Origin of the sequence: Microbacterium sp. A94, from assembly GCF_051842855.1 — a bacterium.
Classification (GTDB): Bacteria; Actinomycetota; Actinomycetes; order Actinomycetales; family Microbacteriaceae; genus Microbacterium.
In genome coordinates this window covers 846,222-961,564 of sequence record NZ_JBPXMU010000001.1, presented here as the reverse complement: position 1 = coordinate 961,564, position 115,343 = coordinate 846,222, and the positions used below count along the sequence as shown (strand labels likewise).

Below are 115,343 nucleotides of genomic sequence, written 5' to 3'. Positions count from 1 at the left end.
GTGGATCTATCCCACCAACGGCGCTGGCGGGTGGGGCGCTGCCCGGCAGATCGGTCATGGCTGGAGCAACATGACTGGCATCTTCAGCCCTGGTGACTTCGATGGAAACGGCAAGGTTGATGTGCTGGCGCGCACGAAGGACGGTCTGCTCTATCTCTACCGAGGAAACGGTTCCGGCGGCTGGTTGTCCAGCGCCCAGATCGGCAATGGGTGGAACGGCATCCGTTCGATGGGGTGATTGCGTTGACAGTTCGCTGTCGGCGTCGTCACGGCATCGTGGCGTAAGCTAATCGAGTTTGTGATGACGGCTGTCATCCCCGAGTGAGCAGGGCCAGTGACTGATACCCGAGATCTTTTCGCCGACGTCCCGCGTTCCGAGTTCGAAACCCCCGGCAAGAGCCGCGGGCTGATCGATATCGTGCGCTGGCGCTATTTGCTGAGCCTGCTCGTGCGCACGGGTGTGACGACACGCTACCGAAACTCCGTGCTGGGGTGGACCTGGTCGTACGTGCGACCGGCCGCCCAGTTCCTGGTGTTCTGGGTCGTCCTCGGCATCTTCATGAACCTTGACCGCAACATCCCGAACTACGCGGTCTACCTGTTCTCCGGCATCGTCGTGATCAACCTGTTCTCGGAGGGGTTCAAGAACGCGACGACGTCGATCGTCGGCAATGCGCCCTTGGTGCGCAAGGTCTTCCTGCCCCGCCAGCTGTTCGCTGTCTCCGCGGTCATCGTCTCGTTCGTGCACTTCCTGCCGCAGGTCGGTCTCCTTCTGATCGTGTGCCTGCTCATGGGTTGGGTCATGCACTTCTCGGTGCTGGCGATCCTGGCGATGCTCGCGGCCATGATCATCGTGATGCTGTTCTCGCTGGGACTCGGGCTGCTGTTCGGCGCGATCAACGTCCGCTACCGCGATGCGGAAAACATCGTCGAGCTGATGCTGCTGCTCGCCACCTGGACGTCGCCCGTGTTGTACTCCTGGACGATGGTGCAGGATGCTGTCGTCGGCAAGCTGCACTGGCCGTCGTGGCTGGTGGATATCTACATGCTGAACCCGATCACGCAGAGTGTGGAGCTGTTCCACTACGCCTTCTGGCGTCCTGCCACCGAGGGCATCGTCGCCGCAGCGGATTACTCCGGGTTCCAGATGATGGATCTGCCTCCCGGCCTGGCCTGGAACACCCTGTGGACGTTCCTCATCGCGCTGGGAACACTTCTGCTCGGCCAGCTGGTGTTCCGTCGCCTCGAAGGAAGATTTGCACAGGACCTATGAGCGAGCAGATGACGACCAAGCCCAGCATCATCATCGATGGTGTCAAGAAGCGCTTCACACTGAACCACGCCTTCTCGCTGAAGGACACGGTGGTCTCGTGGATCAAGCGACGCCAGCTCACCAGCCAGTTCGAAGCTCTCAAGGGCGTCGACCTGGTGATCGGCCAGGGGGAGTCTGTGGCCATCCTGGGTCTGAACGGCTCGGGGAAATCGACGCTCCTCAAACTGGTCTCCGGCGTCATGGAGCCGGATGACGGTCAGGTACTCACCCGTGGTCGCGTCGCCGGTCTGATCGAAGTCGGTGCAGGGTTTCACCCTGAGCTCTCCGGACGCGAGAACGTGTTCTTGAACGCTGCGATCCTCGGCATGCAGAAGCATGAGATCGAGGCGCGCTATGACGAGATCGTCGCGTTCAGCGAGATCGAGCAGTTCATCGATCAGGAGGTCAAGCACTACTCCTCGGGTATGTTCATGCGCCTGGCCTTCTCGGTCGCGATCCATGTCGAGCTCGATGTGCTGCTCGTGGATGAGATCCTCTCCGTTGGCGATGCACCCTTCCGCGAGAAATGCCGCCTGAAGTTCGAAGAGCTCATCGATCGAGGCAAGACTCTGGTGGTCGTCAGTCACGACATGGAGATGGTGCGCGACCTGTGCGGTCGAGGCGTGGTGATCAATAAGGGCGAGGTCATCTACGACGGCGAGATTGAAGGCGCCATCAAACTGGTGGACAAATGATCCTCGAGTGGCTCGGCGCCGCCCCCGTAATTCTGGCGGCGGTCCTCGTCGTTTTTCTGCCTGGCATGCTGTCATTGGCGGCGGCGGGAATGCGGGGCCTCGCGCTGGTGGCGTTCGCCCCGGTGATGACGACCGCAGTCGCCTCTCTTGCTGCGATCGCGCTCAGCCTCTTGGGCATCGCCTGGTCGGCGTGGAGTTTTGCGATCGTCATCGTGCTCATCACAGCCATCGCCTGGTTCGTAGGAAGGCTGCTTCCGCTTCGCGGTCAGCAGACGCAGGCATCGACACCGCATGCCTGGATGCTTCCGACAGGGCTGGCGATCGGCATGCTGATCAGCTTCAGCCGCATCGCGTTCTACATCTCTGACCCGGCCGCGATCTCACAGACCAACGACGCCGTGTTCCACTTGAACGCGCTGCGGTACGTCCAAGAAACCGGTTCCGCGTCGGCGTTTGATCTGAATGCCTTCATCGGCGCCTCGGGCTTCTATCCGGCCGCATGGCATGCGCTGGCCTCACAGGTGGCGCTCGTCACCGGCGCCGGCATCCCGGTGGTCGTCAACGCTGTGACTATTGTGATCGCGGCTGTGGTGTGGCCTCTGGGCATGGCGTGGCTCGCCCGAACTGTCAGCGGATCTACGACTGTCGCTGCTTACGCTGCGGTTCTCTCCAGCGCGATGCAGCTGTTCCCGCTGCTGCTCGTCCAATGGGGCGTGCTCTACCCCAACGCTCTTTCAGTGGCGCTCATTCCAGCATCCGTCGCTGTCGTCGTGTCGTTGCCATCGTGGTCGCGCGCAGCCAGACCCGCTGGCTCGATCGCGCAGGCAGGCATCTTCATCGCGATCGCACTGTGCGCGCTGGTGTTCGCGCAGACCTCGTCAGTGCTCGTTTTCGGGCTGATCAGCATGATCTGGTTCAGCTGGTGGATGTTGGCGCAAACGAACCGGTCCATGCTTGTGCGCTGGATCGCCGTGATCGCAGGATGGCTGGTACTTGCCGCTGTCTGGGTCGCCTTCTCACGGAGCACAGGAGGATCGCACTGGCCACCTTTCCGGGGCAAATTCGAGGTCTGGTTCGACATCGTCTTCAACAGTCAGTTGCGCATCCCTGCCGCCTGGGGGATCAGCGTGTTGATGCTCATCGGGCTGGTGGTAGTGGCGCTCCGCGCACGCCAGCGATGGCTGGTTGCTGCATGGCTGGCACTATCCGCGCTCTACGTGCTCGCAGCAACTTTCGGAATCGCCATTGTGCGGGATGGGCTTCTGGGGCCCTGGTATGCCGACCCGTACCGCATCGCGGCGCTCGCGCCCATCGCGGTGATACCGCTGGCAGCCGTCGGCTTCGACGCGATCGTGCGCGCAGTCATCGGACGTGTGCGCAACAAGAAATCTTCGGCTACGGCAATCATTGCTGCGAGCTTGGCGATCCTCTCCCTGGCCACTGTCGTCGTCGTTGCGGTCCGTCCCGTCGGGATGCCCGATGTGATCATGAACAAGTTCGAGGAAGAGTCGCTCTACCGAGAATCCGCAACGAGCTATCTCAGCTTCGACGAACGCAAGCTGCTGGAGTCACTTGACCAGTTCGTCGATGATGATGCCACGGTGATCGGGAACCCGAGTACGGGACTTGCCTTCGGATACTTCCTCAGCGGGGTCGACGTCTTCCCGCGTACGTGGTCACCGCCGATGACGGCTCAGTGGCAGCAAATCGCCACAGGCCTGCGTGACGTTGCCGCAGACCCCGCGATCTGCGAGGCACTGGCGGCGTACTCGAACCCGGAGTACGTTCTTGATTTCGGCCTCGGCGAGACCTATGCGGGTCGCTACGAGGTGCCGGGCATGACTGGTTTTGCAGGCCAGGAAGGCTTCGAACTCATCACCGAGGTCGGTGATGCGTCGCTATGGCGCATCACCGCATGCAGTCACTGACCTTTCATGCTGTTGCGCTCGTCGGCTTCGGCCTCGAGCAGCGCGATCTTGCGCGCCAGCAGGGTGAGCTGGCGCTGCAGCACGGCATTGCGGCGGAACTGCGTGTAGACGAACGCGAGAAAGACGATGACAAGACTGTAGAGCACGAGGTCCGTGCCTCGTCCGACGCCGATCAGCTGTGCGAGCCAGGTGATCCACTGCGGGAACAGTACTGACAGCACTGCGCCGAGGACGAAGAATCCCATCAACAGTCGCCGGATTGCAAGATGGCTGTCTGCGCCGGTGCGACGCATCATGAACACGGCGAGCACGATAATCGCCGCGATGAGCAGAATCTGGATCCACATGATCACTTCACCACCAGGTCGACGAGGATGTTGACGGCATTGAGCACGCTCTGCCCCTTGGCTTTGGAATAGTCGGTGTAGAGCAGTTCGACCGGATATTCGCGCCAGGGGAGCTTCGTGCGCCCCAACTCCAGCACGATCTCAGTCGCGTGTGCCATTCGATCCTGCTTCAACTCGATGAGCCCCGCTGCATCGCTTCGCATGACCCGCAGTCCGTTGTGTGCATCGGTGAGCTTCAGGCTGGTCGTCATATTCGACACCCAGACTGCGGTCTTCAGCACGATTCGCTTGACGAGTCCTGGATCGGTGCGGTCGTCGAGGAAGCGTGACCCGAAGATGATGGCGAGGTCCTCATCACGGGCGAGCGCGACCATCGCGAGGGCATCCTCGATGCGGTGCTGGCCGTCTGCGTCGAAAGTCACGATGTATTCGCAAGACGGATGCGAGAGCGCGTAGGTGATTCCGGTCTGCAGCGAGGCCCCCTGGCCGAGATTGACCGGATGCTGCACGACCGCTGCTCCGGCACGCCGAGCGACGTCGGCCGAGCCGTCAGTCGAACCGTCATCGACGCAGACGACATGAACGAAGTGCTCGAGCAGATTCTCGATGACACCGCCGACGACAGAAGCCTCGTTGTACAACGGGATGACGACCCAAGCATTCGGATCCGGGGCGGAGGATGCCGGGTAGCGCAAAGACATGAAACCATTGTGTCAGGTGTCGGCCTCATGCTTGCTCGGAAGCCCGACCGATCAGATCTGGAGACTCATGCGCGAACGACGCCCGACAGTGGCGATCACGACCCGGCTCTACCTGCCGGAAGTGACGGCGGCGAGCTTCCGGATGCACGCACTCGCCGACTCACTGTGTTCGGATCACGATGTGACCGTGCTAACCAGCCGGCCGCCGACCGGGATCGCTGACTCAGGCATGCTCCACGACTCGCCGGTGACAGTGCACAGAGCTCCGGTGCTGCGTGATCGCACGGGGGCGATCCGCGGCTACGTGCAGTACATGTCGTTCGACATTCCTGCCTTCTTCCGCGTGCTGGCCACCCGCGCTGACGTCATCGTCGCCGAAGCGCCGCCCACGACAGGCTTGATCTGTCTCGTGGCGAGCTGGTTCAAGCGCAAGCCGCTGGTGTACTACCCGGGTGATGTCTGGACCGATGGGGTGATCGCGATGGGCGCCGCGAAGCCGGTGATCGCCGTGATGCGCTGGCTGGAGACGCGGGTCCTGCGCGGCGCGCGGAGCATCCTGTCGGTGTCCGCCGAGGTGACCGAGCGACTGACAGCGCTGGGCGCAGATCCGTCTCGGATCCTTGAGGTCGGCAATGGGATCGATACCCGGGTCTTCAACGCCGCTGTCGAACCGCAGCGAACCGAGCGGCCGTACTTCGTGTACACGGGCACGATGTCGGAATGGCAGCAGCCTGACATCTTCATTCGCGCGCTCGCGAACCTCGAATTCGATGTCGACATCCGCTTCTTCGGCCAGGGGGCGGCTGAAGCACAGCTGCGGGAGTTGGCGGCACAGATTGCTCCGGGGCGCGTGTACTTCGGTGGCGTTGTAAGCCCAGCCGAGTCCGCGAGCTGGATTCGCGGTGCGGTCGGGGCGCTGGTGAGCATCGTGCCCGGTATTGGTTACGACTTCGCCCGGCCAACCAAGACGTATGCCGCCGGAGCGTGCGGAACTCCCGTGCTCTTCGCCGGGGCGGAGACAGGCGGACAGGTCGTGCGAGACGGCGACCTGGGCGAAGCTGTTGGGTTTGAAGCGCAAGAGGTGGCTGCAGCGATGACGCGTCTGCACCAGGAAGCGCAGAATGGCCGAACCGATCAGCGTCGCCACGCGCGTTCTGAATGGATCACGCAGCACTATTCGCTGGCAGCAGCGGGCGAGAGAGCCGCTGACGGTGTGCGAAGCGCCCTGATCGCGACAGCCCGCACCCACTGAGCGGTGATTCAGAGACCCAGCGATAGACTGGGTGACCGTCGAACATCCGCGATGTGCGGTGTCGGCACAAGGAGCGCCCTGTGACCAACTCTTCCCGCGTGCGGATCGTCGAATCCGCTGACGTCTCGCCTGACGCATCGATTGGCGATGGGTCATCGATCTGGCACCTTGCGCAGGTTCGCGAGCAGGCACAGCTGGGCAAGAATTGCATTATCGGTCGCGGCGCCTACGTCGGCACCGGTGTGGTCATGGGCGATAACTGCAAGGTTCAGAACTACGCGCTCGTGTACGAACCAGCGAAGCTGGGCGACGGCGTTTTCATCGGGCCGGCCGTGGTGCTGACCAACGACACCTACCCGCGGGCCATCAACGCTGACGGTTCGCAGAAGAGCGCGCACGACTGGGAGCCGGTCGGCGTGACGATCAACCGCGGCGCCGCGATCGGTGCGCGTGCGACATGCGTCGCCCCGGTTACGATCGGCGAGTGGGCCACAGTCGCCGCGGGCGCGGTCGTGGTGAAAGATGTCCCAGCGTTCGCTCTTGTCGCCGGTGTTCCGGCGCGGCGCATCGGTTGGGTGAGTGAAGCCGGTGTGCCATTGACCGCCGGTGACGCAGACGGGGTGTGGGTGTGCCCGACCAGCGGCGCACGCTACATCGAGACTGACGGAATTTTGATCAAGGAGATCCTGTGAGCGAGTTCATTCCCCCGGCGAAGCCGATCATCGGCGACGAGGAGCGTGCGGCTGTCGACCGCGTCATGCGCAGCGGCATGGTCGCGCAGGGCCCCGAGGTCGCGGCCTTCGAGCAGGAGTTCTCGGAACACTTCGTACCCGGGCGGGTATCGGTCGCCGTGAACTCCGGCACAGCCGGGCTGCACCTCGGTCTGCTGGCCGCTGGCGTCGGCGCCGGCGATGAGGTCATTGTTCCCTCGTTCACGTTCGCGGCGACGGGGAACTCGGTAGCGCTGACCGGCGCCACCCCCGTGTTCGTCGACATTGAACCGGAGACGTTCTCCCTCGACCCTGAAGCTGTGGCTGCGGCCATTACGCCGAAGACTCGGGGGATCATGCCGGTGCATTTGTATGGTCACCCGGCGCGGATGCGTGAGCTGGAAGTTCTCGCGGCTGCTCGTGGCGTTGATCTGTATGAGGATGCAGCTCAAGCTCATGGCGCATCGTTGGACGGGCGTCCAGTGGGCTCATTCGGGAAGTTCGCAATGTTCAGTCTGTACCCGACGAAGAACATGACCAGCGGTGAGGGCGGCATGATCACCGCTGCTAATGAAGAGATCGCCCGTCGTGCCCGTCTACTGCGAAACCAGGGCATGGAGCGTCAGTACGAGAACGAGATCATCGGGTTCAACGCGCGGATGACGGACATTCACGCGGCAATCGGGCGTGTGCAACTGACCAAGGTCAATGCGTGGACGAAGACCCGCCAGCAGAACGCAGCCTTCCTCGACGCGAACCTGCAGGGCGTTGTCGTGCCGCGGGTTGTCGACGGCGCCGTGCACGTTTATCACCAGTACACGATCCGTGTCCCCGAAGACCGCGACGGTTTCGTCGCTGCGCTCAAGAGCGAGCACAACGTCGGCGCCGGTGTCTACTACCCGATTCCCAACCACCGCCTACCGTCACTGGCACCGTATGCGCCGGGCCTGGAGCTGCCCGAGACGGAGCGGGCCGCTCGACAGGTCGCGTCGTTGCCGGTGCATCCGTCGCTCAGTCAGTCCGATCTGGAGCGCATTGTCGCTGCCGTCAACACCGTGGCGAAGGCGGGCGCCTGATGGGTCTGCGCGCAGGTCTCCTCGGCGTCGGGATGATGGGACGTCACCACGCTCGGGTGCTGCGCGAGGTTGATGGCATCGACCTCGTCGCGATCGCCGACCCGGGCGGCGACCCGCATGGGGTCGCCGGTGACCTGGAGGTGCTGCCCGATATCGAAGCGCTGATCGCTGCCGGTATTGACATCGCCGTGGTGGCTGTCCCGACGCGTTTCCACGAGGATGCAGCGTTGAAACTCGCTGCTGCCGGTGTGCACACGCTCGTGGAGAAGCCGATCGCCCATACGCTCGAGGCCGGCCAGCGCATGGTCGACGCCTTCGCCGCGGCAGGCCTCGTCGGTGCCGTCGGGCACATCGAGCGCTTCAACCCTGCACTGCAGGAGTTGCGCCGCCGGATCGAGGCGGGGGAGCTCGGAGCGGTTTACCAGGTAGCGACGCGTCGGCAGGGGCCGTTCCCGTCGCGCATTGCCGACGTCGGAGTCGCCAAAGACCTGGCGTCGCACGATGTCGATCTCACAGCCTGGGTCGTGCAGAGCGACTACGAGCGCATCTTCGCGCAGACCGCGTTCAAGAGCGGGCGCGAGCACGAAGACATGATCACGATCACCGGGCGCACGGCATCCGGTGTCATCGTAAACAACATCGTCAACTGGCTCAGCCCCATGAAGGAACGACTCACCGTCGTCACGGGGGAGAAGGGCGCGTTCGTCGCCGACACCTCCACCGGGGATCTCACCTTCTACGCCAACGGAACGATCCCACTGGAGTGGGAGTCCGTTTCCAGTTTCCGTGGTGTCTCTGAAGGGGACGTCACCCGGTACGCGTTCGCCAAGCGCGAGCCGCTGCGGGTCGAACACGAGGCGTTCCGTGATGCGGTGCTCGGCAAAGACACCGATATCGTCACGATGGCGCAGGGCCAGCGTACGCTCGCTGTCGTCGAAGGCGCACTCGAATCCGCGCGTACCGGAGATGCGGTTGCGCTCTGACTCCGAGCCGACGATGACTGCGGCGCGCTACGAGCCTCGCGACGGCTTAGCGCCCCGGGTTGCCTTCGTCGTCTACAACGACGTCCACCGCGATGCCCGCGTCATGCGGATAGCGAAGGCGTCCGCGGACGCCGGGGCGCGGGTGCGCGTGTTCGCATTCGGTGGTGCTCGGGTGAGCCGGTACCCGACCGGTGTGACGGGCCACGAAGACGGCTTCGAGATCGAACGTGTACCGATTCGATCGATAGGCCACATGCTGGTCGATGCTGGCCGCGTCGCGCGGCGAGTACTCCGCCGGTCGGCCCCGATCGGCGACGCATCGGAGCCATCTGGTGCTTTCGCATCGGTATCGCCCGTTCCGGTATCGCCCGTCTCGGCTCCCGAAGGTGCCGCTGCTGCGTTGCCGGCGACGCCGAGGGGCATCAAGGGATGGACCGTCAAGCAATGGCTCCGTGCCGATCGCACCGTGCGCCAGTTCTCCTTCTGGCACAGCGCGGGCCGCGCTGTGCGTGCCTGGAAACCTGACCTCGTGCATGTACACGACGCGAACACACTCCCCATCGCCACCCGCGCGGCACGCTCGCTCCGGATTCCGTTCGTCTATGACTCGCACGAGTTGTGGACGCATCGTAACGTGAGCGCCGATCGACCGTTGGCGAAACGGCTCGAAGGCCCGATGGAACGGCGCGGTGCGCGTCGAGCGGCCGGGGTGATCACCGTCTCACCGAGCATCGCCGAATGGCTGCAGCAACGTTATTCGCTGCGTGAGCGCCCGATTCTCGTGCGCAACATTCCTCCGCTCGGTGACCGGAAAATCGAACGGTCAGGTGGGCGCCTGCATGAGCTTGCAGGACTGGCGCACGACGTTCGCGTCATCGTGTACTGCGGTGGTATTACGTTCAACCGTGGTATCGAGCGTGTGATCGAGGCCATCCCGTGTCTACCCGACGACGTCCACTTTGTGCTGCTCGGTGAAGGCTCCGAGGTCTACGTAGCAGGACTGCGCAGCCTCGTGGATCGGGCGGGAGGGCACGGGCGAGTCCACTTCGTCGGAGCCGTTGCGCAATCCGAGGTTTCTCAGGCTCTCGCCGACGCCGATGTATCGATAGCACTGACTCAGCCGACCGTGTTGTCGTACGAGTATTCGCTGCCGAACAAACTGTTCGAGTCGATTCATGCAGGGATACCGATACTCGTCTCAAACACCCGCGATGCCGCGGCGCTGGTGAACGAATACGACCTCGGTGGCGTCATCGCTCCGGATGCATCCCCGGAAGTGCTCGCTGCCGCGCTCCTGGACGTGGCGACCTCGGCCGACCGGCATCGCGCGGCAGCGCTTGATGCTGCTCGCGACCTCACTTGGCAGCAAGAATCCGCTCGGCTTGTCGCACTTCACCGGCGGGTCTTGTCAGCGGACACGCGAAACGGGAGGACATCGTGAGTGCGGAGCCGAGTGCGCTTCGCCGGGCGGCTTGGCGTGCTCTTGGCGCTCTGCCTGAGGGTATCCAGCTGCGTGTGAATCCGCGGAAGTATGGCTTCGCTCCTGGCGATCGACCAAAGCCTCCGGTTGCCCCGGAGACACCGGTGCGCTTGTACGTGGCTCCAGTGAACTCGGCTGGCCAAGGGTACGCGTGGGCTCGCGCCGCGGAGCGGCTACCCGGCGTTGGTGCCGTCGACATGCAGCATCGTTCGGAGACCGGCTTCGGATTCGATGTTGACTACGAAGTGCCGACGACAGTATTCGTTCGGTCGGAAGCCTGGCAGCGCGCGCACTTCCGCGCCGTTTCGCGATCATTCACGCACGTGATGATGGAGTCGGTATGGCCGTTGTTCACATCGAGGTTCGACGGTGACGTCGAGCGCGAAGTCGCAGCGCTGCACGATGCCGGGGTCAGCGTCGCGGTGGTGGCCCACGGAAGTGACATCCGCCTGCCCGACCGGCATGCGGCTATCGATGAGTGGTCGCCCTTCCACGACGGGGTCTGGGCTTCGACGCCGAAGCTGCAGGAGCGCGCCGAGCAGAAGCATGAGGTGCTGAGACGTCTGGGCGTCCCGGTATTCGTATCCACGCCGGACCTGCTCGGCGACTGGCCAACGGCAACGGTGCTGCCTCTGGCAGTCGACACGGAGCGTTGGCGCAGCGACACCGTGCCACTCGAACGCGAGGTACCAGTGGTGGTGCACGCTCCGAGCAGGGCTGTTGTCAAGGGGACTGACCTGATCCGACCCCTGATGCGCTCGCTCGCTGACCGCGGTCTTATCGAATATCGAGAGTTCACGGGGGTAGCCTCCAGCGATATGCCGGCTCTGATTGGAGACGCCGATATCGTTCTGGAGCAGTTCCGCATCGGAACCTATTCGGTGGCTGCCGTCGAGGCGATGGCATCGGGCCGAGTGGTCATCGGCCACGTGCACGACCAGGTGCGCGAGCATGTCGTGGATCGTCACGGGGTCGAGTTGCCCGTCGTTCAGGCAACGCCGAAGACTTTGGAGTCCGTGGTGCTCGACATGCTCGAACGCCGTGAGTACTACCGGTCGGTCGCTGCCGCTGGCGCTGACTTCGCCCGAAAGGTGCACGACGGTCGTGTGTCTGCCGAGACTCTTCGCGGATTCCTGCTCGGATGACCGCCGGCAAGCATCTTCAGCCAGTCCTGGGCGGGGCTATGCGAGGATTGGATTTTGATCGCACGCTGACCCGGTGCCGTGCCGTCTACGCCAGGGCAGTAGATGCCGCTGTGCATTGCGATCATCCATGAGAAAGAAGCGACAGTGAAGGCAAACCTGCAGACATTCCGGCGGATCCTTCCGCTGCTGCCCGCTAAGGCACGTGCGTTCCTGTGGATCTATGTGGTGTTCTCCAGCGCACTCGCGGGGCTTGACATCGCTGCTCTCATGCTCCTCGCGGTCTCGCTCTCCGGAATGGTGAGCAACCAGCCGATCCAGCTTCCGGTGATCGGCACCATCGACCCCAGCGCCTTCATCTGGGTGCTGCTCGTGGTGTGCGGGCTCATCATCCTCAAATCCGTCATCGCTGTTTGGCTTCAGTGGGTGGCCACTCGGCGGTTCGCGTCGTACGAGCTCGAGATCGGCGATCGGTTGTTCGCCGCCTACATCAAGGCGCCCTGGACCGAGCGGCTGCGCCGTAATACGTCGCAGCTGATCAGGCTCGCCGATGTCGGCATCGCGAGCGTCGTTGGCGGATTCATGTTGCCAGTGCTCTCACTTCCCACCATGATCACAACGCTTATCGCTGTGGTGGCCGTGCTCGTCATCGCGCAGCCAGTGACCGCCGCAATCACGCTCGTTTATCTCGGTCTCATCGCGTGCATCCTGTATTTCCTCGTTGCACGCAAATCAATCGAGGCGGGGCGGGTCAACCGCACCTACTCGTTCAAGGTTGCGGGGCTCATGACTGACATGGTCAACGCGCTCAAGGAGATCACCCTTCGAAACAGCGCACCGACCGTGGCGGCGGCCGTGCATGACAACCGCATCCACACGACACGCGCTCGCTCCAACCTCAGCTTTCTCGGGCAGCTGCCCAAGTTCGTATTCGACGCCGCGCTCGTCGGAGGCTTCCTGCTGGTCGGCGGTGCCGCGTACCTCACCAGCGGTGGCAACATGGCAGCCGCATTCTCGTCTGTGGCGCTCTTCGGAGTCGCCGGCTACCGGCTCGTGCCGTCGCTCACTGGCTTCCAATCCGTGATGACCCAGACGCACGCCAACGTTCCGATTGTGAACGATGTGATTCGCGACATCGAGAAATCCGTTGAGTACGTCCACTACGCAGACACCGTCGGCAGGCGCCCCATCGAAGGGGAGCCGCGTGAACTCGTGCTCCAAGACGTGCGCTTTACCTACCCGCAGCGTGAGAACCCGGCGCTCGAGAAGATCGATCTCGTACTTCCCATGGGAACGACGCTCGGGATCGCGGGTTCGTCAGGCGCCGGGAAGACGACGCTGGTCGATCTCATCCTCGGGCTGCTGGTTCCCTCCGAGGGCAGCATTCGTCTAGACGGCGTAGACCTCGAGGAGGTCCTCATGGACTGGCGCTCGCGGGTCGGCTATGTCCCACAGGATGTGTCCTTGTTCGACGGCACTGTGGCACAGAACGTGGCGCTTACCTGGGCCGACGATGTCGACCGTGAAAAGGTGCGCGAAGCCCTCGAGCGTGCGCAACTGTGGGACACGATCTCACAGCGCCCTGGCGGCATCGATTCGCGCATCGGAGACCGCGGCATGGCGCTCTCAGGCGGACAACGGCAACGGCTCGGCATCGCACGCGCTTTGTACGGTGATCCGCTCGTGCTCGTGATGGACGAGGCTACCAGCGCCCTCGATACCAAGACCGAGTCCGACGTCGCCTTCGCTATCCGCAACCTGCGCGGACAGGTGACGATCGTCTCGGTGGCTCACCGGCTCTCGACTATTCGCGACAGCGATCAGGTTGTCTTCATGCGCGAGGGCACGATCGTCGCGCGCGGCACGTTCGACCAGGTTGTCGCCGAGGTCCCCGATTTCGCGACACAGGCGGCGCTGGCCGGCCTGGTCAAGTAGGGCGCGGGTATGTTGCCCTCCGGACTCGCGGCGGTTGCCGGGCGAGCAACCCGGTTCGTGCCGGAGGGCCTGCTTGTCCGAGTCCTGCCGAGAAAGCTGCGATACGACCCCGGTGAGACTCCGATCGCGCACCCGCCAAACACGTCCGTACGACTGTTCATCGGTCCGGTCAACTTCGCGGGGCAGGGATGGCAGTGGGCGCGCGCAGCTGAACGTCTGTCGGGCGTCGGGGCAGTGAGCATGGCCTACCGAATAGGGACCGAGTTCGGATTCCCGGTCGACCAGACAGTTCCCGCACCCGCCTACGTGCTCTCGCGGAGCTGGCAGCGCCGTCAACATGACGCGGTGTCGAGTGGTTTCAGCCATGTTCTCGTCGAGGCCGGACGCAATCTGTTCGGCCGGGTCTACGATCAGACCGTCGAATCACAGGTGCGCGAGCTCATCGATCGTGGCATCAAGGTCGCGATGATCGCGCACGGCAGCGAGGTCCGACTGCCGAGCCGCCATGCAGCGGCGCACTCCGATTCGCCGTTCGCCGACTCGGAGTGGGACCAGGTGCCGATCTTCGAGAAGCAAGCAACCGAGAATATCGCGCTGCTCGAGCGCCTTGATCTGCCCGTCTTCGTCTCGACACTCGGTCTGCTCGAAGACTTGCCGACCGCGCACTGGCTGCCCGTGGTCGTCACCCCGGATGCGTGGTCCGGGGGCGCGGCCCCGCTTCAGCAGGGGCTCCCTGTGGTAGCGCACGCGCCGAGCAGTGGGCGCATCAAAGGTTCTGACCTCGTCGATCCAGCGCTGAGCCGACTCGAGGCGGAGGGTGTCATCGAGTACCTCCGAGTCACTGGTATCCCGGCCGCGGAGATGCCGGGCATCTACCGGCGTGCTGACATCGTGCTCGATCAGTTCCGAATCGGTGACTACGGCGTCGCCGCCTGCGAGGCGATGGCGGCCGGCCGTGTTGTCGTGGGTCATGTCGATCGCGCCGTTCGCCGTTCGGTGCTTGCGCGCACCGGGCTGGAGCTTCCGATCGTGCAGTCGACGGGCGCCGACATCGAGCAGGTGGTGCGCGACCTCATCGCTGATCCTGACAATGCACGACGCAGTGCCGAACTCGGGCCCGCATATGTGCGCGCCGTGCATGACGGCCGACGCTCAGCAGCGGCGCTCAGCGGCTTCCTCGGGGTCGGCTGAGTGGCATCCGGCAGAACAACCGCGCGCGACAGTTCTCCCAGCGGCGGTTTGGACGCGAGGCATGGGCCTGGGAGAATTCACTTCATGCCCAGCGTGCCAACGGTGGACGTCGTGATCGCCGTACACGATCCGTCCAGACCGCTTATTCGTGCCGTGCAATCCGTACTGCACGACGGCGTCGACGGTGTTCGCGTCATCGTCGTCTGCCATGGCCTGTCCATTTCGGCATTCGCCGACGCACGAGCCATGTTCGCGGCGTCTCCGGTCGAATGGATCGAATTCTCCGACGGTGTACGGTCGCCAACCGGACCGTTCACGCGCGGTCTTCGCGCAGCGACAGCGGACTATGTCACGATCATGGGATCCGACGACTTCGTCCAGCCGGGAGCGGTCGCGACCGCGGTCGCCCACCTTGGCGCTGATGCTCCTGATGCGCTCGTGCTCCCGCTCCAGCACCAGTCAGGCGAGATACTCCGAAATCCGCTCACCCGACGAGGACACGTCCGCTCGCTCGATGGGGTTCGAGATCGACTCGCATACCGCACAGCGCCGCTTGCGTACCTGCGGCGCGGCATCCTCGACGAACTTGATCTCGAACTCACTGCGGATGTGCCGGCGGGCGAGGATATCGAGTTCTCCGCGAAGCTTTGGTACTCGGGTGCGCGCATTGATTTCCATCCTTCCGACCCGGCATACGTGATTGGAGCGGATGCCGAGACACGCGTCACCGCGGCGCCGCGTGGCGCCCGCGTGGAGCTTACGGCGTTGCGGTTGCTCTTGACCAGGGAATGGCTCACCACGGCTTCCGCGTCGGTACGCAGGAGTCTGATGATCAAAGTGCTGCGTATCCATGTGCTCGGTCCCGTGCTGCGACGGGCATCCAGCAACACACTCACGACGGACGACCTCCATGCATACGCGGAGGTCGTGCGCGCCGCACTGAGAATCGCGCCGCGTTCGTCGCGCCCGTTCTCTCGTGCGGACCGAGATGTCCTCGACGTGCTGGCGACAACGCCGCTCAATTCCGCAGCGGCCCTCGCAGCGGCGACAGCGCACACCTCCGCCGGTCGCATTGCCCGGTTGATCCCGCGCAACCCATTCGCCGTTGTGGATCGTGAGGGCTCTTTCCGCCGCTTCCTGCGCTACCGGAGTTGGCCGTGAGTACGTCTTGCGAAATCCGGACGCCCACTCACCGAAACGGACTCACCCGTGACTGAAAATACGCCTGCCCGCCAGCGCCTGCTGATCCTCTCGTTCTCACCGATCGCGGGCGATGCACGGGTACTCAAGCAAGTCGCCGAGTTCGCGGACCGCTATGAGGTGATCACCTGCGGGTACGGCGCGACTCCCGATGGGGTGGCCCGTCATATACGAATCCCGGATGAGGAGCGGATAAACGATCTCAACGGCAGGCTGATCACCCTTCGCTGGTACTCGCGAGCGTATTGGCGACTGTCCGCCGTGCGGTGGGCGCGTTCTGCACTTGCGGGATTGGACGTCGATGTGGTCATCGCCAACGACGTCGAGGCCGTTCCGGTCGCCCTGAGGGTTCGTCCGCGTTTGGGCGTGCACGCCGATCTCCACGAGTACTCACCTCGTTTACATGAGGAGATACCGGTCTGGCTGAAGCGGATCAAGCCGTATTATGACTGGCTGTGCCGACGCTATGTCGCCAAGGCGTCGTCCTGGTCGACTGTCAGCACAGGGCTCGCTCGTGAGTACGCTCGGGAGTTTGGCTTCGAACCTGTGATCGTGACTAACGCCGCGCCCTACGCTGCACTCGTTCCGCAACAGGTCGACACGCCGATCAAGCTCGTGCACAGCGGTGCTTGCCTGAAGAATCGCAATCTGATGGCGCTGGTTGATGGCGTCGATGCCGCCGGCGGCGCCGCCACCTTGGATCTCTACCTCACGCCGAATGATCCCGGACATCTCGAGGAGCTGCGTCGGCGCGCTGCGCAGTCGGCTTGGGTGGAGGTGCGCGAACCTGTGCGGTATCAGGAGCTCGTGCAGACGCTGAATGGCTACGATGTCGGCGTCCACCTGCTTCCTCCGGTCAACTTCAACAATCAGTGGGCGCTGCCGAACAAAATTTTCGACTATGTGCAGGCTCGCCTCGGCGTAATCGTCGGACCTTCGGCCGAGATGGCCGCTGTCGTCAACGCGAACGGTATCGGCGCAGTCGCTGAAGACTTCAGCGCCCCTGCGCTGCGCGACGTTCTCATCGACATTGACGTGGAGACCGTTGTGGAGTGGAAGCAACGCTCGGATGCGGGTGCCAGGGCGCTGTCTGCGGAAACGCAGGTCGATATCTGGGCGGAGTGCGTGGACCGGTTGATGGCGGGGGAGGCAGATCGATGACGAATGCGGACAACCGACGACGGCTTCTGATCCTGTCGTTCTCACCGATCGCGTCGGACGCGCGGGTGCTCAAGCAGGTGCGGCTCTTCTCCGACGATTATGCGGTGACCACCTGCGGGTACGGACCGGCGCCACTGGGCGTGGTCGAGCATCTTGCGATCCCGGACGAGCTGGCGATCTGGCGTTACGATCGCCTGCTCGTCGCCTTGCGTCGCTATCGGCGTGCGTACTGGCAGAACCCAGCCATCGTCGCAGCTAAGAATCTGTTGGCTGGGCAGGAATTCGATGCGGTGCTGGCGGATGACGTCGATGCAGTCGGCCTCGCGCTGGCGATACCATCCGGCGGCGTACATGCCGACCTACACGAGTACTCGCCGCGGCAGAAGGAGGATCTGCTGCGCTGGCGGGTGTTCGTTGCTCCGTTCATGCGCTGGATGTGTCGGAGTTTTGTGAGCCGCGCGAAGAGCACCACGACAGTCGGGCATGGCATCGCGCGGGAGTACCGGCGCAGGTTCGGGTTCGAGGCTGCTGTCGTGACAAACGCGGCGCCGTTCGTTGAACGGAGTCCGCAGCCCGTACACGAGCCGATCCGGCTGGTCCACAGCGGTGCCGCGCTTCACGATCGCAACATCATGATGATCGTCGACGCCGTGGATGCCGCATCGGGTGGCTGCACACTCGACCTGTATCTGACCCCGAACGATCCCGCATACCTGGATGCGCTCAGGGCGCGCCAGAACTCGCGGATCACCGTGCATGAGCCCGTTCCCTACGACGACCTCAACGAGACGCTCAGCGGCTATGACGTGGGTGTGCATGTGCTGCCGCCCGTGAACTTCAATAACCGGTGGGCGCTGCCGAACAAGTTCTTCGACTACGTCCAGGCGCGGCTCGGACTGATCATCGGACCGTCACCAGAGATGGCGCGCGTGGTGCATGAACGCGGGTTGGGTGCCGTTGCTTCTGACTTCACAACGGAGGCGCTCACGCGGGAAATCGAGAGACTGGACGCAGCCCACGTGGCGCAGTACAAATCGGCTTCGGGTGCGGCCGCCCGTGAGCTGTCCGCAGAAGGACAGGTGATCGGCTGGCGCACCGCGATTGATGGGATCGCGGTGCGCTGATCGCTCAGCGGACGGCGTTCTGCAACTCGGCGATGACGCGCTCGGCTGCGTGACCATCGCCATAGGGCGCTGCGCTGGTCGGCTGCGGCGCTGGACGAGTGACGGCGGTCGCGATCTCCTCAGCCGTGTTCGCGAGCACGTTCCAGCCGAGGTCGATGGTCTCCACCCATTCGGTTTCGGGGCGAACGGTCGTGCACGGAACACGGAGTAGGAACGCCTCTTTCTGCAACCCGCCCGAGTCGGTGACGACGCCCCGGCTCGCGAGCACCGCCGAGATCAGCTCGGGATAAGCGAGTGGGGCGTGCGCGATTAGCGACCCCTGGGTCAGCTCGATGCCGTGCGCGGCAGCCTTCGCGACCACGCGCGGGTGCGCCAGCAGGATCACTGGATGCTTCAGAGAGCCGAGGGCCTGCGCGATCTCGGTGAGGCGGGCTGGATCGTCTGTGTTCTCCGCGCGGTGGATCGTTGCGATGTAGAACTCACCCGGAGCCAGCCCCAGTTCCTCCACGAGCACAGAGGGGGTCTCGGCGACCGTATCGCGCACCTGGAACAGCACGTCGGTCATGACGTCGCCGACGAGTATTGAGCGCCCAGCGAGCCCCTCGTTGGAAAGGTGGCCCATCGCGACCTCGGTCGGTGCCAGACACAGGTCGGCCGAATGATCTGTGAGCACCCTGTTGTGCTCCTCGGGCATGCGGCGGTTGAACGAGCGCAAACCAGCCTCGAGATGCGCGAGAGGGTAGTGCAGCTTGGCGGCGCTCACGGCGGCGGCAAGGGTGGAGTTCGTGTCCCCGTAGACGAGTACCCAGTCAGGGGAATACTCCTCGAAGACGGCGTCGAGGGCGCCCAGCATGGCACCGGTCTGCACGCCGTGGCTGCCGGATCCGACGCCCAGGTGCACATTCGGTGCGGGGATGCCGAGGTCTTCGAAGAACACGTCCGAGAGCATCGGATCGTAGTGCTGACCGGTGTGGACGATCACATGATCAACGCCGGCGGCGGCGGCAGCCTTTGCGATCGGAGCAAGTTTGACGAACTGGGGGCGCGCGCCCACGACGCTGATGACCTTCACGTGCACTGATTCTAGCGGAGGAGCCCTGGACCTACGCTGGTAGCGTCGAGGGGTGCATCTGTCTTCACCCGAGGTCGACCTTGTCATCGCGGTCCACGACCCGAACCGCGAGATTGCTCGCGCAGTGGGATCGGTACTCAGCTCGTCCGCAATCGCACGGGTGATCGTGGTCTGCCACAACACTCCCGTGCGGAGCATTGCGGAGCGGCTGGGGGACTTTGCCGCGGATCCGCGGGTGGTCCTCGTGCCGCTCGATGACGGGATCCGAAGTCCATCGGGGCCGTTCAACCGAGGTCTCGAGCTCGCCGAAGCGCCGTTCGTGTCCATCATGGGCTCGGATGACGAGCTTGCGCCCGGTGCCGTGGACACGTGGCTTCGCGTAGCTCATGAATACTCGGCGGAAGTGGTGATCCCGGTTGTGCGGTACGCCGGAGGTGCGCGGATGCCGACCCCGCCGACTCGTCCCTGGCGCACGGGTGCTCTGGATCCGATACGCGATCGACTCGCGTACCGCACTGCGCCCCTCGGCCTCGTCGCCCGGGAGCGCTTCGGGGGATTACGGATGACGCCCGGTCTCGCCAGTGGCGAAGATCTCGACTTCTCTACTCGGCTCTGGTTCTCCGGTGCATCCATTGCGAGGGTTCGCGACGGAGCCGAGTACTTCGTGCACGATGATGCCGAACGCGTCACGTTCACCCGGCGGCCGGTCGCGGAGGATCTCGAGGCTGTGCGACGGCTTATCTCTGATGACTGGGTGATGGCGTTGCCGGAGCGCAGCCGGGAGGCGATCGCCGTGAAGCTCTGGCGTCTTCCGGTTTTTGGGGCTGTTCACTACCGCGCCGCGAGCTGGAATGCGGGGGATCGGGTCGCACTCGCGGATGCAGGGGGAGAGCTGGTGCGGTTCGCTTCGTCGGCGCAGGACGTTCTCTCGCGCGCCGACCGGGAACTTGTGCGAGGCATCCTCGATCCCGCTGTGGCGGACGATGATCTCGATGGCGCGTCCCGCGCGAGGCGGAGGTTCATGACCCCGGCGGCACTCATCCCTGTTCGAGTGTCTCGGTTCGGCGCGCGCGAGGCGCCGTTGCGCTTCGCCGCGGCAACCTGGCTGACCAGCCGACACTGAGCAGCGAAACCGCACCTTTGGGCTGAGCATGGTGGGGACCGCTGTGACGGCCCCGATGCTGTTAGCGTGTCGGATGGCTGTGGCGACCAGAAGGCCGCGCCGTGGAGAGGCTGAAATGTCGAAAGCGCGTGTCCTGGCGTTTGCGCTGAGCGCGTTGATCATCTCGAGCGCGGCGGCGGTGGTGTCGACACCGGCGTATGCGGGCACCGCGGCATCAAGGATCGCCGGTTCAGACCGTTACGAGACCGCCGCCGCGGTCTCACAGGCGGCCTTCGGCGATCCGAAGGCGGTGGAGGTGGTATTTGTCACCACAGGGGCATCGTTCGCCGACAGCCTGAGCGCCGGTCCCGTGGCGACTGTACGCAACGCCCCGGTGCTGCTTGCGCACAACAACGGGCTGCCGCGCGCGACGATCGATGAGCTCCGTCGGCTGTCGCCAAAGGAGATCGTCATCGTCGGCGGCACAGGTGTGATCTCGAGAAGCGTCGGCGATCAGCTGAAGAGCTATGCGGCGACTGTGACACGAACCGGCGGAGCCGATCGCTATGACACGTCGCGACTGGTGGTGGAACAGGGGTTCCCGAACGGCACGGGCACTGTCTATGTCACGGCCGGACGCACGTTCGCCGATGCCGTTTCGGGCGGCGCTCTCGCCGCGGCGAAGAGCGCACCGCTGTTGCTCATCGACCCGGCACTGCCGCGCCTGGACGCCGCGACAAAGCAGACGCTGGGGAAGCTCGGAGCATCACGGCTCGTAGTCATCGGTGGGCAGGGTGCGCTCTCGAGCGCATTGGCACAGGAAGCAGCTGCCGTCACCGGGGCGAAGCCGTCGAGACTGGGCGGAGCGGACCGCTACGAGACCAGCGCCGTGGTTGCGGGCGAGTTCGGTGTGATCGACGAAGTGCTTCTCGCCACCGGCACTGATTTTCCTGACGCGATCTCGGCGATCCCGCTGGCGGCGCGGCGCGGAGCACCCGTCGTGCTCACGATCCCGTACTGCGTATCAACAACGACAGCCAGAATTACCAGCCAGCCATCGGTCAAGACGCTAACCCTGATTGGCGGCGTCGGTGCACTCCGCGGTCTCGTCGGCAACCAGCACGGCTGCTTGAGCACGACGGATCCCCACAGCCCCTGGCTGGTCGTGAACAAGAAGCGTCCGCTTCCGTCGTCCCATGAACCGGCCGATATGCGTCCTGTCAACGTGCGTAACGTCGGCGGAGGATGGATGCGTCGGGAAGCGGCCGGAGCTCTCGAACAGCTCTTTGCGCACGCGAGCGCAGAGGGGGCGGGCGCGATGGGGAATGCCAGCGCACATCGTTCGTACTCGTACCAGCAGCAGCTGTTCGACAGTGCTGTCCGTCGCAAGGGCATAGCTCAGGCCGAGATCGACACTGCTCGGCCAGGATTCAGCGAGCATCAGAGCGGCATGGCCATCGATGTCGTCGCCTGCGGCAACGGATGCGGAAGTATCTATGGGTTCGGCGGCACGCCGCAGAGCCGCTGGGTCAACGACAACGCGCATCGTTTCGGGTTCATCGTCCGCTACGAGCCTGGCTACCAGCACATCGCCGGATACATGAGTGAACCGTGGCATCTGCGCTATGTCGGCGCTGCCTTGGCAACCGACTACAAGGCGGGTGGCTTCCACACCCTGGAACAGTACTTCGGACTCCCGGCTGCGCCGCACTATTGATCGGTTTCGTGACGAGCGCGGCTGGGTGCCCGCCCAGCCCATCGCTGATCGCGCGCCTAGAATAGAACCCATGCGCATTGCTGTCGTCGCCCTTGGAAAGATCGGGCTTCCCCTCGCCGTCCAGTTCGCCTCTTCGGGGCATGATGTGATCGGCGTCGACGTCAATCAGAAGGCCGTTGACACGATCAACGCAGGTCTCGAGCCGTTCCCTGGCGAGGCCCACCTGCAGGAGAAGCTCGCCGAGCTGATCCCTGCTGGCCGTCTGCGCGCCACCACCGACTACGCCGAAGCGATTCCGGGTGCGGATGCTGTCGTGCTTGTTGCCCCCGTCTTCGTCGACGACGAGACGTGGGAGCCCGATTTCAAGTACATGGATGCTGCGACGCGATCCCTCGCCGAGCACCTCACTCCTGGCACCCTCGTCTCCTATGAGACGACCCTGCCGGTCGGCACCACGCGCAACCGCTGGAAGCCGATGATCGAATCCGGATCCGGCCTCACCGAGGGCGTGGACTTCCATCTCGCGTACTCGCCGGAGCGTGTGCTCACCGGCCGTGTCTTCGCCGACCTGCGCAAGTACCCCAAGCTCATCGGTGCGCTGTCGGATGAGGGCAATCGTCTGGCTCGCGAGTTCTATGAGGCCGTGCTGCAGTTCGACGAGCGGCCCGACCTTCCCCGGCCCAACGGCGTGTGGGACCTCGGCACCACGGAAGCATCCGAGATGGCGAAGCTCGCCGAGACGACATACCGCGACGTCAACATCGGGCTGGCGAACCAGTTCGGCCTGTTCGCCGCGGCCAACGGTATCGACGTCTACAAGGTGATCGAGGCGTGCAACTCCCAGCCCTACAGCCACATCCACCGTCCAGGGATCGCCGTTGGTGGTCACTGCATCCCGGTGTATCCGCGCCTTTACCTGTCGACAGACCCGGATGCTGACATCGTCCGCGTTGCCCGCCAGCTGAACGCGTCGATGCCCGAGCGTCTGGTTGCCCAGGCTGCGGGGATCCTCGGGGATCTCACCGGACAGCGTGCTGTCGTACTGGGCGCTGCATACCGCGGGGGAGTGAAGGAGACGGCGTTCTCCGGCGTCTTCCCGACGGTCGCCGCGTTGAAGGATCGTGGTGCGGATGTCGTTGTCCATGACCCGCTGTACACCGACGACGAACTGCGTGCCCTTGGCCTTGAGCCGTATGCGATGGGCGGCGAGGTGGATCTCGCGGTCCTGCAGACGGATCACGCCGAGTACAAGCAGCTTGCGCCAGCGGCCCTGCCCGGTGTGAAGCTGCTTGTCGATGGTCGCGCGGCGACGGATGCCGATCTGTGGGCCGGCACGCCGCGCATCGTCGTCGGCACCGCTGCCTGAGTAGACGGCGTCCGGTAGCGTCTCAGCCGCGCCGGCGTCGCGCCCTCACGCCGAACGCATCGAGTGCGGCGAGAACCTCAGGTGCTTGCCAGATGCGGTTCCGCCTGCCCGTGCTGATCTTGGTGAGGATGCCGGCATCGACGAGCCGGTCGATCGCCCCCTGCGCTGCGACCTCGCTGATTCCCAGTTCGGCTGCCGTGGTCTTCGTGTTCACGACTGGCTGACGCAGCAAGTACTTCTTCACCAGGTGCACCGAAGAGTCGCTCCGAGCGATGACCTGGCTGTTCCAGTGCGTCTCTGCGGTCTGAATATCGTTCACGAGCGCGCGGCCATTTGTCACAGCTGCGAATGCCGCCTCAGCGACGATCGCCACGATGACGTCCGGGCGGCCTGCCCGATACTCGGTGAGCGCGTCGAAGTACGCGTCGGTGTCCTGCAACAGCCCCGCGGAGACCGGCACAGTGACATTGCGAGTTAGCCGGCCATGACGGAGCATTCCCTGCAGGAGTGCGCGCCCGGTTCGACCGTTGCCGTCAGGAAAGGGATGGATCGTCTCGAACTGTGCGTGCGCGATCGCCGCCTGCGCGAGCACGGGCACATCGGTGCGCCGTGCGAAGCCGACCATGTCAGCGATCAGAGCAGGAACCCGACTCTGATGTGGTGGTACAAATATCGCGGCATGCGGAGATATGTTCCCGCCGCCGATCCACACTTGCTGTTCCCGCCACCGGCCGACGAACTCTGGTGCAGTATCCCGCAGCAGCGCATCCTGCATGGCGAGGATCGAGCTCTCATCGAGTCTGTCTGACAGGGCGATAGCTGCGTTCATGGCACGAACATTCGCAACAACCAGTTGTGCGTTACTGGACCTCGATTCTCCGATCTCGGCGAGGGCCACCTGCTTGGCGCTGGAGGTGAGGTTCTCCACTTCTGAGCTGGATGCGGACTCACTAAGCAACAGGATTGCCGCGAAGGGCGCAGCGATCATGCCCGCTTCGGTGTCGAACCGTGCCAGCTCCTGGCTTGCATCATCTGCCAGCGCGAGCGTCGCGGCAGCAAGTTCCACAGGGGCATTCGCGATGAAAGCCGGGACCGCATTCGTGGTCATCACGCGATCATACCAAAGGCTAGTCGTTTAGCCTTTGGTATGGAGTCAGTCACCTTCTCGCACATCGTCGAAAGTGCAATGTCCGTGGTCCGGTGTTCAATGAAGTTATGACCGAATCGACGATGACGGCCCCGGAGCAGCAGGTGCTCCTCGGCGACGTCGTGTCGACTCTGATCACCGTTGAGCGCACGATCCAGCAGATGAACGCGCTGCGTTCCTCGTTGCTGGCCACGGCCGACACGATTGCTGATCATGACGAAGACATTACTGATCTGAGGTCCCGAGAACTCGCTCATCGTGCCGTCGCAGCCGAGATCGGCGCGGCAATACGGGTCTCCGACCGCACCATTGAGGCGCAGATGGGCGATGCCGCCCTGCTTCGTGATAATTTCCCGCTTACGGCCGCGGCGTTCAGTAGGGGAGAAATCTCCGCCGCTCATGTCCGGGTGATCACTGAGGCGGGGGCTCCGATTGAAGATGCGTCACAGCGCGCAGCTTACGAGAAGGCGGTACTTGCTCGAGCGCTCGAGGAATCTCCGAACCGGCTACGTCCGTATGCGAAGCAGCTCTCGGAGCGGTTCCGTGAAACATCGTTCGCGGATCGTCATGCCGAGGCTCGTAAGAAGCGCGGCGTCTGGACACGCACGTTAGAGGATGGGCAGAGCGACCTCGGAATCTCTGGTTCCACTGCTGTGATTCGTGGGATCTTCGAGCGTCTCACGCAGATGGCGTTCGCAAAGAAGAAAGAGAACGACCGCGCGGCGAAAGAACACGCGGGCGATCCAGACTTCACACCGGACACCCGGACGCTCCGAGAGATTCGTGCCGATATCGCCGCTGACCTGCTGCTGACTGGCACTCCCACCGGACACGACGCCGGGGACAGCCTCTTGGGTGCCATTCAAGCCTTTGTCGAGGTGACGATTCCTCTGCTCACGCTCACCGATCTAAACGACACGGCACCGCCGGCACATCTGGAGGGTGTTGGTCCGATCGATCCCGACACGGCACGTATTCTCGCCGGAAACGCACCCGGATGGGATCGGGTGATGACAGATCCGATCAGTGGGGCTGTTCTCGCCGTTGACCGATATCGCCCGAGCGAAGAAATGCGAAGACACCTCCGGGCCCGGGATCGACGATGTCGATTTCCCGGATGCCGGATCACCGCCCGCAAAACCGACGACGACCACACCGTTGATCATGCCCTGGGCGGCGCAACCGACATCGACAACCTCTCGGGCAAGTGTCGCCGGCACCATGTCACGAAGCACCACACCCCGTGGAAGGTTAAACAGCTCCCAGGTGGTGTTTTGGAGTGGACCAGCCCGATCGGCCACGTCTACGTTGATCGCGCGCCGGGCGTGACCGGGCATGTGACCTTCGAAGATGTCGCACTGCGAGTGCAGGGCCCGGTTACACCCGAGAATCCGTGGCACGACGGCGAAGGAAACGCACCGTTCTAACGACGATGCGTGGACATATCACACGGCCTAGCGGCCGAGGTACTCCGCCAGTGCTTCTGCGCCGTCACGGGGAAGGAACCCGGTCGCGGTGATCTTCGTCAGATCGAGGACGCTGTTCAGCGGGCGTGGCGAGACCGGCGTGGTTGCATTCGCAAAATAATCCGCGGTGGTGACGTCGCTGACACGCTCCGGGTCGTGGCCGGTGACACGGTAGACGTCGCGCGCGATGTTGGCCCAGGAACGGGGCTCACCGCTGCTGGTGACGTTGTACGTGCCGTACGCGGCGCCCGAATCCAGCAGATGCTGGATGGCAGCGGCGATGTCGGTGGTGAATGAGAGCCGGCCGATCTGGTCGCTGACGACCTTCGGATCGACGCCGCGTTCGGCGAGCGATGCCATGGTGCGCACGAAGTTGTTGCCCTCGCCGATCACCCACGAGGTTCGCACGATGTAGTGGCGGGCCACGGTGACAGCCGCAATGTCGCCGGCCGCCTTGGTCTGTCCGTATACGCCCAGCGGCGCGAACGCCGCATCCTCGGTATAGGCGCCGTCGAAGCTGCCATCGAACACGTAGTCGCTGGAGACGTGCACGAGCGTGATGCCGTTCGCATCGGCGATGCGGGCGAGCGCGGCGACGGATGCTGCGTTCGCCTGCCACGCGGCCGCACGGCCTTCTGCTGTCTCGGCTGCATCAACGGCCGTGTATGCGGCAGCGTTGATGATCGTGCCGTAGTCGCGCCAGCGGCGTGCGGAGACGAGATCGGGAGAGGTGACATCGAGCTCAGCACGGGTGACGTACTCGATGTGTGCGGCATTGCCGAGACGCCCGCGCAGCGCGAGGCCGAGCTGTCCGCCAGCGCCGACGACGAGTGTCTTTCGCGGAGAGACCGGAGATACCTCAGCCAGACGCGGGTGGGCCTTGTCCTTCTCGGAGATCTCCACCTCGCTGAGTGGAATCGGCCACTCGATCGCCGCAGTCTCATCGGCGAGGTTCAGGAACGCGTATTCGGCATCGGGCGACCAGTGGTCGTTCACCAGATACGCGTACGCCGTGTTCTCTTCGAGCGTCTGATAGGAGTTGCCCACGCCGCGCGGGACGAAGATCGCTCGTGACGGGTCGATCTCGGCAGTGAACACTGCGCCGAACGTGGGCCCTTCACGAAGGTCCACCCACGCGCCGAAGATCCGACCGGTAGCAACGGACACCCATTTGTCCCACGGCTCGGCATGGATGCCACGGGTCGTGCCGATCGCGTCGTTGAAGGAGATGTTGTTCTGGACGGGACCGAAGTCCTCCAGCCCCAGTGCGGTCATCTTCTCGCGCTGCCAGTTCTCCTTGAACCAGCCTCGCGAATCACCATGCACGGGCAGGTCGAACAGCACCAGACCCGGAATCGTGGTCTCGATCTGCTGCAGCTGCTTGCCAAAAATCTCGCTCACTGGCCTTTTCCTGCGTAGAAGGCTTCGGTGGCGTCTTTGGATGGCGCCCACCAGGACTCGTTGTTCCGGTACCAGTCGATCGTTGCGGCAAGGCCTGCTTCGAAGTCGGCGAACGCGGGCATCCACCCGAGCTCGGTGCGCAGTCTGGTCGAATCGATCGCGTAGCGCAGGTCATGACCTGCCCGATCGGTGACATGCTCGTACGCATCGGCGGGCTGACCCATGATGGTCAGGATCAGTTCGACAACGTCCTTATTGTTCTTCTCCCCGTCCGCACCGATGAGATACGTCTCCCCGTTCACACCCTTGTTCAGGATCGTGAGCACGGCAGAGGAGTGATCATCGGCGTGGATCCAGTCGCGCACGTTCTCCCCGGCCCCGTAAAGCTTGGGACGGATGCCGCGGATCACGTTCGTGATCTGACGCGGGATGAACTTCTCCACATGCTGGTACGGACCGTAGTTGTTCGAGCAGTTCGACAGCGTCGCGCGCACCCCGAACGAGCGCACCCACGCCCGCACCAGCAGGTCGCTGCCGGCCTTGGTCGACGAGTACGGTGACGAGGGGTTGTACGGGGTGGTCTCGGTGAACCGCTCCGGGTCATCCAGCTCCAGATCGCCATACACCTCATCCGTGGAGATGTGATGAAACCGGGTGTCATGCTTCCGGGCGGCTTCCAGCAGCGTGTACGTGCCGATGATGTTCGTGTCCAAAAACGGGCGCGGATCATCCAAGGAGTTGTCGTTGTGGGACTCCGCGGCGTAGTGCACCACCGCATCCGTGGTCGCGAACAGCTCATCCACCAACGGCGCATCCGTGATGCTGCCATGCACGAACGTGACCCGATCCGCAGGCAGTCCCGTCAGCGACTCACGGTTGCCCGCATACGTCAAAGCGTCCAGCACAGTGACATGGTCATCGGTGTTCTCGATGACATGGTGAACGAAGTTCGACCCGATGAAACCGGCCCCACCGGTCACAAGCAGACGGCTCATACGTGTCCTCTCTTGAGCAGATCCAACAGGTACGTGCCGTACCCACTCTTCACGAGCTTCTCCGCCCGCACCCGCAACTCGTCATCGGTGAGATATCCCTGACGCCACGCGACTTCTTCGGGCACACCGATCTTCAACGCCGTGCGGCGCTCCATCGTGCGCACATAGTCCGCAGCATCCGTCATCTGATCAAACGTCCCGGTATCCAACCAGGCAGTGCCGCGCGGAAGAACCTCGACCTGCAACTTGTCGCGCTCCAAATACGCCCGGTTCACGTCCGTGATCTCATACTCACCCCGCGCACTCGGCGCGAGGTTCCGGGCGATCTCCACAACATCGTTGTCATAGAAATACAGGCCAGGCACGGCGAAATTGCTCTTGGGCACAGCAGGCTTCTCCTCGAGAGAGATTGCTTTGCCTGCGCTGTCGAACTCGACCACGCCATACGCTTCGGGCTCCGCGACCCAGTACGCGAACACCGCACCACCGTCGATGTTCTCAAACCTCTGCAGCTTCGAACCCAGCCCCGGCCCGTACAGCAGGTTGTCACCCAGAACCAGCGCGACACTGTCATCGCCGATGAAGTCCGCACCGATCGTGAACGCCTGAGCCAACCCATCGGGAGACGGCTGCTGCGCGAACGTCAGATTGATGCCGAACTGCGACCCATCACCCAACAAACGCTCGAAATGCTCCGCATCATGCGGCGTCGTGATCACCAGAATGTCCCGAATGCCCGCAAGCATTAACGTCGACAACGGGTAATAGACCATCGGCTTGTCGTATACCGGGATCAACTGCTTCGAGACACCCAACGTAATCGGGTGCAACCGGGTACCAGAACCGCCCGCAAGAATGATGCCTTTCACGTGTCCATGGTGTCATATTGCTCGCAGTCGATGCGCAGGCTGGCGCAAGCACACGGACTATTCTGTTCAGTGGCCACGGCAGGAAGGTAAACGCTTCGTGGAGATGCTCGAATTACTGTGGCCGGTGCTTGTGGCGCTCGCGCTGTTTGCGGTCCTGGGTTGGACGCTCGCCCGACTGATCGGGTTGCGGGGCCTCTGGGCCGCTGCCGCGGCCCCGGCATTTTCCACCACCGTCGCCGGCGTCGGCAGCACGGTCGCCGGCTGGATCGGCATGCGCTGGTCAGTTGTGCCCGCATTGGGCGTTGCTGTTCTGATCGGTGTGGTGATCGTCATCGTCCGCCGAGTGACGGGTTCACGCGAGGTCGTGCGGTTCCCGAGGCGGTATCGCTGGTGGACGCTCGGCGTGCTTGCTGTGACCGGCCTTGCCATCGCCCTGCTGATCTTCCGGGTGCTCGGTACACCTGATGCGATCTCGCAGACTTTTGACAACATCTTCCATCTGAACGCCATCCGCTACATCACCGAGACCGGCATCGCCTCGTCTCTGCAGTTGGGCCAGATGACGAGCCCGAGTGGCGGAATCCCGTTCTATCCGGCTGCCTGGCACGCGCTGGCGGCGATCGTGATGCAGCTGAGCGGTGCGAGCATACCGCTGGTGATCAACGCCATGTCGTTCTCGGTTGCTGTCGTCGTCTGGCCGGTCGGCGCTCTACTGCTGGCACGCGTGCTGCTCGGCTCGGCACCCTCGGTGATGGTGGGCGCGGGGATCGTCGCGGCCGCCGTTCCCGCCTTCCCGCTGCTTCCGATGGACTTCGGCGTGCTGTATCCGTACCAGCTCGCACTCGCGCTTCTTCCGGTGACGCTTGCCGCAACCGCATCGCTGCTGGGAATCGGACACCACGCTAAGCGTCTGCCTGCCGGCTGGTGGGCTCTGGTGCTGATCGGTGCCCTGCCGGGGCTCACCCTTGCTCACCCCGGAGGATTCGTCGGTTGGCTCGCGCTGAGTGCGCCGATGTTCGTCGTGTTCGGCGTGCGGCACTGGCGCGCATCGACGTCGCGCTCGAGGCGCATAGCGGTGATCGTCGCGGCGCTCGTCTACGTGGCGGCCGGCATGCTGCTGCTGCGTGCCTTGCGTCCACCGCTCGCAACACGCCAATGGCCGACCGAGTCGGGGATGGGCGAAGCCATCTGGCAGGTGCTGACAGTGACGCTGTTCTACCCGGCTGGCGCCTGGCTCGTCGGCATCTCGATTCTGGTCGGCCTCTACTGGGTGGTGCGTGAGCGCAGCGGCGAAGTGATGATCGCAGCGGGCATGTGGTTCATCGGCGCGGTGCTGTTCGTCGCCGCCGAGGCTCTGACCTGGGGAAACCTGCGCGATGCCCTCACCGGCAGCTGGTACAACAACTGGCCGCGTCTCGCTGCGCTGCTGGCCGTTGCGCTGGTGCCGTTGGCAGCACTCGGAATCGCGCGCACAGCGGATGCCGTCACCGCCGTCGTACGCCGGCGCCGGGTACCCGCAGCCAAGCGACTGACCCTCGCGATCGCAGCATCCGTCATCGCCTTCCTCGTCTTCCATATCCAGGTCACGCCTCAGGCCGAGGATTGGGCGAACAACGTCTACGGCGCCGATGAGGACTCCTACCTGCTCACCGCTGATGAGACAGCGCTGTTGGAGCGGGTGGATGAGATCGTGCCGCAGGATGCCGTCATCGCCGGAAGCGCCTATACCGGTGCGAGCCTCGCCTATGCCCTCGCGGATCGCCAGGTGCTGATGCCGCACGCGCTGATGGACATCTCACCCGATCTGGAGCTCATCAACGAGCACCTGGCCGACGCCGTCGACATGCCCGAGGTGTGTGCGGCTATCGATGCTCTCGGCGTCGATTATGTCCTGGACTTCGGTGCCGATGAGGTTCACGAAGACGATGAGAACCCGCTTCCCGGTGTGCAAGAGCTCCAAGACTCACCCGCCGTGCAGCTGGTCGACAGCGAGGGCGATGCGAGACTGTATAAGGTGATCGCCTGTGGGCGCGGCTGAGCTGATAGGGGACCGAGGAATGACGCAAGGGCAAGATCGCGTCCTCGTGCTCGTACCCGCATGGAACGAGAGCCGCAACGTCGGTATCACCGTCAAAGAGATCCGTGCGGCCTCAGCAGACTTCGATGTCGTCGTCATCGATGACGGCTCCACCGACGAAACCGCTCGCGTCGCCCGCGAGGCGGGTGCTGTCGTGCTGTCTTTGCCGTTCAACCTCGGTGTCGGCGGTGCCATGCGCACAGGATTCACCTATGCGGCACGGCATGGATACACCCGCGCGATTCAGGTGGATGCTGACGGGCAGCACGACCCAGCCGATATCGAGCGCGTTCTCGCCGGTCTTGCCGAGGCAGACATCTCGATCGGTGCGCGCTTCGCTCAAGTCGGCGAGTACACCGTGCGGGGCCCGCGCCGCTGGGCGATGCTGGTTCTCGCCCGTGTCGTCTCGCGAATCGCCAAGACACGACTCACAGACGTGACCAGCGGTTTCCGCGCAGCCAACCGTCGGGCGATCGAACAGTACGTCAGCTATTACCCCGCCGAGTACCTCGGCGACACGATCGACTCGCTTGTCGCGGCTGTGCATTCGGGCCTCAGCGTTGCGCAGGTCCCCGTTGCGATGCGGCCGCGTGCACATGGCAACCCCAGCCAGCACCCGGTCGGCGCCGCCGTCTATCTGTTCCGCTCGGCTTTCGCGCTGCTGCTTGCCGTGATGCGAAATCCCGCTCGGCGCTCTGAGCCGAAAGTGAGCGCAGCATGATCGTCATCGCGGGAATCGTCCTCGCCGCCGTCATCATCGCCGTCGTGCTGTGGATGCTGCTGACCCGCCGCCTGCGCGAAAAGTACGCGGTGCTGTGGCTGCTGATCGCGTTGGTCGTGCTGGTGATTGGCCTCTTTCCGGGCATGTGGGAGGGGCTCACCCAACTACTCGGCGTGCAGCTGCCCTCGAACCTGCTGTTCGCCGCTGCGCTGCTGCTGCTGCTCGGCGTGACATTTCACCTGTCGTGGGAACTCAGCAGCGCTGAGGACGAGATCCGACGGCTGGCAGAGGAGTCCGCGCTGCAGCGTGCCGAGATCGAGGATCTTTCCCGTCGGATGCAGCAGTGGGAGAACCAGGCAGGCGGCGGTCAGTCAGAGGACTGAGCGGCCATACGAGCCGCGGCCCGACGTCCACCGCTGAGCGCACCGGCGAGCCAGCTCGCCCGATACTCGAGCACGAATCTCCGCGGCACGTCGCCGTCTCGCTGAGCTGACTGCAGCAGCCTGTTCAGCGCGCCCCAGCGTCGTCCGGCACCGAACAGAGCATCCATGCCGGGGGCGATCGAACTGCGTCGCGCCTGGAGAGTGTCGAACATGATCTGGCGCCAGCCGACATACGTCCAGAACGTCATTCGCGCCAGTGCCCGGGGCGATCGCGATCCTTCGTAGCGTTCGGCGAGGCCCAGGACGTTGCGCACCGATGCGGCGATGCCGGTCTTCTCCAGGCGGCTCGGGTCACCGAAGACATTCGCATCGTGCTGCACATAATCCTGTACGACGTCGTCGACGATGCGCGTTCCGCGGTGCGCGCCCGCCACGACGGCCAGCCAATGGTCGTGGGTCGCGACACGCGTCGACACCCGGGGGAACGGCAGCGCATCATCGAGAATCTCGCGATCGAAGAGGCACAGCGAACCGGTGAATTGGTTGGACAGCATGGTGAGCACAGCGCCATGGTCTTGGCGGTCGGTGACACCGGTGACGGTGCCGGACGGGTGCTGCACGAGCCGTGCCTGTCCCGAGATCAGCGAGACGTCATCGAGGTGAGGGAGGAGCCTCTCGAGCTTGTCCTCGTCCCAGCGATCGTCCTGGTCGCAGAGCGCTATCCACGCGGCATCCCCAGCGACCGCCCGCAGGCCATGCTCGAAGTTCAGATAGAAGCCGCGCCGAGAGTCATCGCCGATGACGCGGAAACGCTCATCAGCGTTGGTGAGCTCGGCGACAAGTGCTGCCACCGGCGCCCGTTCACCATCGACGGAGATGATGCACTCCCAATCGCGCACGGTCTGCGTTTGTAGGGAGCGCAGCTGGACGCTGAACAGCTCCGGATCGGGGGAGTAGGCAGCCAGCACGATTGCGCCGAGGCGGCGTTCGGGACTCATCGAGCGCCTTCCTGTTCTGAGGTTCGCATCAGCGAATGAGGCTAGTCTAGGTGGGCGATGAAACCGAATCTCCACGCGCCGGTATGGGCGGTCTTCTCCACGTATCGGCCGGGTGCATCGGCAGAGCGTGCGGTGGCCTCTGTCATCGATCAGGTCGACGGTGTCGTCGTCGTCGACGATGGCACGGGACCAGACGCGGACGATGTACTCGTCCGTCTGGCAGATCGCGGCGTCATCGTCGTGCGTGAGTCGGAGAACGTCGGTATCGCGCAGGCACTGAACGACGGTATTCGCGCTGCCCGTGACCGCGGTGCCCGCCAAGTTGTCACGTTTGATCAGGATTCGGTCGCAACGGCCGGCTTCATCACCACGCTGGTGGCCGCTGCGGCGACCGCGAGCGCTGACGGCGTGCGCGTGGGCGTCGTCGTCCCCGAATTCTTCGCAGCCGTTCGCCAGGCGCGCGGCGAGAGCGCGCCGGTGTACGCACCCGCGGCGAACGTCATCCAGTCGGGCATGCTGATTCCGGCATCCGTCATCGACGCCGTCGGCGACCTGCGGGCCGACTTCTTCATCGATCTGGTCGACACCGAGTATGAGCTGCGGCTGCGCCGTGCGGGTTTCACGGTGCTCGCCGCTAGCGGCATCCGTCTGGGGCATGCCCTGGGCACTCAGTACCGGCGTGAGCTGTTCGGGCGCCCTGTGCGCCTGCCGGGCATCCCGCCGGAGACCACACTCAGCACGCCGTTCCGCTACTTCTACCGGGTGCGCAACCGTATCGTCCTGAACCGCGAGTACCTGTTCGCTGCCCCGAAGCAGATTCTGCGCGACAGCCTCCTCGACGGCATCCATTTCGTCAATGCACTGTGGGTAGCTCGCCCGCGACGTGCGCTGTGGCGGGTGTACCGCGCGGCGATCTCTGCGGCCGTCCGCGGTCGGATGGGGCGGATGCCCGCAGGCCTCGCACCGATCGCTGCGACCGTCACCTGGAACGCTCCGGTGTTTGAGGCTCCTGTGCTCGAGGGGGAGCAGACGTGAGCTCGGCCGGCATCCGCGGCGTAGCGGGGCGACTGAGCGGCTTTACCGTCTCGGTGATCATCGTGACGCTGCTCGGCATCGTCGCGATCCCGTTGCTGACCGACACCGTCGGAGAGGCCACGTGGGGCACGCTGGTGCTCATCCAGACCGTCGCCCAGTTCGGCGGCATTCTCGTCGCCTTCGGGTGGGGAGCGGTGGGCGCGGCGAGCGTCGCCAGCATCGCCGAGGAACGACGCCCTGCCTTTTTCCGCCGCTCGCTGCAGGCTCGCGCCGTCCTGTACGCATGCGTGTTCCCCCTGATCGCGCTGCTGCTGATCGCGCTCACCCACGGGGATATCGGCATCTCGATCCTCGGCGCTGCCGTCTACCTGCTGCCGTACCTCGGTGCGAACTGGTACTTCACCGGCGAGGGGCGCCCGAAGCGGCTCCTACTCTTCGACACCGTGCCCATCGTCATCGGCGGTGTGCTCGGGCTCGTCGGGGTCTGGTTCACTCACGAGCTTTGGGTATACCTGGTCTTCCAGGGGCTCGGCTACCTGGCCGCGGTGAGCATCTCCGCGCTCGTCGTGCATCGCTCGCCGCAGGATGCCGACTTCGAAGACCGCACGCCGTTGAAGACCCTGCTGGCGACGCAGCGGCATGCCGTCTCGGCAACACTGGTGACCAGTCTCTACATCACGCTGCCGATGCTCGCTGTGTGGATATTCCTGCGGCCGTTGCAGCCGATGTTTGCGCTGGCCAACCAGCTGTTCCGGTATGCATCGATCGCGCTGCTGCCCATCCAACAGTTCTTCCAGAGCTGGGTGCCGGCGAACGATGGCGGGCGTCCCCGGCGGATGCGCATCGCGACCGTCGCGGCCATGGGTATTGGGATCATCGGCGGTGCGCTGATCGCGTTCCTCAGCCCTTGGGTATCGACGCTGCTCTCGGTCGGCACCATTTCTGTGCCGCTGTCGGTCTCGCTGCCGCTGGGCGTTGCTTTCGTCGGCATCGCCACTGCCGCCGTGGTCGGCTACGCCAGTCTGGTGAGCCTCGGCCGGGTGCGCGCTCTCGCCGTTTCGACCACGATCGGCGCGGTCGTCGGAGCCCCGCTGATCATCCTGTTCGCGATCCTTGGCTCGGTGCCCGCCGTCGCCTGGGCCGTTGCGATTTCTGAGTTGTGCGTTGGCGGATACCTGCTGTGGGTGCTGCGCACGGCGTTGCGCGAGCACCCCGTGCGTCCCATTGACGCCGCAGAGGAGAGCGCATGAGCGATGTCCGTGTCAGCGTGTGTATGGCGACTTACAACGGTGCCGCCTACCTGCAGGAACAGCTCGACTCGATCCTCGCCGAGTTGGAACCGCAGGACGAAGTCGTCATCGTCGATGACGCATCCTCAGATGGCACCGTCGCGCTGCTGTCAACGGTCGATGACCCGCGCGTGCGCGTGCATCCGCGGGGAAACAACCGCGGGTACGTGCGCACCTTCGAAGAAGCGCTCGGTCTGGCCACCGGCGATGTGCTGATGCTCAGCGACCAGGACGATATCTGGGTGCCAGGCCGTCGCGCATTGTTGGTGGATGCGACGCTCGACCATGCCGTCGCAGCATCCAATCTCGTCCTACTTGGCGACGATTCGCCGTTGCGCTCGCCGCTCACCGGGCGGGACTGGCTGCTGCGCGCCGAGGACGGCGCGCGCACGGCTTACAACCAGCGGCAGATTCTGATGGGCGATGCTCCCTACTTCGGGTGCGCGATGGCGATCCGCCGCGACTTCCTGGCTACGGCCCTGCCGTTCCCTGACTATCTGGACGAATCGCACGACCTGTGGCTCGCCACGCTCGCCAACGCCTGTGGGGAACTGGTCCATGTCGCCGCGCCCACCGTGCGCCGCCGCATCCACGATTCGAATGCTTCGAGCGAGCGCCCGCGCGGAGTCCGTCAGGCTCTGCAATCGCGGCTGTTGCTGGTGCGACTGTGGCGTGAAGCGCGCCGGCGCGCGAGAGCCCGCGCCTAGGCCGGAGCAGGAGCCGGAGACGCTGCGCGGCCGCGTGCGAGGCGCATCACAGGTCGTTCCACGAACAACCAGCTCGCCGTCGCGAGAAGAGCAGTCACGACCGTCGTGATGAGGATGTACACGACGATGCCGAACTGTGCACCGCCGAAGATCAAGACCAGCTGCTGCATCGGCCAGGCGTAGATGTAAAAGCCGTAGGACACGTCGTTTTTGGCTATCCACTGCGGCTGGCGCACGATCGTCGACAGATACAGCAGCGCGTAGCCGAGGAACGGCGCGGCCAGCGGTCCGCCGGCGACGGGCACGAACACCATGAGCACCGCAGCGATCGGGATCGACACGAGGCCGATCAGCGGCACGAAACCCCACCGCTGCACGATGAGGTAGATGAGGGATCCGCCGAGGAAGTACGGCAGCAGGCGTGCGAGCAGCTCGAAGTCACCGTTCAGGCCGCCGGTGATTCCCATCGCGGTGACGATGCGCACGAGGACCGACCCCGCCCACAGCGCCGCGACCAGCAGCACCGAGCGGCGGAAGATGGCCAGAGCGCCCAGTACCCAGACGATCAGATAGCAGATGAACTCGAAGTACAGCGTCCACAGCGAGCCGTTCCACGTGTTGGCGTAGGGGACCGCGCTCAACGACTGACCGATGCCGTAGTGATCGATGTGCAGGAACAGGTTGCCCCAGATGTACTCCAGCGGAGTGGGCCCGGTGGTCAGATACCCGGACAGTGTGCCGTGTGTGGCGAGCATCGCGATCGGCGCGAAGACGAAAGCGGTGACGAGCAGACAGACCAAGAACGCCGGCATGATGCGTGCTATGCGGTGCACGAGGTAGGTGCCGGCATCCGTACGCAGGCGCGATCGTGTGATCAGGAAACCGCTGATGACGAAGAAACCGATGACCGCCCACCCACCGAGATTCTCGCCGTTGAATCCGGGCGACCAGTCGTAGCCCGCGGTGAAGAAAGCGTGCGCGACGAGCACGAGGAACGCCAGGATCAGTCGGAACAGGTTCAGACTGTTGGCGCGGTAGGGGAATTCTCGCGGCTCGTGCAGCGGACGACTCACTTCAGAAGATTCCGCTGGGCCATCTCATCGAGCGAGCGCTGATAGGAGTCCTCTTCGACAGGTTCGGTCAGAACCCATTCGGCGAACTTCTTTACCCCGTCGCGGAACGTCACCGCCGGCGTGAAGCCGAGCAGTTCTGTCATCCGGGTGGTGTCGGCGATATTGTGGCGGATGTCACCGAGGCGGTAGTTTCCGGAGATGTGCGTCGGGACCTCGCGGCCGAGACCTTCGAACAGCGCCTCGACAACCTCGTTCACGGTCGTACCGACGCCGGAGCCGACGTTGAAGACTTCACCGGCCGCAGCCGGGTGCGTGGCTGCGAGATAGGTGGCTTCGACGATGTCGTCGATGTAGACGAAGTCGCGGCTCTCCTCGCCATCCTCGAAGATGTTGATCTCTTTGCCCTGGCGGATGAGGGTGGAGAAGATCGAGAGGATGCCGGTGTACGGGTTCTTCAGCGACTGGCCGGGGCCGTACACGTTCTGGTAGCGAACCGAGGTTCCCTCGATGCCGATGGTGGGGGCGACGGTCATGACCATCGACTCCTGCATCTGCTTAGTGATGCCGTAGACGGATGACGGATGCAACGCCGCAGACTCGTCGGTGGGGATGAGCTCGAGCGCGCCTTCGCCCGGGTGGTGCACGTCGAAGTCGCCCGCCGCCATGTCTGCATCGGCGCGGTGTCCGGGGTAGATGACCCGGCCGTCTTCGGTGCGATATGCGCCCTCGCCGTAGATCGAGCGCGACGAGGCGATCACGACTCGGCGCACCGTGTGCTCCTCGTTAGCGAGAATGTCGAGCAGCTTCGCGGTGCCACCGACGTTCGCGTTCACGTAGCGGTCGATCTCATACATCGACTGACCGGTGCCAGTCTCTGCTGCGAGATGGATGACGATCGTGGCATCCTTCAGCGCACCGCGCAGGTCATCGGTCGATGTGACTGTGCCCTCGATCACACGGGCGACGCCATCGAGCGAGCGCAGCAGGGGAGAGGTGGTCGCAGGGTCCGTCCCATGCACCTGCTGCGACAGCGAGTCCAAAACGGTCACCGTGTGCCCGTCCTGCTGGAAGCGGCGAGCCAGGTGCGAGCCGATGAATCCGGCTCCGCCCGTAATGAGCAGGTGTTCGGCCATGGGGTGAACCTCTCCAGTGATGCGATCTCGTCGTGGCGCCGCGGTCATGTCACAGCGCGAAGATATGAGCCAGAGTCGACTTTAGTCCAGCGCGGTTGCCGTGCCGAAGAACGCCAGGAAGCTCCGTGACCGCGTGCAGACGCCCCATGAGACGGATACGGGAGACGCGGGCGGTGCGCCGCCAGCCCTGGGCTTTTGCAAGAGCGCGTGCGGTGGCGTAATAGGCGCGCTCGTCCTGGAACCGCCGGCCATCGAGCAGCGTCTTCTGCGAGGCGCTTGATCCGTGGCGGCGATAGGAGAACGCGACCGGCGGCGTGTAGACGAGCGAGCCGCCGTCGAGTGCGATGTCGACCAGAAGCGCGAGATCCTGGATGATCGGGAGGCCTTCGCGGAAGTCGATGCGCTGCAGCGTCTCGGTACGAAATGTCAGCGACGGCCAGTACAGCCAGTCGCCGCGCAGCAGGCTGGTGGCCATCTGCTCTCCGGTGAGGATCGTTTCGCCTCCGCGCGGGGTGAGCAGGCTCTGCTTGATGCGATCCGCGAGAGGGCGAATGGTCGTGCCGTGCTCATTGATGACCTTCACACCGGGCTGGATGACGTCGGCCATCGGATGCCGCTTGATGGCATCGGTGACGACGTCCACGTAATGCGGGTGCAGCAGATCGTCGCATCCGAGAATCGTGATGTACTGGCTGGTTGCCCGGCGAATCGCCTCACGGTAGTTCTCGGTGATGCCGAGGTTCTTCGGGTTGCGCACATAGGTGATGCGCTCGTCGGTGTACGCGGCCATCCGCTCCGGAATCGACTCATCCGGATAGCAGTCGTCGATGATCGTCATCTCCCAGTCGGGATTGCGCTGGGCGAGCACCGAATCGATCGTCTCGAACAGGAGGTCAGGGTCGCCCCAGAAGGGCACGAAGATCTGCAGAGTCATGGCAGTGCCAGTCTAGATTCTCTGCCTGAGATTCTTCGTGCTCGCCGTGCGTTTGCGATATCGGCCTCAGCGCTTCGACTTTCGGTAGCCTGCCCGCTGGGCGGCCGCTTCGGTCGCGAAACACTCCTCCGGGTTCGTCTTCTCGTAGAACGCGCCGCCGGGGACGTGGTAGATCATCGAACTTGCGTTTCCCTTGATCCGTGCCCAGTCTGGGCAGTTCCAGGTGTCGATCGGCTTCGTGCGGTCTGGGCGGGGCGGTGCAACGGGGCGGGGCGGTGCACAATTAGCATTCTTCGCGGACGCATCACTCACAACGCTGGTGCCGCCGAGTACGACAGTGCTGGATGCGCCGAGACGCGAGACAGAAGCGCGGATGGCCGGGGGAGCACAGTTCGCCTGCGTGACATACACCGGCGCGCCGAGGCTGCCGGCGAGGGCTGCGCCAGCAAGGGCGTCCGGGAAGTTGGCGCCTGTCGCCAGGAACATCGTGTTGCTGCTGCCCGCCGGAAAGTGCGCGTCGTTGATCGCCGCTGCTGTTTCGAAACGTGAGGCACCGCCCAGGCGCTGAACGGTGAATCCCAGGGCCCTGGCATGCGCGCCAATCCCCGTTGACACGGCACCGGGACCACCAGCAATGGTGACCGAGCGCACATTCAATGAACGCAGCAGTTTCACGGTGGCATCCGGAATCTTGGAGCTTGCACCGTCGACGAGGACGACAGGTGCGTCCAGCAGACCGGCAGCCCCGGTGGCAGCGAGCGCATCGGGGAAGGTCCGCCCCGTTGCCAGCAGTGCTGTGCTGCTGGTGCTGAACACGCTCTTGATGATGGTGCGCGCAGTCTCGTACCGGTCAGTTCCTCCGAGACGCGTTATCTTCGGCGCGAGAGGCTTCAGCGCATTGAAGACCTGAGCATTGACCGCTCCCGTGCCCCCGATGACGTAGATCTGCTGGGGTTTGAGTCGCTGGATCTCAGCACGAACGTTCTTCGGCAACGCATTGGCCGGCGTCAGCAAGAGGGGCCCGTCAACGAGCGAAGCCGCGGCCGCGGCCGAGAGCGCGTCGGGGAAGTTGCTTCCAGTGGCGACGAACACAGCAGGAACGCCAGCGGAGTAGCGCTTCGAGATAGCCAGTGCAGTCTCGTATCGGTTGGCGCCGGCCAAGCGTGTGACACCGGGGTTGAACCCTGTTGTGCTCATCGTCACGGGAGCATCTTCCGATGGCGGTTGCTCAGCAGCAAAGGCGGCGGTCGGAGCCATCAGGCTGCCGACAAGAACAGCGCTCGCAAAGAGCGTCAGGGCGCGGAGGAACATCGTTTTTTGTACCTTTGGGTCGCAGGGTAAGCGCTTCAGATTGCGCTGTCTGAGGTCAGCATAGTGAAGCTCACAGATTTGCGCCGATACGATGTACCCCATGGATCTTCTTGTTGTGGGCTCTGGTTTCTTCGGCCTTACCATTGCAGAGCGTGCCGCGGATGCTGGCCGCAAGGTGACTGTGATCGAGCGTCGCTCTCACATCGGCGGTAATGCGTATAGCGAGGCGGAGCCGGAGACGGGGATCGAGGTGCATCGTTATGGTGCGCACCTGTTCCACACGTCGAATCAGACGGTGTGGGAGTACGTGAACCGGTTCACGACGTTCACGAACTATGAGCACCGGGTGTATACGAACCATAAGAGTGTCGTGTATCCGATGCCGGTGAACTTGGGCACGATTAACCAGTTCTTCCAGGCTGCGTATTCTCCGGATGAGGCGCGTGCGCTGATCCGTGAGCAGGCGGGGGAGTACGACGTGAAGTCGGCGGCGAACTTCGAGGAGAAGGGGATTGCGCTGGTGGGGCGTCCGTTGTTCGAGGCGTTCTTCCGTGATTACACGGCTAAGCAGTGGCAGACCGACCCGCATAAGCTTTCCGGGGACATCGTTAGTCGCCTCCCTGTCCGCTACAACTATGACAACCGGTACTTCAGTGACACGTGGGAGGGTTTGCCCACGGACGGGTACACGGCCTGGTTGGAGCGGATGGCGGATCACCCGAATATTGAGGTGAAGCTGAACGTTGATTTCTTCGATGAGTCGCAGCCGCTGAATCGTAAGGCGCTCGTCGGGCAGGTTCCGATCGTGTACACCGGTCCGGTGGATCGGTACTTCGACTATGCCGAGGGCGAGCTGAGTTGGCGCACCCTGGACTTCGAGCAGGAAGTGCTCAATATTGGTGATTTCCAGGGCACTCCGGTGATGAACTATCCGGACATGGATGTCCCGTTCACTCGCATCCACGAGTTTAAGCACTTCCACCCGGAGCGCAAGGACGTCTACCCCACGGACAAGACGGTCATCATGCGGGAGTTCTCCCGTTTCGCGGAGAAGACGGACGAGCCGTACTACCCGGTGAACACTCCGGCGGATCGTGAGGGGCTGCTTGCCTACCGCGAACTACAGAAGGGCGAGCAGGACGTTCACTTCGGCGGACGTCTGGGCACCTACCAGTATCTCGACATGCACATGGCAATCGGCTCGGCGCTGACCATGTGGAACAACACCCTCGCCTAAACTCAGAACCGTGAGTCACGCCGCTGTCGGGGCGCCGGGTACGCCCCGGCGATACCTGCATTCGTTGTGGCTGCTTTCTGGTCGCGATCTGAAAGTTCGTTACGCGACGAGTTTCCTCGGCTACCTGTGGTCGGTGCTCGACCCCCTGGTGATGAGCCTGATCTATTGGTTCGTCTTCACGCAGGTATTCCAGCGCGACGTCGGCCAGGATCCGTACATCATCTTCCTGATCACCGCGCTGCTGCCCTGGGTGTGGTTCAACACCTCGGTCTCGGACTTCACGAGGGCCTTCAAGAAGGACGCGCGCCTGGTCCGCTCAACGAATATCCCGCGGTCGATCTGGATAAATCGGATCGTGCTGAGCAAGGGCCTGGAGTTCCTGTTCGCTCTCCCCGTGCTCGCCGTCTTCGTGATCATCAACATGCTGGTCGAGACGAACCCCGACAAGGTGGTCCAGATCGGCTGGGGCATCCTGTGGTTCCCTGTTGCCATTGTGCTGCAGGTCATCTTGCTCATGGGGCTCGGCTTACTAGTGGCACCGTTGTGTGCGCTGTACTCCGATCTGGAGCGTACGACGGGGCTGATCCTGCGTGCGCTGTTCTACGCGACCCCCATCATCTACAGTGTCTCGAACCTGCCCGCTCCGTTCGACACGATCGCCTCGTTCAACCCATTGGCCGGCATCTTCACGCTGTATCGGATGGCGTTCTTCCCCGACGAATGGCACCTGACCACGGTGCTCATCGGGGCCGTGATGAGCCTCGCCATCTTCGCGCTGGGGTCATGGGTGTTCCGCACACTTGAGCGCCCCGTGCTGAAGGAGCTGTGATGACTGCTGCGATCGAGGTCAAGGGGCTGGGCGTGCACTTCCGCCGCAACCGACGGGGGCGGCGAAACTTCAAAGACCTCTTCGCCGGTGCATCCCGGCGCAGCCGTCCCGGGCAGTTCTGGGCGCTGCGCGACGTTTCCTTCACAGTGCAGGCGGGGGAGTCGATCGGCGTGGTCGGCCGCAACGGTCAAGGCAAGTCGACGCTGCTCAAACTCGTCGCCGGTGTTCTGCTGCCCGACGAGGGCTCCGTCTCCGTCAACGGCGGTGTCGCTCCGCTGATCGAACTCACCGGTGGTTTCGTCGGCGATCTCACGGTGCGCGAGAACGTGCGCCTCATGGCGGGTCTGCACGGCATGCCGCGCGAGGAGGTCACTCGGCGGTACGACAGCATCATCGCCTTCGCGGAGCTGGAGCAGTTCCAGGAGATGCCGTACAAGCACCTCTCCAATGGCATGAAGGTGCGCCTGGCTTTCTCCGTGATCTCCCAACTCGACGAGCCGATCCTGCTCGTGGATGAGGTGCTCGCCGTCGGCGACAAGGGATTCCGCGACAAGTGCTATCAGCGCATCGACGAGCTGCTCGCCGAAGGGCGGACGCTGTTCTTCGTCAGCCATAAGGAGCACGACCTGCGTCGCTTCTGCACGCGGGGACTCTACCTCGACAAGGGCGGCCTGGTCCTGGATGCCCCCATCAATGAGGTCCTCGACCGCTACAACGCCGATTCCGCCGCTCGCTGATTCCTCCTCGCCCTTCGTTCCCCACCCCCTGCGAGTGTCCAGTTGTGGCTGGGTTTCGGGCGATTTTCGAGCCACAACTACCCACTCGCCGGGGTGTAACTACCCACTCGCAGGGGTATGAGGAGTCAATCGCGCGGTGGATGTAACGCTTTTGCCGCTGTGGACATTACATAGTGAGGGATAGCAGCGGCAGAGATCGGAGACATGATGGTGGCGAGGATGCCGAAGAACGTCGTGGTGGCAGTGGTACTGGGCGCCATCATCTCCTCGTCGCTCAGCGCGTGCGCGGTGTCAACTGATGCCGAAACGCAGAGGGCGCATCTCGCGTCGTCGACCATCGATGAGCTGTTGACACCGGGGCATCCGGTCATGGTTATCGAACGCGGCGATCGCGTTCAACTGTGCCTCGGTGGAGTTTTGCAGTCCATCCCGCCGGGATGCGCGGACGGGATCGATCTGGTCGGCTGGGACTGGGACACGGTTCCGAGTGGGTATGACGAAGTAGGGGATACCCGATGGGGCGAGTATCTGGTCACAGGTACCTACGATGACGCGGCGCACACCTTCACCGTTGCATCGGTTTCGGAGGGTGTTGACGCGGCATCGTTGGACTCGGCGTCAGATGTGCTCATGTTCTCTACCCCGTGCGCAGAACCCGTGAACGGTTGGCAGATCATCGATGAGCCGCGTGCGACGCTGGAGACGCTGAACGCTGCAGCAGAAGTTGCATCTCAGATCGAGGGCTATGCGGTCACATGGGTCGACAACGCTCTCATTCCTCCCGCCCCTGAGAACACAGATGCCGAGGATGACCTGCATCACTACGCGGTGTACGCCGGCCGTAGCATCCTTAATGTCGCTGTTCGCAGCGACGTGGCAGCCGCCGAAACTCGCCTCCGCGAAGTCTGGGGCGGCGCGCTCTGTGTAGTCAATGCTGACCATACTGCGGCAGAACTGGACGCGCTTGTTCAGAAGGTCGTGCAGGAATATCACGGGACCGTGGTTTCTGACGCGATGAAGGGTGCCGTTTACCTCTCGGTGCCATACGACCGCGACGGAGCCTTGCAGCAAGAGTTGAATGACCGCTACGGCGAAGGACGAATCGTTGTTCAATCCGCGCTGGAGCCGGTGTGAGCTCAACAGATCGTGATCAGGACGATGACGGTGACGCCGAACTGTGGGCGCGATCGCTTGCAGGCGATGAGGATGCGTTCGCCGTTGTATTCGATCGTCATGTTGACCGTGTGTATCGGCATGCTCGGCGCTTCGCGATGAATGCTGCGGATGCAGAGGATGTCACGGCCCTGGTATTCCTTGAAGCGTGGCGGGCAAGGCGCCGCGTGCGCGTCGTGGACGACTCAGTCATCGCCTGGCTATTGGTGACGGCGACGAATATCTCGCGCAACACGACTAGGTCTCGGATTCGTCATGAGAAGGCGATGAGTCGCGTGCGAGTGGAACCCGTGCATGATCACGCGGAGACGGTGTTGGAGCGTCTATCGATCGAGGGGATGCGCGAGCCGATGCGCGTGGCATTCGACGGGCTGTCTCGATCGGATCAGGAGGTGCTGGCTTTGTGTGTCATAGAACAGTTGCCGCCTAGGGAAGTCGCGACGATGATGCGACTCCCATCGGGGACGATCCGTACGCGTCTGAATCGGGCGAAGCAGCGTCTGCGCCTAGCGGTGGAGTCCGCGCACCCGCGCGCGCTCGAGAGCTGGATGGAGGCGCGATGACACACGATGATTCGATCGATCCGCAGTTCCGTGCGCGACTGCGCAGTGAGCTCGTGCGGGGTGTGCGTGCGGATACTGTGCGGCCCTCGACCACAGGCCGACGCACGGTATTGCTCGTCGCGACGGGGGCGATGGCACTTGCGGCCGGTGTGTTCGGTGTCATCGGGTTCCAGAACATGACGTCGACGCCGGTGGCGCAGCCGACAGCCGATTCCGTGACGGTGCTTTGCGCGGATGGGGTGAGCTTCCCTGAGGACCAGTCGGCGCTGAAGGGGGTGGAAACTGTCGTCGATGTGGGGGATGGTTTAGACGCCAGGATGCTCGCGGCATGCACGGCGCTGTGGGAAGACGGCACCCTGACGAACCGTTTCGTGTTCCAGGTTGGTCAGCCGACACCCGAACCCGTCCCGCCGCTCAACCTCTGCACGCTGCCTGACGGCACCCCCGTCGCTGCGCCCTTCACCTGCGAGGAATTGGATATTCTGTTCGACGGCGCCGTAGCTCCCTAAACTTGCCTGCGAGTGTCCAGTTGTGGCTCTATTTTCGCGAGTTTTGAAGCCACAACTACCCGCTCGCGAGCAGCGCGCGAATTTGGGCGAGGAGCGCATGGGAGCGGATCGGGTCATTGAGGTCGTCCTTGTTGATGCGGATGACCGTCCAACCGGCTTGTTGCAAAGCGCGGACCCGCTCGAAGTCGCTACGCCACTGCGCGTCATCAGTGCGGTGGTGGTCACCCTCATACTCAATCGCCAGGCGGATTCCCGGGTACGCCAGATCAGGATGTAACGTGCCGAGCCGAGTCATCACAGGGTGATGGATGACGGGTTCGGGCAGGCCAGCGCACACCAGCAGCAGACGCAACCGCGTCTCCTGCGGTGAGTCGACGCCGGCGCGGATCAACCCCTTCGCCTCGGACAGCATCAGCGCGCCGCGCCGCCCGGCATGAGCGCGGATCGCGCTGCGCAGCTCCGCCTCCGTGCACAGCGGGGGAATACGTGATCCACCCGGAACAACCGTGCCGGACAGCAGAAAGTCACCAACGGCCACAAGATGTTCGATGTCGAGTCGATGCGCTCTCTGCGATCCGTACTCGGCGAGCTGACACCAGGCCGTCGCCGGCGTCACGATCGGGATGCCGTCGTGGGTAACTGTCGTGGGGAATGCGCCGTCAAGCCGATGCGACGCGATTCCCTTGCGCCGCTTTCGTCGTGACCCTGTGCTGCTGACGTGCAGGTCGGCGTCGTCCCGTTCGAGTGCGGACGGGAGCGGAGCATCGCAAAGCACAAGCGCCGTGCTGTGGCTGATCGCTTGCTCGGGGCCGAGGAGGGGAGTAAGAGCAACGCACCGTCCGCGGATGGTCGATAGGTCGATGCCCTGGGAGCGGATGCCTCGGAACGGCTTGTCTACGTCTCGTCCGCGAAGCCGCCCGCGGGCCGCAATGCCGGCGGCGCCCCGTCGACCGCTGAGGAACGCAGTGCCGACGGCGTGAGCAGGAAGAGGATCTCTGGTCGTCATGGTGACCGAGTCTGCGGGATCCGGCATCCGCGCGTTTACGTTTTCCACAGGCCTAGACGAGTCGGATGGGCGCTTGTGGCGCGAAACGACGCGGAACTCAAGCCACGAGCGCCCACTCGCAAACAAGGGGAGGGGCCACGTGTGCAGAAGAAGTCGCGACCTGCCGGCGAGTGGGTAGTTGTGGCGCTATTTCGGCGTGAAACTGAGCCACGGGCGCCCACTCGCAAGCATTAGATGCCGGCTACGGCACGAACGTTCTGCAGGGCTGCTGAGGCGGCATCCACAGCCTGCTGCGGATCAGTGCCGTTATCGTATGCTGCACGCAACTCGGCGAGCCGTGCGCTGTACTGCGTCACCGCATCCGCCCAGGCACCCTCGATATCGCTCGGAGCCGCAGTGTCGGAGAGGCGACCGGCATCCTGCTGCAGGTTGCCGACGATCCCAGCCGCATCCGGGTCGCCTTCGGCGATGACACCGAGCCCAGTGGACGCGTCGTTCAGCCGGGGAGCGACTGCTGCCGCGAAGGCGTCATGATCCTGGTTCGGCGCCGGTGGCTCGGTGGGATTCGGGGCATCCGTTGGAACAGTGGACGGCGACGGCACCGGTGTGGGCGTCGCGCTCGGCGAGAGCGTCGGCGTTGCGGTCGGCGTCGGAGTGCGTGTCGGCGTGGGCGTCGCTGAAGTGCTGCCCGAAGCGCTCGGGCTGGGAGTCGGCTCCGTATCGCCTGCGGGTGGCAACAGGAAGAACAGCAGCAGGCCGACGATCGTCACCGCGAGGATCGAGAGGATGACGATGAGCCAGACAGCGCCCTTGTTGCTCTTCTTCTCCTCGGGGAACACCCACACGGCCTCGGGCTGGTGCTCGTTGCTCATCACTTCTCCAATGCGGGCATAGGCTGCCAAGTGCGGTCGCGACCGATCTTGCCACCATCGCGGATGCCGCGGAACAGGTTGCTCGTCCCGCGCACGGTGCGCTCCACGAAGAACAGGCGAATGATCTCCTTGAAGAACGTCGCCGTCGTCCCGAGGCCGAACAACACCGGGTTGTAGTTCTCGTGCACACGGTAGTAGTGCTTGATGAAGGCGCGGTTGCGCATGATGTAGTACCGATAGGCGTTGCTGGAAGCATTCATGTGTCGCACGCCCATGTCCCACTGCTTGATCTCGCGGGTGCGGCGCAGCACGAACTCGTTGACGATCACAGCGGTCGTCAGACGCGAGGCCAACCACCCGTACATCTGGTCATCCCAATAGATGAAGAAGCGCGGATCCGGCAACCCGATCTGTTCGACGATCGAGCGGTGGATGAACATGCCCTCGAAGCATCCGCTGTTCATCTCCTTGAAACCGGATGCATCGAACCCGGCCGGTGCGAACGGGATCGGAATTCCCATCCGCTCAGCGATCCGGTACTGCCAGTAGAACTCGCTGCCGTCGTAGTCGTACCGACGGCCCTGGATGCTCTTGAACCGCGGAGCCCACGATCCCATCCTCGCCAGACCGTCCGGGATGACTTCGACATCGTCATCCATCATCCAGATCCACTCGCTGCCGAGCTCGTACGCGGTGCGCATGCCCTCACTGAAGCCACCGGACCCGCCGGTGTTCGTCTCGAGCTTGCGATAGACGATCTCGGTGCCGATCGAGTCGCGGAACGATTCGACTACCTCGGTCGTGTCATCCGCAGAGTCATTGTCGATGATCACGACGTGGCCGGGCTTCGGATCCATCACGGTGATGCTCTCGAGCAGTCCCTTGAGCAGATGCGAACGGTTGTACGTCACGATGACGATCGTCGCCGCCGCTGGGGCGAATGCAGCAGGCGCCGCGGTCATGCCTTCTCCTCGAAGATCTGCTGCCAGGACTGGGGGGACACGAGCTCAGGAAGCGCCCGCTGGTACTGCTTCTGCAGCTCGGGCCAGCGACGCTTCAGCTCAGCGTGCAGGCGGATTGTTTCACGCAGCATCCGGCGGTACTTCTTCCGGTCGCGCGTGTAGATGTTCTTTCCTGAGCCGTCGGCAGTGCTCACGAGGGCGCTGTCGAAGGCAGGCAAGCGCCACCAGTGCGCGTCCTCCTTGCCGAACTCGACCTCAGGTTGGACGATATTGACAGGATTCGGATTGTGCAGCCAGTGGGACACCAGTGTTCTCAGCGTGAAGATCCGCAGTTTCATACCGGTGGGGTTGTCGAAATTGTTCTTCGCCTGCATCTTGTAGACCTGGCGGCCGTGCCGCGAATGCAACACGGTCGAAGGGTCGCGATGAACTGTCGTCTCGGCATAATCGGCCGCAAGAGCGCGTGCCGCGGGCATCGCCGTGGCCAGGTTCGCACGCATGTGATCGGGGCCCGAAAGCACGTCGCGCAGAGCCTGCGCGCGCAACGCCACCGGGTAGTACTGCATCATCATCAGATGCTTCAGGTCGACTCGACGGCTGTGCGTGATGAGACGTCCGCCGTGCGAAGACTGTGAGTGCAGGAGGCCCGCGACGATTCGGTTGCGGGCATGGAAGTATGCCTGCCAGTCGATGGAGTCGTCTTTGTTTACCCACGACACGTGCCAGAGCGCGACACCCGGCATCGAGACGGTCGGGAAGCCTGCGGCTCCGGCACGCAGGCAGAACTCCGCGTCATCCCACTTGATGAAAGCCGGAAGCGACAACCCGACTTTGCGGATCGCGTCGAGGGGGATCAGGCACATCCACCAGCCGTTGTAGTCGGCGTCCATGCGCATATGAAGCAGTGGCGACTGGCGCAGGTTCGCGACACCGAAATCGTGCGGCAGCTTCTCCTGATAGAGGTTGCGCCACATGAATGGTGCATCGTCGACGACCTCGGCCCAGCCGTGCAGCTTCGGGCGATCGAGCAGGTCGAACATGTGTCCGCCGACGAGTACTGGATTAGTCGCATATTGGCCGAACACGATCGATCGACGCAGCGATTCGGGCTCCAGACGTACATCGTCATCGAGCAGCTGGACGAAGTCGCTCTCCGGGCGCTGCAGCGTCTCATGCATGGCACGGGCGAAGCCGCCGGATCCACCGAGATTGGGCTGACGGATGATCTCAAGCGTCTCACCGAGCGCCTCGGCGACTTCGGCATAGCCGCTCTGCTCGGAGACCAGCTGAGTACCTTGATCGATGAGGAAGATCCGATCGACGAGCTCGAGTGCATCGGGGGCAGCAGCAAGCGCCTCCAGCGTTTCGACGCAGTAATCGGGCTTGTTGTAGGTGGTGATCCCCAACGATGCCTTGCCAGCTCGGGCCGGCTCCTGCTCTGTCGTCCACTCGGCGCCTTCGAGCACGGCGCTCTTTTCGTCGGCGACGACGTCGAACCAGAGCCAGCCGCCATCGCTGTACTGGTTCAAATCAAGATCGAAGTGCGTGCTGGCGTTGCCGACAACCTCACGGGTGTCGACGCGCTGGCGCACACCCGATCCGTTCGATCGGTAGACGAGGACGGTAGCAGGTCCCGCGGTTCGCACGGTGAGTCGCACCTGGCGAATGCTCGTCCAGTGCTGCCAGTAAGAAGCGGGGAAAGCGTTGAAGTAGGTGCCGAGGGATACCCGGCGCCCCGATACGATTCGCGCGCTGTTTCGGCCCAGAATGTTGCCGAGGTGAGCGCGGTTGGAGACGCGGACTGGCTCCTCGCCGATGACCGACCACGTCTCAGGATCGGCGTACAGCGGCAGAAGATCCGGGTCGCGATCGAGCGGGAATACAACGTTCTGCAAGACGTGGGTCACGTGAGAGATCTCCGAGATTGCTTCGCCCCGCCCTCATGGGCGCAAGCTGGATTCAGCGGGCACCGAGTAGCCTACCTTCTGCGCTTGAGGATCCCTGGAGAGCGCGCCCTGGACGTCGGGCCCGGTCGGCAGACTACGATAGGCGCGATGAAGGCTCTGATCACCGGCGGTGCCGGATACATCGGTTCGACGATCGCTACGGCGTGCTTGGAAGCAGGCGTGGAGACGGTCATTCTCGATGACCTGTCCACCGGTCGCCGTGACTTCGGCAAGGACCGTAACCTTTACGTCGGCGACATCGCGGATGCTGAGCTTCTCACCCGCATCTGCGCCGATCACCCCGACATCGACGTCGTCGTGCACTGCGCGGCGCGCATCGTTGTGCCCGAATCGGTTGCCGACCCGCTCGGGTACTACGACACGAATGTCGGCAAGACCATCATCCTGCTGCGCAATCTGCGAGAGGCGGGCATCAGCCGCATCGTGTTCAGCTCATCGGCTGCCGTCTACTTCGGTGAGGGTGGCGAAGGCGTCGACGAGAATGCGCCGTTGGCGCCGTCCAGTCCCTATGCCATGACCAAGGCCATGGTCGAGAGTGTGCTTTCGGATGCTGCGCTCGCCGGCGACCTGCGCGCGATCGCGTTGCGGTACTTCAACCCGATCGGCGCGGACCCGCGCCTGCGCACCGGTCTGCAGAATCCCACCCCATCGCACGCGCTCGGCAAGATCATGCAGGCTCGCGCCGCGGGGGAGCCGTTCACCATCACCGGCACCGACTGGGCGACCCGCGATGGCTCCGGCCTGCGCGACTACATCCACGTCTGGGATCTCGCTCTGGCGCACGTCGCAGCGGTGCAACGCTTCGATGAGGTGGCGACAGTATCCGATCCCTATCAGGTGCTCAACATCGGCACCGGTGATGGCGTGACCGTGCGTGAACTGGTGGCCGCATTCGAACGCGTCACCCAGCACCCTCTTCCTGTCGTCGAGGTCGAGCGCCGCCCCGGCGATCAAGCTGGCGCCTTCGCGATCGTCGATCGCGCCGCCGCCGCCCTGGATTGGAAGGCGCAGCGCTCCGTCGACGACGGTGTGCGCGACGCTCTGGCCTGGGCCGAGAAACTCAAGACGCTCGACGCGAGCTGAGCAGCAGGCCTATTCGCTCGGTCGCAACGTCGGGATGACGCCGGTGTTCGCCGCGTCGATGTTCTCGCGCCAGGACCGTGATTGCCCGGCGCGCAACGCGCACAGCACGAGCATGAACCAGCCGGCGCCAACGATCGTGAAGCTTTCGAACATCGAGTCCACCGCGAGCGTCACCAGCACCAGCGGGGTCCACGCGTAAAGCACTGATCGGCGCGCACTCGCTACCAGCCACGAGCGGATCAGCGCCACACATCCGAGAATCAAAAACAGGAGGAGACCGGCCACGCCCAACTGCAGCAGGATGTCGAAGAACGCGTTGAGCGCGCTCTGATGGCGATCATCCAGCAGATAGTTGATGTACGTGAACGGGTACTCGCCGCGCTGCCACGAGCCGAACCAGCCCCAGCCCTGGAACGGTCTGATCGCAACGAAGTCGAGAATCTGATTCCAGAGGTCGGCGCGGGTCGAGAAATCAGACCCTGCCCCCATCCAAGCGATGATCGGATGCCGGAATGCGAAGGCAACGATCAGTGCCGCAGCCACCAGTGCCCCCAGCATCCACTGCACGATATTGCGGCGGCCAGGCGGAGTATGCCGCACGATCGTGAGCGCTGAGGTCGCGACGGCGACGGCGACGGCGAGCACGAGCACAGTCGGCGACGCTGAGAGCAGAGCCAAAAAAGCGCCCAGGGCGATCGAAGGAATGGCGATCGGGGCGGCGACTGATTGCGTGCGCCATTCGATGAAGAAGGTGATCAACGCGATCACCGCCACGAAACCGAGCATGTTGCGGGTGCCGAAGATTCCCTGAATCGGACCGCCCATCGCCAGGTTTCCGTCGATGTCGAGGAAGGCGATCGGAAGATCGATGAGGATGCCGGAGAGGATTTCAAGTCCGAGCGACAACACGAGCAGCACGCGCAGCGTATCGCCGAGAGCTCGCATGGTCTGCAGGGTGTCGCGGATATGACCGATCGTGATGGCCATGACTGCGTAACCGAACAGCCACAGCCAGCCCACCAGCGTGTCTGAACGGTCGGTGGTCCAAAAGACGCTGATCAGGCCGAGGGCGAGAAATGCCAGCAGCGATGACGGCGCCAGCCGAAGCAGTGAGAGCTCTTCTCGCCGGACGAACAGGATCGCCGCGCCCAGAACGCCCAGCAGCAGCGTTATCGTCGCGAGGGTCGTCATCGAGGTCATCCGCTCGATCAGGAACGATCCGAACGTCGCGCTCAGAGCGGCGATCGTATAGGCGCGAGCCATCTCGACGGAGCCGAGCAGTCGGCTCAATCGAGCCTCGGAGGTGGTCACGGAATGCGCCGTGCGGTCTGGCCGCGTTCGGTGACACGGGCTTGTTCACTCAGGCCCACACCAACCAGAGGGACCGACTTGACCTTGAAGGAGAACAGCATCAGCAGCAGCCAACCCCAGAGCATGATCGGCGTCGACTCCGCCAGCCCCTGAACGAGCAGGATGACGGTGAACAGCAGGGGCAGGAGCGTGAGCGGCGAGTAAGGGCGATCGGCGCGCAGATCCCAGCGCGGCCGGTCGATGGCGAAGAACCATGCGCGCCAGAGCAGCCCCAGATAGGCGGCCGCCATCAGCAGGACGCCCACAGCACCGAGCTGCATCAACACGTCGAGCCACATGTTGTGCGCGTGAAAGACGGTGATGTTGTGATCCACGATCCAGCCGTCGAATGACGGGTCAGTCGGTATCCACGGGCTGGAGAACCCGTTGCCGAAAACGGGGTGGGTGGCGGCCCGTTCGAGCACCGTGGTCCAGATGAGATCGGTGCGGCCGGTGAGGTCGGCGCTGCGGCCCAGCGCCTCGAGGAGCGGCTTGCGGAATACGATCAGCGCTGCGATCACGACGGCGGCACTTGCCGTGCAGATCACGTAGATGCGGGTGCGGCCACCGGGAGTGCGCGTGCGGCGGATGAGAAGAACGATCGCGACCACGACGGCCGCGGCGATCGCGCACACATAGGTCGTGGCCGATCCTGCGCGCAGCAGCAGGTATGCCGCGAGCAGCATCCAGAGAGCGAGTGTCGTGCTCCAGCGCTCACGCAGCGCGAACCGAACGCCGAAGGTGACGATCGCGAACAGGCAGATAATGGCCAGCACGTTCGAGTTGCCGACGAGGCCCTGGATGCGACCGCCATCGAGGAAGTTGTCGCGCACCCAGTACCAGTGCGGGTCGATGTCGCCATCAGGAAGTGTGAGGAAGTTGGGCAGCAGGGGGCGCTGCAGCACCAGTGACACCCAGAGTTCGAGAACGACAGAAAGCCCGAGGATCCACTTGAAGGCGGATGCCAGCGTGCGCACGATCTCATGCCAGCTGAAGGCATGGGCGATGAGCAGAGCGTTCACGGTGATCGCGGCGAGCAGGAGCCAGGTGATGATCGTCGGCCCGCGCCACTGCGACCAGGCCAACGACAGCAGTGCGAACACGACGTAGCCGAGAGCCGACCAGGGAAGCCGGCGCCAGGCGAAGGCGTGCGGCTTCGCCCGGGTGATCATCGGCACGCCGATAGCGACGGCGGCCAGCGTCAGCACGATCATGACGATGCCCGCGCCGTTCATACCGACCAGGTTGTACAGAGCGGTGTGCGCAAAAGCGACGATGAACGCGAGGATCGCGTAGGCGCGCAGCAGTAGCTGCCCCGTCGACTCGCGCTCCGGCGCGGTGGGCGGGGCTGTCACGGGATGCTTCGTGTACTGCGCCATCGGATTCAGGCTACCGCGACCGGCCCGCAGATCGCTGTGCCACGACGGGATCGCTACGCTGGAGCCATGCTGCTGAGCCTGTCCAACGAGCCCCGTGACTATGCCTGGGGATCGACGTCCCTTCTCGCGACGCTGGAAGGCCGCGAGCCCACCGGAGCGCCGGAGGCCGAGGTATGGTTCGGAGATCACCCCGGTGACCCCGCTGACGTCTCTGACGGTACGACTCTGGATGCTGTTACCGGTGGGACGCTGCCGTATCTGCTGAAGCTGCTCGCTGCGGCCGATCCGCTGTCGATTCAGGCGCACCCGACCATCGCGCAGGCGCGTGCGGGATGGGCGCGCGAAGCAGGCCTTGCGGCAGATGACCCGTCACGAAACTACCGAGATGACAACCACAAGCCCGAGCTCATCGTCGCGCTCAGCGACCGGTTCGAGGCGCTCGGAGGGCTGCGCCCCGTGGCGGACACCGTGCGTCTGCTGGACTCGCTGGGCTCGTCGGTCGGAGCTGTTGCTCTTCGGGAGAGGCTCAGCGCAGACGGAGATGTGCTCGGGGATGCCATCGGCTGGCTGCTTTCCGGTACGGCGCAGTCTGAGGTCGACGACATCATCGCCGCGCTGGCCGAAGCATCCTCCGAAGAATTCGACGCCGAACTAGCCAACGCCCGCACCATCGCGGAGCGCAACCCGGGGGACCCTGGGGTCGTTGTCGCACTTCTGATGAACTTCATCGTGCTCCGACGAGGCGAGGGCATCTTCCTGCGCGCCGGACTTTTACACGCGTACGTCTCCGGACTCGGCGTGGAGATCATGGCGGCCAGCGACAACGTGCTGCGCGGGGGCCTGACGCCCAAACACATCGATGTGCCCGAACTGCTGTCAGTCCTCGACACGTCGCCGGCGAAGGTCCCGGTGATGACGCCGATGGCGGGCGATGCGGTGACTGCCTATCCGGTCGATGTCTCGGACTTCGCCCTGCGGCGTGTGACCCTGTCCGGCGAACCGGTTGCCGTAGACGTTGCCGGACCGGCGATGGTGCTCTCGACCGGGGGAGATGTCTCGGTTTCCGGTATCGATCAGGAGATGACCATTCCCGTCGGCGCGGCCGTGTTCGCCACGGCCGACGAGAAGTCGCTCACCCTCACCGGCACGGGCGAGGCCTTCATCGCCATGCCGGGAATCACCATGCCCTGAGTCGCTCCGACTCTTGACCAGATTTGCGCGGGAGGCCGAGCTGCTCAGCGAGGCCTTCTCTGACGCGCTAGGCGAGCGTGAGCAGCGGACTGGGCCCAGTGACGTCAAAGACATTCCCGTCCGCTCGGTGATTGCGGAGTTCAGCTCCGCCGGTCGTATCTCCTCGCGCACGATGGAATCGTCGATGTGGAACGCGTACACGCTGGTGACGAGTTTTCCTGTCACCTTCCAGGCCCTGCAGAATGCGCAGATCAGCCCGACACATGCGCGCATCATCACTGATGCGGGTGCGCAGATCTCCGATCAGGCAGATCGTTTCGCCTATGAGCTCGCCGCGGTCGATTACGCCTCAGGGGAGAGCCTGAATCGGGTCAGGTCGGTGGCGCGGATGCTGGCGGCCAAGCATGGTGGGGTGAGCGCTGCCGACCGCCGGAAGAAGGCGCACGACGACCGGAAAATCTGGATCGACGACTTCGACGACGGTTCGGCTGAGGTCCACATCCTGACCTCTTCGGTGCTCGCTCATGCGGCGCTGGATCGGGCCTCCAGACTCGCTCGGCTCGCACGGGATCCGCACTCGTCCGAGGTACGCCCTGTTCTCGGCGCTGGCGAGACAGAGCCGGCAACGGGTGAAGACGATGCGTTGATCTCCGAGCAGGATGTGCAGGACGTCGATGGCAACTACGGCGCGTCCGCACCGAATGACGATCCGCGCACGATGGATCAAGCGCGGGCGGATGTCGTGATGGACCTCCTGCTGGCAGCCGCCGCAGAAACAGTATCCGCAGATGGCGCGGCGGCGATTCGCGGGCATGTCCAGGTGACGCTTTCTGCGGCGGTTCTCGCCGGAGCGTCGGATGCTCCAGCCGAATTGCTCGGATGCGGACCTGTCGACGCCCGAATCGCCCGTGAGCTTGCCGGGTTCGCACCCGGATGGGATCGTCTTTATCTCGACGAGTACTCCGGAATGGTCACAGCGACCGATCGGTACCGACCAACAGCCGAGATGCGCCGATATCTGCGTGCGCGCGATGGACGCTGTCGTTTTCCCGGCTGTGCGTCCTCGGTGCTGCGATGTGACCTCGACCACAACGACGAGCACAGCCGGGGCGGGGCGACAGCCTGCGAGAATCTCAGTCATCTGTGCCGACGGCATCATTCTTTGAAACATCCGGATATCGACCCCGAGTACCGGTGGGCGGCGCGACAGCTGTCCGGTGGGCGAATCGAGTGGACGAGTCCGCGCGGCAGGGTGTTCATCGACCACCCGCAACCGCGCGTCCACTTCGCCTGAGATCCCAGATACTCTGCGGTGCACCGCGACACGCCGTAGACACGCCGTGAACCTTCAATGGTCGATTGAGGGTTTACTATCTGCGACTTGACCGGAGCGAATGACACGGGTGTAATTAGTTGTGCACGGCCCGGTGGGGGGCATCCGTAAGGGCAAGGAGAACGATATGACGGGTTACCGTTCCGACGTTCCCGAGAACTGGTTTGTAGATCCGGTCAATCTCGGGGTTCCCGGGGTCAGGCGTGTTGACGCCGACGATGACACAGCGCTCTCCTGGCAGACCGACGCGCTCTGCTCGCAGACCGATCCAGAGGCGTTCTTCCCGGAAAAGGGCGGTTCGACTCGCGACGCGAAGCGCATCTGCTCCTCGTGCGATGTGAGTGGCGAATGCCTGCAGTACGCGCTGAACAACGACGAGCGCTTCGGTATCTGGGGTGGGCTCAGCGAGCGCGAACGCCGCAAGCTCAAGCGCAGCGCCGGCTGAGCTGTCATAGCTTCGCAGGCGCGCCGACCGCGGTGGCAGTCGCCTGAGAATGCAGCGCTTAGGCTGGCCAAGCCATGCCAACCCGAGTTCATGCCATCATCGTCGCGCGGCCCGGATCTTCCTCCCGCGCACAGCTCCTGCGTACTCTTGACGCCCTGAGTCTCCAGACTCGCGCGGCGGACGCCGTGACGCTCGTCGTGTGCGGAGACGCCTCGTCCGCCCGAGACAGCGAAGCGATCGCTCGTGTCATCGAAGGCATCATCGAAGCACGCAGCAGCACCTCGTTCGCTGAGGCCATCGATTTGGCTCGACCCCGGGTGGCGCAGGGCTCCGCTATCTGGTTGCTCGCACACGACACGGCACCGCACCCGCAGGCGCTGGCGCAGCTCAGCGGAGCGCTCGAGCGCTCACCATCGGCGGCCATCGCCGCTCCCAAGCTCGTCGATGTCGACAACGATCGCGAGATCGTCTCCCTCGGCGTCACCATGACGTCGCTTGGCCGATCAGTCGAACTCGCCGCCGGTGAACTCGACCAGGGTCAGCACGACGGACGCGACGACGCGCTCGGCTCGGACATCCGCGGCATCCTGATCCGCAGCGAAGTGCGCGACCCGCTTCGTCCTGATCCCGCTCTCGCCGGGGCCGACGAAGGCCTGGATCTCGGTATCCGTGCGCGGCTGGGTGGTGGGCGCGTCGTCCTCGCCCCGAACGCGCGGATCTCTGTGCATCCTGACGGCCCGGCAGCGCTCCCGCAGAACGCAGCACAACGCGCGTTCGTCACGCGCCTCGCACAGCTGCACCGCAGGCTCGCCTACGCTCCCGCCATCAGCGTGCCGCTGCACTGGCTCTCATTGCTGCCCCTGGCGCTGTGGCGAACCGTCGTGCATCTCATCGGCAAGCGTCCGGCGGCTGTCCTGCCGGAATGGGCAGCAGCGCTCACCGCGATGGTCCGCTTCGGCGCCGTGGCGCGGTCTCGCCAGCGCATCCGCTCGTTCCGAACCGCCTCCTGGTCGAGCATCGCCCCACTGCGTGTCACCCGCGCACAGCTGCATCGGAATCTCGACGACGGTCACGGGAGCGAAGGGGGAGCGGTCAGCGAACTGAATTTCTTCTCCGGTGGCGGCGCCTGGGCCGTGCTGGGCGCTCTCGTGGTGAGCGTGGCCTCGTTCACAACTCTGCTTGCTTGGCCCGCCATCGGCGGCGGCGGACTGCTTCCGCTGCGCGACACCGTCACAGCACTCTGGCGCGATGCCGCGTGGGGATCGCGCGGACTCGGAGTCGACGTCATCGGCCCTGCGGATCCTTTCGCCGGAGTCATCGCGATCATCGGATCGCTGTGGGTCGGAGCACCGTCTTTCGCGCTCGTGGTGCTGTGGCTGCTGGCACTGCCGCTGGCTGTACTCGGCGGATGGTTCGCCGCAACACGAATCACTGACCGCGCGGGAATGCGCATCTTCGGCGGTGTCGCCTGGGCGCTCGCGCCGACCTTCCTCACCGCTCTCATGACCGGGCGCCCGGCCGCAGTCCTCTTGCACTTGATCCTGCCGTGGCTGTTCCATGCGGCCGTCGTCGCACACCGCTCCTGGGGTGCGGCGGGCGCAGTGTCGATCATCCTCGCTGCAGCTCTCGCCTGTGCACCCGCGCTCGCACCAGCGGCCGGGCTGCTCTGGCTGATCGCGCTGGTCGTCGTGCTTGCGCATGGATGGTTCCATGGAGCCGTGCGCCTGCTGTGGATGCTGGCTCCCACCGTGGTGCTGTTCCTGCCGATCGTCGTCTGGCAGGTGCGGTACGGAAATCTCTGGGCGATCTTCGCCGACCCCGGCCTCATCTGGGCAGGCGGTCAAGCGAGCGCGGACAGCGCCGGACGGATGCTGCTGGCCACAGGTTTCCCGACCGCGGATCTTGCCGGGTGGATGAGCATCCTCGATCCCACCATTGCGATGTGGGCACCGCTGCTGCTTGTGCCGATCGCGCTGCTGGCACTCGCCTCAGCGATCGCGCCGCGCTGGGGTGCTGGTATCACTCTGCTCGCTGTCACCGTCATCGGTCTCGCGACCTCATTCCTCGCCGTGGGTGTGACCGTCTCCTTTGCACAGGGCACCGCGGTAGCGATCTGGCCGGGAACAGGCTTGAGTCTGGCCTGGGCCGGGCTCGTCGGCGGTGCGCTCGTCACGCTTGACACCGCCATCACGCTTCCCCGTGTGCGGGTGGTCACGGTGACGATTGCGGGGCTCGCACTGGCGGTCTGCGCGGTGCCGGCGCTGACCGCGCTGCACACCGAACGCTCAGTTCTCACCAACGGACCGGAGAGCACCCTCCCGGCCTACGTCGCCGCCGAGGCGCGCGGCGACCGTGCGATCGCCACACTCGTCATCACGCCGCAGAACGACGGCGGGCTGGCGTCAGAGGTGATCTGGGGTGCGAGCAACACGCTGGGCGCGCAGACCACCATGCTGAGCACCGCCACCGAACCGCATGGCACCGACATCAGCATCCTCACGGTCGATCTGCTCTCGGAGCGCACCTTCGATGCTCCCGGCGAGCTCGCAGCCCATGGCATCCACTTCGTCCTTCTCGATCAGGTCGCCGGCGAAGAATCCGCCACCGCACGTGCGTTCCGAATCTCCGCTGTCACCGCTCTTGATCAGCGCGCCGGGTTCGTGAAGGTCGGCGAAACAGACAAAGGCGTGCTGTGGCGCTTGGACAGTGTCACCGCTGAGCGTCCGGGCCTCACCGCATCCGAGGCTCGCACCATGCAGGCCGTGACAATTCTGCAGCTGGTCGTATTCCTGGGCGCCGTACTGCTGTCGATCCCGACCCGAGCCTCGCGCCGAGCTGCGCGAGCGCAATCACGGATCGTGGGGCGTTCACCCGATGAACCTCTGATTCTTCCGAAGCGGGCGGATGACGATCTCGAGCCAGCCGAGGAGAAGCGATGACTCACAAGCCACCAATCCGTGTCGCCGCTACCAGCGCCAGGCTCGTGGCAGGCGCCGTTATCGCTGTCGCGTGCGTAGCGGGAGTCACAGCCGCTGTCGCCGTCGAATGGCCGAGCGTGACCAACCAGGCAGCACAGATGCAGGTGCGACCTGCTGCTGGCGACACCACCGTGGTGTGTTCCGGATCGTTCCGTGCGATCGGCCGAGATGCGAACAATGCGCAGCAGATGTCGTCAGCGGGCGATCCAGCACTCACCGTCGACAGCAACGGACCGCGTGAAGAATCCGAACTCGCCGTACCAGATCTGACCGGGGAGTTCGCGGGTCCTCAGCGTTTCATCGGCAGTGCCGAGCAGGGGGGAACCTCGCTGGTCGCGGCTGCCGAATCGGTCTGGCTCGCAGCCGGTGATCTTTCCGGCCTCGCGGCGAGCGCATGCCGTGAGCCGCAGACCGAGTCGTGGCTGTTGGGCGGCACTGTCGAGACAGGTACCAGCGACCTGATCATCCTGTCGAACCCGGGCGACGTCACCGCGACGGCGGCCCTCACGGTCTTCGGAACGGAACAGACGACGACCACCACGCTGGTGCCTGCCGGAACGCAGCTGGCTGTGCCCCTGGCATCCATCGCCGCCGGGCTCCAGCAGCCCGTCGTGCGGGTGACGGCGACCGGGGCTCCGTTGCGAGCAGTGCTGCAGTCCTCGCTGATCCGCACCCTCGACCCCTCAGGCATCGACCTGCAGGACACCGCGGGAGTTCCCGGCACCGATCTGACATTCTCCGGCGTGCAGGTTGTCGCAGACAACGCAGATTCAGCGGTCACGGTGCTGCGACTTCTCGCAGCGGATCAGCCCACCACGGCGACGATCACCGTGCGCTCCGGGGCCAAGGTCGTGCAGACGAAGACGGTGCCGCTGGAGGCTGCCATCCCCGCCGAGGTCAATCTGGACGGCTTGGATGTGGGCGTGTACAGCGTGAGCGTCGAGGCGGACTCTTCGCTCGTGGGAGCCGTCTGGCAGAGCACTGGCGTAGCGGCCGGCTCGGATTTTGCCTGGATGACACAAGCTCCCGAGATCACCGGAGAAGTTTTTGTCGCCGTGCCTGCAGGGCCGGCGCCGCGACTGCATCTGGTGAACCGAGGCGACGAGGAGGTCACCGCGACGCTTGCGCCCACAAACGGACAGGCCGGCTCCGGGATCACCGTTGCGGCGGGCGGCTCGACCCTGATTGATGTCACCGCGAGCACCACATACGCTCTGGCCGTGAACGGCGGCGGGCTGCATGCAGCCGTCGCACTTGCCGATGTGAATCAGTTGGCCGGCTGGCCGCTATGGCCAGCAGCATCGGAGCGCGCGGCTATCACGGTCTATCCCTGATCGGGCCCGAAATCCCACGGCTCCTTGCCGACGTATTCGGCGGCCGCCCGGAAAACAGCGCTCTCGATCGCGATGCGGCGATGCAGGTCATCATCGTGACCGGGGGGAAGCAGTCGTTCGATCGGGATGCGATACAGCACGATTCTGCGCTCATCGCGGTCGAGGTACCAGCGCGGGATGCCGTCATCATCGATGTTGCGGGGGAGTCCGCCGATCTCGAAGCGCACCTCCTGCAGCTCCGGCCAGGTGCCGCGCAAGAAGTCCACAGCCGCGCCGATGGTGCTGTCGAAGCGGTCGATCCTGCCGTTCAGCGGAGCCAGGGGCGGACGCAGCACCTCGCTGCGTCCGAGGCGTCCGTGGCGGCCGTGCCGCGCGCCGCGGCGAGGAGCTGCGGCACCTGGATCTGAACGACGGGCCATGATGAAAGTCTATGGCGTTCCGCGCGGCATCCGCTCGTGTGCTCGCCGGCGCTCTACTCTGACAGAGATGGACGTACGAATCTGCTCCAAGGTCACCTGCGCACGCGAAGCGGTCGCGACGCTGACGTTTGACTACGGTGATCAGATGGCGGCCCTCGGACCCCTGGGTGGCACGGACCATCCGCACGCTCATGATCTCTGCGCGCAGCATGCCGACCGGCTCTCGGTCCCGGCCGGCTGGCTCGTCATCCGCCATGAGGCGTTGCGCGCCTGAAACCGCGTTACATGCACGCAAATGAAGTGCATACCTGGAAAGCATTTATGACTATGATGATTCCGGACGCACCACCGTGGAGCCTCCAGAGAGGCTTCCGTGGTCGTTTGGCGTCGATGGATTCTCCCCATCCTGCTCGTGATCATCCTGGGCGCGTGCGCGGCAGGGCTGGTCAAACTCGCATTCTTCCCTGACGCCCAGGCCGCGGCCATGGGGCCAGGGGCCGAGATCACCGATCCGGTCATGCCCGTTGAGCGGGGCTCCGTGATCAACGAGCTGTCGCTGAGCGGCAACGTCGCACGTGACAACGCCTATCCGGTACGCAGCGAGGTGAACGGCACGGTCACCGCCGTCCACGTCGGAGGTGGCGCCGTCGCTGCCGGACAGGTGCTTTTCACCGTGAAGCAGGACGACCCCGTGCGCAACATCGACATCGTCGCTCCCGAGGCGGGCGATCTGTCGGAGATCGCTGTCATCAAGGGGCAGCAGGTATCCGTTGGCGGTGACGTCGTGACCCTGTCGCCGGCTCGCTACCACCTGGTAGCCGCCGTCGAACCGGTGCAGTTGTATCGACTGGTGAACGCTCCGGCTGAGGCGACCGTCTCGATCACGGGCGGACCTGCGCCTTTTGCCTGCACGGGTGTGCAGGTGCAGGTGACAGCAGAAGGCGGAGCGAGCGTGCAGTGCTCGATTCCCGCTGAGCAGACCGTTTTCGCCGGTCTTCCCGCGCAGATGGATCTTGCCCTGGGGCAGGTGGAGGATGCGCTCGTCATCCCGGTGACCGCGGTGCAGGGCGGATCCGGCTCCGGTGTGGTTTGGGTCGATGCCGGTGACGGCGAAGATCCGCAGGAGCGCACCGTGACACTCGGCGTGAGCGATGGCACGACCGTCGAGGTCGTCGAAGGGCTCGAAGAGGGCGAGATGGTGCGCCAGTTCGTGCCCGGATTCGTCGCCCCGGTCGAGGAATACTGCTACGAGATCGAACCCGGTGTCGAACAGTGCGAAAGTGGGATGAGCTGGTGAGCCTGGTCTCACTGGACAGCATCTCCAAGAGTGTTCTGCTCGCCGATGACTCGCGGCTGGAGATTCTCCGCGGGATCAGTCTCGATGTGGATGCCGGCGACCACGTTTCGATCGTCGGACGCTCCGGCTCCGGCAAATCGACATTGCTGAACATTCTCGGGATGCTGGATGCCCCCACCGAGGGTTCGGTGTCGTTCGAGGGCACCCCGGTCCGCAAGATGAGCAGCGGCAGACTCGATCGCCTGCGCGGCGCGAACGTCGGATTCGTCTTTCAGCAGTTCAACCTGCTCGCCGGTCGAACAGCGATCGATAACGTCATGATGCCGTTGAGTCATGCCAGCGGACGGCTGTTCTGGAAGCGCCGGGAGCTCGCCGCCGACATGCTCGAGCGGGTGGGGCTCGGGCACCGAATCGATCAGATCGCCGATCGTCTGTCCGGCGGCGAGCAGCAGCGCGTGGCAATCGCCAGGGCGCTGGTGCGAAACCCCATGCTGATCCTCGCGGATGAACCCACCGGCGCACTGGATATCGACACCGGGGCATCTGTGATGGAGCTTCTGGATGAGGTCGCCACACAGACCGGAGCCGCGCTGGTGACCATCACCCATGACCTGCACGTCGCTGCGCGCGCACGACGGCACTACCGGCTGGAGGCGGGCATGCTCGCCCCGGTGGATCTCAGCCGGGCATTCGAAGCATCCACGCTGGCTACCGGCGTCCCCTCGGAGGCAACGGCATGAGCGGGTTTATCGGTGCGTTCTCCGACGCCTGGGCCGAGATCCGCGTGCACAAGCTGCGGGTGCTGCTCAGCCTCATCGGCATCGCCGTATCCGTTGCCGCGTTGACAGCCGTGGTCGCCTTCTCGGAGTATCAGCGGCAGTTCCAGGTCGAACAGTCCGATCGCTACGGGGGCCGCGCGGCGACGATCGCCGTTTCCGTGATGAGCGATAACGGCGCTCCGGTAGATTTCGCGGACTTCGACGACCGCTTTTCTCGAGTCAGCGAACGATTCGAATTCACACACACGGCGCGCGTTGCTGACGGCTTAATGTTCCGTGCGCAGTTGCCGGACGGAGTGCGGGAGGTCAGCGGCAGGCTGCTGGACCCGCTCTATGCCGAGATGCACCGTGAGCAACTGCTGGAGGGTCGCGCGTTCCGGCCAGGGGATGAAGCGGCGCTTGCGCCCCCGGTGGTCATCACCGAGCCGCTGTGGGATCTGATCGGTCGCACGCCGATGAACCAGCATCCGACTCTCACGATCCTCGGTGATGCTGGCGGCACCTATCAGGTGGTCGGGGTCACTCCGAGACAGGGCATCTGGGATGACGAGGTGCGCATCGACGTGCTCTACGACGCGTACACCGCCCGTGTCGATCAGCTCCCGCCGGAAGTGATGCCCCGTCACGAGGTGTGGGTCACGGAGCAGCAAGCATCCGAAATCGGACCCGTGCTTGCGATGGATCTGCGTGCTGGCCTCCCCGAAGGGCAGTCAGTCATGGTGAACCGTAGCGACTGGGCTTCCCAACCCGGCATGGAAGATTCCATGCGGACCTTCGAGATGATCACCGGCGGGATCGCCGTGCTCATTCTCGGCCTCGGTGCGCTGAGTCTCATCAACATTCAGCTGGTCGCCATGCGCCAGCGAGTGCGAGAGATCGGCGTCAGGCGCGCGTTCGGGGCGACGTCGGGTCGCGTCTTCGTCTCCGTGCTCCTGGAAAGCCTGGTTGCCACGACAGTCGCGGGCATCATCGGCATCGCGATCGTCGTCGCGGTGCTGCGCTCAGACTGGGTGGTTCCGGCGATGTTCCAGGGGATGCAGGATGTTCCGCCGTTCCCGATGCGCGCCGCGGTCACCGGGCTTGTGGCATCGGTCATCGTCGGCGCGGTTGCCGGGTTCATCCCCGCGATGGTTGCGCTGCGCGTGAAGGTGATCGACGCGATCCGGTTCTGACCGGTAGTGGCGTCAGACGCCGACGCGGCGCCCGGAGAGCTTCTCCGCGCGCGCGTCGGCGATGGCCAGTGCCCGCCGCTCGCGTTCGCGGCGCAGCACGGTGATCGCTATGAGCAGCTGCTCCGGGTGGGCAGCCGGCTGCGGGGAGACGTACTCGGCCGTCTCGGTGACGAGTTCCGCAGCGATCTTCGCGCGCGCTGAGGGCGACATGCGCTCGGCATGCTGCAAGAACTGCGAGATGCGACGGGCGAGGCGATCGGGCATCCGTGCGACGTCGGCGATCTGCCCCCAGCCGATGAGCGACTCGGGCATGACCGGGACGAGGGGGATGAGCTTCGGGGTGCGCACGCGCTGGCTGTAGGTGCCGGCCACGAGGTCTCCCAGGCGCTGCGAGCGGGCCGTGAACGCCCCGGCCAGCAGGGCGATCGCGCCGAAGGTCATATAGGTCTCCAGAACGCCGATCAGCGCTCGGATGAAAGCGTGGCGGAATCCGGTGGCTCCGCCGTCCATGCGAACGATGCGTCCGCCGACGGCCAGTTTCCCGAGGCTCCGCCCGCGAAGTGCGAGCTCGACCACGATCGGCACCACGACGAAGCAGACCACGATCGCGACGATGTTCACGATGCCGTCGATCGCCGGCGTCACGATACCGGTGGCGAGAAGCCATACGCGCAACCACAGGAACAGCAGGAACAGCACCCAGCTGACGGCCATGTCGATGAGCGCGCCGAGTGCGCGCATGAAGAACCCGAGCGGTTGAACATCGATGGCAACGGCTTCGCCGGAGAGGACTTCGTCCGTGGTGTCGATCGGCGTAGACATGAGTACAGTAAATCAGGTGGATGCTGATGCCCTGACCGATGCACGACGTGCCGAGTGGGAACGCCTGGACGAACTCAGCCGTCAGCGGCTCGACGGTGGCGGAGTGGATGAGCTCATCGTCCGGTACCGGGCGGCATCGGCAGATCTTGCCGAGCTGAAGACTTCGGTCGGCGAGTCCCCGCAGGGTGCCTACCTCTCGTTGATTCTGGCCAAGGCGCGGTTGCGTCTGACCGGTGCATCCGACAGCATCCTCAGTCAGATCGGGCGGTTCTTCACCGATCAGCTTCCGGCCGCACTGTATCGCCTCCGCTGGACCACGCTGGTCATCGCACTGGCATTCATCGCCATCTCGGTCGGTGTCGCTGCATGGATCTCAAGCGACCCGGCTCTGGTAGCCAGCCTCGGGCCGGCGGACTTCCTCGAGCAGTACGCCGAAGAGAGCTTCACCGGCTACTACACCGATAACCCCGCGGCGGTGTTCGCGGGGATGGTGTGGACCAATAACGCGTGGATCGCCGTGCAGTGCGTGCTGTTCGGCGTCACCGGCATCTGGCCGATCTACATGATCGCGCAGAATGCGTTCAGCATCGGTGTCTCCGGGGGAATCATGGCTGCGCACGATCGCGCGGATGTGATGGTGCTGTACATCCTTCCGCACGGGATGCTCGAGATGACGAGCATCTTCGTCGCAGCTGCCGCAGGGCTCCACATCTTCTGGGCCTGGGCTGCACCGGGGCACCGCACGCGGGCAGCGGCTCTCGCGCAGGAGGGGCGGGCACTGGCGACAGTGGCCATCGGGCTGGTGTTCGCGCTGTTCCTGTCCGGGCTCGTCGAGGGCTTCGTGACCGGCTGGTCGCTGCCGTGGCCGATCAAGATCGGTATCGGAGCTGCCGCGCTGGGGGTCTTCCTCGCCTACATGCTTCTCGTCGGACGCCGCGCTTACCAGCGGGGCGAGCGCGGCGACCTGCTCGAGTACGAGGCAGGAACGCCGCAGCTCGTCGCCGGGTAATCAAGAGGTGCTTGATTCTCAGAGGTGCTTCGTTCTCAGAGGTGCTTCGTTCTCAGAGGTGCTTCGTGCCGTCCAGCAGCGTCTTGTAGGCGAAGCCGGCGATCAGAGCGCCGACCACAGGGAAGACCAGGAATACCCACAGCTGAGCAAGGGGACCGGCCCCGCCGTAGATGGCTGCGGCGATGGAACGTGCTGGGTTCACCGAGGTGTTGTCGACCGGGATGCTGATGAGGTGGATGAGCGTCAGCGTGAGGCCGATGGCGAGGCCGGCGAAAGGCGTCGGACGGAGTTTGTGCGTCGTGCCGAGGATCACGAAGAGGAAGATCGCGGTGAGGATGACCTCGATCACGATCGCTGACCACATACCGAATCCACCGGGGGAGTGCTCGCCCCAGCCGTTGCTGGCGAATCCAGCATCCTGCGCGCCCGTGAGCCAGCCTTCAGGACCGAAGATGCCGATCAGCACCAGCGCGGTGCTGGCGATGATGCCGCCGATGACCTGCGCGATGATGTAAGCGGGCACGTCTCGCCAGGGCAGGCGCCCGGCTGCTGCGAGTCCGAGGCTGACGGCCGGGTTGAAGTGGCCGCCGGAGATCGGGCCGAAGGCGTAGACGCCCACGACGACCGTGAGCCCGAACGCGAGGGCAACGGCGACGTAAACCGCAGAGCCTGATCCGGGGTCGGTGAAGTGGTTGGATGCGAACAACGCCGTGCCGACACCGCCGAACACCAGCAGGAAGGTGCCGAGTGCTTCAGCCGTGAGCCGTGCTCCGGTTGACGGCGCTGCGGGTGTTGCTTCGGCGAGCGATTCACTCATGAGATTCCCTCTCGTCAGTTCGAGTCGGACACGACCCATTTCAGGGCACATCATCCACCCGCTCGCATATCTTGCACTGTAGGCGCGCCGAAGGGCCGGATGCATGCGCATCCGGCCCTTCGGCTACCGAGTGAATCTGCGGCTATTACTCGCCGACGCCGACGGGCTCCGGCTCGGATCCGCCGTTCGCCGCGACCACGGCACGGATGTCGTCCGCGACCTTCTGGTCAACCTGGCCCCAGTACCAGAAGAAGCGCTCCTGGATAGCGGGGACGGTCAGCCCGGCGTACTGACCCGCGAGCGTCTCGATGAAGCGCTGGCGTTCCTCAGCGGTGAAGACCTCGTTGACCAGCGTGCGGGCCTGTCCGAAGTCGTCGTCCTCGGAGCGCAGGGTTGCAGCGCTGCGCAGGAGTGTGCCGTCCTCTTCCCAGCTCGCCTCGACACCGCGCTGCGGGTCTGCCTGCGGTCCACCCGCAACACCGTACGAGTTCGGCGTGTAGACGCGGTGCTCGGCGGTGTTGAAGTGGTACTGCATGTTGCCCTCGTGCATGTAGTTGCTGACGTGGGCAGCGTGCGGCTGGTTGACCGGTAGCTGGTTGTAGTTGGTGCCGATGCGGTAGCGCTGGGCGTCCGGGTAGGAGAACACGCGCGCCATGAGCATCTTGTCGGGGGAGATGCCGGTGCCGGGAACCTGGTTGCCGGGCGAGAAGGCAGCCTGCTCGATCTCGGCGAAGAAGTTCTGCGGGTTGCGGTTCAGCGTGAAGGTGCCGACCTTGATGCGCGGGTAGTCCTTCTTCGACCAGGTCTTGGTGATATCGAAGGGGTTGAATCGGTAGGTCTTGCCCTCTTCGTATGGCATGACCTGGACGTAGACGTCCCACGCCGGGAAGTCGCCCTTCTCGATCGCCTCGTAGAGGTCGCGGCGGTAGTAATCCGCATCCTCTCCGGCGAGGCGCTCGGCCTCATCGGCGAACATCGGCTCGACGCCCTGCTTGGACATGAAGTGGTACTGGATCCAGAAGCGCTCGCCCTCAGCGTTGACCCACTGATAGGTGTGCGAGCCATAGCCGTTGACGTGGCGCCAGGAGCGCGACAGTCCGCGGTCGCCCATGAGGTAGGTCACCTGGTGCGCGGACTCGGGAGAGAGCGTCCAGAAGTCCCATTGCATGTCGGCGTTGCGCAACCCCGAGCCGCCCAGCCGCTTCTGCGAGTGGATGAAGTCCGGGAACTTGATGCCGTCGCGGATGAAGAACACCGGGGTGTTGTTTCCGACGATGTCGAGGTTGCCCTCGGTCGTGTAGAAGCGCAGCGAGAAACCGCGGACGTCGCGCCAGGTGTCCGGGGAGCCCTGCTCGCCGGCCACGGACGAGAAGCGCAGTAGTGTCTCGCTCTTCGCGCCCTTCTGGAAGACGGCTGCGCGGGTGTACTGCGAGACGTCCTCGGTGACGACGAACTCGCCGAATGCGCCGCCCCCCTTGGCGTGCGGGTTGCGCTCCGGCACGCGCTCACGGTTGAACGATGCGAGCTTCTCGACCAGGTATCGGTCGTGCAGCGCGGTTGTGCCGTCAGCACCGTTCGTCAGCGAGTGCGCGTCGCTGGCGACAGGCGTGCCGGTCTGGGTGGTGGTGAAAGTCTTGTCAGTCATTCACTTCTTCCTTTCGCAATCAGAGCAGATGGCTCGGTAGGTCACAGAGGCTTCGAGGATGCGCATCCCGTGGTCGTGGGATGGATGCAGGCACGGGGCTTCGCCGACGGCGCAGGCGACGTCTTCGACGCGACCGCACTCCACGCACTGCAGATGATGGTGGTTGTCGTCGGCGTGCTGCACCTCGTACAGCGCGCTCGGCGCATCCGGCAGGCTGACTCGTCGGACGATCCCGACGCCGGTGAGGTCGCCCAGGATGCTGTGCACGGTGGGGAGTGCGACTCCGCTGAGAATCGAACGCAGCGAGGAGTGCACGGTCTCCGCAGACGCGTGCGGGCGTGCGGTGAGGGTGTTGATCACCGCGACCCGCTGCATCGTCACGCGAAGCCCGGCGGCACGCAACCGCTCAGGAGCTTCGATCGTGCCGATGGTGTTCATGACCCCATTCTCCCATAAAGATGAATCATTCACAATAAAGAATGGTTCATTTCTACTGCGATCGATGGCCGACAGTCACAGGCGTCCCGCGGCCTTGAGCTCCAGGTAGCGGTCGGCGATTCGCGGTGGCAGCGCCTCGGGATCGGCGGCGATGGCCTCACCACCCGCGCGGCGAATGGCATCAGTTACGTTCTCCGCGTCGCGGAGGGTCCGCTCAGCCGCAGCGGCGAGATAGATCTCCTCACGCGAGCCGCGCTGCTGCGCCAGCTTCTCAACAGACTCATCGGTCACCGAGCCGACCAGCACTGTCGTCGCACGTGATGGCGTGGGAAATGCGCCGAGGAAGCCGCGTGCCGACTCCGCGGCATCCTGAGCGGTGAGAACGACGACCAGCGAGGGGCGCGTCGTCAGCGTGCGGATGGCGGCGAACGCACCAGACCAGTCCGTGTCGACCAGCCGCGCATGCACCGTAGCCATCGCATCCGTCATCGCCGGCAGCAGTGCGGTCCCGTCGATTCCGGTCACGCGTGCACGCACCGCGCGGTCGTACAGCAGCAGATGCACATGATCGCCGGCGCGGGTCGCCAGTGCTCCGAGCAGCAGTGCCGACTCCAGGGCGGCTTCCAACCGGGTACCGTCGCCGACGCGGGCCGCGGACGTACGGCCGGTGTCGATGAGGATGACCACGTGCCGGTCGCGCTCGGGCCGCCAGGTGCGCAGCATCGTGGTGCCAGCACGCGCCGTGGCACGCCAGTCGATTGAGCGGACATCATCGCCGCGCACGTAGTCGCGCAGCGAGTCGAATTCGGTTCCCTGACCGCGCACCTGGATGCTCGTGTTGCCATCGAGTTCGCGAAGTCGGGCAAGTCGGGAAGGCAGATGCTTGCGGGAAACGAACGCCGGGAGAACTCGCAGCGCACCACGAACCTCGTGGCGGGCCTGCTTGCCACCGAGCCCCAGCGGACCACGCGATCGGACGAAGACGAACTCGCTCGCCAACTCGCCACGGCGGCGGGGTAGCAGCGGCACGCTTACGCGGCGACGCTCCCCGGCCGGAACCAGCACGCGCAGGCGCTCGGCGCTCGCGCCGGCCGTCGGCTGCCAGCCATCGCGGACCACGGCATGCAGCGTTCGGGAGCCATGGTTGTGCAGGGCAATGCTCGTCTCGACGGGTTCGCCCATCCTGCCGCGCGCGGGTACGCGCCGGGTCACCGTGATCGTGCGTGCACTCGCTGCCGCCGTCACATCGACTGCCAGCAGCACGGAGCACAGCACGAGCCAACCGGTAAGCACAGCCCACACCGGCAACCCCGCCGCGGTCAGCGCGACGAGGGGCAAGACACCGAGACCGGTGACCAGAGCGAGTCGAGGAGAGACGAACACTTTAGATCGGCACCCGCGTCTGCTGAATGACCGAGGCCAACACAGCATCCGCCGATACGCCTTCCATCTCGGCGTCCGGGCGCAGCTGCAGGCGGTGACGCCAGCACGGCACCAGCATGGTCTGCACGTGATCGGGTGTGACCGCGGTGGAGGCGTTCAGCCAGGCCCAAGCCTTGGCCGCGGCGAGCAGTCCTGTGGATGCTCGTGGACTCGCCCCGAGCAGTACAGACGGAGATTCCCGGGTGGCACGGGCGAGATCGACCACATAACCGAGAACTTCATCGGTCACGTCGACGCGTGCCGCGGCATCCTGAGCAGCGCGAATCTCCGCTGCGCTGACTACCGGTTCGACACCGGTGAGCGCACGCGGGGAGAAGCCGTTCGCGTGCAGACGCAACACGGTGACTTCGGCGTCGCGCTCAGGCATCGTGACGACGAGCTTCATCAGGAAGCGGTCGAGCTGGGCCTCAGGCAGTGAGTAGGTCCCCTCGTGCTCGATCGGGTTCTGTGTCGCAGCGACCAGGAACGGATCAGGCAGATCGCGGCTGGTGCCGTCTGCTGAGATCTGGCGTTCTTCCATCGCCTCCAGCAGCGCCGCCTGCGTCTTCGGCGGCGTGCGGTTGATCTCATCCGCCAGCAGGATGTTGGTGAATACCGGTCCCTGACGGAACTCGAACTCACCCGTGCGCGCGTCATAGACGAGCGACCCGGTCACATCTCCCGGCATGAGATCCGGGGTGAACTGCACGCGTTTGGTGTCGATTCCGAGGGCACGGGCGAACGCGCGCACCACCAGGGTCTTGGCGACGCCGGGAACGCCCTCGAGGAGGACGTGTCCGCGCGAGAGCAGGCAGACCAGCAACCCGGTGACGGTGCCAGCCTGGCCGATCACGGCCTTGTCGATCTCCGTGCGCACGCGGTGCATGGCATCTCGCAGCTGTGCCTCGTCGAATGCGGCCTCAGGGGCGGTATCGGTCACGGTGTTTTCCTTTCCACGTGCACAGCATTGTCGATCGCCGTTTCCAGTTCGGCGAGCTGACGGGCAGTTTCAATGAGATCTTGGTCGTTCTCGGGCAGCGGGTCGGTGAGCAGGCGGTGCAGCGAACCGCGCGGGATGCGTAGTCGATCGGATGCCGCATCTGCGATTTCTGCGGCGGTGGAACGAGCGGTCAGCCCGAGCCGTTTGGCCAGGCGCCGCAGAGTCCCCTCGCGCAGCGCGGCGGCGGCGTGCGCCGCATCCGACGCCTTGGCCGTGAGATGGGCGCGGCCATGCATGGTCTCCGAGGCGCGAACGGTGACCGGAAGCGTCTCCGCGACAAGCGGACCGAAGCGCTGGCCGTAGGCAACGGTTGCGACGATGCCGGCCAGGAGCAGCAGCACGATCGCAGGCGTCACCCACTCCGGGGTGAGCGAAGCGAGCGTATCGACGCTCTGCGCCTCCCGGTCGGTGTCGGCCAACGACGGCACATACCACACGACGTTTCCGGTCTGCGCGAGCAACGCCAGACCCAGCGCCGCGTTGCCGTCTTCCGCGAGGTACTCGTTGCTGAACAGGTCGCTGCCTTCGAGGAACACGGTGCGAGTGTCACCGCGGTCATCGACGAGCAGCCCGGCGTTGCCGTCGGCATCTTGATAGCATCCGGTCACGTCCGCAGCGGGGGCGAAGAAGCGTTCCGGTCGGATGGCACCGACATGGGCGAGCTCGGGCAGCGCACACTCAGCGGTGAGTTCGCCTGCCGAGGACTCGGCGTTCATCCCCAGATCCAGCAACCGCAGCATTCGAGCAGCGCTGGAGAGGAATACCGTGTGGTGTGCCGGTTCCAGGAGTTCGATCACGGCCTCATCAGACAGATTGAGCGGATCGGCCATGACGACAGTGGTGTCGTCGCTGATAGCGGCTCGTGCTTCGGTGCGTGAGCGGGTGACGGTGATCTCGACACCCTGATCGCGCAGCAGCTCGGCGAGGGCGAGTGCCCCGGAGGGCTTCGCACTCTCGGGATCGAGAAGTCCGCGCGAATCCGGCGTGTTGAAACTGACGCTGCCGATGAAGAGCGCGAACACGACCACGACGAGGGCGATCGCTACCCAGCCGAGAGCCGAGCGCACACGACCCTTCTCGCTGATCGCTGTTCCAGAACTGGTCATACCGGCACCGCCGCAGGGTGCTGGTTCGTGAGCAGATCGTCGGTGGCAGCAAGAGCGCGGTAGCTGTCTGCGGACGCTGGGTGTCGCAGGTAGCGCACGTCGTCGAAGGCTTCAGCGGCGGATGCCAGGGCATCGTGATGCGCGTCGAAGGCGCGGGAAGCTTCCCGCGCGATGCCCTGTGCCGTCGCGCCCGGGGCAGGACTGATGATGTCGCGTTCGAGGAGCGCGCGAGCCAGCGCGCGAAAGCGCAGCACTGTCGCCGCATCCCAATCGCCGCTCTTCGCACTGCGCTCGGCTTCGGCTCTCAGCTGAGCGGCCGAACGATCATCGGTTTCGCCGAGCAGCTCCGAGCCCGTGCGCTGGACGCGACGTGACCGGCGCGGCTTGCCCCACAGCAGCAGCACCGTGATGAGTGCCGCCACGATTACCACCGTCACGATGATCAGTGCGACATTGCCGGTCTGTTCGCCAGTCTGCGTCGAGAACAGGGTGGCGATAAATTCTGCGACATCCTCTGCGAGGTAGTCGAACCAGGTCGGTTTGGCGTCGGCGTAGCGCGGGTTCTGAAGTTCCTGCTCGGCCCAGCGTCGGGCTTCTTCACCGTCGGGGGCGAAAGGATCGGCGTCGAACCGGATCATGCACTGCCTGACCCCGGAGGAGCCCACTGCCCGGGCGCTGCTGGCGGCCGGGAAGTAGGCGGCGGGGAGGTAGGCGGCGCCGGCGCAGGCGGGGGACCCGGTGGCGCGTATCCGGCGGGCTGGTAGGGCTGCTGATACGGCTGCTGGTACGGGGGCACGAACTGCTGCTGCGGCGGTGGTGTCCGGCCGATGGCACGCTCAGGATCGACGGCGAACGGATCACCGAGTTCTTGCGCGTCGACGCCGCGGTCCCGGCGATCCAGGTAACCGATCAGGCTGTGGTCGAGCCCCTCGTACCGCATCCGGCAGTCGAGGTAGATGAATGCCGCGGCAGCGCACTGCACGACGATCGCGACGGCCTGCAGCACGTATGTCAGCAACTGCGGAGCGATGGCCGTGAGAGCGAAAGCACCGATCTCGGATGCTTCGTTGGGGCCGCCCGGAGCAATCACTCCGCCGATCATCGATCCGAGCAACGAGAGCGGAACGCTCACCAGTCCCACTGCGGTGTTCATGATCAAGCCGATTAGCAGCATCACCGCGAAAGTGTTCCAGAAGCGGCCCCGCGTGAGGCGCCAGGAACGCACGAGCGCATGGCGGATGCCGACTCGCTCCAGCACCAGCACCGATGGCACCAACAGCAGCTTGGTGGCCAGCCAGACGCCCAACGGGATCATCGCCAGCACGACCAGGATGCCGACGACGACGGTGAGGCCGACAGCTGACGCGGAACCGCCTGCCCCGGCAAGGAATCCGAGGGCGATGATTCCACCGATGATGGCCACGACGAGCAGCGTTGCGAGAGATTGAAGCAGGCTCCAGGCGATCAGCGGCCAGAATGCCGGTCGCATCAGTCGCCATAGCCGTCCGAGCGAGGCCTTCTCTCCGAGCGCCGCGTATCCGATGTTCGCGGCGACAATGCCCTGCATGACCGCGGTGAATGCGAGGCTCACCAGGCCCATGACGAGCGCGACGGCACCATTGATGGCGATCGTTCCCCACATGACCGGGTAGAAATCCGGACTGCTGGGGGAGATGGACTCTAACCGCATGAAGGTGGCGAACATAACCGTGCCGATGACACCGGCGGTGATGGCCGCAACGATGAGTTGGATGACGATCGCGAACCCGAACAACACCTTGGGGTTGTGGCGCAGCGCTGCGAAAGGCTTGCCCAGTAGGGCACCGAAACTCAGCGGATGCAACGGAATAAGCCCCGGTTTCGGGGCTGGCGTCCAACTCTGTGCGCTCATGGCGTTCCCTCCGACGTGCAGATCCATCGTGTCACACCCACAGCCGCACTGAAGAAGCGCCGGAGGCGCTACCGTGATCCAAACGTTGTCATGAAGTACGCTGGAAAAAGTTGCGTCCGACTTCACCCGTGTGGTGGCGCACATGGCTAGAAAGATGAGGCTGGGATCAGATGACCTCACGGATCCTCGTGGTCGATGATGACACCGCGCTCGCCGAGATGATCGGGATCGTGTTGCGAACCGAGGGCTTCGAGCCTGTGTTCTGCGCTGACGGTGCGTTGGCAGTGGAACAGTGGCGCACCCAGCGCCCGGACCTGGTGCTGCTGGATCTGATGTTGCCGGGGATGGATGGGATCGAGATCTGCACGCGGATCCGCGCCGAATCCGGCGTCCCGATCATCATGCTCACCGCGCGCAGTGACACTGCCGATGTGGTCCGAGGGCTGGAAGTGGGCGCCGATGACTACATGGTCAAGCCTTTCAATCCGAAGGAGCTCGTCGCACGCATCCGCACCCGGTTGCGACCGCTGCCGACAACGAGCAACGAGATTTTGCGGATCGGAGATCTGGTCGTCGACGTCGATGCGCATGAAGTGCGTCGGGACACGACTGCGATTCCGCTGACGCCGCTGGAATTCCAGCTGCTCGTTGCGCTGGCATCCAAACCGCAGCAGGTGTTCTCACGCGAGATGCTGCTGGAGCAGGTCTGGGGCTATCACTACAAAGCAGATACGCGTCTGGTGAATGTTCATGTGCAGCGTCTGCGGGCGAAGGTCGAGCTTGATCCCGACGCGCCGAAGATCGTGATGACGGTTCGTGGCGTCGGCTATCGGGCCGGGAGCGTCGGCTAGGAGATCGCGTTGGCCGCGACAAGCGCGACGACGACATCGGTCGCGATTGCGCGCGACTGGCGGGGATGGCCGGAGACGATCGGCAACCTGTGGCGACGTTCACTGCGCTTCCGTACGATCTCGGTCACTCTGCTGTTGACGTCATTCGCGATCTTCGTCACCAGCCTGACGATGGCGCTGGTCATTCAGAACAACCTGTTCGAATCGCGACGCGCCGAAGTGCTCAGCGATGCCAGGAGCGCCGTTGCGGCCGCGCAGACGATTCTGGACTCGGCTGAGGTGACCGACGACAGCTCAGCGCTGCGTGGGGTGTGGGGCGATGTGCAGGAGACCATTCCGCGTGCGGCATCCTCTTCGCACATCGCCGTGTTCACGGTTGGTGAAGTTCCCGTCGGAAGCGGCGTGCGCGGATTCACCATCGGTTTGAGTGGCGATCTGATCACCCCGGCGCTGCGCGAATGGGTGGTCGCATTTCCCGAACGGCAGTCCTGGCAGTCCGTCGAGCTGCCGATGCCGGACGGCACCAAAGCCCCGGCGATCGTTGTCGGTCAGCAGCTTCTGCTACCGGACTTCGGTGCATTCGAGGTGTATATCGCCTACGATCTTGCAGACTCCGAGCAGACGCTGCGGTTCGTGCAGAGCACACTGTGGGCCGCCGGGCTCATTCTCATCGCAATCGTCGCCGGTATCTCCTGGACGGTGCTGCGGTTGGTCTCTCGGCCCATCATCGAGGCATCCGAAACCAGTGCTCGGCTCGCCGCCGGCGATCTTGAGGTGCGCCTGCCTGTCTACGGCGAAGACGAATTGGCGACCCTCGCGCGCTCCTTCAACGCGATGGCCGACAGCATTGAGTCGCAGATCAAAGAGTTGGGAGAGCTGTCCCTCGTGCAGCAGCGTTTCGTTTCGGATGTCTCGCACGAGCTGCGCACGCCCCTGACGACGATTCGCCTGGCCGCAGACATGCTCAACGACCAGCGCGATCAGTTTGACCCCACCACGAATCGCACGGCAGAACTGCTGCACACGCAGGTGCAGCGCTTTGAGACGCTGCTATCGGACCTGTTGGAGATCAGCCGTTACGACGCAGGTTCCGTGCAGCTGGAGCTTGAGCCGACGAGTCTCGCAGAACTCGCGGAGGACATCATCGATCAGATGCGTCCGCTGGCAGAGGAACGCGGTACAGAGATCCGGATGATCGCCCCGGGGGGATACTCGCCGACCGAAATGGATCCCCGTCGGGTGCGGCGCGTGCTGCGCAACCTGATCGGAAACGCCATCGAGCACGGCGAAGGCCGGCCGGTGGTGGTCACTGTTGACAGCAACCAGCACGCTGTGGCTGTCGGAGTGCGCGATTTCGGACTGGGGATGAGCCCGGCAGACGCCGAGCGCGTCTTCGACCGGTTCTGGCGTGCTGATCCTTCGCGTCAGCGGACAATCGGCGGCACCGGCTTGGGCCTGTCCATCGCTCTGGGGGACGCCCGCCTGCACGGCGGGACGCTCGCGGTGTGGTCGGAGCTGGCGGTGGGAACGAACTTCGTGCTGACGTTGCCGCGCGTGCCGGGCGCGATCGGCGGAGAGTCTCCTGTGGCGATCGAACCGCAGGAGCTGCTTCCCGACGTCAGTCGGGCGACCCAGCCGATCCAGCTCACAGAGCTGCGCGAGCTGTACTTCACTGATTCCGTGCAGACCGGTGAGGGGAAGCCATGATCTCGAAGAGGCGCCGTTTTCTGGTCAGCGTGATCGCAGTCGTCGCGCTCACCCTCACCGCCTGCGCTGGTCTCCCGCGCAGCGGAGATGTCGCACCGGGATTGCCTCTGGGTGACACCGACCTCCCACCGGACGTCAGCGAGATCGCTGCTGGCCCGCTGGACGGCGCGAGCCCGGAGGAGATCGTCGAGGGATTCCTGGATGCCGCGATCACTCCGACGGACAGTTGGGCAACGGCACGTCAGTTCTTGAGTCCTGAACTTGCCGCAACCTGGAAGCCGAACGTCGAAGTCACGATCGACTCCGGCGCGGGGAGCCGCGAGTTCACGGCCGATCTGAATGGTGAGATGGAGACGGCCGATTCCGGAGACGTGCATGTCGCGCTGAAGCAGGTCGCGCGCGTCAATGAGATCGGTGCGTACACGGAACTCTCCGGTGATGAGGCCGTCACGTCGTACGAGGTCGCGCAGAACGAGGAAGGCGAGTGGCGGATCACGCGTGCGGCGAATGGCATCGTGTTGGATGCACAGGCCTTCACCCAGGTATTCCGCCGTCACTCGCTGCAGTACTTCGATCAGGGCTGGTCTCATCTGATTCCGGATGTGCGTTGGTATCCGCGTCGTCCGCAGATCGTCACGACTCTGACGCTGGCGCTGCTGGAGGATGCACCGAGCGAATGGCTGGCTACGGCCGTTCGCACGGCCTTCCCCAACGATGTTGCGCTGGCGCGTGATGCGGTGCCGGTGAGCTCAGACAAGGTGGCGACGGTCGAATTGACCGCGAATGCGCTCGAGCTCGGGGCCACGGAACTTTCGCGCATGCGCACCCAGTTGGAATCGACGCTGCGCTCCGCAGGCGTCAGCGAAGTTCGGCTCACGGTCAACGGGCGGGACCTGAACGCGGGCACAGCCAGCATCAGCAACGTCCGGCCCGAGCCGGGCACTGTGGTGCTCACCGAGGCTGCCTTCGGCGTCTATGTCGGTGATGAGATCACCCCGTACGACGACATCAGCGCGCAGATCGTCGAACTCGGTGCGTCGGTGACTGCTGCCGATGTCGCAGCCGATGGCACGCGCGCGGCTGTGCAGTTGGACACGGGCGTGATCTTCACGGTCTCCGAGGGACGCATCGACGAACTCGATTCCCGGCCGCAGCTCGTGAAGCCCTCGATGGACCCCTACGGCTTCACCTGGTCGGTGCCCTCGAACGCGCCGCAGGATCTGATCGCTTGGCAAGCCGATGTCACATCCAGCGACGACATCGACGCCTTCCCTGATGTCTCGTCGGTTTCGCAGATCAGGGTAGGCCCAGCTGGCGCACGGATCGCGGCTGTCGTGATGGTGGGGCAGCAGCACTGGGTCGCGCTTGCGGCGATCCAGCGTGACCAGAACAATGTGCCGGTGGCACTCGGACCCCTGCACATGGTGGCTCAGCTGGATTCTGCGGCGCTCGGGCTGTCGTGGGTGGGTGAAGAACAGCTGAGCGTGCTGGTCGAGGCAGGGGAGAACCGTGTCGTGCTCACGCAGGATGTCGGTGGCCCTGGAATGTTTGCTGCCGCGCCGGAAGGAGCGAAGGCGATCTCCGGTGGAAAGACGGTGGCGGCCGTGCGTATTCTCAACGACAGCGGCGTGCTTTTCGCGCAGCGCGGCGCGACGTGGCAGATCGGGCTGTCGGACGTGCTGGTGCTCGGCACCCGCGCCGGCCAGTAGTTCTGCACGGTTTCCTGGTCAGCTCGGGTTGTCGACAGAGTCCGGGATCGTGCGCGGGCGGATGCTGCGCGCATCGGCACAATCGGGGAATGGACAACCGAACCTGGTGGGTCGCGCTCGCGGATGAGCTGGCAGCATTCCTGTTATCCGGATGCTGCGCCGGCTGTGACATTCCCGGAACGCTGCTGTGCGAGCAATGTCGGGAAGAGCTGGATGCTGACCCGGTGCGGTTGCAGACTCCGTTAGGGCTACCGGTGATCGCAGCGTTGCCATTTCACGGGGTGCCGGCACGGTGCATCCGGCGTTTGAAAGAAGATGGTGAGACGCTGCTGGCGCGCCCGCTGGGCAGGGCTGTGGCAGCAACGGTGGCAGAAGCCGATCTGCCCGCTGCCGTGCTCGTCCCGATGCCAACGGGGCGCACAGCGTTTCGGCGCCGCGGATATCGGGTACCGGAGCTGCTCTTGCGACGAGCCGGGCTGCCGATGCAACGCGCCCTCACACAGACCCGTCGAACCGCTGATCAGCGTGGCCTGGGTATCGCGGAACGCAGTGCCAACGTGGCAGGAAGTATGCGTGCGCGACACGCCCGGGGTGTGCGTGATGTGCTGCTTTTCGATGATGTCGTCACGACCGGGGCAACGCTTGATGAAGCGGCCAGGGCGCTCAACGACGCGGGATTACGGGTGTGCGGAGCGGTCACGCTCGCTGCGACTCCCCGGCACCGGCAATCGAATGTGAACGTGAGTCAAATGACTGGTGACAACTGAGGTGGTGGGTACTACGGTGGGGGTCACAAGGCGACAACGGTCCGCCCTTGGCCGGGAGGACCGGGACAAGGAGACAGCAATGGAAACAAGCATCGTTGGCGTCGGAGTGGGTATCACCGATCGCTTCCGAACCGTCGTCGAGGAGAAGATCGCTCGTGTCCAGCAGTTGGCGGGCAAAGCCCAGCGGCTGGATGTGAAAGTCACGCATCGCGCATATCGAGGTGGGCGTGTGCCGGATGAGACTGTCGAACTCACCCTGATCGGCAAGGGCCCGGTCGTCCGTGCGGAGGCTGTCGACGGCGACAAATTCGTCGCACTCGATCTCGCCGTCGACAAGATGTCCACGCAGTTGCGGCGTGCGAAGGAGAAGCGGGTCGATGGACGCCAGCATCCTCGCGGTGCGCACTATGAGAAGGGCAGCGGGGCACTGGAGGGGATCGATGTCCAGCCCGCGTCTGTCGAGGTCCTGCGCGCAGTGGCGACCGGTGCGGTGCCGATCCAGAACGACGAGGAAGAGGAATACTCGCCCGTCGTCATCCGAACCAAGAATTTCGATGCTGAATGGATGACCGTTGAAGAAGCTGTCGACCGGATGGAACTGGTCGGACATGACTTCTTCCTGTTCGTCGATGTCCGCACCGACCACCCGAGTGTCGTTTACCGGCGCAAGGGTTGGGACTACGGTGTGATCTCACTGACCGCACAGGCTCCGCCTGAGGAGGCACTGGCTTCCTAAGAAAAAAGGCGGGCCCTTCGATTCCTCGAAGGGCCCGCCTTTTTGCGCATCAGTCGAAGATGCCGTCCAAGATGCTGCCGATGACCAGGCCGCCCATGATGCCGCCCATGATGTCACCGCCACCACCACGCCGGCCACCGCCCCAGTTGTCGCCGCCCCAGCCCTGCTGCTGCGGACGGGACGAGTCGATGTCGCGCTGGGCGAGCTGAAGAGCCTCGGAGGCCAGCTGGGCGACGCGGCGGGAGGCGGTGAGTGCCTGTTCGCGAGTCTCCTCGGCCTGCACGAGTTCGCCGATGTCGATGCGCAGACGCTCCGCTTCGGCGAGGCGCGTGCGAGCATCGGCGCCGATCCATCCGCGGTGTCCGGAGATCAGACTGCGGGCTACGGCGAGTTGACGGTCGGCGTCGTCGAGGGAGTGCTGCACGTGGGCGATGCTGGGCAGCGGGTTCTGTACGCGGTAGTTCGCCTTCGCGATTGCCTCGTCGAGGGCAGCGTTCGCCGTGCGCAGCTGGGACAGTTCGGCGAAAGGATCATTGCGGGAGCCGGCGGGGCTCAGGGCCTGAAGCGCTGCTTCCAAATCTGCGATGGCAGCCGAAACCGCCGGAACCTTCGGGGCATTTCGTGCGGCGATGATGTCGCCGCGGGAGTCGGCGACCACCTCGGCGAGCGTCGATTCTGCGCGCAGCGCCTCGATCTCGAAGTCTTCGACGGCGTCGAGGAGTGCTCCGGTTCGGCGGATCGCCTCGGTTGCCGTTTCGAGGGCGAGGTTGGCCTCTTCGTTCTGCTGGGCCGCGCGGCGGCGCTCAGCGACATCGGCGCCGTGGGCGGCGAACGCGATCAGCTGCTCGGCTTCGTCGGCACTGCTGCGGACCTGCTGCACGGCAGTTTCGGCGTAACGACTGGCGAGACGATCGATGATGCTGCGGGCCTGGGGCAGGCGTGCGGTCAGCTTCTCCGCGTCAGCGCGCACCTTTTCGCGCACCTTCGGCGCGTTGCGCACGGTTGAGACCGCGTCCGCGAGGGCTGCCGTCTTCTCATCGAGCAGATCTTCGGCCCACTCGCACAGCTGCACAATGCGGGCGTTGCGGGTGCGCAGCTCCTCATCGGTATCGGGGATCTCGTCGTGGTTGAGCTGGTGCAGGTGGAAAGCCTCGCGAAGGTGCGTGCGCACAGCATCCAGCGCTGTCTTCAGATCCTTCGTGAGCGAGGCGCCGAGCTCTGCCTCGGCGAAGGCGAGTTCGTCGCCGGCGGTGCGGACGCGCTCGTCAGCCGCAACCAGTGCCTTCTCCGCGTTGCGCGCGAGACTTGCGTCCTGTGCTGCTCGTTCTTCTTGTTCGCGCTTGCGTTTACCCCAGAAACCGGCCATACAGTGATCCTACTTATTCTGTTGGGCATCTCGCTGAGCATCACGCGATGACTGTGCGGCGGGTGAGGTCTGGAGCGCGGGGCGGGACGAGCCAGGACGCCACGGCGATGAGCAGCGGCAGTGCGACTGCGAGCAGCGCAAGCACGAGCCACGGCATGTCCGACACGATCAGGTCCCCGCGGGACTGGATCGCGAAGCCGATTGGCGGGAGAACACCCGCCGCTGCGCCGGCGATCGTGCCAAAACCGGCGATGATGAGTCCCTGCCAGAATCCGATGCGCCGTCGCAGCCCTCGAGTGCCGCCCACCGCTGAGAGTGTGGCATCGTCGGGCCTGCGCTCGAACCGCGCGAGACCGAGCGCAACCGCGGATGCGCCGAGTACGAGCACCGTGACGCCGAGGAGGACGGGGACCATCCAAAACATGTCCTCGGACGGACCACGTTCGTAGTACGGCGCCAGGCTGACCTCGGGGCTGCTCAGCAGGTCGGCCTGGGAGTAGACGCGATCCATGTCCTCGTTCTCGAGTGGCTCGGCCGGCACGGAGATCACCTTGACCGGCTGCACATTCATTCCGAGGCGTTCGGCGGTCTCGGGTGTGACTACGACCGCAACGGCTGCATGTGCGGCCTCGACCGTGATCGCGTCGATGCGCTGTTCCCATTGGGGCTCCGCAACGTCTGGCTGTTCTGGTTGCCGGATCCAGATGTTGTCCGGAAGGCGCCCCTCGTGGGACTCGCGGGCAGTCCATGCCGCGACGTCGATGGTGCCGTCGGTCACCCAACGGGGGTCCGTGACGAGGGCTCCTCCCGCACGGAACTCGCTGAGCTGTGCGGATGAGAGATCGATGCCGAGCACAGTTGACAGCGTATTGGGCTCGATCACGGAGATTGGATTCGTCGGCCACGGGCCATTGAAGTGGTGCGAATCCTGTGTCGTCGGATCGAGGAGGTGCTCCTCGGGCAACAGTGCCATGATCCACTGATCCTCGGCAGGGATGTCTTCCGAAGACGGGTAGTAACCGGGCTCCGATTGGGCGCGGATGATCCCGACGCGTGTCGCGCCCGCGTCCGTGACGAGCTCCACCGCTGCTTCAGCGGACTCATCGGCTTGTGCGGCGGTCACTGGCATCACGATTCCGTTGCCGGACGGGTAGAACTCCACCGATAGAGAGCCGACCGGGCCCTGGTAATACCAGTTCCGTGCGCTGCTGCCGGTCTGCATCGACGACTGCGAGAGCGCGAAAACCGCGATGAAAACCGTCGCTCCGATCGCCGCGAATGCCGGCACCGTGCGCGCGGCATTTGCCGCGGCATCCCGTGATGCCAGGCGTGCGGCGAGGCTGACGAATGACAGGACGCGCGAAGCAAGCCAGAGCAACCACCGACCGGAGAGCAGGATCCCGATCTGCACGAGGATCGGCCCGATGACGATGCCGAAGGGCGGGATGGCGCGCACCGGCGAATCCAGTGGCAGATCTTCCGGCGAGATCGCATTGATCGAGGCCATCGTCACAGCGCTCACGATGGTGATGCCCACACCGATGAGAAGGATGATCGAGCCCCAGATCGGCCGTGACGCGCGCGGGCTCTGCGGCCGTCGTGCGCCGCGCAGGGCGCTCAAAGTGTCAGAGCGTGCGACTGTTCGTGCCGGGATTGCAGCCGAGGCTGTTCCCACCAGAAGGGAGAAGATCAGGATGCTGGCAAGGACAGCCCAGGGCATGTGGAAGCCCCAGTAACGAGTCCCCGAGTCGTCGTCGGTGATCCACATGATGAGTCCGGCAAGGCCAGTGCCGACTGCGAGCCCGATCAGGCCGCCGGCGAGACCGAGAACGGTTCCCTGCAGAACGATCGTCCGTCTGAGGTCGGCGCCGGTCGCGCCGACGCTTGCGGCGACGGCAAGTGACCGCTGCTGGCGCCTTGCTGCGACGGAGAACGCGGCTCCGGCCAGCATGATTACCACATACGCGGCAAACAGTCCGGCCGCGCCCAGCATCATGAACAGGCCCTGCGCCGCGACATCGGATCCGCTGGACGAGGACCATTCATCAGACTTCGTCGCCTCGGGTGGATCGAGCACGACCTCTCGCGAGTAGGCCACGATGCCCTGCTCGTTGAGGATTTCCACGTCCTCCCAGCTCATGGTTTCCTCGGGCAGGAACCACTTTGTCGTGCCGGTCGGGGCAACGTCATCTGGCAGGAACAGCGCGGTCTGGTCAGCGGGGACACCGGCGGCCGCGATCGTCCCGACCACGGTGAACGACTCGAGGGAGTCGGCCATCGTGATGTCACCGCCGATCGCGACTCCGAATCGTTCCAGCCCGGCAGGGGTCACGAGGGCTTCGTCGGAGGCTGCAGGCGCGCGTCCAGCGATGAGATCGAAGCGGCCGTGGAAGCGGTCGTCCCAGACTGAGCCGCTCCAGGCGGGCAGCGTCGCCACGCCAGCAGCCGTGCTCACGCGGACCTGGCCCTCGGTCACGGCGATCGACTCGGTTCCAGCCGGGAGTGCGGTGAGCGGATCCGACAGCGGATCTCCCTCGGGCATCGTCATCTGATTGTTCTCGAATGAGTATCCGTTCCACCCGGGCTCTGCCGGAGCCTGCCAGAACCCGGTACCTGGCACACCGACCGGCTGCACCCAGGCCTGCATCTCACCGAGTTCGGCCTTCACCGCCTCCTCGGGAGTGGAAGTCGCGCTCCACATGACGATGGAAAACGCCGCCATTCCAGCGATCGGAAGCGCGATGAGAGTCGCAATGAGCACACTCGATGAGATCGTGCGCCGCACCTGGCGATGTGCCAGCCGGGAGGCGACCCGCCACCGGGCGGCTGCGCTCACCGCGACGCACCCGCGAGCAACACATCGGCATCCGAGTGCCGCGTCTCGTCGATGATGCGTCCGTCACGAAGGAACACCACGCGGTCGGCGAACGCAGCGTGGCGGGCCTCATGGGTGACCAGGATGCCTGCTGCACCCGCATCCACTCGCGCTCGCAGCATCTTCAGCACCATTTCGCCGGTGACCGAGTCCAATGCTCCGGTGGGCTCGTCGGCGAGGATAAGGCGCCGACCGCCCACGACGGCGCGCGCGATGGCGACTCGCTGCTGCTGACCGCCAGACAGATCGTCTGGATAGGAATCGTGTTTATCGCCGAGGCCCACCGATGCGAGGGCATCCTTGCCCGCGCGACGCGCGACCCTGCCACGGAACCCATCCAGTTCGAGTGGAAGAGTGACGTTCTCCATCGCGGTGAGCGTGGGGATGAGGTTGAAATCTTGGAAGACGAATCCCAGTGACCGGCGACGCAGCTTCGCCAGCTGCGCGCGGGACTGCTCGCTGAGGTGGGACCCCTCGATGATCACCTCGCCGGTGGTCGGGGTCGCCAGCCCTCCCGCGATGGACAGCAGAGTCGACTTTCCGGATCCGGATGCGCCCATGATTGCCACGAGCTCGCCCTGTCGGACTTCGAGGTCGACGCCGGATAGCGCGGAAACCGCCATAGCGCCATGCCCGTACTGCTGCGTTACGCCGACCAGCTGCAGAACTGTCTCGGTCATCGTGTGGATTCCTGTGCCGTGACCTTCTGGGCCGCGGGGCGTCCGCGCTTGGGGCGTTCGGTCGCCAGCTCTAGACCCATGGCATGGTGCGGATGCAGGGCAAGACGCTGCTCAGTGTGATCGAGCCAGCGCACCTCGGCTTCCGCCGTGAAGATCATCGAATCCACCACGAGCGACCAGGCGAGCTCTGCTGGGCCTTCCGGGTCGCCTCCCGCATATTTCGCCCTCTGGAGGCTCTGCAGATGTGACAGCGAAGCACGACGCTGCGCCTGAATGACCGCGCTGACATCCACGCCGGGCAGAGTCGCCGCTACCGCCAGTTTGATCGCCAGCTCATCGCGCGTCGCCTGGGTGCGCATGACAGGGGAGGAGAGCCACTCGGCGACCTCAGCCGATCCGGCATCCGTGATCTCCCAGTACACGTGCCCCTGATCATCCGCCTCGCCGCGCTCGACGAGACCGTCGCGCTCGAGGCGTTCGAGGGTGTTGTAGATCTGCCCGACGTTCAGCGGCCACGTCGACCCGGTGCGTCGATCGAACTCATGGCGTAGTTGATAGCCGTAGCACGGGCCCTGATCGAGAATGGCGAGCAAGCTCTGACGCACAGACATGGCGACCTCCTGAAGTCGTTTCTGAGTATATACATACCGAGCAACTTCTCTGAGAGCGATATCCACACGTTGGCACGGGCCGCGGCCGGTAACATAGCGAGGTATGCCCGGCACTGAAGCCCGATCTGGGTGGCTGGGATCTGACCCACAACAGGGAGATGACATAAGTGGCGAATCCTCTTGAGAAGCTGCTGCGCGCAGGCGAAGGTCGAGTCATCCGACGCCTGAACCAGGTAGTCAAGGCCGTCAACGCGCTCGAGGAGGACTTCCAGAAGCTCACTGACGACGAACTCGCGAACGAGACCGTCGAGCTGCGTGAACGCTTCGAGAAGGGCGAGACGCTCGATCAGCTGATGCCGGAGGCATTCGCCGCCGTTCGTGAAGCGGCCAAGCGCACCCTCGGAATGCGCGCCTACGACGTTCAGCTGATGGGTGGCGCAGCCCTTCACCGCGGCAACATCGCCGAGATGAAGACCGGTGAAGGAAAGACGCTCGTCGCCACGTTCCCCGCGTACCTCAACGCGATCGCGGGCAAAGGCGTGCACGTCATCACGGTCAACGACTTCCTGGCCTCGTACCAGGCAGAGCTCATGGGCCGTATCTTCCGTGCCCTCGGCATGACGACGGGCATCATCGTGTCGGGCCAGACCCCGGCGGTTCGACGTGAGCAATACGCCGCGGACATCACCTACGGAACGAACAACGAGTTCGGATTCGACTACCTGCGCGACAACATGGCCTGGCGCAAGGAAGACCTTGTGCAGCGCGATCACTTCTTCGCCGTTGTCGATGAGGTCGACTCGATCCTGATCGACGAGGCCCGCACCCCGCTCATCATCTCGGGGCCGTCCTCCGGCGAAGCGAACCGCTGGTTCACCGAATTCGCCAAGATCGCTCGTACCCTCGAGGCCGGTGAAGATTACGAGGTCGACGAGAAGAAGCGCACAGTCGGCGTACTCGAACCCGGCATCGAGAAAGTCGAAGACTATCTCGGCATCGACAATCTCTACGAGTCGGCCAACACGCCGCTGATCTCGTTCCTGAACAACTCGATCAAAGCGCTCGCGCTGTTCAAGAAGAACACCGATTACGTCGTCATGAACGACGAGGTCATGATCGTTGATGAGCACACCGGCCGCATTCTGGTCGGACGCCGCTACAACGAGGGCATCCACCAGGCCATCGAGGCCAAGGAGAACGTGCCGGTCAAGGCTGAGAACCAGACCCTCGCCACTGTGACGTTGCAGAACTACTTCCGTCTGTACGACAAGCTCGCCGGCATGACAGGTACGGCCGAGACAGAAGCCGCCGAGTTCATGTCGACATACGACCTCGGTGTCGTGCAGATCCCGACGAACAAGCCGATGATCCGCAAGGACCAGGCCGACCTCGTCTACAAGAACGAGACCGTGAAGTTTGCCCAGGTCGTGGAAGACATCGTGGAGCGCCACGCCGCCGGCCAGCCGGTGTTGGTCGGCACGGTGAGCGTTGAGAAGAGCGAGTACCTGTCGCGGCTGCTGGCGAAGAAGGGCATCAAGCACGAGGTCCTCAACGCGAAGAACCACGCACGTGAGGCCGAGATCGTCGCTCGTGCCGGTCGCCTGGGTGGCGTCACCGTCGCCACCAACATGGCTGGTCGAGGCACCGACATCATGCTCGGTGGAAACGCCGAGTTCCTCGCTGTGCAAGAGCTGAAGTCGCGGGGCCTCGACCCCGCAGAGACGCCCGAAGAGTACGAGGCCGCCTGGGATGAGGCGTACGAGTCGATGAAGGCGGTCGTCGCAGAAGAGAGCGCCAAGGTCACTGCGGCCGGCGGACTCTATGTGCTCGGCACCGAACGCCACGAGTCTCGCCGCATCGACAACCAGTTGCGCGGTCGCTCCGGCCGTCAGGGCGACCCCGGCGAAAGCCGCTTCTATCTGAGTCTCACCGACGACCTGATGCGGCTGTTCCAGTCCGGTGCTGCCGAGGCGATTCTCGCGCGCACGAACTTCCCGGATGACGTGCCGATCGAATCGGGCCTGGTCTCGCGCGCCATTCGCAGCGCGCAGTCGCAGGTGGAGTCCCGCAACGCTGAAATGCGCAAGAACGTGCTGAAGTACGATGACGTTCTCAACCGCCAGCGCGAGGCGATCTACGCCGACCGTCGTCAGATCCTGCAGGGCGACGAGATCGCCGACCGTGTTCAGCACTTCATCGAAGACGCCATCACCGGAGTCGTTGCTGATCACACCGGACAGGGCCACAACGAGAGTTGGGACTTCGACGCCCTGTGGACTGAGCTCAAGACTCTGTACCCGGTCGGCGTGACCATCGACGAGGTCGTGGCTGAGGGTGCAGGACGCAAGGGCGGCATCGCCGCGGACGGCCTGACCCGTGAGCTTCTCTCCGATGCGAAGATCGCCTACGAGAAGCGCGAAGAGATGCTGGGCGAGGCCGCAACGCGGGAGCTTGAGCGCCGCGTCGTGCTGCAGGTTCTTGACCGTCGCTGGCGTGATCATCTCTATGAGATGGACTATCTCAAGGACGGCATCGGGCTTCGTGCGATGGCCCAGCGTGATCCGCTGATCGAGTACCAGCGCGAAGGCTTCGCGATGTTCCAGTCGATGATGGGCCAGATCAAGGAAGAGTCTGTCGGCTACCTCTACAACCTCGAGGTCGAGGTGCGCCGCGTAGGAGACTCCGAGACCACCGAGGTGGAGGCGAAGGGTCTTGCCGTCGACGGTGGCGAGCAACGCCTCGAGTACTCGGCACCCAATGACGCGGGCGAAGTAGAAGTGCGTAACGAACGCGGCCAGGTGCAGCAGTCGGCAACCGATCGACTGCGCCAGGCGGCCGCAGCTGCAGGCAGTGAAGCAGCCGAACCTGCTGCGCGCGGAGCATTCGGCCAGCGCACTGATGGCGAGACGCCGCAGGCGCAGAACCGTGAGCAGCGCCGAGCCGAGAGCAAAAAGAAGAAGAAGTAAGCGTCAGCTGATCTGAAAAAGCCTGCCGGCAGAAAGCCGGTAGGCTTTTTCAATGACCCCTAAGCGCCAGTTCGATCAATCGTCGAAACTCAAGAACGTCCTGTACGAGATTCGCGGTAAAGCGCTCGTCGAGGCGGCGCGAATGGAGGCGGAGGGGCACAACGTCCTCAAACTGCACACCGGAAACCCCGCGATCTTCGGATTCGAGGCGCCGCACCAGATCGTGCACGACATGCTGGCAGCGCTTCCCACGGCCCACGGATACAGCGACAGTCGCGGCATCATCTCGGCCCGCCGCGCCGTGGTGAGCCGCTACGAGCAGATCGAGGACTTCCCGAGCTTCGGCCCGGATGACGTCTACCTCGGCAATGGCGTGTCCGAATTGATCACCATGACGATGCAGTCGCTGCTCAATGAGGGCGACGAAGTGCTGATCCCCGCACCGGATTACCCGCTGTGGACCGCGATGACGAGTCTTGCCGGTGGAACCCCGGTGCACTACATCTGCGATGAGCAGAACGGGTGGGCGCCCGACCTTGAGGACATCCGCTCGAGGGTGACACCGCAGACCAAGGCGATCGTCATCATCAACCCGAACAACCCGACCGGTGCGGTGTACTCGCGCGAGGTTCTGGAGGGACTCGTGCAGATCGCTCGCGAGAACGAGCTGCTGATACTCTCCGACGAGATCTACGACCGTATCCTCTTCGATGACGCCGTACACATTCCCACGGCCACGCTGGCCCCTGATCTGCTGTGCCTGACGTTCAACGGGCTCTCCAAGACCTACCGGGTGGCGGGGTTCCGCTCCGGATGGCTGGTCATCACCGGGCCGCAGCGGCATGCCACGGGGTTCCTGGAAGGCATCACCCTGCTCGCCTCGACGCGCCTGTGCCCGAACGTCCCGGCCCAGCACGCCGTGCAAGCGGCGCTGGGTGGCGTGCAATCGATCGACGCTCTCATCGCGCCGACAGGGCGACTGCATGAGCAGCGCGACATTGCGTGGCAGGGGCTGGAATCGATCCCCGGCGTCAGCTGCGTGAAGCCGCAGGGGGCGCTGTATGCCTTCCCCCGCCTGGACCCGAACGTGCACGCGATCCACGACGATGAGAAGTTCATCTACGACCTGCTGATCTCCGAGCGCATACTGGTCGTGCAGGGCACCGGCTTCAACTGGCCCACTCCGGATCATTTCCGCGTGGTGACGCTCCCTGAGCCGCGGGTTTTGGGCGAAGCCATCGAGCGACTCGGGAACTTCCTCGCAAGTTACCAGCAGTGACCTGAGCGCGCAGACGCGGCGCTGGCGGATCCAGGCTCTCGGCGAGTCGGCGGATCGCCGAAACGAGGGCTGAGCGGGGCGTGACATCGGCCATCGGCCGTGCGTGCAGGAGGGCAGCGTCGGCGGCGCGCTGGTCGAACGGCAGGAACGTCACATCCGTGATGGCCGAGAAGCGCTCGAGTGCGCGACGGATCTGACCACGGGCGTCGATGCCGAGCGGGCCAGGGCGCACCTGATTGACGACGACCGAGATCTGCGTGGTTGCTCCGATGAGTCCGCGCACTTCGGCGTAGTCGCGCAGGAACCGAGAGATTGACAGCGGGTCGCCGGCTGTGACAGCGATCACCCGGTCTGCTTCGCACAGCACCGTCGTAGTGGCTGCATGCCGCTTGGGGCCGGACAGGTCGTCTGAAATCTCCTCGTCGGCGTCGAAGGACGCTGAGATATCCACGATCGTGTCGTCGACCCAGTCGCGGCAGAGTCGGATAGCGGTGCGCAGTCGTGTTGCGGAGAGCTCCGGCCAGCGTGACGGACGGTTGAGTCCGGCAAGCACCTCGATGCTGCCGGCGCTGGTTTCCACACGGGCCGCGAGGCGACTGAGCTCCGCAGCATCCAAACCGCCGAGCTCTGCGCGCCGGCAGGCGGCAGCGATGCCCGGAGCTTCATCGCCCAGACCCAGCAGCAGCGCGAGAGACGGCGCGACGGTGTCGGCGTCGACAAGAGCGCAGCCCCGTCCAGAGCGAGACAGCTCGACAGCGAGCTGGATAGCGATCGTTGAGCGTCCTGGGGCGCCGTGCGGACCCCAAACGGCGATCACCCGTCGTGCTGAGGATGCTGGCGGCTGTGCGATCTCTGGGATCTCCTGCGCGAGAGCATCCGCTATCTGCCAGGCCTCGGCATCATCCGGCAGCGACTCGGGAAGCCCATAGCGGCTCAGTACTCGTGATTCTCCGCCGCCGAGGGTGCAGATTCGGACGCCGATTTGGTCGCAGAGCGCGACCAAATCGGCGGTCACGGCCGCGCGAGTCGCCGGCAGAATGATCGCGTCTGCCTCAGAAAGCAGCGCGCGGGTGACCTCATCTGCCGGCACGACGGCGATGATGCGGATGCCCTCGCGTTCCAGTCCAGCGCTGAGGGATGTGGCGCGTGGTTCATCCAACGCGATGACGACCGCGGTCATGAGCCGGATCCGACGGGCACCACGGAGAGGGCGGCTCCGCCGGTGATGGCTGCCAGCACGTCTGCGACATCTGCGCGGTTGATCACGAGTTCAACGGCCGCGCTTCGCTGGGTGAGCATCCCGCCGCCCTCGGGGATGGAGGCGACCACGACATCAGCGGAGAGAATACGCGGGGCATCGAACTCATCACCGTCCACGATGAGCGGTGAGTACCAGAGCTCGACCGCCGTGCCAGGGCCGACTGCCTCAGGCAGGCCGACACTGCTTTCGATCACGATGTTGGTCGTGCGACTACTTTTGGCTTCGGCTGCTGCCGCCGCGGGCAGAAGTTCACCGTCGGAGAGCGTGCGTGCGGCGATGAGGCCGCCGGTCAGTTCCTGCGGCGAGAGGTATCCGCCTTCCACGCTGCCAAGACTCACCTCAACGACACGGAAATCATCCGAGACCAGCGCCTCACCCTGGGTGATCGTACGGTTCGCCTGCAATATCGGTGTTGTCTGCCGTGCCGAAGACACGATCAGCCAGACACCGACGATCGAGAGGATGACTAGAGCGATGCCGATCAGAAATCGGACGTCGCCCCAGAAGGCGCGTCGCGCGCGCGGTTGGGTCGTCATGTCCACATCGTCACAGAATCTGAAAATACAGGCGAAAAGTTATCCACAGGGCTTGAAAGCGGTCTGGCCAGAGGCGCTGGGCACGACACAATGGAACTATGGCTGATTCGCCCACATCTGCTTCTCGCTACCTCGCCCCTGCGCAGGTGGCAGAACTGCTGAGCGTCGAAATAGATGAGGTCATCGAGCTCATCCTGGCCGGGAGCCTGCGCGGCGCACAGCTGGGTTCTCCCGCTCGGTGGCGGGTTGAAGAGCAGAGCATCGCGGAGTACCTGGAAGAGCAGACCGAAGCAGCTCGACGCATGGCGCTCTGGCGTCAGGCAGACGAAGCGAGCTTCCCCGAGGTATGGGGCCGGCCGCGTTCCTGAGCTAGAGGGCCGCACCATCGGTGCGTGCCCATACCAGTGCATCCACCGGCACCATGCGGAACGATCGCACGGCATCGGCACGGCGAGACTCGCCCCGATCATGCACGGCGATGTCGAGGTGATCGCTTCCGGCCCGATCGATCGTTCCGTGCAGCACCTCGCCATCGCGAAGCGCGAGGTGCAGCGGCAGGCGCCGACGAGCCAGATCGCGAAAGAGAAATCCCAGCGTCATCCGATCGCGCAGTCCATCGGCCGGCAGCGGGGTGTCATCGAGTGTGTCCAGGAGGGCACCGTGGTGCGTCTCAACACTCGTCAGGGCGGCGAGCGGCACGATGATCGCCGTTGGTGATCCGGCTGACTGTGCAGCAGCCCAATCCGCGCCGATCGCCCGGATCAAGGCAGAGTGACGACTTCCGTCCACAAGCCGCAACGTCACCGGTGCTTCCTGCACCTGCAGAACACGCAGGCGCACGCGCAGGCTGAGCTTGGCGATCCGCAGCCGCTCGGACTCAGCATCCAATACGGCGCGCTCCGCCTCCCACTCAGCGGCCAGCTGGCCTTCGAGGTCTTCGAACAGGCGATCCCAGTGCACGCGATCGAGCGTAGGGGAGATTCTGCTCGTGTACGGGTTATCCACATTTTTGGTCAGAGCCGTGCGAGCAGGGCCGCGCGCATGGTGTACTGGCTCGCATTCGATACCGAGAGTGACAACGATGACGCTTCATGAGTATTTCGCACCGCAACCGACCACTGCCGACGACCTCCCGAACCCCACCGCGCTGGTGCGGAGTCTGACACAGGGAGTCCTCGAGGTTTTCGCCGGTGTGCGAGAACTCGACCAGCTGGCCCGCTGGTTCAGCGAAGAAGCGTATCGAAAACTCGGCACGCGAGCGAACCTCTCCGCTCGCGCACGGAATGCTCGTGGCACGGCGCCGTCGCGACCTGTCTTCGAGATCCTCTCCATCCGTGAAACGTTCCCCGCAGACGGGGTGGTCGAGGCAGTGGTGATCGTCGCGGGGCGCGGCCGAACCCGGGCGGTGGCTATCCGGCTGGAGGGATTGGATCGCCGGTGGCGCGCTACCTCATTCGCCGTGCTGTGAGCAAATTCCATACCGGATGCGCCGCTAGGCTGATGAGGTGTCAACCCTCAGTGATCTCGTCCATGCCCAGGGCTGCCTGACCGATAACGACGTCGAATGGCTCCATCGTCTCTCCGGTGACGGCCAGCTGCTCGCCGACCTCGCCTCGGCAGATATCGTCATCTGGGTCGCCACCAAGGAAGGCTCCTTCGTCGCGGTAGCGCACACGCGCCCCAGCGGCGCCGCGACTCTGTTCTACCGCGATATCGTCGGCGATCAGGTTCGTCCGCAGTGGCGCACGCAGGTGCAGTCCGCGTTCGACTCCAGTGAGATCATCGATTCGTCGTCGCCGGACTGGTTCGAAGAGATTCCCACCCGGGTGCGAGCCGTCCCGATCGTGCGCGAGCGCGGCAGAGCCGGGGAAGGGACACCGGTGATCGGCATCCTGACCAGGCACACCAATCTCGGTGAAGCGCGGGTACCGTCCCGGCAGCAGATCACCTTCGACGAGTGCGCGAACGATCTGTTCCAGATGATCAGCACCGGGGAATTCCCCGACCTCGCAGCACCGACGTCGCCGCGTCGTGGCGCTCCCCGTGCCTCTGACGGCCTCATCCGCATTGATGTGGACGGCATCAGCACCTTCGCCAGCCCGAACGCGCTGTCGGCTTTCAACCGGATGGGGTTCGAGGACGAGCTGGAGGGAGAGTCGCTGGCCGAGGTCACAACGCGGATTCTTCCGGCCACCCGCCAGGTCGATGAATCGCTTCCGGTCGTCGTCACGGGGCGTGCTCCCTGGCGGACCGACATCGAAGCGCGGGGTGTCACCGTGTCACTGCGGGCCATCCCGCTGAAGGATCATGGCAACCGCATCGGTGCGATCATCCTGTGCCGTGACGTGAGCGAGTTGCGTCACCAGGAGCAGGAGCTGATCACGAAGGATGCCACGATCCGTGAGATCCACCATCGTGTGAAGAACAATCTGCAGACGGTGGCATCGCTGCTGCGCATTCAGGCGCGTCGTACGCATTCCGATGAAGCACGGGACGCCCTCAGCCAGGCCATGCGTCGGGTGGACGCCATCGCCGTCGTGCACGACACCTTGGCGCAGGGGCTCACTCAGACCGTCGACTTCGACGAGGTCTTCCATCGTGTGCTCAATCTTGTCGCCGAGGTGGCGGCTGCCCCCAACACCCGTGCGCGCACGCAGTCAACCGGAAAGTTCGGCGTTTTGCCGAGCGAATATGCGACACCGCTGGCCCTGGCGCTGACCGAGGTCGTCACCAACGCCGTCGAGCATGGTCTCGCCGGCAAGGAAGGCACCGTCACGATCGACGCTGTCCGAACTGACGACAACCTGCACGTCTCCGTGCGTGACACCGGGCACGGTATGCCGGAGGGGCGCGTGGGACAGGGCCTGGGGACTCAGATCATTCACACTCTGATCCAGGGCGAGCTCAGCGGCTCCATCCAGTGGCGCGGAAGCGACGGGGAGGGCACCGAGGTGTCCATCGATATCCCGATGCGCTGGTTGAAGAAATGAGAAAGGCCCTCCGGAAGGAGGGCCTTTTCGTAAAGGTGTGAACGCGGTCAGGAGGCGCGACGCGCACGAGCGGCGCGGCGCTTGAGCGCACGGCGCTCGTCCTCGGAAAGGCCACCCCACACACCGGAGTCCTGACTCGTCTCCAGCGCGTACTGCAGGCAGACCTCGGTGACGGTGCAGGTGGCGCAGACCGCCTTGGCCTTCTCGATCTGGTCGACCGCAGGCCCGGTGTTCCCCACGGGGAAGAACAGCTCGGGATCGACGGTCAGGCAGGCGGATTTGTCGCGCCAGTCCATTAGGGCTCCTTGGTGTGGATTCTCAGTGAGTGATCGCGGTACGAACGCTCAGTTCGGGCGACGATATCGGGTGTCGTCGCTCAGTTGTAGTGCGAGCATCTGCTCGCCCCACGCCGCTGTGGGAGCACATGACTGTTAACATTGTGTTACAGCTCGGGCGCGAAATCAAGGATTTTCTGCCTACAAATCTGATTTCTCAGGAGACATTGTGCGTGCACCCCGCCTTGCGATGGCAGCAGCTGCGGTTTTGGCCCTCGAAGGCGCCGCCGTAACGGTGTTTGCGATCATCGAACTTTTCCAGTTGGGGGCGGGCGAAGCGGCGTCGCTGATCACAGCCATCGCACTGATCGTGCTGACCCTGATCGGTGCTGCGGCGCTCTTCGCCTTCGCCTGGGGGACGCGGGTCGGCCACATGTGGGCGCGGTCCGGGGGAGTGGTGCTGCAGCTGCTCGCCATCGCGCTGGTGCTCGCGACTCTCACTGTGCCGCCGATCGCCTGGACGTTCGTCCTGGGCGTGGGTATCCCGAGCGTCGTGTGCTTCGTCCTCCTGCTCGCGAGCACGCGGAAAGAGGCCGTCCGCCCGCCCGACTCCACCGAGGACCCGGTCGCCGACTGAGGCGGGTCAGGCGTCCAGGCCGAGCGTCTTGCGCAGCCGTGCAACGTGCCCGGTCGCCTTGACGTTGTACTGTGCGTGGGTGATCGTGCCGTTCTCATCCAGAACGAAGGTCGAACGGATGACGCCCTTGACGACCTTGCCGTAGTTCATCTTCTCGCCCCACACGCCGTAGGCGGAGTGCACGGCGTGATCGGGGTCGCTGAGCAGCGTGAAGGGGAGAGCATCGCGCTCACGGAATGCAGCGAGCTTGCTCGGCTCATCCCGAGAAATGCCGATCACGCGGTAGCCGGCACCCTGCAGCGACGCGATGCTGTCGCGGAAGTCGCACGCCTGCGTCGTGCATCCCGGTGTCATCGCCGCCGGGTAGAAGTACAGAATCGTCTTCTGGCCCTGAAGGTCAGCGAGGGTCACAGTGGACCCGTCCTGATCCTGAAGCGAGAAGTCGGGAGCAGCGGTACCGGGTTCGAGGCGCAGATTCGTCACGTGCACCAGCCTATCGACCCGAGGACGAACCCGGGTTCGCTTCGGCCTTGTCGGCGAAGGTCTGCAGCAGGCGCTGCAGGGAGTCCAGCCGCCCGAGTTCGGCCGGGTTCAGCTCACCCTGCTCCGCTGCTTCGATGAGCGCACAGTCCGGAGCATCCGGCAGGTGGGTGCATCCGCGGGGACAGCGCTGGGCGACGTACGCGAGCTCCGTGAACGAGGCAAGCACATTCGCCGGGTCGATGTGACCGAGACCGAAAGAACGAACCCCGGGAGTATCAATCACCCATCCGGAGCCGGCCGCGCCCTCGTATCGCAGCGAGACGGTCGACGAGGAGGTGTGACGCCCGCGCCCGGTGACCTGATTGACGTGCCCGGTAGCCCGGTCTGCCGTAGGGACGAGAGCGTTCACCAGGGTTGACTTGCCGACGCCGGAGTGGCCGACGAAAACAGTGGAGTGGCCGATCAGTGCCGCACCGATCTCCTCGAGCGGCATCTGGTCGTTCGCGCTGGTGAACACCTGCAGGTCGAGTCCGTCGAAATACGACAGGAATGCGCTCGGATCGGCGAGATCGGTCTTCGTCACGACCAGCAGCGGGCGGATGCCGGCATCCAAAGCGGCGACCAGGTAACGATCGACCAGGCGTGCGCGTGGTTCGGGATCGGCGGCTGCGACCACGATCAGCATCTGATCGGCGTTGGCCACGATGACGCGCTCGACGAGATCGCTGTCATCGGCGCTGCGACGAAGCAACGATGTGCGATCGACGATGCTGACAATGCGTGCGAGCGTGCCTTCGGTCCCGGAGGTATCGCCCACGACACGGGCCCGGTCTCCGGTGACGATGGGAGTGCGGCGGAGCTCGCGTGCCCGCGTACTGGTGATCACCCGTTCGTCGGTGGTGTCCTCATCCAGCATGACGCTGTAGCGGCCGCGATCGACTCCGAGCACCCTGCCGACCTGCGCATCCTCGTGCGCTGGCCGGCGCTTGGTGCGTGGACGATTGGCTTTCGGATTAGGGCGCTGACGGATGCTGGTCTCGTCGAAGTCCTCGAAGTCGTCTTCGAGGTCATCGTCTGGGCCGAGCCAACTCACGCGGCGGTGCCTCCCAGCATCCGCTCCCACAGCTGGGTGAACTCCGGCAGAGTCTTGGCCGTGGTGCCGATGTCATCGATGATGACGCCGGGCACGCGCAGTCCGACCAGCGCTCCGGTTGTCGCCATACGGTGATCGTGGTGCGCGCCCCAGTGGCCGCCGGTCAGCGGACGCGGGATGATGCGCAGCCCATCGGGAAGTTCCTCGACCTCTCCGCCGAGGGCCGTGAGGTTCTTGAGCAGCGCGGCAATGCGATCGGTTTCATGCATCCGCGTATGCCCGATACCGCGGATGGTCGTGGGCGCATCGGCGAAGGCCGCGAGCCCGACGATCGTGGGCGACAGTTCACTGGCAGCGGAGAGGTCCAGATCGAGGCCACGGATGCTGTCACCGGCGCGTACGGTCATCGCGCCGCCGTGACGGCCGACGTGGGCGCCCATGGCCTGCAGGATCTCCGGCAGCAGCGCGCCCGGCTGGGTGGAATGCAGCGGCCATCCCGTGATCGTCACCTCGCCACCGGTGACCATCGCCGCTGCCAGGAATGGTGCGGCGTTGGACAGATCAGGCTCGATCGCGATCTCCTTGGCGCGCGGGATGCCCGCCTCCACCAGCCACTCGCCGGTCGCCGGTCTTTCGATGCGGATGCCGCGGCGGCTGAGCGACTCGATCGTCATGTCGATGTGCGGCAGGCTCGGCAGGTGCTCACCGGTGTGGACGAGGTGCAATCCGACGTCGAAGCGGGGGGCGGCCAGCAGGAGCCCTGAGACGAACTGGCTGGATGCCGAGGCATCCACTTCCAGGCGACCGCCGCGAATGCGGCCATGGCCGCGAACGGTGAACGGCAGGGACCACGTGCCCTCGTCATCAATGTCGACGCCCAAATCGCGCAGCGCGGTGATCATGGCACCCATCGGACGGTGAAGCGCGGTTTCATGCGCGGTGATGCGGACATCCTCAGTGGCAAGGCCCGCAAGCGGTGCGATGAAACGCATGACGGTGCCGGCCTGCCCGCAGTCGATCTCGGCTCCGCCGGTGAGCGGCGCGGGAGTGATCTCCAGGTCAGGACCGAATTCACCGGCCCCTTCGACCTCTTCGATACCTACTCCGAGTGCTCGCAGCGCATCGACCATCCGGCGCGAGTCATCGGAATGCAGCGGGCCGACCAGGCGGCCGGGGCCATCGGCGAGAGCGGCAATGATCAGCTCGCGGTTGGTCAGTGACTTCGACCCGGGAATGGTCAGCGTCGAGTTCACAGCGCCAGATGCATCGGGCGCGGTGTAGGCGCCCCTGGCGGGGGAAGGGGAATACCGTGTGTCAGTCATCGGTTCCACCTTAGTGAATGGTACGCAAACCGCCGAGAAGGAGTGACTATGGTCGCAACGCTGGAGAGTGGGCTGGAGGTGCTCGTCGGCCTAGACTGGCCCGTGATGGATGACACGGCACCCGCAGACACACTCGGCGACGCTCGGCGTGAGTTCGAGGAACAGGCGATTCCCTTCATGGATCAGCTGTATGCGGCGGCGATGCGTATGACGCGCAATCCCGCCGATGCGGCAGACCTTGTGCAGGAGACGTTCGTCAAGGCCTTCGCGTCCTGGGCGTCGTTCACACAGGGAACGAACCTCAAGGCGTGGTTGTACCGCATCCTCACGAACACGTACATCAACATCTACCGCAAGCGTCAGCGCGAGCCCTATCAGGGCACGATCGACGAGTTGGAAGACTGGCAGATGGGCGGAGCAGAGTCGACGACGGCGACGCACAGCCGCTCGGCTGAGGCAGAAGCCATCGATCGGATGCCCGCGTCTGTCGTGAAGGATGCCCTGCAGGAAGTACCGGAAGACTTCCGGTTGGCGGTCTACTTGGCAGATGTCGAGGGATTCGCCTACCAGGAGATCGCCGACATCATGAAAACCCCCATCGGCACCGTGATGAGTCGTCTGCACCGTGGCAGACGGATGTTGCGCGAGTTGCTGTCGGATTATGCCGCGGAGCGAGGAATTGCCGCGGCCGCTACAAGGAGCAAGAAATGAGCGATTGCGGCTGCACCAAAGCCCGTCAGGACTTGGAGGAGTACCTCCGCAACGAGGTGTGCAAGACCGAGCACGCCGAGATCCGCGAGCACATCGAGAACTGCGCGTCCTGCCAGGGTGAGGCGCTTGTCGCCAGCACTCTGACCGAGGTCGTGGCTCGCGCGTGCAAGGAGACGGCTCCGGAAGAGCTGCGTGACCAGGTGCTGGCCAAGCTGCGCGCTGCCCAGGCTGCCGCGCACTGACCGACGCTGTCGGTGGTCTGCCTTTAGGGTGGAAGGATGACCGACGCACGAAATGTCCCCGTCGACCCCTCTTCTTTTGATCGGCTTGCCGTTCAACGACTGACCTATCGAATTATCGACACCGCCTCGGCTGCCGATAGCGAAGCCTTCGTGCGCGCCGACGCTCGGGGGTTCCTCGACAAGGATCCGGCAGCAGATGTCGTCGAGGCCGATGGCGCCGCGATCGCTGACCGTCGCAACATCGGCGTGTTCGAGGCGGATGCACCGGTGGGTGCGTGGCCGGTTGCGACAATCAACTCCTGGACCACACCGCTGACGGTTCCCGGCGGCGAGATCGAGATGTGGGCGATCAGTTCGGTGACCGTGGCCGGTACGCACCGGCGCCGCGGCATCGCCCGGGCCCTGCTAGAGGGCGAGCTTCGCGCAGCGGCATCCGCCGGCGTCGCCATCGCCGGCCTCACGGTCTCGGAAGCGACGATCTACGGCCGCTACGGTTTCGCATCCGCGGTTCCGGTTGCGCGGGTCACCGTCGACACCAGACGAGCCGGGTGGGCCGGGGGGACGCCGTCCGGCGCCCTGGAGTACGTCGATAAAGAGACGTTGAAGAAGAGCTTTGCCGCGCTGCACGAGGTGGAGCGCACCCAGCGAGCCGGGCAGGTCGCCGGGTGGGATCGCCGTTGGGACCGCGTTGCAGGCCTTGCAGCCGGTCACCCCGCCCCGGCGGCCGTGCGTGGAGTGCGCTATCTCGATGAGACCGGTGCTGTGCGCGGTGTGATGGCGTACAAGGTTGAAGAGATCCCCGGGCAGTTCCGCTCTGAGATGTCGATCTACCAGATCTCCACGGTTACACCCGATGCGCTTCGCGCCCTCTGGGGCTTCGCTCTGCAGCACGATCTCGTGAACAAGATCTCTGTCGACCTCCGGCCCACCGATGATCCGCTGCCGTGGCTGGTTGCCGATCAGCGTGGTGTCGACATTGCGGTGCACGATCACGGCTGGTTGCGCATTCTGGATGTTCCGGCCGCGCTCACCGCTCGCACCTACCGCGCGCCGCTGGATATCGTGCTGCGCGTGGAAGATACGCTCGGCTTCGCTTCGGGATGCTGGCGGTTGGCCATCGAAGACGGCCACGCGCTGCTTACCCCAGTTGAGGGCGGAGAAGCGGATGTCACGCTTGATGTCTCGACGCTCTCCGCGCTGTACGTCGGTGGCGTCAGCGCCGCGCAGTTGCGGGCTGCTGGCCGGATGGATGTCACGGCTGAGGTTGCTGCATCCATCGACGACGCTTTCCGAGCCGCTGAAGCGCCGGTACTGAGTATCTGGTACTGAGTACCTGATACTGAGCACGAACCCCGTAGCGCTGCAGGATCTGCGGCGCTACGGGGTTCGTGCGATCAAGTCATGATCAGGTCATGATCAGTCCATCGTGAGGGCACGCTTGAGCAGATCTGCCTGCTCGACGGCGTGCACCTTGGAGGAGCCACTCGCCGGAGAAGCGGATGCCGTGCGTGCAACGGTCCGGAACTGCCGGTCACCGGGAACATCGGCGAAGGCGAGAGCGAGGAACGGCCATGCGCCCTGGTTCTCCGGCTCCTCCTGAACCCAGACGAGCTCCGCGTTCGGGTACGAGTCGGTGATTGCCTTCAGTGCATCGATCGGCGTCGGGTACAGCTGCTCCAGCCGCACCAGCGCGATCTCCGGGTTCGGGTTCTTCTCCAGCTCGCTGCGCAGATCCCAGTGCACCTTGCCGGAGTGCACGAGCACACGCTTGACGGCCGCCGGGTCTACACCGCGATTGTCGTCGATCACGGGCTGGAAACGACCCTGGGTGAAGTCCTCGACGCTGCTGGTTGCACCGCGCAGACGCAGCATGGCCTTCGGCGTGAAGACGATGAGCGGCTTGCGCGGACGAGCGTACGCCTGACGGCGCAGCAGGTGGAAGTACGAAGCCGGCGTCGACGGACGGGCAACGATCATGTTCTCCTGAGCGCACAGCTGCAGGAAACGCTCGATGCGTGCCGAGGAGTGATCCGGGCCCTGGCCCTCGTACCCGTGCGGCAGCAGGAGCGTGACGCCGGACTGCTGGCCCCACTTCTGCTCGGCTGAGGAGATGTACTCGTCGATGACGGCCTGGGCGGTGTTCGCGAAGTCACCGAACTGCGCTTCCCAGAGCACGAGAGCTTCTGGAGCCTCAACCGAGTACCCGTACTCGTAGCCCAGCGCCGCGTACTCGCTCAGCAGCGAGTCATAGACGAAGAATCGCCCCTGGCTCTCCGAGATGTTCGACAGCGGCAACCATTCCTGCCCGTTGGCGCGGTCGTGCATGACTGCGTGGCGCTGCACGAACGTGCCACGGCGCGAGTCCTGGCCGGCCAGGCGCACCGGGGTGCCCTCAGCAAGCAGCGACCCGAATGCGAGCAGTTCGCCGAAGCCCCAGTCGATGTTGCCGCTGCGCGTCATCTCGACGCGCTTGTCGAGCAGCTGCTGGATCTTCGGGTGAACGGTGAAGCCCTCGGGCTTGTTCGCGAATGCTTCCGCGATCAGCGAGACGATCTCTGGCGAGATGCCGGTGACCTCGGGCTCGCCGACGACCTCGTTCGAGGACGTGAGTTCCGGAGCGATCGGCGTTGCGCCGGTCTCCGCAGCGTGCGTCTCAGCGAACGCGACCTCCAGACGGCCTTGGAAGTCGTCCTTCGCCTGCTCGTACTCTTCTTGGGTGATGTCACCGCGACCGACGAGCGCCTCGGTGTAGAGCTTGCGAACCGAACGCTTCGCCTGGATGAGGTCGGTCATCAGGGGCTGCGTCATCGACGGGTCATCGCCCTCGTTGTGACCGCGGCGGCGGTAGCAGACGAGATCGATGACGACGTCGCTGTGGAAGCGCTCACGGTACTCGAACGCGAGCTGAGCAACGCGGATGACCGACTCGGGGTCATCGCCGTTGACATGGAAGATCGGCGCCTGGATGGTCTTGGCGACGTCGGTCGCGTAGACCGAGGTGCGGGCATCCGTCGGCGTCGTGGTGAAACCGACCTGGTTGTTGACGACCACGTGGATCGTGCCCCCGGTGCGGTAACCGCGCAGCTGCGACATCTGCATCGTCTCGACGACGACGCCCTGCCCGGAGAACGCGGCATCACCGTGCACCAGGATCGGCAGCCAGGAGAACGTGCCGATGGGCTTGCGGTCCTGCTTCGCGCGGACGATGCCCTCGAGCACGCCGTCGACGGTCTCGAGGTGCGAGGGGTTCGCTGCGAGGTAGATGGGCAGCTCGGAGTTGTCGTCCGAGACGAATGTGCCCTCGGTGCCGAGGTGGTACTTCACATCGCCAGAGCCGCGCTGGTTGCCCGGAGTCTGGATGCCTTCGAACTCGCGGAACACGTGACCGTAGGTCTTGCCGGCGATGTTGGTGAGCACGTTCAGCCGGCCGCGGTGTGCCATACCGATCGCCGCACCGTCGAGGGAAGCCGCGGCTGCGCCCTGAAGGATCTCATCCAGCAGGGGGATCAGCGATTCGCCGCCCTCGAGAGAGAAGCGCTTCTGGCCGACGAACTTCGTCTGCAGGAAGGTCTCGAACGCTTCCGCCTCGTTGAGTTTGCGCAAGACCCGCAGCTGCTCGGCGTGGCCGGGCTTCTGGTACTTGACCTCGAGCTTCTCCTGGAACCAGCGGCGCTGCTCCGGATCCTGAATGTGCATGTACTCGATGCCGAGCGTGCGGCAGTACGAGTCGCGAAGAACGCCCAGGATGTCGCGCAGCTTCATAACGCGCTTACCGCCGAAACCGCCGGTGACAAACTCGCGGTCCAGATCCCAGAACGTCAGGCCGTGGCTTTCGATCTCGAGGTCGGGGTGCGAACGCTGCACGTACTCGAGTGGGTCGATGTCGGCCATCAGGTGACCGCGGACGCGGTACGAATTGATGAGCTCCTGCACCCGCGACTGCTTGTCGACGCGCTCAGCGAGGTCAACGGCAATATCGGGGTTCCAACGGATGGGCGCGTACGGAATGCGCAGCGCAGCGAAGATGTCGTCGTAGAAGCCGCGCTGACCGATCAGCAGCTCGTGCGCCTTCTTCAGGAACTCGCCAGACCCGGCACCCTGGATGACACGGTGGTCGTAGGTGCTGGTGAGCGTGATGGTCTTGCCGATGCCGAGCTCGGACAGTGTCTTGGCGCTCGCGCCCTGGAACTCTGCCGGGTAGTCCAAAGCGCCGGCGCCGATGATGCAGCCCTGGCCCTTCATCAGACGAGGCACGGAGTGCACGGTGCCGATGCCGCCCGGGTTCGTGAGCGAGACCGTGGTGCCGGCAAAGTCGCCGGCGGTCAGCTTGTTGTTTCGAGCGCGGGTGACGAGGTCTTCGTAGGCCGCGAGGTATTCGGTGAACGTCAGCGTGTCTGAGCGCTTGATGCTCGGCACCATCAGTGCACGGGTGCCGTCAGGCTTGGGAATGTCGATCGCGATGCCGAGGTTGACATGCGCGGGAGCGACCACAGAGGGCTTGCCGTCGATCTCGGCGTAGAAGACGTTCTGGCTTGGGAACTCCTTCAACGTCTGGATCAGCGCCCAGCCGATGAGGTGGGTGAAGCTGACCTTGCCGCCGCGCGAGCGCGACATGTGGTTGTTGATGACGATGCGGTTGTCGATCAGCAGCTTCGCCGGGATCGTGCGCACACTGGTCGCTGTCGGAACGGTGAGCGACTGGTCCATGTTCGCCGCGAGGGTCTTGGACATGCCGCGAAGCGGAGTGGCCTTGTCCTCGTCGGCCGATTCCTCGGCAGCGGCCTTGGCCGTTGGCTTGGGAGCCTGGGCAGGGATCGGTGCCGGCGCTGCGGGCTTCGCCGTGGTGCGCGCCACCGGCTGCAGACCGATCACGGGGATCGGTGCAGTCACGGGGTGCTCGGCTGCGGCTGCGGACGTGCTCGATGGCGTCGTCGAAGCGGGCGGAGCCGCCGCGCTGGCGGGCTTGTAGTTCTCCAGGATCGGCCACCACTCCTTGTCGACGGAGTTGCGATCAACCTTGAACTGTTCGTAGAGTTCGTCGACGAGCCACGAATTGGCTCCGAAATCTCCGTCGTCTGAACCCCCGACGCCGGCCACCTGGTTCGCCACGCGTTATCGCCCTCTTTCATCGCTGAAGCTGTGTCTCATGCTCGAGTCCGAAACGTCCGGAACGATGCATCGCGTGTACTAGCCTAACGTGTTCTGGCATGTGAATACGCGCGTAGACTCGCCCGTTTCGCTGCTTGGAAAGATACCGTGGGGGTATGAAGTTCGTCAGCGAGCAGCCTCAGGTCGATCTCACATACTCAGATGTCTTTCTGGTGCCGCGGCACTCCGACATCACCAGCCGGCTTTCCGTGGATCTCTCACCGCACGACGGCACGCCTGCGACGTTGCCGCTGGTCGCCTCGAACATGAACTCCGTGACCGGTCCCCGGCTGGCTGCGGTGCTTGCGCGGCGCGGTGGTCTGGGCATCCTTCCGCAGGACATGCCGTTGCAGGATCTGGACGCTGCGATCCGCAACGTCAAGGCGCAGCCGGTGGCATGGGACAGCCCGCTCGTGCTCCCACCTTCAGCCACGGCCGCTGATGCGCTGCGCCTGGTACCGCCTGCTGTCGGGCACGGCATCGTCGTCGCCGAAAGGGGCGCGACCGTGGAAACATCCGCGATCCGCGGCATCCTGCCAGCCACCCGGCTGGCAACCGCCCTGCCCGATGCGCAGTTGGGCGATCTTGTGCACACCGGCACGCCTGCTCTGGATGCTGAGGACATCACGGATGCGCGTTCAGCATTCGACGTCATCACCGAAACGGGCGCGGAGGTGGTCGCGGTCGTCGATCATGGCCGCTTGGTCGGAACGCTCAGCGCGCGCAGCGCCCTGAGATCAACGCTGTATGCGCCAGCCGTCGACGCGGACGGTCGACTCGCTGTCGGTGCCGCCGTCGGGATCAACGGCGACGTCGCCGCAAAGGCGACAGCGCTGGCAGAAGCGGGCGTCGACGTCCTCGTCCTCGACACTGCGCACGGGCACCAGGACGGGATGCTGCGTGCGCTTCGCACCGTCGCCGCGCTGAATCTCGGTATCCCGATCGTGGCCGGCAACATCGTCACCGCCGACGGGGTGCACGATCTCGTCGATGCCGGGGCATCCATTCTGAAAGTCGGCGTCGGTCCCGGCGCGATGTGCACCACGCGGATGATGACCGCGGTGGGACGACCACAATTCTCGGCCGTGCTCGAAACCGCAGAGGCTGCGCGCTCCCACGGAGCACACGTCTGGGCAGACGGGGGAGTGCGCTATCCGCGCGACGTCGCGCTGGCACTGGCGGCGGGAGCCGCATCCGTGATGATCGGCTCCTGGTTCGCCGGAACGATCGAGGCTCCCGGTGAGCTGCTTACTGACGCCGAGGGGCGTATCTACAAGGAGTCGTGGGGGATGGCATCCACGAAAGCGGTGCAAGCGCGGTTCGGTCGGCTCGACGCCTACGAGCGCGCACGCAAGGAGTTGTTCGCAGAGGGGATCTCCTCCTCGAAGATCTACCTCGACCCGCTGCGCCCGGGTGTGGAGGATCTGCTCGACATGATCACCTCCGGGGTGCGTTCGTCGTTCACCTACGCGGGAGCGGCGTCTGTGCCGGAGTTTCACGAACGCGCGCTGGTCGGCAGGCAATCGGCTGCGGGCTACGAGGAGGGCAAGGCGCTGCCGGTCAGCTGGTAGAAGTTCGGTAGAATCTAAGCATCATGGACGACCCTCCCAGTTGTAGTATTGTGCCCCACTGCCCGTTGCCTTCCTCTGAGGAGGGGAGCAGCTGATGGACTACGTCATGCTGGGCGTGGGGCTCCTACTCACAGTAGGAACAGGTTTATTCGTTGCGAGTGAGTTCGCCCTCGTCAACCTTGATCGTGCAGAGCTAGAAGCTCGTCAGGCCCGCGGCGAAAGCCGGCTGGCGCTGACGATCTCCGCTCTCAAACACACGTCCACTCATCTATCGTCGGCGCAGCTGGGCATCACGCTGACGACTCTGCTGACCGGTTACACGATGGAGCCAGCGCTTTCCAACCTGCTCGGCCCGGTGCTGATCACCTGGGGCATCGCCGAAGGTGCTGTCCGTCCTGTCGCCACCGTCGTTGCGATAGTGGTCGCCACTGTGCTGTCGATGATTCTCGGCGAGCTCGTTCCGAAGAACTTCGCCCTCGCGCTGCCTCGTCAGACAGCCAAGCTGGTCATCCCATTCCAGACCGGTTTCACCGCGGTGTTCAAACCGGCGATCGTGATGCTCAACAACAGCGCCAACGGGGTGCTGCGCAGCATGGGCATTGAGCCGAAAGAAGAGCTGTCCGGCGCACGAAGCGCTGAAGAGCTCTCCTCACTGGTGCGCCGTTCGGCGCTTGCCGGTGTGCTGGAGGCGGACACCGCCAGCCTGCTCGATCGCAGTCTGACCTTCGCCCGGCTCTCCGCGGGCGACGTCATGACCCCGCGTCCCAGCATGCACGCGATCTTCTCCGGGGATTCGGCCGAAGACGTCATTCAACTGGCCCGACGCACCGGCCTGAGCCGGTTCCCGGTGTATTCGGACGACCTCGACGACATCACCGGCGTCGTGCATCTGAAAGCGGCGGTTTCGGTGCCGCGGGAGCGTCGCGTGGACGTTCCGGTGGGCGCGCTGTCCACGGATCCGTTACGCGTACCGGAGACGCTGCACCTCGATGTGCTGGTATCCGAATTGCGCGCCAAGGGCTACCAGATGGCCATCGTCGTTGACGAGTACGGCGGAACCGCCGGAATCGTCACTCTGGAGGATCTGATCGAGGAGATCGTGGGAGAGGTTTCAGACGAACACGACCGCACCCGTGCCGGCGTCGTTCGCAGCAGCGACTCGATCGCGTTTCCGGGGGAGCTGCGTCCTGATGAGCTGCGCAGCAGCACAGGAGTCCAGGTTCCCGAGGGAGATGTCTACGACACCGTCGGCGGCTACATGATGAGTGTTCTCGAGCGCGTTCCCGTGATCGGAGATGAGGTCTCGTTGGACTCTGGTGTGCTGCAGGTGATCCGGATGGACGGTCGCCGCGTCGATCGCATCCGGTACACGCCCGTGCCGGTTGACGCCACGGCCGAGGGGGTGACCCGATGAACGACTGGGCAGGAATCGTCTGGCTCGTCGTACTTCTCATCGCGAACGCCTTCTTCGTCGGCGCAGAGTTCGCCGTGATCTCGGCACGCCGCTCGCAGATCGAGCCCCGCGCGGAGCAGGGGTCGCGGGCGGCTAAGACTGCGCTGTTTGCCATGGAGCATGCAACGCTCATGCTCGCCACGTCCCAACTCGGCATCACGATCTGCTCATTGCTGATCCTGAACGTCTCAGAGCCCGCGATCCACCATCTGCTCGGTGTGCCGATGCACGCTCTCGGGTGGCCGGATGCGGTTGTAGACATCGTCGGCTTCGCGATCGCACTGCTGCTGGTCTCGTACCTGCACGTGGTGTTCGGCGAAATGGTGCCGAAGAACCTGGCGTTCTCGGTACCTGATCGTGCGGTGCTCATCCTCGCCCCACCGCTGGTATGGGTGTCGAAGGTGTTCATGCCGGTGATCTGGGTTCTGAACACGACCGCCAATGGTGTGTTGCGGCTGTTCAAGGTCGAGCCGAAGAACGAAGCGGCGTCGACCTTCACGATCGACGAAGTGGCCACGATCGTCACCCAGTCGCGTCGGGAGGGACTGCTTTCAGATACCTCTGGTGCTGTCGCCAAGGCCGTGGAGTTCACCGATAAGAAGGCACGTGATGTCGCCGTCTCGCTCGGTGATCTGGTCACGCTGCCGCAGACCACGACACCGGATGACATTGAGCGCGCCGTCGCTCGATACGGATTCTCCCGCTACGTGATCGTGGATGAGCAGCAGGTGCCGGTCGGTTACGTGCACCTCAAGGACATCCTGCGTGCCTCGGAAGGAGCGGACGCCGCCACGATGACCGTGGCACCGATCCCGACCAAGCGCATCCATCACATGGTGCCGGTGCAGGAAGACACCGACCTGGAAGACGTGCTTGCACTCATGCGCCGTGCCGGCCGGCACCTCGCGAAGGTGCGCAACGCCCAGGGCGAGACGACTGCGGTGCTGTTCTTGGAGGACATCCTCGAAGAGCTCATCGGCGAGGTCCAGGATGCGACTCGACGGGTGCACGGGCGCTGATGCGCCCGTGCCCCTCGGGGCGCGTACCCTCGGAGGTCAGCGCCAGCGTGCGCGGAGGTACTGGGACGGCCACGTGACTGGTGCTGCGAGTTCGTGTGCGGCCCGCAGGCCGAAGTGCGGATCCCGTAGCCATTCCCGACCGGCGAAGACGGCATCAGCCGCGCCATCGGCAAGCACCTGCTCGGCCTGCTGTGCCGTGGTGATGAGTCCGACAGCGCTCGTCGGGACCGCACCGCTCTGGCGAAGCGTCGCGGCAAGCGGCACCTGATAGCCAGGATGCACATCGATCTGCTGGTGCGCCACGAGTCCGCCGCTGGAGACGTCGATGAGATCGGCTCCGTGCTCGAGCAGCCACGTGCTCACCGCGGTCGCCTCCGCGGGGAGGAAGCCGCCATCGGCGTGGTCGGTGGCTGAGATACGGACGAAGAGCGGCACATCGTTGCCGGCCTCTTCGCGCACAGCACCAACCACGCGCAGGAGCAGCCGTGCCCGGTTTTCGAGCGAACCGCCGTACTCGTCGGTGCGCAGATTCGACAGCGGGGAGAGGAACTGGTGCAGCAGATACCCGTGCGCGCCGTGAACCTCCAGTACGTCGAACCCGGCATCCAGTGCACGTCGGGCAGCGGCGCGGAAGCTGTCAACAAGGCTCTCGATGCCCGCGGCATCCATCGCGGCCGGCTCATCGAAGCCGGCGAAGGCGACGGCCGACGGCGCGACCGCCTGCCAGCCGCCGTCAGCATGCGCGACTGATCCCTGCGTCTCGGCCCACGGCCACCACGTGGAGGCTTTGCGGCCGGCGTGGGCGAGTTGGATTCCGGCGAGTCCACCACGCGCATGAATCGCCGCAACGATCGGCGCCCACGCATCACGCTGCGCATCGTTCCACAGCCCGGCATCGCGCGGGGAGATACGGCCCTCGGGAACGACAGCGGATGCCTCGGCGACGATGAGCCCGGCGCCACCGCTGGCGAACTGGGTGAGGTGGGTGTGATGCCATTCCTGCACCACGCCGTCGATTGCGCTGTACATACACATCGGGGAGACCCAGAGGCGGTTCGGGAAGGTGACAGAACGGATGCTGAGAGGGGAAAAGAGAAGACTCACCCTTCGACCGTAGTGCCGTCTCAACCGGGCAGGCGCGCTAGCGTGGAAGCCATGGTCGATATGCGCGAGTGGTCCCGGGCTGACACCGCGCACCTGCTGCGGGTGCCCGGCGCTGGCGACGACAAGTACTCTCGGGGCGTTGTCGCTGTTCGGACGGGGACGGATGCCTATCCGGGCGCTGCCGTGCTGAGTGTTGAGGCAGCGTGGCGTGCAGGTGCGGGATTCGTTCGATTCGTCGGGACGGGGCGCGCAGCGGACGCTGTCATCGCCCGCCGACCGGAGACAGTGGCGGCACCGGACATCGGACGCACCCGAGTGGATGCCTGGGTCATCGGGTCAGGCACAGACGCGGCGACGCGTATCCCTGCGGAGACCGAGGCGCTGCACGAGGTCCTGGCGGGTCAGGCACCCGTCGTCGTTGATGCAGGCGCGCTGGATCTGGTTCGTGGAGCTGCTGCGCCCGTACTCGTGACTCCGCACGCGGGGGAATTCGCTCGGTTGTGCGAGCAGCTCGAACTGACTGAATCCGGGGATCGTGCGGCGGATGCGGCCGCAGTCGCCGAAGCACTGGGATGCACCGTGCTGGTGAAGGGATCCACAACGCTCGTGGCGGCAGCCGGCGACGCTGTCATCGCGGTGGCGTCCGCACCGGGCTGGTTGGCCACGGCCGGCGCCGGTGACGTGCTTGCCGGCGCGCTCGGCGCGCTCCTGGCCAGCAAGCCGGCGGCTCCGATCGCTGAGCTCGCCGCTGCCGGAGCATGGTTGCACGGATATGCGGCACGCATAGCATCCGGGGCGCTTGATGGTCAGACCGGGCACCCGATCGTCGCGCTCGATGTGGCAGAGGCTCTTCCCGTTGCCATCGGGGACCTGCTCTCGTGAGGTTGCGGACACTGTTGCTGTGGGGCACGTTCCTCGCCGTGCATGTTCTCGTCGCCTGGCAGGGGTGGGTGTTTCCGAGCCAGCCGATGGGCGACGTCGTCATCGTGTATCAGCCGTGGTCCCAGGCGGCACTCAGCGGTGGGCCCGTGGTCGGGATCACCGAGTCGTGGGTATACCCGCAACCGGCGCTGCTGCCCATGCTGTTCACACAGGTGCTCGCGTGGCCGCTGACAGGGGTGGTCGGGGCGGTGGATGCGTATCTGATCGGCTGGGCGGTGTTGGTGACAGCTCTGGATGCGGTCGCCTTCGGCCTGCTCGTCGGGCGCACCGGTTCCGCACGGCGGCGCTCAGCGGGATGGTTCTGGACGGGAGTGCTGGCGCTGTTCGGCCCGATCGCCATGTACCGCATCGATGCGGTGACGGTGCCGCTGGCTGTCGTGGGCGGGCTGTGGCTCGTGCGCCGCCCCGGCGCGGCCGCGATCGTGCTCACATTCGCCGCCTGGATCAAGATTTGGCCGGGGGCTCTTGTGCTCGCGGCGGTCGCGGCATCGAAGAATCGGATGCGTATCCTCCTCACCGCAGCAGCGACCACGGCGGCGATCATCGTCGTGCTGTTCCTCCTCGGTGCTGACCAGCATCTGTTCGGTTTTCTGACCGAGCAGACCGGACGCGGCCTGCAGATCGAAGCGGTCGCCGCGACACCGTTCATGTGGATGGCGCATTTCGGCGCAGCATCCGTTGATTACAGCTTCGACATTCTGACGTTCCAGATCGGCGCACCGGGCGTCGAGTTCATCGCCTGGATGCTGACCCCGCTGATGGTGCTGGCGCTGGCCGTCGTCATCGGGATCGGGGCAGTCAAAGCGATGCGCGGGGCGTCGTTTCCTCGGCTGTTCCCGCCGCTCGCTCTGGCCGCGGTACTTGTGCTGATCGTGACGAACAAAGTCGGTTCGCCCCAGTTCCAGACATGGCTGATTGTTCCGGTGATCATGTGGATCATCTTCGATCGCACCCGCTCGGGCGTGCCGGCCGGCATCGTACTCGGCCTGGCTGCGCTGACCTGCCTGGTCTATCCGCTGACCTACGACGGATTATTGCGCACCCAGCTGCTACCGGTGTTGCTGCTGACCGTTCGCAACGTGTTGGTGGTCGTCCTGCTGGTGCTTGCGGTTCGGGCACTCGTGCGCGTTCCTGTTCGCCCTATTTCCCACCGATCCTGATCTGAGAGGTACATGATGCTTGTTGCATTCTCCGTTGCTCCTTCTGGCACCGGCCGCGAAGACGGTTCCGTCCATGACGCGGTCGCAGCAGCCGTGAAGGTTGTTCGTGAATCGGGGCTCGCGCACCGAACCACCAGCATGTTCACCGAGATTGAAGGCCCCGACTGGGACACGGTGATGGACGTCGTCAAGCGGGCGACCGAAGCGGTGGAGCCGTTCGGCTCACGCATATCGTTGGTTCTGAAAGCCGACATCCGTGCAGGATATGAGGGCGAGATCGACGGCAAGATCGAGCGGCTCGAGAAGGCGGTCGATGAAATCTCCTCCGCGCGCGACAGCACGCCGTAGGGTTGATGGCTGTCGAGAAGGTCCGGAGCAGCTATGGGGCCCGAGCGGATGAGTACACCGAGTACCTCGGCTCCGTCGAGGCGATGGCCGCCGAGGACCGCCGGGTCATTTCCGAGTGGGCTGCAACGATCAGAGGCCGTGCTCTCGACGCGGGGAGCGGGCCCGGCCACTGGACGGCATTTCTCCGCGACCACGGTGTCGAGGTCGAAGGGCTTGACCTCGTGCCCGAATTCGTCGGGCGCGCGGCAGCCCGGTTCCCGGACCTGCTCTTCCGCGTCGGTGACCTGGAGTCGCTGCCTGTGGAGGATGGCTCTCTGGGCGGAATCCTGAGCTGGTACTCCCTCATCCATACCGAGCCCGAGCGCGTTCCCTCGATCATCGGAGAGTTCGCGCGCTGCCTCCACCCAGGCGGCACGCTGCTGCTCGGCTTCTTCGAGGGCCCTCGGATCGAGCCCTTCGACCATGCAGTAGTGACCGCCTACTTCTGGCCGGTCGATGCCCTGAAGAAGGAACTCGCGCGCGCCGGGTTCGAGATCCTCGCTACCCACGCTCGCACGGATCAGGGTAGCCGTCCGCACGGCGCGATACTGGCCCGGCTGGAAACGGTGAGGCGACCGTAATCCTCGGGGCGAACGCCGTGACGCGTAGGGTGATCCCATGGATACGATGCCGGTCGGTGGGACAGCGATACTGCTGCGCGATTCACCCGGCGGGCTGGAGACTCTGCTGATTCGCCGACCCGACCACGGCTCGTTCGCCGGCGGCTGGGTCTTCCCCGGCGGGGTGGTCGAAGAGCTCGACCGCGCTGACGCTGGTGAGGAGCAGCAGATCGCCGCGGTCGCAGCGATTCGCGAGTGTGCAGAAGAAGTGGGGCTTCGGCCAGCCCGCCTGGTCACGCTGTCGTGCTGGATACCACCGGCCGAAGCACCAAAACGCATACGCACCTGGTTCTTCCTTGCGCCCGCGCCCGCGGGAGAGCTCGTCCTTGCGCCCGATGAAGTAGAGGAATCGCGCTGGCTGACACCCCCTGAAGCGCTGCGGCTGCACGCCGAGGGCCGGCTGCGCCTGTTCCCGCCGACGTGGGTGACACTGCATGAGTTGGCGTCGAGCGAGAGCGTTGCGGCGGCGTTGGCGCAAGCATCCGCACCTTCGCTCTACGCCACGCACATCATCGACGGCGGCGTCTTCGTCTGGGGCGGCGATGCAACACACCCCGAGGGCGGCACCGGCCGCCATCGTCTGGAGACCGCAGCTCTGCCGTGGAACTACCTGCGCGACTGACTCACGCCGCGAGCAACCGGCGCAGGTGGGCGCCGACCTCATCGGTCTCGATGAGGAAACCGTCGTGCCCGAAGTCGCTGGCCAGCACGACCGCTTCGTTGCCGTCGAGGGTGTTCGGGATGCTGCGCGCGATGCGATGCTGCCCGTCGACCGGGAACAGCCTGTCCGTGTCGATGCCGAGGACAAGTGTGGTCGCGGTGACCGTGTGCAGGGCCTCCTCAACACCGCCACGGCCGCGTCCGACATCATGCGAGTTCATCGCCTCGACCACGGTGATATAGCTGTTGGCATCGAAACGGCGAGTGAACTTGTTTCCGTGGAAGTCGATATAGCTCTCCACGGCGAAGCGGCCGCCGCTGCCCAGCGGCGACACCCCGGACTGCCACGAGCGTTGGAAGCGCTGGTTCAACTCGATCGGGCTG

Annotated in this window: 106 protein-coding genes (2 of these 106 cut by a window edge); 64 read left to right on the top strand and 42 right to left on the bottom strand. The window is 64.6% G+C overall.

The genetic code is table 11. The annotated features are described in order from the left end of the window. The 4 genes from ACSU1L_RS04810 to ACSU1L_RS04795 all read left to right on the top strand — a co-directional run. On the top strand, positions 1–238 hold the 3' portion of the coding sequence (locus ACSU1L_RS04810; protein ID WP_439254887.1) for an FG-GAP repeat domain-containing protein. The gene continues 2,249 nt to the left of window position 1, outside the view; the window shows 238 of its 2,487 coding nt (coding positions 2,250–2,487); the start codon falls outside the window, past its left edge; its stop codon occupies positions 236–238. 96 nt (positions 239–334) lie between these two features. Further along, positions 335–1,273, top strand: a complete 939-nt coding sequence (locus ACSU1L_RS04805; protein WP_439254886.1) for an ABC transporter permease — start codon at positions 335–337, stop codon at positions 1,271–1,273. Continuing rightward, positions 1,270–2,007, top strand: coding sequence for an ABC transporter ATP-binding protein (locus ACSU1L_RS04800; RefSeq protein ID WP_438253488.1), 738 nt, complete (start codon positions 1,270–1,272; stop codon positions 2,005–2,007). The genes ACSU1L_RS04805 and ACSU1L_RS04800 overlap by 4 nt, the downstream gene beginning before the upstream one ends. Then, complete coding sequence (locus ACSU1L_RS04795; RefSeq protein WP_439254885.1) at positions 2,004–3,935, top strand: DUF6541 family protein; 1,932 nt, start codon at positions 2,004–2,006, stop codon at positions 3,933–3,935. The genes ACSU1L_RS04800 and ACSU1L_RS04795 overlap by 4 nt, the downstream gene beginning before the upstream one ends. Here the strand turns inward: ACSU1L_RS04795 and ACSU1L_RS04790 are convergent. Then, complete coding sequence (locus ACSU1L_RS04790) at positions 3,929–4,282, bottom strand: DUF2304 domain-containing protein (protein ID WP_438253490.1); 354 nt, start codon at positions 4,280–4,282, stop codon at positions 3,929–3,931. The two genes, ACSU1L_RS04795 and ACSU1L_RS04790, sit on opposite strands and share 7 nt — an antisense overlap. Positions 4,283–4,284: 2 nt before the next feature. Then, the gene (locus ACSU1L_RS04785) at positions 4,285–4,983 is read right to left on the bottom strand and encodes a glycosyltransferase family 2 protein (protein ID WP_439254884.1); all 699 of its coding nucleotides are present in this window, start codon (positions 4,981–4,983) and stop codon (positions 4,285–4,287) included. Between the two features lie 67 nt (positions 4,984–5,050). On the opposite strand from ACSU1L_RS04785, the gene ACSU1L_RS04780 reads away from it, so the two are divergent. The 11 genes from ACSU1L_RS04780 (at position 5,051) to ACSU1L_RS04730 (ending at position 18,237) form a co-directional block, all read left to right on the top strand. Continuing rightward, complete coding sequence (locus ACSU1L_RS04780) at positions 5,051–6,235, top strand: glycosyltransferase family 4 protein (RefSeq protein ID WP_439254883.1); 1,185 nt, start codon at positions 5,051–5,053, stop codon at positions 6,233–6,235. 80 nt (positions 6,236–6,315) lie between these two features. Continuing rightward, a complete protein-coding gene (locus tag ACSU1L_RS04775) occupies positions 6,316–6,927 on the top strand; it encodes an acyltransferase (protein WP_438253493.1) in 612 nt (203 codons plus the stop codon). Then, on the top strand, positions 6,924–8,021 hold the full coding sequence (locus ACSU1L_RS04770; protein ID WP_438253494.1) for a DegT/DnrJ/EryC1/StrS family aminotransferase: 1,098 nt from the start codon (positions 6,924–6,926) through the stop codon (positions 8,019–8,021). Before ACSU1L_RS04775 ends, ACSU1L_RS04770 begins: the two co-directional genes overlap by 4 nt. Next, positions 8,018–9,004: a Gfo/Idh/MocA family oxidoreductase gene (locus tag ACSU1L_RS04765; RefSeq protein WP_438253705.1), complete on the top strand. Its 987-nt coding sequence runs from the start codon at positions 8,018–8,020 to the stop codon at positions 9,002–9,004. Before ACSU1L_RS04770 ends, ACSU1L_RS04765 begins: the two co-directional genes overlap by 4 nt. Beyond that, complete coding sequence (locus tag ACSU1L_RS04760) at positions 8,988–10,445, top strand: glycosyltransferase family 4 protein (RefSeq protein ID WP_439254882.1); 1,458 nt, start codon at positions 8,988–8,990, stop codon at positions 10,443–10,445. The genes ACSU1L_RS04765 and ACSU1L_RS04760 overlap by 17 nt, the downstream gene beginning before the upstream one ends. Continuing rightward, positions 10,442–11,629 carry a glycosyltransferase gene (locus ACSU1L_RS04755; protein WP_439254881.1) on the top strand — a complete coding sequence of 396 codons (1,188 nt, stop codon included), beginning with the start codon at positions 10,442–10,444 and terminating at the stop codon, positions 11,627–11,629. The genes ACSU1L_RS04760 and ACSU1L_RS04755 overlap by 4 nt, the downstream gene beginning before the upstream one ends. Before the next feature lie 144 nt (positions 11,630–11,773). Next, on the top strand, positions 11,774–13,561 hold the full coding sequence (locus ACSU1L_RS04750) for an ABC transporter ATP-binding protein (RefSeq protein ID WP_439254880.1): 1,788 nt from the start codon (positions 11,774–11,776) through the stop codon (positions 13,559–13,561). Between the two features lie 9 nt (positions 13,562–13,570). Then, complete coding sequence (locus tag ACSU1L_RS04745) at positions 13,571–14,752, top strand: hypothetical protein (protein ID WP_438253498.1); 1,182 nt, start codon at positions 13,571–13,573, stop codon at positions 14,750–14,752. An 84-nt stretch (positions 14,753–14,836) separates the two neighbouring features. Next, positions 14,837–15,913 (top strand): glycosyltransferase, encoded by a 1,077-nt coding sequence (locus ACSU1L_RS04740; RefSeq protein ID WP_439254879.1) that lies wholly within the window; start codon positions 14,837–14,839, stop codon positions 15,911–15,913. Positions 15,914–15,961: 48 nt separating this feature from the next. Beyond that, positions 15,962–17,113: a glycosyltransferase gene (locus ACSU1L_RS04735; protein WP_438253500.1), complete on the top strand. Its 1,152-nt coding sequence runs from the start codon at positions 15,962–15,964 to the stop codon at positions 17,111–17,113. Then, positions 17,110–18,237: a glycosyltransferase family 1 protein gene (locus ACSU1L_RS04730; protein ID WP_438253501.1), complete on the top strand. Its 1,128-nt coding sequence runs from the start codon at positions 17,110–17,112 to the stop codon at positions 18,235–18,237. Before ACSU1L_RS04735 ends, ACSU1L_RS04730 begins: the two co-directional genes overlap by 4 nt. A 4-nt stretch (positions 18,238–18,241) precedes the next feature. On the opposite strand, the gene wecB is transcribed toward ACSU1L_RS04730, so the two are convergent. Then, complete coding sequence (gene wecB / locus ACSU1L_RS04725) at positions 18,242–19,309, bottom strand: non-hydrolyzing UDP-N-acetylglucosamine 2-epimerase (RefSeq protein ID WP_438253502.1); 1,068 nt, start codon at positions 19,307–19,309, stop codon at positions 18,242–18,244. Positions 19,310–19,361: 52 nt separating this feature from the next. Between wecB and ACSU1L_RS04720 the strand changes: the two genes are divergently transcribed. The 3 genes from ACSU1L_RS04720 (at position 19,362) to ACSU1L_RS04710 (ending at position 23,494) form a co-directional block, all read left to right on the top strand. Beyond that, positions 19,362–20,432, top strand: a complete 1,071-nt coding sequence (locus ACSU1L_RS04720) for a glycosyltransferase (RefSeq protein ID WP_439254878.1) — start codon at positions 19,362–19,364, stop codon at positions 20,430–20,432. Between the two features lie 115 nt (positions 20,433–20,547). After that, positions 20,548–22,128 (top strand): cell wall-binding repeat-containing protein, encoded by a 1,581-nt coding sequence (locus ACSU1L_RS04715; protein WP_439254877.1) that lies wholly within the window; start codon positions 20,548–20,550, stop codon positions 22,126–22,128. Between the two features lie 70 nt (positions 22,129–22,198). Next, positions 22,199–23,494, top strand: a complete 1,296-nt coding sequence (locus tag ACSU1L_RS04710) for a nucleotide sugar dehydrogenase (RefSeq protein ID WP_439254876.1) — start codon at positions 22,199–22,201, stop codon at positions 23,492–23,494. Positions 23,495–23,516: 22 nt separating this feature from the next. Here the strand turns inward: ACSU1L_RS04710 and ACSU1L_RS04705 are convergent, their stop codons facing one another. Continuing rightward, the gene (locus ACSU1L_RS04705; protein WP_439254875.1) at positions 23,517–24,602 is read right to left on the bottom strand and encodes a Fic family protein; all 1,086 of its coding nucleotides are present in this window, start codon (positions 24,600–24,602) and stop codon (positions 23,517–23,519) included. A gap of 107 nt (positions 24,603–24,709) precedes the next feature. Between ACSU1L_RS04705 and ACSU1L_RS04700 the strand changes: the two genes are divergently transcribed. Continuing rightward, on the top strand, positions 24,710–26,068 hold the full coding sequence (locus ACSU1L_RS04700) for a DUF222 domain-containing protein (protein WP_439254874.1): 1,359 nt from the start codon (positions 24,710–24,712) through the stop codon (positions 26,066–26,068). Between the two features lie 27 nt (positions 26,069–26,095). On the opposite strand, the gene ACSU1L_RS04695 is transcribed toward ACSU1L_RS04700, so the two are convergent. The 3 genes from ACSU1L_RS04695 to rfbA are packed head-to-tail and all read right to left on the bottom strand — an operon-like array spanning position 26,096 to position 29,372. Beyond that, positions 26,096–27,508 carry a sugar nucleotide-binding protein gene (locus tag ACSU1L_RS04695; RefSeq protein WP_439254873.1) on the bottom strand — a complete coding sequence of 471 codons (1,413 nt, stop codon included), beginning with the start codon at positions 27,506–27,508 and terminating at the stop codon, positions 26,096–26,098. Continuing rightward, positions 27,505–28,503: a dTDP-glucose 4,6-dehydratase gene (gene rfbB, locus ACSU1L_RS04690; protein ID WP_439254872.1), complete on the bottom strand. Its 999-nt coding sequence runs from the start codon at positions 28,501–28,503 to the stop codon at positions 27,505–27,507. Before rfbB ends, ACSU1L_RS04695 begins: the two co-directional genes overlap by 4 nt. Then, positions 28,500–29,372, bottom strand: a complete 873-nt coding sequence (rfbA, locus tag ACSU1L_RS04685; protein ID WP_439254871.1) for a glucose-1-phosphate thymidylyltransferase RfbA — start codon at positions 29,370–29,372, stop codon at positions 28,500–28,502. The genes rfbB and rfbA overlap by 4 nt, the downstream gene beginning before the upstream one ends. Positions 29,373–29,475: 103 nt before the next feature. Between rfbA and ACSU1L_RS04680 the strand changes: the two genes are divergently transcribed. Genes ACSU1L_RS04680 through ACSU1L_RS04670 form a run of 3 tightly spaced genes read left to right on the top strand, consistent with a single transcriptional unit; the run spans position 29,476 to position 32,553 of the window. Next, entirely contained in the window at positions 29,476–31,410 is a 1,935-nt protein-coding gene (locus tag ACSU1L_RS04680) for a DUF6541 family protein (RefSeq protein WP_439255045.1), read from the top strand. 19 nt (positions 31,411–31,429) lie between these two features. Next, a complete protein-coding gene (locus ACSU1L_RS04675; protein ID WP_438253510.1) occupies positions 31,430–32,170 on the top strand; it encodes a glycosyltransferase family 2 protein in 741 nt (246 codons plus the stop codon). Next, positions 32,167–32,553 (top strand): DUF2304 domain-containing protein, encoded by a 387-nt coding sequence (locus tag ACSU1L_RS04670; RefSeq protein WP_438253511.1) that lies wholly within the window; start codon positions 32,167–32,169, stop codon positions 32,551–32,553. Before ACSU1L_RS04675 ends, ACSU1L_RS04670 begins: the two co-directional genes overlap by 4 nt. Here the strand turns inward: ACSU1L_RS04670 and ACSU1L_RS04665 are convergent. Further along, positions 32,538–33,551 carry a glycosyltransferase gene (locus ACSU1L_RS04665; RefSeq protein WP_439254870.1) on the bottom strand — a complete coding sequence of 338 codons (1,014 nt, stop codon included), beginning with the start codon at positions 33,549–33,551 and terminating at the stop codon, positions 32,538–32,540. The two genes, ACSU1L_RS04670 and ACSU1L_RS04665, sit on opposite strands and share 16 nt — an antisense overlap. Positions 33,552–33,608: 57 nt before the next feature. On the opposite strand from ACSU1L_RS04665, the gene ACSU1L_RS04660 reads away from it, so the two are divergent. From ACSU1L_RS04660 to ACSU1L_RS04650, 3 genes are read left to right on the top strand one after another with little or no spacing between them, the layout of a single operon-like run. Further along, entirely contained in the window at positions 33,609–34,586 is a 978-nt protein-coding gene (locus ACSU1L_RS04660) for a glycosyltransferase (RefSeq protein WP_439254869.1), read from the top strand. Beyond that, positions 34,583–35,836 (top strand): lipopolysaccharide biosynthesis protein, encoded by a 1,254-nt coding sequence (locus tag ACSU1L_RS04655; protein WP_439254868.1) that lies wholly within the window; start codon positions 34,583–34,585, stop codon positions 35,834–35,836. The genes ACSU1L_RS04660 and ACSU1L_RS04655 overlap by 4 nt, the downstream gene beginning before the upstream one ends. Further along, positions 35,833–36,582 carry a glycosyltransferase gene (locus tag ACSU1L_RS04650; protein ID WP_439254867.1) on the top strand — a complete coding sequence of 250 codons (750 nt, stop codon included), beginning with the start codon at positions 35,833–35,835 and terminating at the stop codon, positions 36,580–36,582. Before ACSU1L_RS04655 ends, ACSU1L_RS04650 begins: the two co-directional genes overlap by 4 nt. Here the strand turns inward: ACSU1L_RS04650 and ACSU1L_RS04645 are convergent. The 4 genes from ACSU1L_RS04645 to ACSU1L_RS04630 all read right to left on the bottom strand — a co-directional run bounded on the left by ACSU1L_RS04645 (position 36,579) and on the right by ACSU1L_RS04630 (position 40,919). Next, the gene (locus ACSU1L_RS04645) at positions 36,579–37,655 is read right to left on the bottom strand and encodes an acyltransferase family protein (RefSeq protein ID WP_438253516.1); all 1,077 of its coding nucleotides are present in this window, start codon (positions 37,653–37,655) and stop codon (positions 36,579–36,581) included. The genes ACSU1L_RS04650 and ACSU1L_RS04645 overlap by 4 nt on opposite strands. Next, on the bottom strand, positions 37,652–38,788 hold the full coding sequence (locus ACSU1L_RS04640; protein WP_439254866.1) for an NAD-dependent epimerase/dehydratase family protein: 1,137 nt from the start codon (positions 38,786–38,788) through the stop codon (positions 37,652–37,654). Before ACSU1L_RS04640 ends, ACSU1L_RS04645 begins: the two co-directional genes overlap by 4 nt. A 49-nt stretch (positions 38,789–38,837) precedes the next feature. Beyond that, complete coding sequence (locus ACSU1L_RS04635; protein ID WP_438253518.1) at positions 38,838–39,722, bottom strand: glycosyltransferase family 2 protein; 885 nt, start codon at positions 39,720–39,722, stop codon at positions 38,838–38,840. A gap of 66 nt (positions 39,723–39,788) precedes the next feature. Continuing rightward, on the bottom strand, positions 39,789–40,919 hold the full coding sequence (locus ACSU1L_RS04630) for a cell wall-binding repeat-containing protein (protein WP_439255044.1): 1,131 nt from the start codon (positions 40,917–40,919) through the stop codon (positions 39,789–39,791). A 214-nt stretch (positions 40,920–41,133) separates the two neighbouring features. Between ACSU1L_RS04630 and glf the strand changes: the two genes are divergently transcribed. The 6 genes from glf to ACSU1L_RS04600 all read left to right on the top strand — a co-directional run bounded on the left by glf (position 41,134) and on the right by ACSU1L_RS04600 (position 46,081). After that, the gene (gene glf, locus ACSU1L_RS04625) at positions 41,134–42,270 is read left to right on the top strand and encodes a UDP-galactopyranose mutase (protein WP_438253520.1); all 1,137 of its coding nucleotides are present in this window, start codon (positions 41,134–41,136) and stop codon (positions 42,268–42,270) included. Between the two features lie 10 nt (positions 42,271–42,280). Then, the gene (locus ACSU1L_RS04620) at positions 42,281–43,099 is read left to right on the top strand and encodes an ABC transporter permease (protein ID WP_439254865.1); all 819 of its coding nucleotides are present in this window, start codon (positions 42,281–42,283) and stop codon (positions 43,097–43,099) included. Next, the gene (locus ACSU1L_RS04615) at positions 43,099–43,836 is read left to right on the top strand and encodes an ABC transporter ATP-binding protein (RefSeq protein WP_438253522.1); all 738 of its coding nucleotides are present in this window, start codon (positions 43,099–43,101) and stop codon (positions 43,834–43,836) included. The genes ACSU1L_RS04620 and ACSU1L_RS04615 overlap by 1 nt, the downstream gene beginning before the upstream one ends. A gap of 219 nt (positions 43,837–44,055) precedes the next feature. Next, positions 44,056–44,970 (top strand): hypothetical protein, encoded by a 915-nt coding sequence (locus ACSU1L_RS04610; RefSeq protein ID WP_439254864.1) that lies wholly within the window; start codon positions 44,056–44,058, stop codon positions 44,968–44,970. Then, positions 44,967–45,572: an RNA polymerase sigma factor gene (locus tag ACSU1L_RS04605; protein WP_439254863.1), complete on the top strand. Its 606-nt coding sequence runs from the start codon at positions 44,967–44,969 to the stop codon at positions 45,570–45,572. Before ACSU1L_RS04610 ends, ACSU1L_RS04605 begins: the two co-directional genes overlap by 4 nt. After that, entirely contained in the window at positions 45,569–46,081 is a 513-nt protein-coding gene (locus ACSU1L_RS04600) for a hypothetical protein (RefSeq protein ID WP_439254862.1), read from the top strand. The genes ACSU1L_RS04605 and ACSU1L_RS04600 overlap by 4 nt, the downstream gene beginning before the upstream one ends. A 55-nt stretch (positions 46,082–46,136) precedes the next feature. On the opposite strand, the gene ACSU1L_RS04595 is transcribed toward ACSU1L_RS04600, so the two are convergent. The 4 genes from ACSU1L_RS04595 to ACSU1L_RS04580 form a co-directional block, all read right to left on the bottom strand. Further along, positions 46,137–47,087: an endonuclease domain-containing protein gene (locus tag ACSU1L_RS04595; protein ID WP_439254861.1), complete on the bottom strand. Its 951-nt coding sequence runs from the start codon at positions 47,085–47,087 to the stop codon at positions 46,137–46,139. A gap of 230 nt (positions 47,088–47,317) precedes the next feature. Then, complete coding sequence (locus ACSU1L_RS04590) at positions 47,318–47,959, bottom strand: hypothetical protein (RefSeq protein WP_439254860.1); 642 nt, start codon at positions 47,957–47,959, stop codon at positions 47,318–47,320. Further along, complete coding sequence (locus ACSU1L_RS04585; protein ID WP_439254859.1) at positions 47,959–48,921, bottom strand: glycosyltransferase; 963 nt, start codon at positions 48,919–48,921, stop codon at positions 47,959–47,961. The genes ACSU1L_RS04590 and ACSU1L_RS04585 overlap by 1 nt, the downstream gene beginning before the upstream one ends. After that, a complete protein-coding gene (locus ACSU1L_RS04580) occupies positions 48,918–50,828 on the bottom strand; it encodes a glycosyltransferase (protein ID WP_439254858.1) in 1,911 nt (636 codons plus the stop codon). The genes ACSU1L_RS04585 and ACSU1L_RS04580 overlap by 4 nt, the downstream gene beginning before the upstream one ends. A 147-nt stretch (positions 50,829–50,975) precedes the next feature. Between ACSU1L_RS04580 and galE the strand changes: the two genes are divergently transcribed. After that, positions 50,976–51,971, top strand: a complete 996-nt coding sequence (gene galE, locus ACSU1L_RS04575; RefSeq protein ID WP_439254857.1) for a UDP-glucose 4-epimerase GalE — start codon at positions 50,976–50,978, stop codon at positions 51,969–51,971. Positions 51,972–51,980: 9 nt separating this feature from the next. On the opposite strand, the gene ACSU1L_RS04570 is transcribed toward galE, so the two are convergent. Together ACSU1L_RS04570 and ACSU1L_RS04565 are read right to left on the bottom strand one after the other, a co-directional pair. After that, a complete protein-coding gene (locus tag ACSU1L_RS04570; RefSeq protein ID WP_439254856.1) occupies positions 51,981–53,282 on the bottom strand; it encodes an O-antigen ligase family protein in 1,302 nt (433 codons plus the stop codon). After that, the gene (locus tag ACSU1L_RS04565; RefSeq protein ID WP_439254855.1) at positions 53,279–54,700 is read right to left on the bottom strand and encodes an O-antigen ligase family protein; all 1,422 of its coding nucleotides are present in this window, start codon (positions 54,698–54,700) and stop codon (positions 53,279–53,281) included. Before ACSU1L_RS04565 ends, ACSU1L_RS04570 begins: the two co-directional genes overlap by 4 nt. A gap of 66 nt (positions 54,701–54,766) precedes the next feature. Between ACSU1L_RS04565 and manA the strand changes: the two genes are divergently transcribed. The 5 genes from manA (at position 54,767) to ACSU1L_RS04540 (ending at position 61,981) form a co-directional block, all read left to right on the top strand. Next, complete coding sequence (gene manA / locus ACSU1L_RS04560) at positions 54,767–55,891, top strand: mannose-6-phosphate isomerase, class I (protein WP_439255043.1); 1,125 nt, start codon at positions 54,767–54,769, stop codon at positions 55,889–55,891. 13 nt (positions 55,892–55,904) lie between these two features. Next, on the top strand, positions 55,905–57,185 hold the full coding sequence (locus ACSU1L_RS04555; protein ID WP_439254854.1) for an HNH endonuclease signature motif containing protein: 1,281 nt from the start codon (positions 55,905–55,907) through the stop codon (positions 57,183–57,185). A 166-nt stretch (positions 57,186–57,351) separates the two neighbouring features. After that, a complete protein-coding gene (locus tag ACSU1L_RS04550) occupies positions 57,352–57,669 on the top strand; it encodes a WhiB family transcriptional regulator (RefSeq protein WP_438253531.1) in 318 nt (105 codons plus the stop codon). 74 nt (positions 57,670–57,743) lie between these two features. Continuing rightward, positions 57,744–60,608 (top strand): glycosyltransferase, encoded by a 2,865-nt coding sequence (locus ACSU1L_RS04545; protein WP_439254853.1) that lies wholly within the window; start codon positions 57,744–57,746, stop codon positions 60,606–60,608. Further along, positions 60,605–61,981: a DUF5719 family protein gene (locus ACSU1L_RS04540; RefSeq protein ID WP_439254852.1), complete on the top strand. Its 1,377-nt coding sequence runs from the start codon at positions 60,605–60,607 to the stop codon at positions 61,979–61,981. The genes ACSU1L_RS04545 and ACSU1L_RS04540 overlap by 4 nt, the downstream gene beginning before the upstream one ends. Here ACSU1L_RS04540 and ACSU1L_RS04535 read toward each other — a convergent pair. Beyond that, positions 61,972–62,400, bottom strand: coding sequence for a hypothetical protein (locus tag ACSU1L_RS04535; protein ID WP_439254851.1), 429 nt, complete (start codon positions 62,398–62,400; stop codon positions 61,972–61,974). The two genes, ACSU1L_RS04540 and ACSU1L_RS04535, sit on opposite strands and share 10 nt — an antisense overlap. A gap of 67 nt (positions 62,401–62,467) precedes the next feature. On the opposite strand from ACSU1L_RS04535, the gene ACSU1L_RS04530 reads away from it, so the two are divergent. From ACSU1L_RS04530 to ACSU1L_RS04515, 4 genes are all read left to right on the top strand, one after another. Then, positions 62,468–62,674: a DUF3499 family protein gene (locus ACSU1L_RS04530; RefSeq protein WP_438253535.1), complete on the top strand. Its 207-nt coding sequence runs from the start codon at positions 62,468–62,470 to the stop codon at positions 62,672–62,674. A 99-nt stretch (positions 62,675–62,773) separates the two neighbouring features. Further along, positions 62,774–63,697, top strand: coding sequence for a hypothetical protein (locus ACSU1L_RS04525; RefSeq protein WP_439254850.1), 924 nt, complete (start codon positions 62,774–62,776; stop codon positions 63,695–63,697). Then, positions 63,694–64,437 (top strand): ABC transporter ATP-binding protein, encoded by a 744-nt coding sequence (locus ACSU1L_RS04520; protein ID WP_439254849.1) that lies wholly within the window; start codon positions 63,694–63,696, stop codon positions 64,435–64,437. The genes ACSU1L_RS04525 and ACSU1L_RS04520 overlap by 4 nt, the downstream gene beginning before the upstream one ends. After that, positions 64,434–65,648: an ABC transporter permease gene (locus tag ACSU1L_RS04515; protein WP_439254848.1), complete on the top strand. Its 1,215-nt coding sequence runs from the start codon at positions 64,434–64,436 to the stop codon at positions 65,646–65,648. The genes ACSU1L_RS04520 and ACSU1L_RS04515 overlap by 4 nt, the downstream gene beginning before the upstream one ends. A 12-nt stretch (positions 65,649–65,660) precedes the next feature. On the opposite strand, the gene ACSU1L_RS04510 is transcribed toward ACSU1L_RS04515, so the two are convergent. After that, the gene (locus ACSU1L_RS04510) at positions 65,661–66,470 is read right to left on the bottom strand and encodes an RDD family protein (RefSeq protein WP_438253539.1); all 810 of its coding nucleotides are present in this window, start codon (positions 66,468–66,470) and stop codon (positions 65,661–65,663) included. A 16-nt stretch (positions 66,471–66,486) separates the two neighbouring features. Here ACSU1L_RS04510 and ACSU1L_RS04505 point away from each other — a divergent pair, with 16 nt between their 5' ends. After that, positions 66,487–67,479, top strand: coding sequence for a stage II sporulation protein M (locus ACSU1L_RS04505; protein ID WP_438253708.1), 993 nt, complete (start codon positions 66,487–66,489; stop codon positions 67,477–67,479). A 52-nt stretch (positions 67,480–67,531) separates the two neighbouring features. Here the strand turns inward: ACSU1L_RS04505 and aqpZ are convergent, their stop codons facing one another. From aqpZ to ACSU1L_RS04465, 8 genes are all read right to left on the bottom strand, one after another. Further along, complete coding sequence (aqpZ, locus tag ACSU1L_RS04500; RefSeq protein WP_438253540.1) at positions 67,532–68,296, bottom strand: aquaporin Z; 765 nt, start codon at positions 68,294–68,296, stop codon at positions 67,532–67,534. Between the two features lie 145 nt (positions 68,297–68,441). Continuing rightward, entirely contained in the window at positions 68,442–69,941 is a 1,500-nt protein-coding gene (locus ACSU1L_RS04495) for a catalase (RefSeq protein ID WP_438253541.1), read from the bottom strand. Next, on the bottom strand, positions 69,942–70,379 hold the full coding sequence (locus ACSU1L_RS04490) for a Fur family transcriptional regulator (RefSeq protein ID WP_438253542.1): 438 nt from the start codon (positions 70,377–70,379) through the stop codon (positions 69,942–69,944). A 75-nt stretch (positions 70,380–70,454) separates the two neighbouring features. Further along, complete coding sequence (locus ACSU1L_RS04485; RefSeq protein ID WP_439254847.1) at positions 70,455–71,762, bottom strand: DUF58 domain-containing protein; 1,308 nt, start codon at positions 71,760–71,762, stop codon at positions 70,455–70,457. 1 nt (position 71,763) lies between these two features. After that, a complete protein-coding gene (locus ACSU1L_RS04480; RefSeq protein WP_438253709.1) occupies positions 71,764–72,687 on the bottom strand; it encodes an AAA family ATPase in 924 nt (307 codons plus the stop codon). Between the two features lie 50 nt (positions 72,688–72,737). Continuing rightward, positions 72,738–73,907, bottom strand: coding sequence for a DUF4350 domain-containing protein (locus ACSU1L_RS04475; protein WP_439254846.1), 1,170 nt, complete (start codon positions 73,905–73,907; stop codon positions 72,738–72,740). Beyond that, positions 73,904–74,545, bottom strand: coding sequence for a DUF4129 domain-containing protein (locus tag ACSU1L_RS04470; protein WP_438253545.1), 642 nt, complete (start codon positions 74,543–74,545; stop codon positions 73,904–73,906). Before ACSU1L_RS04470 ends, ACSU1L_RS04475 begins: the two co-directional genes overlap by 4 nt. Next, entirely contained in the window at positions 74,542–75,798 is a 1,257-nt protein-coding gene (locus ACSU1L_RS04465; protein WP_439254845.1) for a glycerophosphoryl diester phosphodiesterase membrane domain-containing protein, read from the bottom strand. The genes ACSU1L_RS04470 and ACSU1L_RS04465 overlap by 4 nt, the downstream gene beginning before the upstream one ends. Before the next feature lie 170 nt (positions 75,799–75,968). Between ACSU1L_RS04465 and mtrA the strand changes: the two genes are divergently transcribed. From mtrA to hpf, 5 genes are all read left to right on the top strand, one after another. Further along, the gene (gene mtrA / locus ACSU1L_RS04460) at positions 75,969–76,649 is read left to right on the top strand and encodes an MtrAB system response regulator MtrA (protein WP_438253547.1); all 681 of its coding nucleotides are present in this window, start codon (positions 75,969–75,971) and stop codon (positions 76,647–76,649) included. A 9-nt stretch (positions 76,650–76,658) separates the two neighbouring features. After that, positions 76,659–78,356, top strand: a complete 1,698-nt coding sequence (gene mtrB / locus ACSU1L_RS04455) for an MtrAB system histidine kinase MtrB (RefSeq protein ID WP_439254844.1) — start codon at positions 76,659–76,661, stop codon at positions 78,354–78,356. Beyond that, complete coding sequence (locus tag ACSU1L_RS04450; RefSeq protein WP_439254843.1) at positions 78,353–80,065, top strand: LpqB family beta-propeller domain-containing protein; 1,713 nt, start codon at positions 78,353–78,355, stop codon at positions 80,063–80,065. The genes mtrB and ACSU1L_RS04450 overlap by 4 nt, the downstream gene beginning before the upstream one ends. Before the next feature lie 89 nt (positions 80,066–80,154). Further along, entirely contained in the window at positions 80,155–80,832 is a 678-nt protein-coding gene (locus ACSU1L_RS04445) for a ComF family protein (protein ID WP_439254842.1), read from the top strand. Between the two features lie 79 nt (positions 80,833–80,911). After that, on the top strand, positions 80,912–81,568 hold the full coding sequence (gene hpf, locus ACSU1L_RS04440) for a ribosome hibernation-promoting factor, HPF/YfiA family (RefSeq protein WP_439254841.1): 657 nt from the start codon (positions 80,912–80,914) through the stop codon (positions 81,566–81,568). Positions 81,569–81,617: 49 nt separating this feature from the next. Here the strand turns inward: hpf and ACSU1L_RS04435 are convergent, their stop codons facing one another. From ACSU1L_RS04435 to ACSU1L_RS04420, 4 genes are read right to left on the bottom strand one after another with little or no spacing between them, the layout of a single operon-like run. Continuing rightward, positions 81,618–82,934, bottom strand: a complete 1,317-nt coding sequence (locus tag ACSU1L_RS04435; protein ID WP_438253552.1) for a hypothetical protein — start codon at positions 82,932–82,934, stop codon at positions 81,618–81,620. Between the two features lie 40 nt (positions 82,935–82,974). Beyond that, the gene (locus ACSU1L_RS04430; protein ID WP_439254840.1) at positions 82,975–85,770 is read right to left on the bottom strand and encodes an FtsX-like permease family protein; all 2,796 of its coding nucleotides are present in this window, start codon (positions 85,768–85,770) and stop codon (positions 82,975–82,977) included. Then, positions 85,767–86,489 carry an ABC transporter ATP-binding protein gene (locus ACSU1L_RS04425; protein ID WP_438253554.1) on the bottom strand — a complete coding sequence of 241 codons (723 nt, stop codon included), beginning with the start codon at positions 86,487–86,489 and terminating at the stop codon, positions 85,767–85,769. The genes ACSU1L_RS04430 and ACSU1L_RS04425 overlap by 4 nt, the downstream gene beginning before the upstream one ends. Further along, the gene (locus tag ACSU1L_RS04420; protein WP_439254839.1) at positions 86,486–87,100 is read right to left on the bottom strand and encodes a PadR family transcriptional regulator; all 615 of its coding nucleotides are present in this window, start codon (positions 87,098–87,100) and stop codon (positions 86,486–86,488) included. The genes ACSU1L_RS04425 and ACSU1L_RS04420 overlap by 4 nt, the downstream gene beginning before the upstream one ends. Positions 87,101–87,267: 167 nt before the next feature. Between ACSU1L_RS04420 and secA the strand changes: the two genes are divergently transcribed. Both secA and ACSU1L_RS04410 read left to right on the top strand, forming a co-directional pair. Then, the gene (secA, locus tag ACSU1L_RS04415; RefSeq protein ID WP_439254838.1) at positions 87,268–90,066 is read left to right on the top strand and encodes a preprotein translocase subunit SecA; all 2,799 of its coding nucleotides are present in this window, start codon (positions 87,268–87,270) and stop codon (positions 90,064–90,066) included. A 52-nt stretch (positions 90,067–90,118) separates the two neighbouring features. Further along, complete coding sequence (locus ACSU1L_RS04410; RefSeq protein ID WP_438253557.1) at positions 90,119–91,345, top strand: pyridoxal phosphate-dependent aminotransferase; 1,227 nt, start codon at positions 90,119–90,121, stop codon at positions 91,343–91,345. Here ACSU1L_RS04410 and ACSU1L_RS04405 read toward each other — a convergent pair. Beyond that, entirely contained in the window at positions 91,236–92,525 is a 1,290-nt protein-coding gene (locus ACSU1L_RS04405) for an AAA family ATPase (protein ID WP_439254837.1), read from the bottom strand. The genes ACSU1L_RS04410 and ACSU1L_RS04405 overlap by 110 nt on opposite strands. Beyond that, positions 92,522–93,142 carry an SAF domain-containing protein gene (locus tag ACSU1L_RS04400; protein ID WP_439254836.1) on the bottom strand — a complete coding sequence of 207 codons (621 nt, stop codon included), beginning with the start codon at positions 93,140–93,142 and terminating at the stop codon, positions 92,522–92,524. The genes ACSU1L_RS04405 and ACSU1L_RS04400 overlap by 4 nt, the downstream gene beginning before the upstream one ends. A 98-nt stretch (positions 93,143–93,240) precedes the next feature. Here ACSU1L_RS04400 and ACSU1L_RS04395 point away from each other — a divergent pair, with 98 nt between their 5' ends. Next, entirely contained in the window at positions 93,241–93,510 is a 270-nt protein-coding gene (locus ACSU1L_RS04395; RefSeq protein WP_438253560.1) for a helix-turn-helix domain-containing protein, read from the top strand. Between the two features lies 1 nt (position 93,511). On the opposite strand, the gene ACSU1L_RS04390 is transcribed toward ACSU1L_RS04395, so the two are convergent. Then, complete coding sequence (locus ACSU1L_RS04390; RefSeq protein ID WP_438253561.1) at positions 93,512–94,102, bottom strand: hypothetical protein; 591 nt, start codon at positions 94,100–94,102, stop codon at positions 93,512–93,514. 121 nt (positions 94,103–94,223) lie between these two features. On the opposite strand from ACSU1L_RS04390, the gene ACSU1L_RS04385 reads away from it, so the two are divergent. Then, positions 94,224–94,610, top strand: a complete 387-nt coding sequence (locus tag ACSU1L_RS04385) for an Rv3235 family protein (RefSeq protein ID WP_438253562.1) — start codon at positions 94,224–94,226, stop codon at positions 94,608–94,610. A 37-nt stretch (positions 94,611–94,647) separates the two neighbouring features. Then, positions 94,648–96,132, top strand: a complete 1,485-nt coding sequence (locus ACSU1L_RS04380; RefSeq protein ID WP_438253563.1) for a sensor histidine kinase — start codon at positions 94,648–94,650, stop codon at positions 96,130–96,132. Positions 96,133–96,179: 47 nt separating this feature from the next. On the opposite strand, the gene ACSU1L_RS04375 is transcribed toward ACSU1L_RS04380, so the two are convergent. Beyond that, a complete protein-coding gene (locus ACSU1L_RS04375) occupies positions 96,180–96,428 on the bottom strand; it encodes a WhiB family transcriptional regulator (protein ID WP_438253564.1) in 249 nt (82 codons plus the stop codon). Between the two features lie 208 nt (positions 96,429–96,636). Between ACSU1L_RS04375 and ACSU1L_RS04370 the strand changes: the two genes are divergently transcribed. Then, on the top strand, positions 96,637–97,044 hold the full coding sequence (locus ACSU1L_RS04370) for a hypothetical protein (RefSeq protein WP_439254835.1): 408 nt from the start codon (positions 96,637–96,639) through the stop codon (positions 97,042–97,044). Between the two features lie 6 nt (positions 97,045–97,050). Here ACSU1L_RS04370 and bcp read toward each other — a convergent pair whose 3' ends face one another. From bcp to aroA, 3 genes are read right to left on the bottom strand one after another with little or no spacing between them, the layout of a single operon-like run. Further along, on the bottom strand, positions 97,051–97,527 hold the full coding sequence (bcp, locus tag ACSU1L_RS04365; RefSeq protein ID WP_439254834.1) for a thioredoxin-dependent thiol peroxidase: 477 nt from the start codon (positions 97,525–97,527) through the stop codon (positions 97,051–97,053). A 10-nt stretch (positions 97,528–97,537) separates the two neighbouring features. Continuing rightward, the gene (rsgA, locus tag ACSU1L_RS04360; RefSeq protein WP_438253567.1) at positions 97,538–98,620 is read right to left on the bottom strand and encodes a ribosome small subunit-dependent GTPase A; all 1,083 of its coding nucleotides are present in this window, start codon (positions 98,618–98,620) and stop codon (positions 97,538–97,540) included. Beyond that, entirely contained in the window at positions 98,617–99,942 is a 1,326-nt protein-coding gene (aroA, locus tag ACSU1L_RS04355) for a 3-phosphoshikimate 1-carboxyvinyltransferase (protein ID WP_438253568.1), read from the bottom strand. Before aroA ends, rsgA begins: the two co-directional genes overlap by 4 nt. A gap of 48 nt (positions 99,943–99,990) precedes the next feature. Here aroA and ACSU1L_RS04350 point away from each other — a divergent pair, with 48 nt between their 5' ends. From ACSU1L_RS04350 to ACSU1L_RS04340, 3 genes are read left to right on the top strand one after another with little or no spacing between them, the layout of a single operon-like run. Next, positions 99,991–100,653: a sigma-70 family RNA polymerase sigma factor gene (locus ACSU1L_RS04350; RefSeq protein WP_438253569.1), complete on the top strand. Its 663-nt coding sequence runs from the start codon at positions 99,991–99,993 to the stop codon at positions 100,651–100,653. Beyond that, positions 100,650–100,895 carry a zf-HC2 domain-containing protein gene (locus ACSU1L_RS04345; RefSeq protein WP_438253570.1) on the top strand — a complete coding sequence of 82 codons (246 nt, stop codon included), beginning with the start codon at positions 100,650–100,652 and terminating at the stop codon, positions 100,893–100,895. Before ACSU1L_RS04350 ends, ACSU1L_RS04345 begins: the two co-directional genes overlap by 4 nt. A 36-nt stretch (positions 100,896–100,931) precedes the next feature. Further along, entirely contained in the window at positions 100,932–102,224 is a 1,293-nt protein-coding gene (locus ACSU1L_RS04340; protein WP_439254833.1) for a GNAT family N-acetyltransferase, read from the top strand. An 87-nt stretch (positions 102,225–102,311) separates the two neighbouring features. On the opposite strand, the gene ACSU1L_RS04335 is transcribed toward ACSU1L_RS04340, so the two are convergent. After that, the gene (locus ACSU1L_RS04335; protein WP_439254832.1) at positions 102,312–106,004 is read right to left on the bottom strand and encodes a multifunctional oxoglutarate decarboxylase/oxoglutarate dehydrogenase thiamine pyrophosphate-binding subunit/dihydrolipoyllysine-residue succinyltransferase subunit; all 3,693 of its coding nucleotides are present in this window, start codon (positions 106,002–106,004) and stop codon (positions 102,312–102,314) included. Between the two features lie 155 nt (positions 106,005–106,159). On the opposite strand from ACSU1L_RS04335, the gene ACSU1L_RS04330 reads away from it, so the two are divergent. From ACSU1L_RS04330 to ACSU1L_RS04320, 3 genes are all read left to right on the top strand, one after another. Beyond that, positions 106,160–107,614 (top strand): GuaB1 family IMP dehydrogenase-related protein, encoded by a 1,455-nt coding sequence (locus ACSU1L_RS04330; protein WP_439254831.1) that lies wholly within the window; start codon positions 106,160–106,162, stop codon positions 107,612–107,614. A gap of 94 nt (positions 107,615–107,708) precedes the next feature. Beyond that, positions 107,709–109,028, top strand: a complete 1,320-nt coding sequence (locus tag ACSU1L_RS04325; protein ID WP_438253574.1) for a hemolysin family protein — start codon at positions 107,709–107,711, stop codon at positions 109,026–109,028. Continuing rightward, complete coding sequence (locus tag ACSU1L_RS04320; protein WP_438253575.1) at positions 109,025–110,086, top strand: hemolysin family protein; 1,062 nt, start codon at positions 109,025–109,027, stop codon at positions 110,084–110,086. The genes ACSU1L_RS04325 and ACSU1L_RS04320 overlap by 4 nt, the downstream gene beginning before the upstream one ends. Positions 110,087–110,122: 36 nt before the next feature. On the opposite strand, the gene ACSU1L_RS04315 is transcribed toward ACSU1L_RS04320, so the two are convergent. After that, positions 110,123–111,190 (bottom strand): NADH:flavin oxidoreductase/NADH oxidase, encoded by a 1,068-nt coding sequence (locus tag ACSU1L_RS04315; protein WP_439254830.1) that lies wholly within the window; start codon positions 111,188–111,190, stop codon positions 110,123–110,125. A gap of 51 nt (positions 111,191–111,241) precedes the next feature. Between ACSU1L_RS04315 and ACSU1L_RS04310 the strand changes: the two genes are divergently transcribed. From ACSU1L_RS04310 to ACSU1L_RS04290, 5 genes are read left to right on the top strand one after another with little or no spacing between them, the layout of a single operon-like run. Then, positions 111,242–112,072, top strand: a complete 831-nt coding sequence (locus tag ACSU1L_RS04310) for an ADP-dependent NAD(P)H-hydrate dehydratase (protein WP_439254829.1) — start codon at positions 111,242–111,244, stop codon at positions 112,070–112,072. Continuing rightward, complete coding sequence (locus tag ACSU1L_RS04305) at positions 112,069–113,292, top strand: hypothetical protein (protein ID WP_439254828.1); 1,224 nt, start codon at positions 112,069–112,071, stop codon at positions 113,290–113,292. Before ACSU1L_RS04310 ends, ACSU1L_RS04305 begins: the two co-directional genes overlap by 4 nt. Before the next feature lie 15 nt (positions 113,293–113,307). Continuing rightward, complete coding sequence (locus ACSU1L_RS04300; protein ID WP_438253710.1) at positions 113,308–113,640, top strand: thiamine-binding protein; 333 nt, start codon at positions 113,308–113,310, stop codon at positions 113,638–113,640. A gap of 5 nt (positions 113,641–113,645) precedes the next feature. After that, entirely contained in the window at positions 113,646–114,260 is a 615-nt protein-coding gene (locus ACSU1L_RS04295) for a class I SAM-dependent methyltransferase (protein WP_439254827.1), read from the top strand. Between the two features lie 37 nt (positions 114,261–114,297). Beyond that, positions 114,298–114,921 carry an NUDIX hydrolase gene (locus tag ACSU1L_RS04290; protein ID WP_439254826.1) on the top strand — a complete coding sequence of 208 codons (624 nt, stop codon included), beginning with the start codon at positions 114,298–114,300 and terminating at the stop codon, positions 114,919–114,921. Between the two features lies 1 nt (position 114,922). Here ACSU1L_RS04290 and metX read toward each other — a convergent pair whose 3' ends face one another. Then, a protein-coding gene (metX, locus tag ACSU1L_RS04285; protein ID WP_438253581.1) for a homoserine O-acetyltransferase MetX crosses the window boundary here: on the bottom strand, positions 114,923–115,343 show its 3' portion. It continues 788 nt past the right edge of the window; only the last 421 of its 1,209 coding nucleotides appear in the window; its start codon lies beyond the right edge, outside the window; the stop codon is at positions 114,923–114,925.

Coding starts and splice junctions, on each gene's coding strand:
- ACSU1L_RS04290 (WP_439254826.1), top strand. CDS start 114,298: ATGGATACGATGCCGGTCGGTGGGACAGCGATACTGCTGCGCGATTCA.
- ACSU1L_RS04515 (WP_439254848.1), top strand. CDS start 64,434: ATGAGCGGGTTTATCGGTGCGTTCTCCGACGCCTGGGCCGAGATCCGC.
- ACSU1L_RS04410 (WP_438253557.1), top strand. CDS start 90,119: ATGACCCCTAAGCGCCAGTTCGATCAATCGTCGAAACTCAAGAACGTC.
- ACSU1L_RS04350 (WP_438253569.1), top strand. CDS start 99,991: ATGGTCGCAACGCTGGAGAGTGGGCTGGAGGTGCTCGTCGGCCTAGAC.
- mtrA (WP_438253547.1), top strand. CDS start 75,969: ATGACCTCACGGATCCTCGTGGTCGATGATGACACCGCGCTCGCCGAG.
- ACSU1L_RS04395 (WP_438253560.1), top strand. CDS start 93,241: ATGGCTGATTCGCCCACATCTGCTTCTCGCTACCTCGCCCCTGCGCAG.
- ACSU1L_RS04595 (WP_439254861.1), bottom strand. CDS start 47,087: ATGACGACCAGAGATCCTCTTCCTGCTCACGCCGTCGGCACTGCGTTC.
- ACSU1L_RS04495 (WP_438253541.1), bottom strand. CDS start 69,941: ATGACTGACAAGACTTTCACCACCACCCAGACCGGCACGCCTGTCGCC.
- ACSU1L_RS04665 (WP_439254870.1), bottom strand. CDS start 33,551: ATGAGTCCCGAACGCCGCCTCGGCGCAATCGTGCTGGCTGCCTACTCC.
- ACSU1L_RS04760 (WP_439254882.1), top strand. CDS start 8,988: ATGCGGTTGCGCTCTGACTCCGAGCCGACGATGACTGCGGCGCGCTAC.
- ACSU1L_RS04420 (WP_439254839.1), bottom strand. CDS start 87,100: ATGTCTGTGCGTCAGAGCTTGCTCGCCATTCTCGATCAGGGCCCGTGC.
- ACSU1L_RS04790 (WP_438253490.1), bottom strand. CDS start 4,282: ATGTGGATCCAGATTCTGCTCATCGCGGCGATTATCGTGCTCGCCGTG.
- ACSU1L_RS04615 (WP_438253522.1), top strand. CDS start 43,099: ATGACTGCTGCGATCGAGGTCAAGGGGCTGGGCGTGCACTTCCGCCGC.
- ACSU1L_RS04530 (WP_438253535.1), top strand. CDS start 62,468: ATGGACGTACGAATCTGCTCCAAGGTCACCTGCGCACGCGAAGCGGTC.
- ACSU1L_RS04730 (WP_438253501.1), top strand. CDS start 17,110: ATGACGAATGCGGACAACCGACGACGGCTTCTGATCCTGTCGTTCTCA.
- aqpZ (WP_438253540.1), bottom strand. CDS start 68,296: ATGAGTGAATCGCTCGCCGAAGCAACACCCGCAGCGCCGTCAACCGGA.
- ACSU1L_RS04295 (WP_439254827.1), top strand. CDS start 113,646: ATGGCTGTCGAGAAGGTCCGGAGCAGCTATGGGGCCCGAGCGGATGAG.
- ACSU1L_RS04490 (WP_438253542.1), bottom strand. CDS start 70,379: ATGAACACCATCGGCACGATCGAAGCTCCTGAGCGGTTGCGTGCCGCC.
- ACSU1L_RS04475 (WP_439254846.1), bottom strand. CDS start 73,907: ATGACCAGTTCTGGAACAGCGATCAGCGAGAAGGGTCGTGTGCGCTCG.
- ACSU1L_RS04345 (WP_438253570.1), top strand. CDS start 100,650: ATGAGCGATTGCGGCTGCACCAAAGCCCGTCAGGACTTGGAGGAGTAC.
- ACSU1L_RS04325 (WP_438253574.1), top strand. CDS start 107,709: ATGGACTACGTCATGCTGGGCGTGGGGCTCCTACTCACAGTAGGAACA.
- ACSU1L_RS04510 (WP_438253539.1), bottom strand. CDS start 66,470: ATGTCTACGCCGATCGACACCACGGACGAAGTCCTCTCCGGCGAAGCC.
- ACSU1L_RS04310 (WP_439254829.1), top strand. CDS start 111,242: ATGGTCGATATGCGCGAGTGGTCCCGGGCTGACACCGCGCACCTGCTG.
- ACSU1L_RS04660 (WP_439254869.1), top strand. CDS start 33,609: ATGAAACCGAATCTCCACGCGCCGGTATGGGCGGTCTTCTCCACGTAT.
- ACSU1L_RS04800 (WP_438253488.1), top strand. CDS start 1,270: ATGAGCGAGCAGATGACGACCAAGCCCAGCATCATCATCGATGGTGTC.
- ACSU1L_RS04465 (WP_439254845.1), bottom strand. CDS start 75,798: ATGAGCGCACAGAGTTGGACGCCAGCCCCGAAACCGGGGCTTATTCCG.
- ACSU1L_RS04780 (WP_439254883.1), top strand. CDS start 5,051: ATGCGCGAACGACGCCCGACAGTGGCGATCACGACCCGGCTCTACCTG.
- ACSU1L_RS04705 (WP_439254875.1), bottom strand. CDS start 24,602: ATGACCACGAATGCGGTCCCGGCTTTCATCGCGAATGCCCCTGTGGAA.
- glf (WP_438253520.1), top strand. CDS start 41,134: ATGGATCTTCTTGTTGTGGGCTCTGGTTTCTTCGGCCTTACCATTGCA.
- ACSU1L_RS04565 (WP_439254855.1), bottom strand. CDS start 54,700: ATGGCGCAGTACACGAAGCATCCCGTGACAGCCCCGCCCACCGCGCCG.
- ACSU1L_RS04385 (WP_438253562.1), top strand. CDS start 94,224: ATGACGCTTCATGAGTATTTCGCACCGCAACCGACCACTGCCGACGAC.
- ACSU1L_RS04635 (WP_438253518.1), bottom strand. CDS start 39,722: ATGACTCTGCAGATCTTCGTGCCCTTCTGGGGCGACCCTGACCTCCTG.
- ACSU1L_RS04405 (WP_439254837.1), bottom strand. CDS start 92,525: ATGACCGCGGTCGTCATCGCGTTGGATGAACCACGCGCCACATCCCTC.
- ACSU1L_RS04375 (WP_438253564.1), bottom strand. CDS start 96,428: ATGGACTGGCGCGACAAATCCGCCTGCCTGACCGTCGATCCCGAGCTG.
- ACSU1L_RS04535 (WP_439254851.1), bottom strand. CDS start 62,400: ATGGCCCGTCGTTCAGATCCAGGTGCCGCAGCTCCTCGCCGCGGCGCG.
- ACSU1L_RS04435 (WP_438253552.1), bottom strand. CDS start 82,934: ATGGCCGGTTTCTGGGGTAAACGCAAGCGCGAACAAGAAGAACGAGCA.
- ACSU1L_RS04610 (WP_439254864.1), top strand. CDS start 44,056: ATGCCGAAGAACGTCGTGGTGGCAGTGGTACTGGGCGCCATCATCTCC.
- hpf (WP_439254841.1), top strand. CDS start 80,912: ATGGAAACAAGCATCGTTGGCGTCGGAGTGGGTATCACCGATCGCTTC.
- ACSU1L_RS04715 (WP_439254877.1), top strand. CDS start 20,548: ATGTCGAAAGCGCGTGTCCTGGCGTTTGCGCTGAGCGCGTTGATCATC.
- ACSU1L_RS04470 (WP_438253545.1), bottom strand. CDS start 74,545: ATGATCCGGTTCGACGCCGATCCTTTCGCCCCCGACGGTGAAGAAGCC.
- ACSU1L_RS04585 (WP_439254859.1), bottom strand. CDS start 48,921: ATGACCGCGGCGCCTGCTGCATTCGCCCCAGCGGCGGCGACGATCGTC.
- galE (WP_439254857.1), top strand. CDS start 50,976: ATGAAGGCTCTGATCACCGGCGGTGCCGGATACATCGGTTCGACGATC.
- ACSU1L_RS04480 (WP_438253709.1), bottom strand. CDS start 72,687: ATGCACCGCGTGCGCACGGAGATCGACAAGGCCGTGATCGGCCAGGCT.
- ACSU1L_RS04745 (WP_438253498.1), top strand. CDS start 13,571: ATGTTGCCCTCCGGACTCGCGGCGGTTGCCGGGCGAGCAACCCGGTTC.
- ACSU1L_RS04450 (WP_439254843.1), top strand. CDS start 78,353: ATGATCTCGAAGAGGCGCCGTTTTCTGGTCAGCGTGATCGCAGTCGTC.
- rfbB (WP_439254872.1), bottom strand. CDS start 28,503: ATGAGCCGTCTGCTTGTGACCGGTGGGGCCGGTTTCATCGGGTCGAAC.
- ACSU1L_RS04710 (WP_439254876.1), top strand. CDS start 22,199: ATGCGCATTGCTGTCGTCGCCCTTGGAAAGATCGGGCTTCCCCTCGCC.
- ACSU1L_RS04340 (WP_439254833.1), top strand. CDS start 100,932: ATGACCGACGCACGAAATGTCCCCGTCGACCCCTCTTCTTTTGATCGG.
- ACSU1L_RS04425 (WP_438253554.1), bottom strand. CDS start 86,489: ATGACCGAGACAGTTCTGCAGCTGGTCGGCGTAACGCAGCAGTACGGG.
- manA (WP_439255043.1), top strand. CDS start 54,767: ATGCTGCTGAGCCTGTCCAACGAGCCCCGTGACTATGCCTGGGGATCG.
- ACSU1L_RS04785 (WP_439254884.1), bottom strand. CDS start 4,983: ATGTCTTTGCGCTACCCGGCATCCTCCGCCCCGGATCCGAATGCTTGG.
- ACSU1L_RS04330 (WP_439254831.1), top strand. CDS start 106,160: ATGAAGTTCGTCAGCGAGCAGCCTCAGGTCGATCTCACATACTCAGAT.
- ACSU1L_RS04590 (WP_439254860.1), bottom strand. CDS start 47,959: ATGAGCAACGAGCACCAGCCCGAGGCCGTGTGGGTGTTCCCCGAGGAG.
- ACSU1L_RS04600 (WP_439254862.1), top strand. CDS start 45,569: ATGACACACGATGATTCGATCGATCCGCAGTTCCGTGCGCGACTGCGC.
- ACSU1L_RS04675 (WP_438253510.1), top strand. CDS start 31,430: ATGACGCAAGGGCAAGATCGCGTCCTCGTGCTCGTACCCGCATGGAAC.
- ACSU1L_RS04400 (WP_439254836.1), bottom strand. CDS start 93,142: ATGACGACCCAACCGCGCGCGCGACGCGCCTTCTGGGGCGACGTCCGA.
- ACSU1L_RS04320 (WP_438253575.1), top strand. CDS start 109,025: ATGAACGACTGGGCAGGAATCGTCTGGCTCGTCGTACTTCTCATCGCG.
- ACSU1L_RS04740 (WP_439254879.1), top strand. CDS start 14,837: ATGCCCAGCGTGCCAACGGTGGACGTCGTGATCGCCGTACACGATCCG.
- ACSU1L_RS04545 (WP_439254853.1), top strand. CDS start 57,744: ATGCCAACCCGAGTTCATGCCATCATCGTCGCGCGGCCCGGATCTTCC.
- ACSU1L_RS04700 (WP_439254874.1), top strand. CDS start 24,710: ATGACCGAATCGACGATGACGGCCCCGGAGCAGCAGGTGCTCCTCGGC.
- ACSU1L_RS04550 (WP_438253531.1), top strand. CDS start 57,352: ATGACGGGTTACCGTTCCGACGTTCCCGAGAACTGGTTTGTAGATCCG.
- ACSU1L_RS04640 (WP_439254866.1), bottom strand. CDS start 38,788: ATGGCCGAACACCTGCTCATTACGGGCGGAGCCGGATTCATCGGCTCG.
- aroA (WP_438253568.1), bottom strand. CDS start 99,942: ATGACTGACACACGGTATTCCCCTTCCCCCGCCAGGGGCGCCTACACC.
- ACSU1L_RS04630 (WP_439255044.1), bottom strand. CDS start 40,919: ATGAGCACAACAGGGTTCAACCCCGGTGTCACACGCTTGGCCGGCGCC.
- ACSU1L_RS04795 (WP_439254885.1), top strand. CDS start 2,004: ATGATCCTCGAGTGGCTCGGCGCCGCCCCCGTAATTCTGGCGGCGGTC.
- ACSU1L_RS04670 (WP_438253511.1), top strand. CDS start 32,167: ATGATCGTCATCGCGGGAATCGTCCTCGCCGCCGTCATCATCGCCGTC.
- ACSU1L_RS04300 (WP_438253710.1), top strand. CDS start 113,308: ATGCTTGTTGCATTCTCCGTTGCTCCTTCTGGCACCGGCCGCGAAGAC.
- ACSU1L_RS04445 (WP_439254842.1), top strand. CDS start 80,155: ATGGACAACCGAACCTGGTGGGTCGCGCTCGCGGATGAGCTGGCAGCA.
- ACSU1L_RS04680 (WP_439255045.1), top strand. CDS start 29,476: ATGCTCGAATTACTGTGGCCGGTGCTTGTGGCGCTCGCGCTGTTTGCG.
- ACSU1L_RS04650 (WP_439254867.1), top strand. CDS start 35,833: ATGAGCGATGTCCGTGTCAGCGTGTGTATGGCGACTTACAACGGTGCC.
- ACSU1L_RS04540 (WP_439254852.1), top strand. CDS start 60,605: ATGACTCACAAGCCACCAATCCGTGTCGCCGCTACCAGCGCCAGGCTC.